104 protein-coding genes, 1 tRNA gene and 1 pseudogene (2 of these 106 only partly in view) are annotated in these 115343 nt (G+C 58.9%); 55 read left to right on the top strand and 51 right to left on the bottom strand.

Features of this window, described 5'->3' with window-relative positions:
* From J2129_RS05320 to J2129_RS05285, 8 genes are all read right to left on the bottom strand, one after another.
* Window positions 1-1329, bottom strand: the 5' end (the start) of a protein-coding gene (locus J2129_RS05320; protein WP_209629883.1) for a M1 family metallopeptidase. It extends 1509 nt beyond the left edge of the window; only the first 1329 of its 2838 coding nucleotides appear in the window; its start codon is at window positions 1327-1329; its stop codon lies off the left edge, out of view.
* Between the two features lie 1058 nt (window positions 1330-2387).
* On the bottom strand, window positions 2388-3095 hold the full coding sequence (locus J2129_RS05315; RefSeq protein ID WP_209629882.1) for a hypothetical protein: 708 nt from the start codon (window positions 3093-3095) through the stop codon (window positions 2388-2390).
* On the bottom strand, window positions 3092-3439 hold the full coding sequence (locus J2129_RS05310) for a hypothetical protein (RefSeq protein ID WP_209629881.1): 348 nt from the start codon (window positions 3437-3439) through the stop codon (window positions 3092-3094). The genes J2129_RS05315 and J2129_RS05310 overlap by 4 nt, the downstream gene beginning before the upstream one ends.
* Before the next feature lie 10 nt (window positions 3440-3449).
* Window positions 3450-3680 carry a hypothetical protein gene (locus J2129_RS05305; RefSeq protein WP_209629880.1) on the bottom strand — a complete coding sequence of 77 codons (231 nt, stop codon included), beginning with the start codon at window positions 3678-3680 and terminating at the stop codon, window positions 3450-3452.
* 12 nt (window positions 3681-3692) lie between these two features.
* Entirely contained in the window at window positions 3693-4106 is a 414-nt protein-coding gene (locus J2129_RS05300; protein ID WP_209629879.1) for a HAMP domain-containing protein, read from the bottom strand.
* 168 nt (window positions 4107-4274) lie between these two features.
* Window positions 4275-6509, bottom strand: coding sequence for an RND family transporter (locus J2129_RS05295; RefSeq protein WP_209629878.1), 2235 nt, complete (start codon window positions 6507-6509; stop codon window positions 4275-4277).
* Window positions 6510-7300: 791 nt separating this feature from the next.
* Entirely contained in the window at window positions 7301-7924 is a 624-nt protein-coding gene (locus J2129_RS05290) for a hypothetical protein (protein ID WP_209629877.1), read from the bottom strand.
* A gap of 151 nt (window positions 7925-8075) precedes the next feature.
* Window positions 8076-8990, bottom strand: coding sequence for an acyltransferase family protein (locus J2129_RS05285; protein WP_209629876.1), 915 nt, complete (start codon window positions 8988-8990; stop codon window positions 8076-8078).
* Window positions 8991-9516: 526 nt separating this feature from the next.
* Between J2129_RS05285 and J2129_RS05280 the strand changes: the two genes are divergently transcribed.
* Entirely contained in the window at window positions 9517-9858 is a 342-nt protein-coding gene (locus J2129_RS05280) for a hypothetical protein (protein WP_209629875.1), read from the top strand.
* 26 nt (window positions 9859-9884) lie between these two features.
* On the opposite strand, the gene J2129_RS05275 is transcribed toward J2129_RS05280, so the two are convergent.
* From J2129_RS05275 to J2129_RS05260, 4 genes are all read right to left on the bottom strand, one after another.
* Window positions 9885-10253 (bottom strand): hypothetical protein, encoded by a 369-nt coding sequence (locus J2129_RS05275; RefSeq protein ID WP_209629874.1) that lies wholly within the window; start codon window positions 10251-10253, stop codon window positions 9885-9887.
* A 456-nt stretch (window positions 10254-10709) separates the two neighbouring features.
* Window positions 10710-10964, bottom strand: a complete 255-nt coding sequence (locus J2129_RS05270; protein ID WP_209629873.1) for a hypothetical protein — start codon at window positions 10962-10964, stop codon at window positions 10710-10712.
* Between the two features lie 251 nt (window positions 10965-11215).
* Window positions 11216-11413 carry a hypothetical protein gene (locus tag J2129_RS05265; protein WP_209629872.1) on the bottom strand — a complete coding sequence of 66 codons (198 nt, stop codon included), beginning with the start codon at window positions 11411-11413 and terminating at the stop codon, window positions 11216-11218.
* Window positions 11397-11741 carry a hypothetical protein gene (locus J2129_RS05260; RefSeq protein WP_209629871.1) on the bottom strand — a complete coding sequence of 115 codons (345 nt, stop codon included), beginning with the start codon at window positions 11739-11741 and terminating at the stop codon, window positions 11397-11399. The genes J2129_RS05265 and J2129_RS05260 overlap by 17 nt, the downstream gene beginning before the upstream one ends.
* A 163-nt stretch (window positions 11742-11904) precedes the next feature.
* On the opposite strand from J2129_RS05260, the gene J2129_RS05255 reads away from it, so the two are divergent.
* A complete protein-coding gene (locus J2129_RS05255) occupies window positions 11905-12150 on the top strand; it encodes a hypothetical protein (protein WP_209629870.1) in 246 nt (81 codons plus the stop codon).
* Window positions 12151-12426: 276 nt separating this feature from the next.
* Here J2129_RS05255 and J2129_RS05250 read toward each other — a convergent pair whose 3' ends face one another.
* The 5 genes and pseudogenes from J2129_RS05250 to J2129_RS05230 form a co-directional block, all read right to left on the bottom strand.
* Window positions 12427-13221, bottom strand: a complete 795-nt coding sequence (locus tag J2129_RS05250) for a hypothetical protein (protein WP_209629869.1) — start codon at window positions 13219-13221, stop codon at window positions 12427-12429.
* Window positions 13222-13492: 271 nt separating this feature from the next.
* A pseudogene (locus J2129_RS13040) lies at window positions 13493-14057 on the bottom strand (DDE-type integrase/transposase/recombinase); the annotation flags it as partial.
* A gap of 677 nt (window positions 14058-14734) precedes the next feature.
* On the bottom strand, window positions 14735-15259 hold the full coding sequence (locus tag J2129_RS05240; protein WP_209629868.1) for a hypothetical protein: 525 nt from the start codon (window positions 15257-15259) through the stop codon (window positions 14735-14737).
* 748 nt (window positions 15260-16007) lie between these two features.
* Window positions 16008-17783: a ribosome biogenesis/translation initiation ATPase RLI gene (locus J2129_RS05235; protein ID WP_209629867.1), complete on the bottom strand. Its 1776-nt coding sequence runs from the start codon at window positions 17781-17783 to the stop codon at window positions 16008-16010.
* A 6-nt stretch (window positions 17784-17789) separates the two neighbouring features.
* Entirely contained in the window at window positions 17790-18146 is a 357-nt protein-coding gene (locus J2129_RS05230; RefSeq protein WP_245320635.1) for a hypothetical protein, read from the bottom strand.
* 74 nt (window positions 18147-18220) lie between these two features.
* On the opposite strand from J2129_RS05230, the gene rqcH reads away from it, so the two are divergent.
* From rqcH to J2129_RS05200, 6 genes are all read left to right on the top strand, one after another.
* Complete coding sequence (gene rqcH / locus J2129_RS05225; protein ID WP_209629865.1) at window positions 18221-20122, top strand: ribosome rescue protein RqcH; 1902 nt, start codon at window positions 18221-18223, stop codon at window positions 20120-20122.
* Window positions 20119-21144 carry an mRNA surveillance protein pelota gene (locus J2129_RS05220; protein WP_209629864.1) on the top strand — a complete coding sequence of 342 codons (1026 nt, stop codon included), beginning with the start codon at window positions 20119-20121 and terminating at the stop codon, window positions 21142-21144. Before rqcH ends, J2129_RS05220 begins: the two co-directional genes overlap by 4 nt.
* Window positions 21145-21296: 152 nt before the next feature.
* Entirely contained in the window at window positions 21297-21989 is a 693-nt protein-coding gene (locus tag J2129_RS05215) for a PIN domain-containing protein (RefSeq protein ID WP_209629863.1), read from the top strand.
* A 916-nt stretch (window positions 21990-22905) separates the two neighbouring features.
* Window positions 22906-24279, top strand: a complete 1374-nt coding sequence (locus tag J2129_RS05210; protein ID WP_209629862.1) for a DUF1254 domain-containing protein — start codon at window positions 22906-22908, stop codon at window positions 24277-24279.
* Between the two features lie 584 nt (window positions 24280-24863).
* Entirely contained in the window at window positions 24864-26768 is a 1905-nt protein-coding gene (cooS, locus tag J2129_RS05205; protein ID WP_209629861.1) for an anaerobic carbon-monoxide dehydrogenase catalytic subunit, read from the top strand.
* 14 nt (window positions 26769-26782) lie between these two features.
* Complete coding sequence (locus tag J2129_RS05200) at window positions 26783-27121, top strand: cupin domain-containing protein (protein WP_209629860.1); 339 nt, start codon at window positions 26783-26785, stop codon at window positions 27119-27121.
* Window positions 27122-27846: 725 nt separating this feature from the next.
* On the opposite strand, the gene J2129_RS05195 is transcribed toward J2129_RS05200, so the two are convergent.
* From J2129_RS05195 to J2129_RS05185, 3 genes are all read right to left on the bottom strand, one after another.
* Window positions 27847-28236 (bottom strand): hypothetical protein, encoded by a 390-nt coding sequence (locus J2129_RS05195; RefSeq protein WP_209629859.1) that lies wholly within the window; start codon window positions 28234-28236, stop codon window positions 27847-27849.
* A 725-nt stretch (window positions 28237-28961) separates the two neighbouring features.
* On the bottom strand, window positions 28962-30380 hold the full coding sequence (locus tag J2129_RS05190) for an MATE family efflux transporter (RefSeq protein ID WP_209629858.1): 1419 nt from the start codon (window positions 30378-30380) through the stop codon (window positions 28962-28964).
* A gap of 391 nt (window positions 30381-30771) precedes the next feature.
* On the bottom strand, window positions 30772-32232 hold the full coding sequence (locus J2129_RS05185; protein WP_209629857.1) for a GNAT family N-acetyltransferase: 1461 nt from the start codon (window positions 32230-32232) through the stop codon (window positions 30772-30774).
* Window positions 32233-32311: 79 nt separating this feature from the next.
* On the opposite strand from J2129_RS05185, the gene J2129_RS05180 reads away from it, so the two are divergent.
* Window positions 32312-33142 carry a 4Fe-4S binding protein gene (locus J2129_RS05180; RefSeq protein ID WP_348632290.1) on the top strand — a complete coding sequence of 277 codons (831 nt, stop codon included), beginning with the start codon at window positions 32312-32314 and terminating at the stop codon, window positions 33140-33142.
* Between the two features lie 219 nt (window positions 33143-33361).
* Here the strand turns inward: J2129_RS05180 and J2129_RS05175 are convergent, their stop codons facing one another.
* The 3 genes from J2129_RS05175 to J2129_RS05165 form a co-directional block, all read right to left on the bottom strand.
* Entirely contained in the window at window positions 33362-33637 is a 276-nt protein-coding gene (locus J2129_RS05175; RefSeq protein ID WP_209629856.1) for a hypothetical protein, read from the bottom strand.
* Between the two features lie 330 nt (window positions 33638-33967).
* Window positions 33968-34138 (bottom strand): CxxC-x17-CxxC domain-containing protein, encoded by a 171-nt coding sequence (locus J2129_RS05170; RefSeq protein WP_209629855.1) that lies wholly within the window; start codon window positions 34136-34138, stop codon window positions 33968-33970.
* 1661 nt (window positions 34139-35799) lie between these two features.
* Window positions 35800-36228 carry a hypothetical protein gene (locus J2129_RS05165; protein WP_209629854.1) on the bottom strand — a complete coding sequence of 143 codons (429 nt, stop codon included), beginning with the start codon at window positions 36226-36228 and terminating at the stop codon, window positions 35800-35802.
* Window positions 36229-36668: 440 nt separating this feature from the next.
* Between J2129_RS05165 and J2129_RS05160 the strand changes: the two genes are divergently transcribed.
* From J2129_RS05160 to J2129_RS05140, 5 genes are all read left to right on the top strand, one after another.
* The gene (locus J2129_RS05160; protein WP_209629853.1) at window positions 36669-37016 is read left to right on the top strand and encodes a DUF5518 domain-containing protein; all 348 of its coding nucleotides are present in this window, start codon (window positions 36669-36671) and stop codon (window positions 37014-37016) included.
* Between the two features lie 812 nt (window positions 37017-37828).
* A complete protein-coding gene (locus tag J2129_RS05155; RefSeq protein WP_209629852.1) occupies window positions 37829-38131 on the top strand; it encodes a thioredoxin domain-containing protein in 303 nt (100 codons plus the stop codon).
* Window positions 38124-38402 (top strand): thioredoxin, encoded by a 279-nt coding sequence (gene trxA / locus J2129_RS05150; protein ID WP_209629851.1) that lies wholly within the window; start codon window positions 38124-38126, stop codon window positions 38400-38402. The genes J2129_RS05155 and trxA overlap by 8 nt, the downstream gene beginning before the upstream one ends.
* 78 nt (window positions 38403-38480) lie before the next feature.
* Window positions 38481-39080 (top strand): Fe-S cluster assembly protein HesB, encoded by a 600-nt coding sequence (locus J2129_RS05145; RefSeq protein WP_245320632.1) that lies wholly within the window; start codon window positions 38481-38483, stop codon window positions 39078-39080.
* The gene (locus tag J2129_RS05140) at window positions 39053-39598 is read left to right on the top strand and encodes an aldolase (RefSeq protein WP_209629849.1); all 546 of its coding nucleotides are present in this window, start codon (window positions 39053-39055) and stop codon (window positions 39596-39598) included. Before J2129_RS05145 ends, J2129_RS05140 begins: the two co-directional genes overlap by 28 nt.
* On the opposite strand, the gene aglJ is transcribed toward J2129_RS05140, so the two are convergent.
* A complete protein-coding gene (gene aglJ / locus J2129_RS05135; protein WP_209629848.1) occupies window positions 39565-40488 on the bottom strand; it encodes an S-layer glycoprotein N-glycosyltransferase AglJ in 924 nt (307 codons plus the stop codon). The genes J2129_RS05140 and aglJ overlap by 34 nt on opposite strands.
* Before the next feature lie 38 nt (window positions 40489-40526).
* On the opposite strand from aglJ, the gene J2129_RS05130 reads away from it, so the two are divergent.
* Window positions 40527-41096: a DUF99 family protein gene (locus J2129_RS05130; protein ID WP_209629847.1), complete on the top strand. Its 570-nt coding sequence runs from the start codon at window positions 40527-40529 to the stop codon at window positions 41094-41096.
* Here J2129_RS05130 and J2129_RS05125 read toward each other — a convergent pair.
* Window positions 41068-41661: a hypothetical protein gene (locus J2129_RS05125; protein WP_209629846.1), complete on the bottom strand. Its 594-nt coding sequence runs from the start codon at window positions 41659-41661 to the stop codon at window positions 41068-41070. The two genes, J2129_RS05130 and J2129_RS05125, sit on opposite strands and share 29 nt — an antisense overlap.
* A gap of 185 nt (window positions 41662-41846) precedes the next feature.
* Here J2129_RS05125 and J2129_RS05120 point away from each other — a divergent pair, with 185 nt between their 5' ends.
* Complete coding sequence (locus tag J2129_RS05120) at window positions 41847-42980, top strand: PQQ-binding-like beta-propeller repeat protein (RefSeq protein ID WP_209629845.1); 1134 nt, start codon at window positions 41847-41849, stop codon at window positions 42978-42980.
* Window positions 42981-42990: 10 nt separating this feature from the next.
* Here the strand turns inward: J2129_RS05120 and J2129_RS05115 are convergent, their stop codons facing one another.
* Complete coding sequence (locus J2129_RS05115; protein ID WP_209629844.1) at window positions 42991-43335, bottom strand: winged helix DNA-binding protein; 345 nt, start codon at window positions 43333-43335, stop codon at window positions 42991-42993.
* A gap of 6 nt (window positions 43336-43341) precedes the next feature.
* Complete coding sequence (locus J2129_RS05110) at window positions 43342-43578, bottom strand: LSM domain-containing protein (RefSeq protein ID WP_209629843.1); 237 nt, start codon at window positions 43576-43578, stop codon at window positions 43342-43344.
* 1046 nt (window positions 43579-44624) lie between these two features.
* On the opposite strand from J2129_RS05110, the gene J2129_RS05105 reads away from it, so the two are divergent.
* From J2129_RS05105 to J2129_RS05095, 3 genes are all read left to right on the top strand, one after another.
* Window positions 44625-45542 (top strand): aldolase, encoded by a 918-nt coding sequence (locus tag J2129_RS05105; RefSeq protein WP_209629842.1) that lies wholly within the window; start codon window positions 44625-44627, stop codon window positions 45540-45542.
* A gap of 83 nt (window positions 45543-45625) precedes the next feature.
* Complete coding sequence (locus J2129_RS05100; protein ID WP_209629841.1) at window positions 45626-46531, top strand: class 1 fructose-bisphosphatase; 906 nt, start codon at window positions 45626-45628, stop codon at window positions 46529-46531.
* Window positions 46528-47352, top strand: a complete 825-nt coding sequence (locus J2129_RS05095; protein WP_209629840.1) for a fructose 1,6-bisphosphatase — start codon at window positions 46528-46530, stop codon at window positions 47350-47352. The genes J2129_RS05100 and J2129_RS05095 overlap by 4 nt, the downstream gene beginning before the upstream one ends.
* 768 nt (window positions 47353-48120) lie before the next feature.
* Here the strand turns inward: J2129_RS05095 and J2129_RS05090 are convergent.
* The 5 genes from J2129_RS05090 to thiC all read right to left on the bottom strand — a co-directional run bounded on the left by J2129_RS05090 (window position 48121) and on the right by thiC (window position 55313).
* Window positions 48121-48909 (bottom strand): tetratricopeptide repeat protein, encoded by a 789-nt coding sequence (locus tag J2129_RS05090; protein WP_209629839.1) that lies wholly within the window; start codon window positions 48907-48909, stop codon window positions 48121-48123.
* 332 nt (window positions 48910-49241) lie between these two features.
* On the bottom strand, window positions 49242-51689 hold the full coding sequence (locus J2129_RS05085; RefSeq protein ID WP_209629838.1) for a CDC48 family AAA ATPase: 2448 nt from the start codon (window positions 51687-51689) through the stop codon (window positions 49242-49244).
* A gap of 70 nt (window positions 51690-51759) precedes the next feature.
* On the bottom strand, window positions 51760-52347 hold the full coding sequence (locus J2129_RS05080; protein WP_209629837.1) for a 5-formyltetrahydrofolate cyclo-ligase: 588 nt from the start codon (window positions 52345-52347) through the stop codon (window positions 51760-51762).
* A gap of 538 nt (window positions 52348-52885) precedes the next feature.
* The gene (locus J2129_RS05075; protein ID WP_209629836.1) at window positions 52886-53278 is read right to left on the bottom strand and encodes a carboxymuconolactone decarboxylase family protein; all 393 of its coding nucleotides are present in this window, start codon (window positions 53276-53278) and stop codon (window positions 52886-52888) included.
* 760 nt (window positions 53279-54038) lie between these two features.
* The gene (thiC, locus tag J2129_RS05070; RefSeq protein ID WP_209629835.1) at window positions 54039-55313 is read right to left on the bottom strand and encodes a phosphomethylpyrimidine synthase ThiC; all 1275 of its coding nucleotides are present in this window, start codon (window positions 55311-55313) and stop codon (window positions 54039-54041) included.
* Between the two features lie 411 nt (window positions 55314-55724).
* Here thiC and J2129_RS05065 point away from each other — a divergent pair, with 411 nt between their 5' ends.
* From J2129_RS05065 to J2129_RS04980, 18 genes are all read left to right on the top strand, one after another.
* Window positions 55725-57044, top strand: a complete 1320-nt coding sequence (locus J2129_RS05065) for an ATP-binding protein (protein ID WP_209629834.1) — start codon at window positions 55725-55727, stop codon at window positions 57042-57044.
* An 861-nt stretch (window positions 57045-57905) separates the two neighbouring features.
* A complete protein-coding gene (locus J2129_RS05060) occupies window positions 57906-58652 on the top strand; it encodes an anaerobic ribonucleoside-triphosphate reductase activating protein (protein ID WP_348632335.1) in 747 nt (248 codons plus the stop codon).
* On the top strand, window positions 58649-59197 hold the full coding sequence (locus J2129_RS05055) for an AAA family ATPase (RefSeq protein ID WP_209629832.1): 549 nt from the start codon (window positions 58649-58651) through the stop codon (window positions 59195-59197). The genes J2129_RS05060 and J2129_RS05055 overlap by 4 nt, the downstream gene beginning before the upstream one ends.
* Window positions 59194-59970 (top strand): sugar phosphate isomerase/epimerase family protein, encoded by a 777-nt coding sequence (locus J2129_RS05050; RefSeq protein ID WP_209629831.1) that lies wholly within the window; start codon window positions 59194-59196, stop codon window positions 59968-59970. The genes J2129_RS05055 and J2129_RS05050 overlap by 4 nt, the downstream gene beginning before the upstream one ends.
* Entirely contained in the window at window positions 59967-60905 is a 939-nt protein-coding gene (gene rnz, locus J2129_RS05045) for a ribonuclease Z (RefSeq protein WP_209631259.1), read from the top strand. The genes J2129_RS05050 and rnz overlap by 4 nt, the downstream gene beginning before the upstream one ends.
* A gap of 29 nt (window positions 60906-60934) precedes the next feature.
* Window positions 60935-62137, top strand: coding sequence for a magnesium transporter (locus J2129_RS05040; protein WP_209629830.1), 1203 nt, complete (start codon window positions 60935-60937; stop codon window positions 62135-62137).
* A gap of 1203 nt (window positions 62138-63340) precedes the next feature.
* Window positions 63341-64534 (top strand): TrkA C-terminal domain-containing protein, encoded by a 1194-nt coding sequence (locus J2129_RS05035; protein WP_209629829.1) that lies wholly within the window; start codon window positions 63341-63343, stop codon window positions 64532-64534.
* Between the two features lie 28 nt (window positions 64535-64562).
* Complete coding sequence (locus J2129_RS05030) at window positions 64563-66428, top strand: OB-fold nucleic acid binding domain-containing protein (RefSeq protein ID WP_209629828.1); 1866 nt, start codon at window positions 64563-64565, stop codon at window positions 66426-66428.
* Window positions 66429-67326: 898 nt separating this feature from the next.
* The gene (locus J2129_RS05025; RefSeq protein ID WP_209629827.1) at window positions 67327-68346 is read left to right on the top strand and encodes a DUF3821 domain-containing protein; all 1020 of its coding nucleotides are present in this window, start codon (window positions 67327-67329) and stop codon (window positions 68344-68346) included.
* A gap of 130 nt (window positions 68347-68476) precedes the next feature.
* Window positions 68477-68728 (top strand): hypothetical protein, encoded by a 252-nt coding sequence (locus J2129_RS05020; protein ID WP_209629826.1) that lies wholly within the window; start codon window positions 68477-68479, stop codon window positions 68726-68728.
* 29 nt (window positions 68729-68757) lie between these two features.
* Complete coding sequence (locus tag J2129_RS05015) at window positions 68758-68955, top strand: hypothetical protein (protein ID WP_209629825.1); 198 nt, start codon at window positions 68758-68760, stop codon at window positions 68953-68955.
* Between the two features lie 152 nt (window positions 68956-69107).
* The gene (locus J2129_RS05010) at window positions 69108-69605 is read left to right on the top strand and encodes a GTP-binding protein (protein ID WP_209629824.1); all 498 of its coding nucleotides are present in this window, start codon (window positions 69108-69110) and stop codon (window positions 69603-69605) included.
* A 133-nt stretch (window positions 69606-69738) separates the two neighbouring features.
* Window positions 69739-70101, top strand: a complete 363-nt coding sequence (locus J2129_RS05005; protein ID WP_209629823.1) for a hypothetical protein — start codon at window positions 69739-69741, stop codon at window positions 70099-70101.
* A 2-nt stretch (window positions 70102-70103) separates the two neighbouring features.
* Window positions 70104-71765 (top strand): adenine deaminase, encoded by a 1662-nt coding sequence (ade, locus tag J2129_RS05000; RefSeq protein ID WP_209629822.1) that lies wholly within the window; start codon window positions 70104-70106, stop codon window positions 71763-71765.
* On the top strand, window positions 71766-72614 hold the full coding sequence (locus J2129_RS04995) for a methanogenesis marker 8 protein (RefSeq protein ID WP_209629821.1): 849 nt from the start codon (window positions 71766-71768) through the stop codon (window positions 72612-72614).
* Window positions 72615-73654: 1040 nt separating this feature from the next.
* Window positions 73655-74437, top strand: a complete 783-nt coding sequence (locus J2129_RS04990; RefSeq protein ID WP_209629820.1) for an FHA domain-containing protein — start codon at window positions 73655-73657, stop codon at window positions 74435-74437.
* 88 nt (window positions 74438-74525) lie between these two features.
* Window positions 74526-76160: a serine/threonine-protein kinase gene (locus J2129_RS04985; RefSeq protein ID WP_209629819.1), complete on the top strand. Its 1635-nt coding sequence runs from the start codon at window positions 74526-74528 to the stop codon at window positions 76158-76160.
* 734 nt (window positions 76161-76894) lie between these two features.
* Window positions 76895-77326, top strand: a complete 432-nt coding sequence (locus J2129_RS04980) for a hypothetical protein (protein WP_209629818.1) — start codon at window positions 76895-76897, stop codon at window positions 77324-77326.
* Window positions 77327-77423: 97 nt separating this feature from the next.
* On the opposite strand, the gene J2129_RS04975 is transcribed toward J2129_RS04980, so the two are convergent.
* Complete coding sequence (locus J2129_RS04975; RefSeq protein WP_245320629.1) at window positions 77424-78242, bottom strand: heparan-alpha-glucosaminide N-acetyltransferase; 819 nt, start codon at window positions 78240-78242, stop codon at window positions 77424-77426.
* A 387-nt stretch (window positions 78243-78629) separates the two neighbouring features.
* Here J2129_RS04975 and J2129_RS04970 point away from each other — a divergent pair, with 387 nt between their 5' ends.
* Window positions 78630-81590: a PAS domain S-box protein gene (locus tag J2129_RS04970; RefSeq protein ID WP_209629817.1), complete on the top strand. Its 2961-nt coding sequence runs from the start codon at window positions 78630-78632 to the stop codon at window positions 81588-81590.
* Here the strand turns inward: J2129_RS04970 and J2129_RS04965 are convergent.
* A complete protein-coding gene (locus J2129_RS04965) occupies window positions 81568-82122 on the bottom strand; it encodes a hypothetical protein (protein WP_209629816.1) in 555 nt (184 codons plus the stop codon). The genes J2129_RS04970 and J2129_RS04965 overlap by 23 nt on opposite strands.
* 88 nt (window positions 82123-82210) lie before the next feature.
* Between J2129_RS04965 and J2129_RS04960 the strand changes: the two genes are divergently transcribed.
* Window positions 82211-82393: a hypothetical protein gene (locus J2129_RS04960; RefSeq protein WP_209629815.1), complete on the top strand. Its 183-nt coding sequence runs from the start codon at window positions 82211-82213 to the stop codon at window positions 82391-82393.
* Here J2129_RS04960 and J2129_RS04955 read toward each other — a convergent pair whose 3' ends face one another.
* Together J2129_RS04955 and J2129_RS04950 are read right to left on the bottom strand one after the other, a co-directional pair.
* Window positions 82394-82933: a hypothetical protein gene (locus J2129_RS04955; protein ID WP_209629814.1), complete on the bottom strand. Its 540-nt coding sequence runs from the start codon at window positions 82931-82933 to the stop codon at window positions 82394-82396.
* A gap of 19 nt (window positions 82934-82952) precedes the next feature.
* A complete protein-coding gene (locus J2129_RS04950) occupies window positions 82953-83195 on the bottom strand; it encodes a hypothetical protein (RefSeq protein WP_209629813.1) in 243 nt (80 codons plus the stop codon).
* A 130-nt stretch (window positions 83196-83325) separates the two neighbouring features.
* Between J2129_RS04950 and J2129_RS04945 the strand changes: the two genes are divergently transcribed.
* Window positions 83326-83901, top strand: a complete 576-nt coding sequence (locus J2129_RS04945) for a CDP-alcohol phosphatidyltransferase family protein (protein WP_209629812.1) — start codon at window positions 83326-83328, stop codon at window positions 83899-83901.
* A gap of 1127 nt (window positions 83902-85028) precedes the next feature.
* Here the strand turns inward: J2129_RS04945 and J2129_RS04940 are convergent.
* Window positions 85029-85490: a DUF5658 family protein gene (locus J2129_RS04940; RefSeq protein ID WP_209629811.1), complete on the bottom strand. Its 462-nt coding sequence runs from the start codon at window positions 85488-85490 to the stop codon at window positions 85029-85031.
* 31 nt (window positions 85491-85521) lie between these two features.
* Window positions 85522-85992: a type IV pilin N-terminal domain-containing protein gene (locus tag J2129_RS04935; protein WP_209629810.1), complete on the bottom strand. Its 471-nt coding sequence runs from the start codon at window positions 85990-85992 to the stop codon at window positions 85522-85524.
* Window positions 85993-86347: 355 nt separating this feature from the next.
* Between J2129_RS04935 and J2129_RS04930 the strand changes: the two genes are divergently transcribed.
* Both J2129_RS04930 and J2129_RS04925 read left to right on the top strand, forming a co-directional pair.
* Window positions 86348-86548: a hypothetical protein gene (locus J2129_RS04930; RefSeq protein ID WP_209629809.1), complete on the top strand. Its 201-nt coding sequence runs from the start codon at window positions 86348-86350 to the stop codon at window positions 86546-86548.
* Window positions 86549-88143: 1595 nt separating this feature from the next.
* Window positions 88144-88299, top strand: coding sequence for a hypothetical protein (locus tag J2129_RS04925; protein ID WP_209629808.1), 156 nt, complete (start codon window positions 88144-88146; stop codon window positions 88297-88299).
* Window positions 88300-88664: 365 nt separating this feature from the next.
* On the opposite strand, the gene J2129_RS04920 is transcribed toward J2129_RS04925, so the two are convergent.
* From J2129_RS04920 to J2129_RS04910, 3 genes are all read right to left on the bottom strand, one after another.
* A complete protein-coding gene (locus J2129_RS04920) occupies window positions 88665-89618 on the bottom strand; it encodes a hypothetical protein (protein ID WP_209629807.1) in 954 nt (317 codons plus the stop codon).
* A gap of 369 nt (window positions 89619-89987) precedes the next feature.
* Entirely contained in the window at window positions 89988-91073 is a 1086-nt protein-coding gene (locus tag J2129_RS04915) for a DMT family transporter (protein ID WP_209629806.1), read from the bottom strand.
* Between the two features lie 102 nt (window positions 91074-91175).
* A tRNA-Leu gene (locus tag J2129_RS04910) sits at window positions 91176-91260 on the bottom strand.
* 181 nt (window positions 91261-91441) lie between these two features.
* Between J2129_RS04910 and J2129_RS04905 the strand changes: the two genes are divergently transcribed.
* Window positions 91442-91942 carry a regulator of amino acid metabolism, contains ACT domain protein gene (locus J2129_RS04905; RefSeq protein ID WP_209629805.1) on the top strand — a complete coding sequence of 167 codons (501 nt, stop codon included), beginning with the start codon at window positions 91442-91444 and terminating at the stop codon, window positions 91940-91942.
* Between the two features lie 979 nt (window positions 91943-92921).
* Here the strand turns inward: J2129_RS04905 and J2129_RS04900 are convergent.
* The 5 genes from J2129_RS04900 to J2129_RS04880 are packed head-to-tail and all read right to left on the bottom strand — an operon-like array spanning window position 92922 to window position 95838.
* On the bottom strand, window positions 92922-93437 hold the full coding sequence (locus J2129_RS04900) for an HDIG domain-containing metalloprotein (RefSeq protein ID WP_209629804.1): 516 nt from the start codon (window positions 93435-93437) through the stop codon (window positions 92922-92924).
* A complete protein-coding gene (locus tag J2129_RS04895) occupies window positions 93430-93948 on the bottom strand; it encodes a transcription factor (protein WP_209629803.1) in 519 nt (172 codons plus the stop codon). Before J2129_RS04895 ends, J2129_RS04900 begins: the two co-directional genes overlap by 8 nt.
* Window positions 93948-95024: an ATP-grasp domain-containing protein gene (locus J2129_RS04890; RefSeq protein ID WP_209629802.1), complete on the bottom strand. Its 1077-nt coding sequence runs from the start codon at window positions 95022-95024 to the stop codon at window positions 93948-93950. Before J2129_RS04890 ends, J2129_RS04895 begins: the two co-directional genes overlap by 1 nt.
* Window positions 95021-95548: a tRNA (cytidine(56)-2'-O)-methyltransferase gene (locus J2129_RS04885; protein WP_209629801.1), complete on the bottom strand. Its 528-nt coding sequence runs from the start codon at window positions 95546-95548 to the stop codon at window positions 95021-95023. The genes J2129_RS04890 and J2129_RS04885 overlap by 4 nt, the downstream gene beginning before the upstream one ends.
* Window positions 95545-95838 (bottom strand): MarR family transcriptional regulator, encoded by a 294-nt coding sequence (locus tag J2129_RS04880; protein WP_209629800.1) that lies wholly within the window; start codon window positions 95836-95838, stop codon window positions 95545-95547. The genes J2129_RS04885 and J2129_RS04880 overlap by 4 nt, the downstream gene beginning before the upstream one ends.
* A gap of 60 nt (window positions 95839-95898) precedes the next feature.
* Between J2129_RS04880 and J2129_RS04875 the strand changes: the two genes are divergently transcribed.
* Complete coding sequence (locus J2129_RS04875) at window positions 95899-96297, top strand: hypothetical protein (RefSeq protein WP_209629799.1); 399 nt, start codon at window positions 95899-95901, stop codon at window positions 96295-96297.
* A 342-nt stretch (window positions 96298-96639) separates the two neighbouring features.
* Here the strand turns inward: J2129_RS04875 and J2129_RS04870 are convergent, their stop codons facing one another.
* From J2129_RS04870 to J2129_RS04860, 3 genes are all read right to left on the bottom strand, one after another.
* Window positions 96640-97368, bottom strand: coding sequence for a UPF0280 family protein (locus tag J2129_RS04870; RefSeq protein WP_209629798.1), 729 nt, complete (start codon window positions 97366-97368; stop codon window positions 96640-96642).
* 693 nt (window positions 97369-98061) lie between these two features.
* Window positions 98062-98448 (bottom strand): 4Fe-4S binding protein, encoded by a 387-nt coding sequence (locus tag J2129_RS04865; protein WP_209629797.1) that lies wholly within the window; start codon window positions 98446-98448, stop codon window positions 98062-98064.
* Window positions 98445-99953 carry a homocysteine biosynthesis protein gene (locus tag J2129_RS04860; RefSeq protein WP_209631257.1) on the bottom strand — a complete coding sequence of 503 codons (1509 nt, stop codon included), beginning with the start codon at window positions 99951-99953 and terminating at the stop codon, window positions 98445-98447. Before J2129_RS04860 ends, J2129_RS04865 begins: the two co-directional genes overlap by 4 nt.
* 89 nt (window positions 99954-100042) lie before the next feature.
* Here J2129_RS04860 and J2129_RS04855 point away from each other — a divergent pair, with 89 nt between their 5' ends.
* From J2129_RS04855 to J2129_RS04840, 4 genes are read left to right on the top strand one after another with little or no spacing between them, the layout of a single operon-like run.
* Window positions 100043-100750, top strand: a complete 708-nt coding sequence (locus J2129_RS04855) for a Nif3-like dinuclear metal center hexameric protein (protein WP_209629796.1) — start codon at window positions 100043-100045, stop codon at window positions 100748-100750.
* On the top strand, window positions 100747-101067 hold the full coding sequence (locus J2129_RS04850) for an SWIM zinc finger family protein (protein ID WP_209629795.1): 321 nt from the start codon (window positions 100747-100749) through the stop codon (window positions 101065-101067). The genes J2129_RS04855 and J2129_RS04850 overlap by 4 nt, the downstream gene beginning before the upstream one ends.
* A gap of 60 nt (window positions 101068-101127) precedes the next feature.
* Window positions 101128-103869: an alanine--tRNA ligase gene (gene alaS / locus J2129_RS04845; RefSeq protein ID WP_209629794.1), complete on the top strand. Its 2742-nt coding sequence runs from the start codon at window positions 101128-101130 to the stop codon at window positions 103867-103869.
* A complete protein-coding gene (locus tag J2129_RS04840; protein ID WP_209629793.1) occupies window positions 103862-104479 on the top strand; it encodes a helix-turn-helix domain-containing protein in 618 nt (205 codons plus the stop codon). The genes alaS and J2129_RS04840 overlap by 8 nt, the downstream gene beginning before the upstream one ends.
* Window positions 104480-105670: 1191 nt before the next feature.
* Here J2129_RS04840 and hisH read toward each other — a convergent pair.
* Together hisH and J2129_RS04830 are read right to left on the bottom strand one after the other, a co-directional pair.
* Complete coding sequence (hisH, locus tag J2129_RS04835; RefSeq protein WP_209629792.1) at window positions 105671-106273, bottom strand: imidazole glycerol phosphate synthase subunit HisH; 603 nt, start codon at window positions 106271-106273, stop codon at window positions 105671-105673.
* Window positions 106251-107660, bottom strand: a complete 1410-nt coding sequence (locus J2129_RS04830) for a phosphoadenosine phosphosulfate reductase family protein (protein ID WP_209629791.1) — start codon at window positions 107658-107660, stop codon at window positions 106251-106253. The genes hisH and J2129_RS04830 overlap by 23 nt, the downstream gene beginning before the upstream one ends.
* 520 nt (window positions 107661-108180) lie before the next feature.
* Between J2129_RS04830 and J2129_RS04825 the strand changes: the two genes are divergently transcribed.
* The 7 genes from J2129_RS04825 to J2129_RS04795 form a co-directional block, all read left to right on the top strand.
* Window positions 108181-109899, top strand: coding sequence for a proton-conducting transporter membrane subunit (locus J2129_RS04825; protein ID WP_348632289.1), 1719 nt, complete (start codon window positions 108181-108183; stop codon window positions 109897-109899).
* Window positions 109896-110756, top strand: a complete 861-nt coding sequence (locus J2129_RS04820; RefSeq protein ID WP_348632288.1) for a complex I subunit 1 family protein — start codon at window positions 109896-109898, stop codon at window positions 110754-110756. Before J2129_RS04825 ends, J2129_RS04820 begins: the two co-directional genes overlap by 4 nt.
* A gap of 6 nt (window positions 110757-110762) precedes the next feature.
* Entirely contained in the window at window positions 110763-111212 is a 450-nt protein-coding gene (gene nuoB, locus J2129_RS04815) for an NADH-quinone oxidoreductase subunit NuoB (protein WP_209629788.1), read from the top strand.
* Window positions 111202-111582 carry an NADH-quinone oxidoreductase subunit C gene (locus tag J2129_RS04810; protein WP_209629787.1) on the top strand — a complete coding sequence of 127 codons (381 nt, stop codon included), beginning with the start codon at window positions 111202-111204 and terminating at the stop codon, window positions 111580-111582. The genes nuoB and J2129_RS04810 overlap by 11 nt, the downstream gene beginning before the upstream one ends.
* Window positions 111567-112646: a nickel-dependent hydrogenase large subunit gene (locus J2129_RS04805; protein WP_209629786.1), complete on the top strand. Its 1080-nt coding sequence runs from the start codon at window positions 111567-111569 to the stop codon at window positions 112644-112646. The genes J2129_RS04810 and J2129_RS04805 overlap by 16 nt, the downstream gene beginning before the upstream one ends.
* A 5-nt stretch (window positions 112647-112651) precedes the next feature.
* A complete protein-coding gene (locus tag J2129_RS04800; protein ID WP_209629785.1) occupies window positions 112652-113053 on the top strand; it encodes a 4Fe-4S binding protein in 402 nt (133 codons plus the stop codon).
* Between the two features lie 1745 nt (window positions 113054-114798).
* A protein-coding gene (locus tag J2129_RS04795; RefSeq protein WP_209629784.1) for a histidine kinase N-terminal 7TM domain-containing protein crosses the window boundary here: on the top strand, window positions 114799-115343 show its 5' portion. The gene runs 1129 nt beyond the window's last position; 545 of the gene's 1674 nt are visible here — the first part of the coding sequence; it begins with the start codon at window positions 114799-114801; its stop codon lies beyond the right edge, outside the window.

The following is a 115343-nucleotide window of genomic DNA, read 5'->3' as shown; positions in this document are numbered from 1 at the left end:
GGTGACCCCAGTGATCAACTCGTTGGGGTCGTTGAAGCCGTCTGGCTCGATGGGCATCGAGGCCGCCCCCTCGTCCAGGGCGAAGGTGCCGGTCTCAGGGTCGACGAGTTCGAGGACTGTCTGGAGACGGGCGTACTCCTCGCCGAAGAAGAACCCGAAGTGCTGGTTTTCCACATGCACCGTCACCGCTTCGTTGAGCCAGATCTCAAATGGCGTCTTCCCGGTCACCTCAGAGCCGTTGAGGTTGTGGTAATACTCGTGGACCTTCACCCGCACCATATATTCATAGGCCCGGTCGGTTATCTGCGGGAAGGGCATCAGCCGGTTGGTGGTGATGGTGGTGTTGCCGACATTCTCCATCCCGCCATAGTCTGAGTTCTGCATCCCGATCTCGCGGTAGACCGTGCCGGTATAGGCATACCCGGGAGTGATCTCCCTGACTTGTTCGACGAGTCTGGTCCGCAACGCCTCGACGCGCTCCTCGTCTCCTACCGCCTTTGCCAAGTCACGCTCGTGGCAACGCGCCATGAGAGCCTTGCGGAGAGGGAGGTGGCGGTACTGCTCCGGCCCGGTGAAGAGATAGACCCAGAGCACGCCGTCGGCGAGTACCTCCAGGGCCTCCTCTGCGGCCGCAGGGTCTGCACCCGGAGGGGCCAGGAGTTCGAGGGTGAAGGTCCGGCCATCCGGGTACTCGAACTCGCGCCTGAAGGTCGCATAGGTTCCAACGCCCAGGAAGAAGAGGTATGGGGCCATCGGGGTGGTGGTGTTGTCGAAGGTGACGATCATCTGGCCGTCCCCATATGGCCTCGGGGCCGAGAGCGGGTCGCCGTTGGAGATGATGTTGGTATAGCGTTCGTCGGCGATGACCGTCGTGGTGTAGGTGCACTTGGCCGTCATCTCGTCGAAGCACGGGACGATCCGCTGGAAGCCCCACTGCTGGCACTGGGTGATCTGGGTCGGCGGGGCGCCGGCAGGGGGCACGTCATAATACAGCCCCTCCAGGAGGTGGTCGGAGGGCCGGCACCTGGTGTGGGTGAGGAGGTGGAGATCTGTCCCGGCGGGGTGCGGGGTGGCGAAGGTGAAGACTAGGAGGTGTGCCCTGGCGTCGTACCTGACCGGGGTCACACACTCCTCGCACGAGGCGCTCAGCACCTTGAGGTCGCGGGCATTCAGTGCAAGATGTGCGACTGGTCGGTCCCGCACCCGCAGGTGCATCCGTGACTTTACCTCGGTCGCCTCGTCGCCGACCAGGATGACGAGGTCCATGTGGAGAACTTCAACCGGCAGTTCACCGAAATCTTCAGGATAAAAAGTAAAGAGACGCGTCATCAGACTCACTCAGGATAGGGGCCAGGGAACTATTATCCTTGCCCCAGGGGGCTCTCCGACCTGGTGCCGGACCTCGAAGATCAGCGGTCATCTGGTGCATCGTCTGGTTGTACACCGGAGACTGGGTGGAACCGTTTCCATCTGCACTCATCGTGCGAGGAGAAAAAGCACGTTTTAGGTTCTCTGATGAAATTTTTTCCTTTGAGGTCATCCCGAAATTACTCTGGCCTTAATTAGTGAGTGGAGGAAGTATCTGAAGCAGATCTCGTTCAAGAACTTCCCCCCTATCTTCATCGTGAGGGGTCCGGGGGCAGCGCCCCCGGCAGGAGAGAGCAAGAACCATGTTTTATTTTTTTGTGGGCGGCACGTCTGATCGGTCGCCTTCCTCCGTTATTCACACCGGGAAATGTGCAAATTCTCATGCAAACCCTGAGAGGCGATCTTCAGGTTCATTTTCATGGGGGTCATTCAAAAACTCTCCCGCCTTTCTCCTCGTCGATGAGCACGATTAGAAGAGAATGAAGAGACCTCTGCATATTCATCGCGCACCCATGCATTCGTCGCCTTTCCTCACGCCACTATGCCGGGGATGAGTGCCGCCTGATCCCTCTGGACCACAATTGCACCGGGAGGGCAGAAAAATAAACCATGAAGACAGGACGCAAATCCCCGCCAATCTTTATTCGTGGGGGTCCGGGGGGCAACAAAAGCCCCCCGGTGGAAGAGAGTGTTTCGAATTTTTGGCTCTGTAAAACCCTCGCCCCTTCCTAGTGTGAACATGACCCTCCTCCCTTCCCACATCATACGCACCGGGGGGGGGCGGCGCTCCAGGCCTTCCGGGATGAAGATAGGTGGTGCAGGGAAGTGGTGAGTCCTGCATGCATTCAGTTTCCCTGGCACCTCCCGGAATGGCGATTGGTGCGGGAAGGCAGAAAAAAGGTCATGAGAACAGGATGCGGTCCCCCGCGGAGATCTGCGTTCCGCAGGGATTATGCTCTCCAATTGAGAGAGCCTCGCGCGTCGCGGCGGCCCCCTTGAAAGATTTCATCTTCGGAGGTCTATTCTCTTCTCTGCAGGAGAGTCCTGATCCGCCCGAAGGGTACATCAGGCGTAGTGATAAGACAGAGAACCCCTTCATCCTCGTCTGAGACCAGATAGGTCCCAGAGCGTGTCTCAAGCGTGAAGTCCGAGATCTCGCCGATCCCAAGAGTCTCTGCAAGTTTACGGGCGACTCCAAAGGACGAGCAGAGGGCATGCTCGTTCAGATCTGCAGGCCGCCGCCCGGCCAGCACTTCGAGGCCTTCGGACCCGCACCGGCCGACCATCATTATTCCGGCATCAGACCACTGTGTGGCCTGGACTGGTTGCGTCGGGGGCCTTACCTGGGCTTTCTGTTCATCTGGTTCATCTGGTTCATCTGATCCAGTCGCCGGTGCCGGGGGGGATGAGGAACCCGCGATCTGGACCCCGTGTTCTCTGCACCATTCTTGAGCCGCAGAAAATTCTTCTTCAGTATATCGGCAGAGGTTCAGGTCGACGACCCCCTGGGAGAGAAGATATTCTCTGGCTGCGTTTCCACGCAGGATCATCTTGCCATATCTAAACCAGTAGGCAATCGCCTCCCCTTTCCTGATCAGGAGAAAACCGTTTCCACCCTGGACCTGGACTGCAACCTTCCCGACAAATTTGCCGGTGTGGGAGAAGACCCAGGTGAGCGGGGCCTGCATCGTGCCAAGACTGGTTCCTTCAGGGAGTGTTACTGTCATACCACCGATGTGATCAATTCTATATTCTTCTTCATCTCGTATCTGACCCGTCCCTGGTTGGCGCCAGGGCCGAGGAGGACGGCAAGGACTGACCCGTCTTCGATGGGCATGACAAGGAGGCTCCCCCCGGCCCCCTCCACAATGGCCCCACCGTACCGCTCGGCTTCAGGTCCGCCGGCAAGACAGTCCCAGGACGATGCCGCCTCATGGATCAGGGGGGCGGCGCCGTCCCAGTCGGCCCCTCCCGCCTGGCCGAGAACCTCTCCGTCAGGCCCGACCAGGGCGGCACCGAACGCCCCACCGATCAGGAGTTTTTTCAGGACAAACGTGAGCATTCCAACCATACAATCCCTCTTAGACCCTTAAAAGTATCTCGATCTTATTTTTTATCTTGCCGGACGCCTCGGTGCCGAGGACCGGTACCGCCGCGGAGTAACAAGCATCAGCCAGGGCGGGGAGGTCGGTAACAGTCAGGCTGGCCGGACTCTTGTTCAGTGCTTTTTTTGCAGACCTTGAGAGGACATAACTGGCCGATGGACCGGTCTCCTCCTCCAGGGCGGTGAGCACGTTCTTGTCCAGTGGCATGCAGGGACCGCCTCACTCATTATCTTCACGGGCAAGGGCGTCGAGCACCCGATACGAGTTGATCATCCTGTTGAAGGACGCGGCAAGATCCCCGATCTCGTCGTTGCTTGTGACGTCCACATTTGCCTCCCTGAGATCTCCCATCGAGACATTCCTGGCCACCTCTGAGAGCTGGGTGATGGGGCGCGTGATGCTGCTTGCAAGGAAGAGACTCCACATCACCACAATCCCGAGCGTCGCCAGGGTCAGGACAAAGACCGTCCCCTGGAGACCAAGGATCTCCACAATCCCTTCGGTATCTCCTGCTGCCATGATCCCGAGCAGGATGACGGGAATTACGGCGACAAAGAGCATACTTGCAAAGAGCTTGTAGAAGATGGGGATCTGGAGGGTGGGGCTCCTCCCCCCTGCGCCGGACTTGGCCATACCTTCCATGGGAGATTATTCTACACTTTAATATTTAAAAGTATTCAATTGTGTTATTTATCTATATGGTATTCAAAATCAAATTAAAAATAATTATAGCTTGATTCAGGACATTCGGGAATGAAGTGACCGGGAAATACGAGGACAAAGAAAGAAAAAGAGATATGATCATTTTGCGGCGGTATTTCCTTGATCTGGGCGCCATGAGCGCCCCACCAGGGAGAGAACCGCAGGCATCACGATGATCGCGCCCATCAACGAGAACCCGACCGTGATCACTGTGACGACGCCGAAGTTCTGGATGATGTTGAAGGTCGAGAGGACCAGTGCCGAGAACCCAAAGACCGTCGTCATCCCGGAGACTGTGATCGCAGTCCCTATCTGGGAGACCGCGTGCTGGACTGCATCATAGACTCCTGACCCCTTGTCGCGCTCCTCATAGAACCGCTCCATGATCAGGATGGTATACTCTGAGGCCACTCCGATGGTCATCGAACCAAGGACCGCAGTGAGCGGGGTGTAGTCGATCCCGAGGAGGTACATGATCAACCCGTTCCACCCCACGATCATCATGATCGGGATGAGCGGGGAGGCCGCCTTCCCGATTTTGCGATATATCAGGAAGAGGAACCCGAGGATGAGCCCGAAACCGAGGAGCGTCATCTGAGTCTTGCCCTTGGCGATATCGTCGATGAGCGCCGTGAAGAGTTCAAGAGAACCTGTCGGGTCGGCGACGATCCCGGCCGGCGGTTTGTCCCAGGCAATGTCCTGGCGGACTTTATTGATGAAACTCTCCGCCTGTTCCATCTCCATGTCGGTCAGGGAGAACTGGATGACCGTTTCCATGTTCCCGCGCAGGTACTTCGCTTTTTCTGCCTCAGGGATCAGGTCCAGCACTGCAGCGACTTCGGCGTCGGTCCCTGGCAGGACTCCATGGTTGTACTGCTGGACCAGACTGACGATGCTCGTCGCCTCGGTGATCTCGGCATTGTCGTGCACCTCAGATCGCGAGAACCTCTCGATCCATTCCAGACTGTCCATGCTGGTGACGTCGTCGCCCCTGATATAGATCGGGAGTGTCTGGGTCGAACCCATCGTGCGCGTGATCTTTTTCAGGTCGACGACCGCCGGCATATCAGAGGGGACAAAGGTCTGCTCGTCGGTGCTGATCTTGATCTCGCTGTCCATCTCGACCCCGACAAAGGCGACGAGGCCGAGGATGAGGAGGATGGGGACCGGGTTCTTTGCGATCTTCACGGCCAGGCCGCCGAGGAAGTTGTTGTATGCGGCCATCTTCCCACTTGCGGCGCTCCCGTTCTCTTCCCTGGGACGGTACTTGAAGAGTACTCCAAAGGTCGGGACGATGATAAGGGCCGATAGATAGCACATCACCACCCCGATGACACAGACGAGACCGAAACTCTGCACCATCGGGACCGGCGAGATCCACATCGCAAGAAAACCCATTGATGTCGCGGTCATCGCATACAGGACCGAGGGCCCGGTCCTGGTGATGGTGGTGACCACCGACTCATCGACCGGGGCACGCCGTCGCTCTTCGTCGAACCTGGAATGAAACTGGATCGCATAGTCGATCCCGATCCCGATGAGCACCGGGAACGCACCCATCGTCGCCATGTTGATCTTGATCCCGGTCAGCCCCATCAGCCCGAAGGTGAGGACAAGCCCGGTGGCCACGATGAAGACCGGGAGGAAGCGGTACCTCACATGCGAGAAGAGGAGGCCGACGGCAAGGATCATCAGGAGCATCGCCGCCCCGATGAGCACGCCCGTCGAAGAGCCCATCTCGTCCTTCATCTGCTGGGCGAAGGCTGGGTCGCCACTGACAGTGATCTCAACCCCTGGCGGGGGGTTGGAGATGGCCACTGCCGAGTCGATGGCATTGAGGACGGTCTCTCTTACATCTGAGGAGACGCCCGGCTCAAGGGTGATGATCCCGATGGTCATCATGTTGGAGGGAACGTAACGGTCCATGACCTCCTGGGGAACCAGGGCCCTGGCCTGCTGCACCTCTCCGTCTGAACGGGGCAGGACACCGCCGTTGACCTGCTTGACCATGTCGACGATGCTCTGGGTCGAACTGACATAGCGTTCGTCGGCAATGTCCTCCTGAAGAGTGTCCAGGTATTCGAGGACCTGGGGGTTGAGCACATTGTCGGTCTCGACCAGCAGCATGATGCTGTCTGACATGAATGAGTCGGAGTACTTGTCGTAGAGCATCCCGCGGGTGGTGGTCTTGTCCAGGTAGGTGTCTGACCCGGTCTCCATTGCGATGAGGCTCGTCCCATAGAAGGCAACGAGGAGGAGCATCACGAAGAGGCCGGCCACTGTCGCGGGGTGTTTATTGATGGTTTCTGCAATTGTCTGATACGGGGACTTCACACCTCGACCTCCATATTAACCCAGTATGTATGTCCGGGAGATGAATAAACTATTTGTTGCGATTGTGACAACACAATCCCCGGGCCAGATGATCCTGGATGGTCATTTTTTTGCCAGGGAAAATCAAGTCTGGACCCTGGAGAACCCCTCATCCCTCACCAATCTCTGGGACGAGTGCCGCCCCCGCCTTCTCCATCATATGTGTCGGGGACGCTACCCCCGGACCCCCAGGACGAAGATAGGACTGGGAAGGCATAATCGATGGACCTGTAGGGCGATTTAACGTCCACGACCAATCTCGTGGTGGGGAGTTTTGGGAGCGACACGCTCCCTGTCGAAGAGTTATATCCTGAGGGTTTCTACAAACCCCAAGTATGGACCATTGTACCGCGTATACACGATAAATATGACCCAGAAAATCTCCAGGAGTGTGGGGAGTATTCTTGCCTTGTGAATCGGTGTCAGGAGAGAATCCTGTTTCCCTGGTTCTGTAGAATCCGGCATGAATCTTAAGGCTCACGCATACTGGATGAGAATGATTTGGGTCTCCTGCTCGTGCACTGATCTGTCTTCCTCCTTCTGAGCAGTACAACGGGTGGAAAGCCCACTGCATTGCCGCCCCTTCCTCTCCTCATCGTGGGGCCTGGCGTGAGATGACGACGAAGAACCTGTGACTGAGGGCGGCCATTCTGATCGGCGTGCCTTCTTGCGCCATCATGGCGGGGACATGTGCCGCCCGGACCCCTGGGGCCCGGCACGCCCCCCCCCGCCGAAGCGCATCAAGGAGAATATTATATCAGTATGCTCTCCTGTCTCTCCGGGGTGACCGCCAGAGGGGGGACCGTAGTATTTGTATTCGCATCTGCTTCCCCTGGAAGCACCGTGAAGACGCCCTCCTCACCTGCAAGGTGAGCGTCGAGATCAGTGAGGTTGTCATAAAACCTGCAGAAGGGTGAGGCGGGTAGAGAGATGGTATTATTCTGTGCACCGGCACGGAATCTTTCGTACATCGCTTCAGGCATCTGTACCAGAACAATCCCATCATCCGGGCCGATATTTGTTTCAACGAATCGGTGCGGGTGTTCTTTGTAGTTCATATACCGGTCCTGACAGAGCGACGGAAGAGGGAGGACAATGATCCCACTTCCCTCATCTTGCGCCGATATGTTGAGAGTTTTTTCCGAGAGAATAAAAGAGATCATTTCAGATTCTGGCAAGGGTGTTGCAGGTCTTGCGTTCATGAAATATTCAGGAGGGATGAAATGATCCGGCACATCGGCGGTTGAGTTCACGTCGGCGTGATCATGTTCATCGAATCCATCTTCTGCCGCACCCAGGATCGAGACCATGGTCACTGCCACTATAATGATTGCAAGCAGGAGGATCCTGAACTTCAGGGCCTTCATGTCAATCATACCTCTCTTCATTCTCAGGAGGTGCAGGGGCACGTCCCTATAGAATTCAACCTATGCTCCTGCCCATATATCATGTTCGCCATTCCTGGAAATACGTACTATTCTCGCTCCAATATCCGAATAGACCGATGGTCCCTCCCTCATGCAGATCTCATCCTCTGTTCCTCTTTCCCAAGGAGAATGAATCACGCGGGAACCTGATTCCACCGTTTTTGATTACAGCATCGTATGATCTCTGGACAAAATAACACAGACAGATCATGGTGGGGATGACGATGAACAGGACGACTCCGTTCTGCAGGTACCCGGGAAGATCCATTCTAGATATGAAGTAGCCAGATATGGCAAACACCGGCATGTGAAAGAGGAAGATACAGTACGACGCATACGAGAGTGCAATGACGGCAGGGGCGATGCTACTTCTGTACCTTTTGAGTGGACGCTCAAGAATAAGGAAACGGCAGTTTTTTTCTGCTGCAAATATCCCGGCAATGAAGAAGAAATAGTAGAAAAAGAAGCGATAGTCGATGATGTCCAGAACCTGATGAAGGATGAACAGGAGAGCAAAGATGCTTGCAGCGAGGATGACTCTCTTCCTCATCTTACCTGAAGATCGTGAAAATAAGGGGTAGAGGGCATACATCACCATGATGAAACCGATAAACCAGAGAGTGAAGATCGGTTCGATATAGGGTGCCAGCAGTACCTGGAGAGAGAGGATGGTGGCGATCCATTCGATAGTGCTGTAGTGGAGAGGGGGGAAGAGCGCAAAGACCTGGAAGCAGAGAAAATATACCAAGAGTGCAGCGAGGTAGAGAGGATAAATCCTCATAATTCTTTTTTTATAGAAATGCAAACCTTCCCTTCTGGTTTGTATGTTTGAATTGTTCCTGTAGATGGCGTACCCAGAGGCAAATGTAAAGCATCCCACTGCGATAAATTTCAAGATCTCAAAGATAAGAATATTCTTTACGAGGAAGACTGAGAGGAAATTTTGCATATGAATAAAAATGACAAGAAGGATTGCGAAGGCCTTTATCTCGTCCAAAAAGAGGATCCTTTCCATTTCATTTGCCCCCTTACATGATATGCACTGATGATAGGATCATGATAGTCTTTTTGATCTGTTATTTTGGAAGGGCCGAGTGTAATTGAGTGTCAACAGAATTGTCTCCCCGGCGACGAAGGAACAAAAAAGAGAGGGATTTGTATATCCGGGCTCTGTTGAATTCCTAGATCATTCTCCTTATAGCAAAGCAGCAGTCGGGTCCAGAGTTCCTTGCCCACCCTCGGCTATCTTCATCCGTGGGGGGTCAGGGGGGCGCTCCGACCTTCCGCTGTTTCTCTCCTTTCTTCCTGCCCTCATGCCTTCTCACATCAATTGCGCCGGGGACTAGCACCCCAGAACCCCTGGCATCAAGATTGGAGTGGGAAGGCAGAATAGGGAACGTTTCTAAGATTGGTGGCGTCCTCTGCCTATCAAGTTCACATGAAACAGAGATGTGGTCAGCCCCACTCCCACTCCAGAAGAGGGTTTCAACAGAGCCTATATCTGAAAACACTCTCCATCAAACCTCGTCGAGGTCAGGGAGATGAATGAGAAGGAGGCGCACGAGTTTTTTGAATGGTATATCTATCAGATTCCCCACGATATGGAAATTGTTGCCGGTCTCTCAAAAACGAGTGCGAAATCAAAAAAACATCTCTTCGGGCTCACCGTGCGCAGGGGTGACGAAGAAGCAGAAATTCGACCTTCATGCATCGTGCCTGCTTGCCAAACTCGCTCCAGATCTCCACCGAACAGGCAGTCCAGGGCCTTGAAGAGGCGTTTCAGAGTTGCATACAGGATTTCCCTCACGATCGGAACCGATGCAGATTGTTTGTTAGGGAAAGAGATGCACCCGTTCCCATGGTTTCTTCAGGCAGCCGGTTGAACTCTGCAGTACGATACGAGATTGTCTCACGGCAACTGTTTCTCAAGTTTGATTGTGGCATTTGCTCCGGGCGGAACATATGTACCTATATAGTGAATTTCGAGAGGAATACCTGGAGATTCTACTACGCTATCATTTTCCAGAGTGACCCCTCGAAAACCTACCACTATGCCATCGATCTGATATTCTTCGTCCAGATTCACAGGAGCGTAGCGTGTTCCGTTTTCCGCCTGTATGATATATGTCCCGTTATCGTTTTCGACATATAAGACCGTCCCAATAACGATTTCTTCCTCGGTTTTTCCTGTATCAGTACAACCGCTTGAGAGCAGAGCTAAAATGAGAACGAATGCAATTGATATAGTTGAAATGTAGGACAATATCTTATACGTCATATATACTCGCCATTTATTAATTTAAACATCTTGGCATATAATTCTTACCCTGGAACCTTGAAGGTTCTCAACCTTCCGACGGCATTTGCTGCTTTTGATGATGCGTGCTCTCTTATACACGATGGATAAATATTGGAGTGCGACATTGCTTCAGGCGACTCTTTATAATGTTTGATCCGTTTTTAAGACAGAGTTGGAAGCGCACTTCCCTGAGTTCCCGTTTTTTTAAGCACATCATAATTGTATTTTAACTACCCAATTCTTCTTTCACCCAACTAATCAGAAGATATTTAATATTTTTAATGCACTTATTAATTAGTAGTGCTCCAGAATAGAACTGAAAATCTATTTCTGAAAATCTGACCGAATTCCGTTGAGCAGTGACCTGTATTCATAACAGAAACTGGCGCAGAGAGAGTTTTTTTTGTTATCAGTTATTGCCGGGGGCACTACCTATTAATTCAGTATATGAAACCCCTCGTCTGGATCAAACGAATCAAAGGAAAGAAATACTGGTACGAAGACATCCCCTACTACGACTCCGAAACAAAGCAGATCCAGCACAAATCCTGATATCTCGGGAAAATCATCGACGGGAAACCCGTCAAAGTAAGGACCGAAACCGCCGGTACATCCATCGCCTCCGTCCCCACACATGCTTATTCTCACGGTCCTTTTCTTCCCCTCCTGGCAATCACCAAGGATCTTCATCTGGACGAATATCTCTTATCATTGACGAGCGATATCGAAACAAACGTCATTTTAGCACATTCAATGAACCGGGCCGTGCAGCCGCTAGCCATGCACCTAGTCTCGTCGTGGTACGAAGATACTTCCTCTTCCTGACCAACCCGGGCCTTCCGCTCTCCAGCCAGCGGATCAGTGAACTTTTCTTCGAGATCGGTGAAAGTGGTGTTCCCGACGCATTCATGACGTCCCTCCTCATGGGTATCAGTACCGACTCAACCCTGATCTATGACATCACCAGCCTGTCCAGTTACTCCCATCTCATTCTGCTCCTCGAACACAGTTATAATTGGGACGGTCTCAATCTGCCGCAGATCAACTTCTTGTTCATCTTCGACACCGAGCACGCGATTCCAGTCATGTACGATATCTATCCCGGCAGCATCGTCGATGTCCTCACGCCTGAAGAACACCGTCCACAGGCTCAGCGCACATGGTATCCACAACTATACCATGGCCCTCGATCGCGAGTTTTTCAGCCAGGGAAATCTGGAGGAACTCCTCCAGGAAGAGATATCCTTTGTCATCCCGGCCCCACTCCCCCTTAAACAGGTGAAGGAAGTATTGACGGAAGCACAACAGGTTCTCGAAAGCCCGCAGTACCTGTAGGTGTACCAGCAGGATCCGATCTTCGTGAAACACGTTACTCTGACGTTTCAGGACATTCCTGTCTCCGGATTCTGTAATTACGATCTGAAATGAGAGCAGACGGAGTGCAATCTGTTCTACATCCGCCTGCATGACCTAAAAGCGAAACTCGAATCGAGTCGGATTCCCGGGTGGCGCAGGCCTGAAGAAGTATTCAAGGAACAAGCAGGAAAGATGACGAAATACTTAGCAGGTGGTTGACAACTGATTCTAGGTTGAGATACGGAAGAATGCGGTCTCGCAGAGGGTAAACCAGATGGGAAAACAGATTATCCTCACCCATAGTTCACTCGACTGGCAGGAGTGTCTCACAGTGTACCGGGAGCGCGATGCGGTGGAGAAGGCGTTCCGAACGTTGAAACAGGACATTCAGGTGATGCCACTCAACGCAAAGAACGAGTCTTCGATGAAGGGGTTCCTGTTTGTGACCTTCATCGGCCTGATCCTGAGGGTTGTTGAAATGGATGAAAGAGACGGGGCTGATGGAGGACTATATGCATGAAGGGATGCTGCTGGAACTGGTCAATATCAAGAAGATTAGACTTACCAATGGTGAGATTATGGTGACGGAACTCTCGCGGAGACAGAGGACGATCCTTGAGAAGTTGAGATTATGCGCTTAACTTTCGGGAAGTCAGTTACTCCATGATCGCGATCTGTTCACACATTAATTGTAGTTTTATCAAAATTTGCTAACTATATTTCTCTAAAGTTCTCACGGGCCTAATAAAAAGGCTTGTTCAAAAAAAGAAATTTTTTCTGTTCAGCCAGTTTAGTGTCAACTAACGTAAAATACTTGGCTCGTGCTGTACCCCGGGTTAGACCCTACTATGACATAGCCTGGAGGCGGGACACCACAATAATGGTCACCAAGCACCTGGTATAAATTGTCTCCATCTACGGATTTTTGCCCCGTTACTGTCTGGGATGTAACAAGAATCCCAATTTTCTCCTCGTTTGCGATCTCCACCCACGCCGGCTTGACGAACATGAATAATCGTGTTTTTGTCGACATGTAGGGTATTTGTATCTTAGGCTGTGCCTGACTTGAAGAATAATAGTTTACAACCCTGTTTCCATGAGAAGCCCATGATAACCCAGCAATGCATAAATCGCTATCCTTCGATGCGCTATTATTGTTCATTATATTTCGAAGAACTACACCAGCTTCTTCCGCAGATGGGACTTTGTTGAGACCGGATTTCGAATCAGATGCCCTCGACCTGATCTCACTCATCTCCTCTTCTGTGAGAGGTTCTGGCATTTGCTCTTCAGGAGCAGTCCATTGAATTTTACTGGATTTATAGAGTTTCTGAAGATCTTCTGGGAGTTTCTCCATCTCGCCGGGATAGACTGCTTCGTAGAATTCTGCGTAAGTGATATCTTTCCCAATAAGGTTGGAGATTAATTCCCTGTAATAATCTTCCTCTGATAAATCAGGTGTGTCCAAGCTGGCATATTCACTATTCCCATATGCACTTGCCATAGGAACAAGCATTGCACCAAATATGCACAACGTTATTAGGACTCCAACTGTTTGACCTACGTTTCTTGTTCTATTCTTTTCATTCATTTTCTTTCCTCCTACCATAACCCGGAGGCAAAAGAGGCACAACCTTAAGTACAGGAAGCGCAAACCTATCCCTTGCCTTTGGGCAGTGGGGGGTTCACCCGGCCTTGGACAGATTGGATGAACCTCCGCAGTTTTGCCTGCAGTCAGCAACCTGCATGTAGTTGTACAGGCCGCTCGATAAGTTACAGGCAGGGACTTTTTGGAAGTCATTTATGATAAAGCTTTTGCCAAAAAATTGTATTTGTAGTAGTCCGAGTTAATTTTACACCTATTAATCTTCCGCATTCATCCACCTCTGTGCATACTCTAGGATCCGCTCCGGAGGCAATCGATAAAAGAACGCATGTACCGGTTCATCGTATTCGAGACTGCTATGCGGCTTGATCTCATTATGCCAGTGTACCGCTGCCTCCACTGATCCGAATTTTATCGCTCTCCGTTTTACTTCCTCGAATGAGCCTCTCGATCTTGCCGTTTGTCTGAGGATGGTGCACTCTGGCTCTTATGTGTCGAATCCCGTGGTGTTCCATGAATTTTCGAAAAGTGTGATGTGCAGTTTCCGGTTCTCTGGCTGAAACAAACTGTGAACCATTATCTGTGAGGATTTCACGCGGGATCCCGTATTCTCAAAACCCCTGTTCGAGGATCTGTATCGTGTATTGAGTCATTGGTCGATCGAAGACGCCATAACAGGTAATAAGACGAGAAGAATCGTTCATGAATGCGATGAGCCATCTGTCCTGGCCGTTCAGGGTAATCATCTTCCGGTCACCCTTCCAGAGAGACATGAAATGTTCCCGTTCATAGCGAACCCATTTCCGCTGTTTTCGCTTCCTCGGAGGGTGCCATGGGTCATCCACAGTTCTGCCTCTGGCACCCACGGTATTTGTGGTTTCTGTGTCGATCGACTTTATTGTCCAGGTGGAGATGAGCGAAGGCGTAGGATTGGTCTCACCGGTTTCTCATGAGTGAGGGGATGCACCGTATCTCAAAGTATCGTCCCTTGTACTCGTATAATCTCAGATGGGAGAAACACTCTGATCTGGAATAGTTCTCAGGACAGAGGTTAAATGACCAGAGATGCTCATCTGAAAAGTCCTTTACTTCATAAATAAACCGCTTCCCATCGCGCCATTCCATGGTACTAAAATTTGCCTCCTCCATTCCCCGCTTATATTCCGGATAGTCCTCCAGGTCTGCGTCAGTGAGATGGAATACCAGGGCGTCTTTCGTGAAACTCTGGTTATATTCGATGATAAAACACCGGAACATTGTCTCTTGCGTCTTATTTTCCGGCTGATCGTGCCAGGGCGTTCTCCCCGTAAGTGCCCCATAGGCCAGGTAGGCGCAGATGGTCCCGATGCATATGAGAATACACGCGATTGCGATCTTTTTTCGGGTATGTTGAGACAATGTCATCAGACTTGGTCATTATCGTCCTCAGGAAATATTTTTCGAGATGATATTTTCATGATTCTATCGCCTCGTTGATGAAAGTGTAGTGCCGGGCATGTCAATCGCGTACGTTGCATGCAATATGGGTATCGAGATCAGTGAGGTTATCATGAAACTTGCAGAAGTGCGATGCGGGTAAAGTTATCGTATTGTTCTGTGCACCGGCACGGAATCTTTCGTACATGCTCTCCGGCATCCGTACCAGCACGACCGCGTCATCGTGATCGATGTTTGTTTCGATGAATATGTTCCGGTGTTCTTTGTATTTCATGAAACGGGGATCTTGATCCGGGGATGGAACCGGGGGTTCGATGATCCCTTTTCTTTTATCCTGCGCCGATGTGTTGAGAGTTTTTTCTGAGAGAATAAATGAGATCATTTCAGATTCTGGCAAGGGTGTCGCAGGTCTTGCGTCCTTGAAATATTCGGGAGGGATGAAATGATCGGGCACATCTGTGGATTTGTTCATCTCATCGTGATCGTGTTCATCGAATCCTTCTCCTGCCGCGCCCAGCATCGTGACTATCATCGTCACGGCGATGAGCATTGCAAGCGGGAAGACGATCAATTTCAGGGCTTTCATGGATCTTCATACCTCCAGTTCTCTGAGATTGCAGAGGAGGAGCCGGACATTTATGTGAACTTTGCCGGGTCGCGTCAGGATGAGGATCTTTCTCTTCTCATTTCATCTGCTCTCTCACATGGTATGGACTGATGACGGGATCGAGATAGGTTTTTTGATCTCTCTCCGGTCGGGCGTGTCATCGTAGAGTACGGCGACGGCGTGGATTCTCATGGAGAAGAAGGAATGAAAAAACTGCGTTCATTCAGGGTTGTGTAATATCATCGGTTCCGTAGAATTCGGCATGAGGCGAGATCACGCCTCAGGCATACAGGATGAAAATTTCTCGTCGCTTGATATCTCTTTTTCAAGAATGAAGAATCGGTGGGAATCGTGTTCCATCGCCGCCCCCGCCTATCTTCGTCGTGGAGGGTACGGGGTTTTTCCCCAGCGTGAGATTGTGGGAAAGAGTCTGCGATAGGGGCGGCACCTCGGATCATCACGCCTTCCCCCATCCTCCCGCCGGGGGCTCTGCCCCCGGACCCCGGGGATGAAGATAGGGCCGGGAAGGCAGAGAGTCTAATCGTTCGGAAGACCGTTTTGTTCTCCGCATATCAATTATGGGAGAAATCTGTGTGTTCAAATTCTCATCCATAACTCCAGAATTGAACGTCTGGATCATTTTCATGGCAATAGAGCATGAACCCGGGGTTCATGCCCGATTCAACAGAGTCAAAAAAGGTGTGAGTGTTTGACAGGGCCGATCTCTTCACTCACTCTCAGGCAGGGCATAATAATACTCGCCACTCGAGCGCTGTTCGCGGTCGAGGTACGACCCTGACTTGTTGATCCTGGGCCGTCCGGTCTTGTCCCGCCTGAAGGTGACGCCGAGTTCTGAGAGGAAGAGGTTCATGCCGGTGCGCATCGAGAACGGTCCCTTCGCCTCACCTGCGATCCCTGGTTCGCCGTCGAAGACGACAAGACGCTCAGAGATCATGTCGATGAGGTAGATGTCGTGATCGATGACGATCACCCCACACTCCTTCCCCTCGGCATGGTGCTTGAGCACCTTGGTCAGCCCCATCCTCTGCTCCACATCGAGGTGGGCGCTCGGTTCATCGAGGATGTAGAGGTCGGCGTCCCTGGAGAGGCAGGCGGCGATGGCCACCCGCTGCAGTTCGCCGCCAGAGAGAGTGTTGAGAGGCGACTGGAGGATCTGCTGGAGACCGAGGGGCTCGATCACCTCGTGCTGGTAGAACGAGGTGTCGAACCGCCGGGTGATCTGCCTGAGCATGAACTCCACGGTGTCGGCCGAGTCGGCCCTCACATACTGGGGCTTGTACGAGATAGTGACCTTCTCCTCGATCGGGCCGCCGTCAGGCTCTTCCACTCCTGCAAGGAGTTTTGCGAAGGTCGACTTCCCGATCCCGTTCGGCCCGACGAGCCCGAGGACCTCGCCTTTCTTCACCGTTCCGCCCTTCACTGTGAGAGTGAACCGGTCGTAGGACTTTTTCATGCTCGGGAAGGCGACAAGGTCTTCTCGCACCGTCTCCTCGGCATGGGCACGCTTCTCAAAGACCACCGCCGAGTCCCTGAACCGCACATTCTCCTCAGGCAGGTAACCTTCGAGGTACTCGTTGATCCCGACCCGCACCCCCTTCGGCCCGGTGATCACCCCAAAGACCGCAGGTTTGCCGTACGCCACATGGACTGTATCGGCGAGCAGGTCGAGGATCGCAAGGTCGTGCTCCACGATCACGACAGGCCTCCTCTCGGCCACCTCTCTGATCAGGTCGGCCGCCGCCATCCGCTGGTAGATGTCGAGGTACGGCGTGATCTCGTCGAGGAAATAGAAGTCGGCCTCCCTGGCAAGGCAGGCGGCGATAGCCACCCGCTGCAGTTCGCCGCCAGAGAGGTTTCCTATCTCGCGGTCCAGGATCGAGGCGAGGCCAAGGTGCTCGACAAGATGGTCGAGCGTCCCTCGCTCGTCGGTGGAGGCGAGCAACTCCTGCACCGTCCCTGAGAAGGCCTTCGGGATATAAGTGACATATTGGGGCTTGACCGCGACCTTGATCTCCTTTCCTGAGATATGCTTGAGATAGTCGAAGAGTTCGGTCCCGGCAAATCGTCTCAGGACCTCGTCCCACGCTACCGTTTCCTCGAAGATCCCGAGGTTCGGCTTGATCTGGCCAGAAAGGACCTGGAGTGAGGTGGACTTCCCGATCCCGTTTGGTCCCAGGATCCCGGTCACCTTCCCCTCGACCGGGACCGGCAGGCCGTAGAGCACAAAGGTGTTTGGCCCGTACCGGTGGGTCGGATACTCGAGTTCCTCCGGGAGATTTACGATGTCGATCGCTTCAAACGGACACTTCTTCACGCATATGCCGCACCCGGCACAGAGTTCCTCGGAGATGACGGCCTTCCCGTCCTCCTCGCTGAGGACGATGGTCTCGTCCCCGGATCGTACTCTGGGGCAGTAGATGATGCACTCGTTTCCGCACTTTTTTGGATGACACTTGTCTTTATGGATGACCGCTATGCGCATGGCTGATCACATCAGAGCTGTGGTGAGCATGGTGGACCAGGAGATAAACCAGAATGCAAAGGTCATGAAAGCCTGATAGAACCAGTCCTTCCCACCGAGTTCGGTGTAGTCGATCCGCATCATCATAAAGATATGTTTCTGGAAGACTACCCCTGCCATGAGGAAGAGGACGCCGATGATCGCATTCGGCTGGAGTCCGGTCGCAGGGTCGGCCGGACCTGAGACATAGAACGAGAGCAGACCCATGGCGATCCCCATAAAACAGGCTACCAGGGTCCGTTTGATCCGCTGCACATGCGCAGCCTGTTTTTGCGCCTTTTCATCAGCACCCTTTTCTTTCGGCGCTTTCGGCGTTGTTTGCAACTGTTCCTCCTCGCTCATCACGCATCAGTAGACTATTTCTTGGTGCCAAAGCCATATTTAATTTGGTATAATTCATGGCAGACCAGAAGGGGATGAGCGGGATCGACGTCAGGGCGATGACGGCCGAATTATCAGAAAAGCTCCCGCTCTGGGTGGGCAAGATCTACCAGTACGACGCCACGACTCTGGGCATCAGGATCAATGGTGAGGGAGGGGCAAAATATCAGTTCTTTGTCGAGGTCGGCAGGCGGGCCCATCTTGTCGGCGCCCTTCCTGAGGCCCCGAAGTTTCCCCTCAGTTATGCGATGCTGCTGCGTAAGCACCTTGAAGGGGGACGGGTCATCGAGGTCGGGCAATACGGGCTCCAGAGGATCTTCTATATCGATGTCGGGAAGAAGGGGGGGACGCTCAGGCTCGTCTTCGAACTCTTCGACGACGGCAACATCATTCTCCTCGACGGGGAGGGCGTGATCATCAAACCGCTCTGGCACCACCGGTTCAAGGACCGGGCGGTCGTGCCAGGCGAGGTTTACGCCCTTCCCGAAGGGACCGACTGTAGCGGCTACGACGAAGAGGGGTTTGCCGCGATGCTTGCGGCTTCTGACCGCGACCTGGTCAGGACCCTGGCCGTCAACTGTCTCCTCGGGGGGAAATATGCCGAGGTGATCTGCGCCGCAGCTGGCGTCGACAAGAACATGCCGGCCCCAGAGGCCGACGCGAGCGCGATCTATGCGGCGTTTCACCAGACCCTCGCGACGATCGAGGGGGACCGCCACCCGGTGATCACCGACAAGGGGTGCTGGCCGGTACCAGGGATCGGCACGGAGAAAAAGGAGTATCCCTCGTTCAACGAGGCACTGGAAGCCTTCTATCCCACGACGGCAGCCGAGAAGAAGGCAGAGAAGAAGAAACCGAAGCTCTCCAGGGAGGAGGTGATCCTCCGGCAGCAGAAGGCGGCGCTCAAGAAGTTCGACGGGAAGATCGCGCGGGCTGAGAAGGCAATCGAGGCTGTCTATACCCACTACACCCAGGTGCAGGAGGTGATCGCCGTCCTCGACCAGGTGAGCAAGGAACGTTCCTGGCAGGAGATCGAGGCGGTGCTGAAGGAGAGCGACCTGCCGGCGGCACAGGTCGTCGTGGCCGTCCACCCGGCCGATGCGGCCGTCGACCTTGATCTTGAGGGGGTGCAGGTGAAGGTCTATGTCCATGAGAGCGTGGAGGTAAACCTGCAGCACTACTACGACCAGATCAAGAAGTTCAAGAAGAAGAAACAGGGTGCCCTCGACGCGATGGCACGCGGGGTGCCGAAGAAGAAGGAGAAGCCCAAAGAGACCTTCACGCTGATGAAGGCAAAGTGGTTCCACCGGTTCAGGTGGTTCTACACCTCTGACGGCGTCCTCGTACTCGGCGGGAGGGACGCTTCCCAGAACGAGGAACTGGTCAAACGCTATATGGAGGGGAAAGACACCTTCGTGCATGCCGACGTCCACGGCGGGTCAGTGGTCATCGTCAAGGGCGAGACCGCCCACCTGGAGGACGAGGTGGCCCAGTTCGCCGCCTCGTACTCGAATGCCTGGAAGGCCGGACACTTCACTGCCGATGTCTATATGGCCAGGCCAGACCAGGTGAGCAAGACGCCTGAGTCAGGCGAGTACGTGGCGCGGGGGGCGTTCATCATCAGGGGCGAGCGGCGGTATGCCCACAACGTCACCCTGGGTGCGGCCATCGGGGTGCAGTTCAGGCCGAGCGTGGCGGTGATCGGTGGACCGGTCGAGGCGATAAAACAGCGGGCCGAACACTTCATCGAACTGACGCCCGGCACCTTCGGCCCCAACGACGTCGCGAGGAAGGCCCAGCGGGTCCTGAAAGAGAAGGTCGGCGAGGAGACCTGGAAGAGTCTGCGGACCGCCCTCAACACCGAGGCGATCGCCGCCTTCGTCCCGCCTGGCGGCACCGACATCGTGGGAGAAGAATGAAAGTCGAGTTTGGAGAACTGAAACAGTCGTACGGCGAGGCAAAACTCTTTCCAGAGAATGTCGACGACCTCTGGCATCTCAAGCACCTCATCGCACCCGGCGACCTGGTCTTTGCGACCACCTTCAGGAGCGTCGACGGGGCGACCGACAAACTCAGGCCAGAGAAGACCGAGAAAAAGCCGGTCCGTCTGGGCATCAGGGTCGAGAAGGTGGAGTTCCACGAGTACGCCACCCGTCTCAGGGTCGGGGGGATGATCAAGTACGGGGTGGACGTCGCCTCGTACCATACCTTCAACCTCGATCCCGGTCACGAGGTCTCGGTCATCAAGCGCTGGCGTCCGGTCGATCTCCAGCGGGTGGAGCGGGCGGTCGAGGCCACGCTCCATGATGTCATCCATGTCCTCACTGTTGAGGAGGGGGAGGCCGAACTCTTCCGTATCAGGCAGTATGGGCCTGAGCGGGTGGTGACCGTCACGGGCGGCAGCGGAAAGCGGGTCGACACCGATAGCAGGAGTGCCTTCTTTGCCGACGTCCTTGCCACCCTCAAAGGGGTGACCGGGCCGGTGGTCGTGGCAGGGCCAGGGTTTGTGAAGGACGACTTTGTCACGTTTCTCAAGGCCAGGGACGCCGACCTCGGTGAACGGGTGATCGCCGTCGAGACACGGCGCACCGGGCGCGGCGCGGTGCAGGACGTGATCGGCCAGGGCGTCCTCGACCGTCTGGTCGGCGACCTCCAGCTCTCCCGCGAGGTGACCAGGATGGAGGAGGTGCTCAGGCGGATCGGGTGCGACGGCCCGGTCGCCTATGGGCGGGCCGAGGTGACCGACGCTGTGAATTATGGGGCGGTGGAGGAGATACTTGTCCTGGATGAATCTCTCAGGAACCCCTCGATGAACCGCCTCCTCGAGACCGCCGAGCAGATGAACGCAAAAGTTGTCGTTCTCAGTTCAGAGTTCGACCCCGGTCAGCAACTCGAGGCCCTGGGAGGGGTGGCGGCGCTCCTGCGGTTCAAGATCGGGTAAATGGAAGGAAGGCATTGGCCGGGTCTCTGAGGGGAGAAATTCTGAAACCCTCTCGGGTGTCATCGCATCACTCCCTGGGACACCGCCCGCACGACACTCCAGTCTCTCAAAACCCTTATCACTCCCTGGCACTATTGGACACTCCGAAGAGGATGACCAAGGTCTTCATTGACACCAACCTGTTCCTGGGGTTGTACGATGCAGGCGAGGATTTTAAGACGGTCATGGGGGAGATCGAACGGTTGAAGCCAGACCTCATCCTCCCCGAGACTGTCCTCGACGAGTTCCTCCGCAACAGGGACCGCCTCCTGGGACACCATGCACGAGAATTGAGACGTGCCGCCAGTGCCGTCCAGGACCCACCTTCTTTTCTCGAAAGTTCGCCTGAAGCCGCCGTTTACGAGGAGGCGTCCGAGGGGTACGTCCATGCTCTCCTGGCGCTCGCCCAGAAGGTCGAGGCGATGATCACCGAGAAGAGAGACGATCCCGTATGGGTGGCCATCGAACACCTTGCCACCGACCCAGAGGTGCGGGTGATCAGGTGGACCGGTGAACACCTGGGACGGGCCCAGAGCCGCAAACTCGTCGGCAACCCCCCGAAGAACGAGCGGGGCCAGACCGTTGGGGACGAGGTGATCTGGGAGATCCTGCTTGACGAGGCAAAAGACGACCTCATCGTCATCACCCGCGACCAGACCTACCGGAACCACCTCTCCTTTCTCATCCACGAGTTCAAACAGCGGACCGCCCACCGTCTCATCGTCGACGACCGGATCTCCGCGGCCCTGCGGGCGACAGACAGGGAACCGTCAGGGGCACTGCTCATGCTCGAAGGCGAGGGATAAGGGGGAGGGGCCATGGGGATCAGATTATTTTTTGGTTTTGCAGAATCCCTCACTTATTCCTGGAGGTCATCCCAAAAATCTCCTCACCGATGAGAGCGAAGGGGGGTAATGAAGAGACCCCTGCGTTTTCATCACGCACCCACGCATCCGTCGCCTCCCCCCCTTCACGTCGGAGGCGGCACGCACTCCGGTGAGAGGCAGGATAGGGTTTAGAATTTCAACTCTGTAGAGACCCTCATCAATTTTTGGTGCGACCGTGATTCTATCGCCGTCCCCCGATGCTCGCGTCGGGGGCTCTGCCCCCGCACCCCCGAGAACCACGATGAGGATGGGAAGGCAGAATCGACGATCCTGATGAGTGTGTTGTCGCTCTTGCCCTTTCGTGTTGTGGGGAACTGGGGGCGGCACGCCGGATCATCATGCCTTCCCGGTTCAATCTTTATCCCAGGGGTCCGGGGGTGCAACCTCCGGCGCGATTCATGAGGGAAGGCGGGAGAATCACGCCTGCACCCATAAAGGGCAAGGGTCTCTACAGAGCCAGAATTCCAGAAATGAAGCACTTCGGTTCGAGGGGATCTTCACCCGAAGAGACTATTGGGATATACTTCTGGTACGAGCGTGCCCCACTCGCCTTCCTCCCCCTTGATCGTGTCCGGGACTCTGCCTCTGGACTCCAGGGGGGAGGACTGAGCCGGGAAGGCAGACTCCATATTTTTGGAGAGAGATGTGCTTTCTTCAGTCCATTCTTCAAATTTGGTCCTACCATTGGAGATCATTATCAAGAGGATCTCTCCATAGGTTTTCTTATGATGGTCGGCCTTCTGCGTGTCCTTTCCATGCCGGCATGCCTGCCCTGTTGCAGCCGCGCCACCTTCATATACTCCGGCGTCATGCCTCACTCACGGGGGGATGTAGGTTGAGAACGCTACTGGCAGAAGAGAAGAGATATGAGGAACTTGTCGGGCTTGCACGGGATGCCTATCTATACGGCTACCCACTGACCGAGTGCGTCCGCACTATGACTCAGATGACCCGCGGGATCGAGGGGGCGATGGGCGCCCCGGTGAACGCCTTCTGGCATGCCGACCAGTTGCTCGACCCGGCGTTCAGGCAGGTGGTCTCGCCCAACAACGACACCCTGTACTCGGTTGCGGTCGTCGACGTGGGGCCCGAACCGATGGTTCTCCATCTCCCAGACACCCATGGGCGTTACTATGTCATGCAGTGCGTGGACGCATGGACGAACAACTTTGCATATCTGGGTCGGCGAGCGACCGGGACAGAGGAGGGGGTCTATGCGTTTGTCGGGCCAGAATGGGGGGGGACTCTTCCCCGGGGCGTGGCCGGGATCAGGGCGCCGACCGACCTCATGGGCATCATCGGGCGGACCGAGGTGAGCGGGGCCGACGACGTGCCCGCGGTCCGCGCCCTCCAGCAGCAGTACACCCTCACCCCTCTCCATGCCTGGCCAGAAACCCCCCCTGATCTCGGAAATCGACGTCACGATGACTGGGCGTTCCCTGCACCCCGCCCTGGCGTCAGGGCCGATCTCCTGGTCTGGGAGGAGATGCGGGTCTGGATGCAGGCCTACCCGCCCCCTGCCGACGAGGGTGAGTACCTCGACCGTTTTGCCCTGCTCGGACTCACCGAGAAGGAGAGCCCGTACCTCGACCCAGAACCGGAGATCGCCGCGGTGCTGACCCTCGGGCGGACCGCGGCCGAGAAGGTGATCCGGACATACATCAGGAGCGCTCTCCCGAAGGTGAACGGGTGGCTGTACACCACGCACCTCTGGGACTACAACACCAGGTTCTTCGAGGTCGGGACAGTGCAGGAGGAGGCATGGACCAGCGGGAACTTCATGCGTCGTGCGGCGGCAGCGAGGGCCGGGCTCTTTGGCAACCACGGCTACGAGGCGGCATATCCCTGGACCTACGAGGACGGCGAGGGCGACCTTCTCACCGGCGAGCGCCACTACCTCCTCCACTTCGACCACCTCCCTCCGGTCGGCGCCTTCTGGTCGGTGACGATGTACTCCTCGCCCGACTATCTCCTGGTTGAAAACCCCATCGGCCGCTATTCCATCGGCGACCGCACTCCAGGACTGCAGTACCATGACGACGGTTCGCTCGACCTCTATATCCAGTACGACCCGCCAGGGCATGAGAAGGAGTCGAACTGGCTCCCCGCACCTGAAGGGGAGTTCAGGCCGATCATGCGGATGTACCAGCCCGACCAGGCGGTCCTGGACGGGTCGTACCTCCTCCCGCCGATCAGGCGGGTCGACTGAGGAACCGCCGGGTCGCAGGGAGTAGTGAAACAACAGTTCTGTAGAAACCCTCTTCATGGTTATCTCTCCGCCTTCCTCTCTGTAGAATCGGGTATGAACGTGGGGTTCACGCATACGCGATTGAAAATTTCATGTCACAGGGTTCGCTGACCCCAAGGATGAAGACAGGACGTCGAATTCACCAGATTTCCTTTAAGAAAGATACACAGATTACAGATCTCTCTCCTGAATGATCGAGCCTCTGCCTTCTCGTCCTTATCTTCATCTCGGGGTTCCAGGCGGCACGTGTCCCCGCCAGGCGCAAGAAGGCACGCCGATTAAGAATGGCCGCCCTCAGTCACGGGATCTTCGTCGTCATCTTGCGCCGGGCCCCGCGACGAGGAGAGGTGGGGACGGCGAAGTGAACACGGTCTCCACCACTTCTCCAGTCCTGGAAAGAGAGAAAGCACGTGACGAGAATATTTCATTCCATATGCCTGAGCCTCAAGGTTCATGCTATATTCCACAGAGCTGTTTCTTCCACACGGCCGAAACAACCTTCACCTCCCCCACCACTTCTGGCACCATCACGGGGGACTTCAAGAATGGAACCAGAACGGATCTCATATCATGCGTCGGTGAAGAGAGCGTATGAACGCCTGAAAAAAGACGGCATCTCGAATGTCTGGGACCGCTACGAGGCCCAGGGACTGGGCGGTGACCCTGACCAACGGTGCGCCTTCTGCACCGGCGGTGTCCGCTGCGACTTCTGCTCCAACGGTCCCTGCCGGGCCGACGCCGCACAGGACAAACGCGGGGTCTGCGGGATCTCGGCCGACGGGATGGCGATGCGGATGATGCTCCTGCGCAATGTGATGGGGGCCTCGACCTACCACTACCACTGCGAGCAGACGGTGCGGACCCTGCGCGAGACGGCCCGCGGCCGGACGCCATACCGGATCCAGGAGCCGGAAAAACTCGCCGATTTTGCCAGGCGACTCGGTGTCCTCACCGGCGGCGAGGACGCCGAGGTGGCGCTGCGTCTCTGCGACTTCCTGGAGAGGGACTTCCACCGACACACCGAGGAGGAGAGCGTGATCGTCGAGCGGCTCGCCCCGCGTGAACGGCGGAAGGTCTGGCAAGATCTCGGGATCTTTCCTGGCGGGATCTATGGGGAGATGATGCGCACCACGAGTTCGTGCCTCACAAACGTGGACGGGTCCTACCTCTCGCTCGCCAGAAAGGCGCTGCGCCTCGGGGTGGCGATGGCCTACCAGAGCCAGGTGGTCCTGGAGACCCTGCAAGACTGCCTCTTCGGTACGCCGAAACCCCACTCAATCAGGGTCGACCTCGGCGTCCTGGACCCGGACTATGTGAACCTCCTCCCGAACGGTCACGAACCTTTCCTCGGGTTCGCGCTGGTGGAGCGTGCGAGGGATCCGGCCTGGCAGGCGGCGGCAGAGGCGGCCGGGGCGAAGGGGATCAGGGTCATCGCCAATATCGAGACCGGGCAGGAAATGGTCCAGCGTCTCCAGGTGGACGAGGTCTTCTGGGGGTATACCGGGAACTGGATCATGCAGGAGGCGGTGCTCGCCACCGGGGCGGTCGATGTCTTTGTGGCCGACATGAACTGTTCACTCCCGCTCGACCCGGCGTACGCGGAGAAATATCATTTCAAATTGGTCCCGGTCTCCGAACTCGTTGCCTTCGAGGGGGTCGAGAACAGGGTGGACTATGACCCGGTGCAGGCCGATGCGCAGGCGGCCAGGTTGCTCCAGATGGGGATCGAGAATTTCAAGGGGCGGCACGGCACCGTCGAACCGCTCGCCGGGCTCCCGGTGGGGGAGGCGGTCGCCGGGTTCTCCCCGGAGAGCATCGCCGCCGCCCTCGGTGGGAGTCTTGCCCCGCTCCTCGAAGCGATCAAAGACGGGCGCATTCAGGGCGTCGTCGCCCTCGTCTCCTGCACCACTCTCCGGGACCAGGGGCAGGACGTTCACTCGGTCACGGTGGCGAAGGAACTGATCGCACGCGACATCCTTGTCCTCTCGATGGGGTGCGGGAACGCGGCGATGCAGGTCGCCGGACTCTGCTCTCCCGAGGCCGCTGCTCTGGCCGGGCCTGGACTGAAAAAGATCTGCACCGGCCTTGGCATCCCGCCGGTCCTCTCCTTTGGGACCTGCACCGACACCGGGCGGTGCGCCGACCTCGTCGCAACGATCGCCGACGCCCTCGGCGGAGTGCCGGTGCCCGCCCTGCCGGTGGCGGTGGCGGCCCCCGAATACATGGAGCAGAAGGCAACGGTCGACGCCATCTTCGCCCTTGCCTTCGGGCTGTACACCTATGTCAACCCGGTCCCGACCGTGACCGGGGCGCCGAACCTCGTTGCCCTGCTCACCGACGAGATCCAGGGACTCACCGGCGGGGTGCTGGCCCTTGAGAAGGATGCGACGGCGGCGGCCGACGGGATCGCCGGGCACATCAGGGAGAAGAGAGCCGGGCTTGGAATATGAGGAGATGAATTGAGATGAATATCATCAATCTCACCGAGGTGCCGGTCCACCCAAATCCCCATCATGTGGACGCCAGAAAAGTCTATGACTCCAAAGACGCCGTCGCCGTCGTCATCACCCTCAAGCCTGGAGAGACCCTTAAACAGCACATCACCCCTGTGGACGTCTTCTTCTATGTCCTTGAGGGGGTCGGTGTCGTCGAGATCGGTGACGAAGGGGCGCGCGTGGAGAGAGACCACCTTGTCGAGAGCCCGGCAGGGATCCCGCACCGGTGGTTCAACGACTCTGACCAGGACTTCAGGGTGCTGGTGGTCAAGGTGCCGCGGCCGACAGGGGCTACAAGACTGCTCTGAACGACGAAGGCCGCGTTTCCCCGGGACAAAGATAGGGCCTCCTGGAAGGCAGAGGTCCGATCATGCGGGAGAGGCCTCTGTCCTCTGGGTATTAAGCCTGAAGGGATCTGAAGACAAAATGTCCCTCATACCGCCAGGGTTGAAATCAGGGATCATTTTCAGAGAGCATATCTCAAAACCCTCTGGTTTGAATATCCCTTCGGACCGCTCTGTCGAAACCCCCGCCTATCAGGGATGCGAGCGTGATTCTAACACCTTCTCACATGCTCCCGCCGGGGGCGCGTGCCGCCGCACCCCCAGGATGAAGATAGGGCCAGGAAGGCATCATCAACGACTATAAGGAGGACATTGGTGTCCGCCACCTATCTTCACGCGGGGGGACCGGGGGGTTCTGCCCCCCGGCGAAGAGAACGAACAAGAGGACTTCTACAAACCCTCGTGAACCGGTTTTTTATCCCAATAGTATCGAACTATTTTTTAATTTCTTGTGAAGGGTCTGGAAGGTTACATCACGTATTTGATCGGTCGTTGCTCTTGCCAGAGAAGATGCCTGGAAAGATCCTCTGATCAAGGGCGGCATGCCTGGGACTCTATCGAAAATTTTTGATTTGCAGGTGGCACGCTCCCCGCCACAGAGCACTATCAAGAGGCTCTCTACAAGATTTGTTCAAGATTTTCTCCACCGCTGCACATGGTATCTTTTGTATGGTGACGGTTTTGTCTCCTCACACTACACTGATCCAGGTTTTGAAATAATTTCCTTCATATTCGAGATAAATCGGCCTGTCAAGGGTGCCGTTGTATATATACTCATGAGTGAACTCACTCCGCCTTGAGGAGTTCGTCAATTCAGGTGCATATGGATTGCTACTCTCTCCCTTGACCGCTTCCCCGAGAAATGGCCACCTCTCAAAGTCTTCCTCGGTGAGGTGGACGATGACACCATCCCCTGTCTCGCTCTCATTCACAGATGAGAGATGGATAGAATAAGGATGATCAGTACTTTTTATTTCTCGGTACAGCCCATATCCTGCAAAGGCCACAAAGAGGAGAATGGCGATGCTGAGGAGGACTGGTCCTAATTTGATATTTGGGTGACTTTTTTTGGGTGTCATGGTTTTCCCGGACTTTTGACCCTGGCGAAGTCCTCGTGATGGGCCCCCGGCGGTCAGGATAGGTCGAAGACTGCACCCACCTCTTTTCATGGTCGTCTCGTCTTCCTGGTCTTATCGTGGTTCAGGGAATCGGGGGACTCTGCCACCGGCGCGATCGATCCGGGAAGACGGTGGGGTCAGGTTCACATCAGGAATTGGTGAGGGGTTCCCATGAAAATGATTGCGAATATTATCTCTCAGGGTTTCCATAATGGTTTGGATCCACCAGATTCCTTCAAGACCGATACACAGATTATAGATCCATCTCATGGATAATTAGGCCTCTGCCTTCCCGTCATCTCACACCTGGGGGCGGCGTATTGAACACGGCCTCTCCCGATATTATCGTCTTGAATAGAGAGAAAAAGCACGTGACGAGAAATATTCATCGCGTATGCGTGAGCCAGGGGTTTATGCCAGATTCTATAGGGCTGATCTTCGAGATGATCAGATCATAAATCCCGGAGGTCATCCCAAAACTCTCCTCACGGTCTTCTTATCGATGTAGAGCGATGGATGATCGCACCCATGCATTCGTCGCCTCCCCCCATGACCACGTCCCCCGGTGGAGGAGAGGGATCTGAATTTCAGGAAGGAAGCATTTCAGTTCGAGGAGATGTTCACCCAAGGAGAGGTTGGGATCTGTTCCCGCTGCAAAGATCGAAAAAGAGTGCCGTGATCTCTTCTCAGAGATCGCCCTGCCGCTGGGAGGCGGCCGTCCCCCTCGCACCGGAGGAGCACCCTGAGGGCGCCGCATATTCCTGCTCCTCCGCCCTCATCGCCAGCGTACCGAGTTCATGCCTCATCCAGAGGAACCCGACCGCATTGCCGACCACCTCGCCGACGACGATCCCCCACCAGACCCCGGCCACGCCAAAGCCCATGACGTCCCCGAGGAGGTAGGCGAGACAACTCACCATCCCGACCCCAAGAGAGGTGACGGTGAGGGAGGCGACCCCCCGGCCAGAGGCCATGAAGAACGCCCCTGCCAGGACTCCCAGCGGGACGGCCGGGAAGAAGATACAGACCGTCCTGAGGAAAGTGACGATCTCGGGGGCGATGCCTGCACAGGCCTCAGAGTAGGTGAAGATCAGGGTGATCTGCGGGGCGAAGACGAAGACCGCAACGCTCAGCAACACCCCGATCCCCACCCCCAGGCGTACCGCATACCTGAAGACCTCTTCGAGTTTCTGGTAGAGTTTTGCCCCGATCGCCGCACCCGCCACCATCATCACGGCCGACGAGAGTGCGAAGAGCGGGACCAGCACAAAGGTGACGACCCGCCACCCGGAGGTGTAGACCGCGATGGCCGTGTCCCCCGCGATGGTAGAGAGGATCGCGTTGATCACGATGACAACGCCCGAGATCAGGGAACACCCGAGCGTGTTGGGGATGCTGACCCTCACGATCTCGGAGATGACCGGCCACCTGACCGGCGTCCTCCGGAACGAGAGCGTGACATAGGTATCTTTTCTGACGAAAAACCAGTAGACCATCACCAGGAACTCCGCGATCAAAGAGATCACGGTCGCCCACGCCGCACCTGCGACCCCCATCCCGGCGCCGTAGATGAGTATCGGGTCAAGGATGAAGTTGATCACTTCGGCAGCGATGATGACCTCCATCACCCGCTTGGTGTCCCCCTCTCCCTTCAGCACTCCATACGCAAGTTCGGAGAAGAAGACGATCGTCGAGGCTCCAAAGATGATCGTCGCATACACCGAGGCAAGAGCGGCGGCCTCACCGTCCCCGAAGAGGCCGAAGATGTTCTCGGAGAAGAGCACCATCGAGACCGTGAAGACGACGGCAAGGAATGCGGCAAGGATCAGGCCCTGCGCCGCGACGCCGTTGGCTCCTCTTCGGTCATTCCTGCCGACCCTCCGGGCGATGGCCGTCCCTACACCTGCGCCCAGACCTTCGCCGCACCCGACCATGATCATATAGAGCGGGAAGGCGAGTCCGACGGCGGCAAGAGCTTCCTCGCCAAGGCCCGACACCCAGATGGCGTCCACGATGTTGAAGGCCGAGAGGAGGAGCATGGAGACGACCAAAGGGCCGGAGAGTTTCCAGATCGCAGTCCTGGGCTCTCCTTTCAGGAGAGCCACACCTTTTGTCTCATTATTTTCCTGGTTTTTTTCTACGTTCCTGATATCCCTCTTTGAATCGAGATCTTTCTAACAGACGGCATGGACTGGTCGGGGTTGGTCGCAGGACTGAAACAGGGCTTGAAATGGTCGGAAAAAAGAACCGTCCATCATGATGAGACCTGAAAACTATTCTCTATGATCTTTCTGGATATTCTATGGTGCCAGAGTATCAGTCATGGAAAACCTGGAGGCGTGGAATAGACGTAGCCCATGCCGTCGGACAAAACTATTGACCGGTATTTGGATCTATATATGTCTTTGAACCCATATAGTGTTTCCTCACCCTTCTCTGTCGTGGACCGGTGGCAAAAATCTGTGAGGTGAGAGAAGGCGAGAAGTCTGGTGCATACTATACCCCCCGCTCAGGAGCACGTTCCCCCGCCCCCTCTCCAGGGTCGCACCGGCGCACATACTCCTTCATCTCTTCTCCAAAGACCGAACCGATGAATACGCGGTTATAGTCGACGACCTGGTTGTTGAGGTACTGGAGGATAAGACGGTCCTCGCCGTTGGACGAGGGGTCCACCCCGGCAAAGAAGAACCCCATCTCCTCGATCGTGCCGGTGATCCACCTGGTGATCGGGTCGGTGAGCGGGAGGGAGAGGTAGACGACTTCCAGGCGTCTGGTGCAGAGGTCTCGAAGGACCGCCCTGAGCGAGGGCAGGGTCTCTGCACCATAGGAGTGGACGGCGACCTGTGCCGAACCGTACGGTTCGATCTCCACTGTAGGTCTGGTCTCGGGGTCGCTCCATTCCATCGGACACTCCCAGGTGGTCTCAAAACGCGGCACGCCCCCAAGGCGGCGGTAGATCGTGCGGACCATCTCCTCGTGATGGGGGGGTACAAAAAGTGTCGTGGGCCCTGGTCTTCTCAGGTAGCGGTAGAGGAGCACGACGCTCTCTCTGGCCTGGTTCTCGGTAGCGATTCCCGTAAACTGCATCACAGGATAGTGGGAGAGGAAGAGGGCGCACTCGCTCATCCCAAGGAATGCGACAGACTTCTGCGAGTACGGGTGGGTGCAGACGCCCTGCCCCCTCACCGCACAGAGACCCCGCCGCTCGGCCTCGTGCGCGGTCGTCGCCATCAGTCGCTTGAAGACCCCGTGCCTGCGGAACGGGGGGTCCACAAACCCGAGCGAGAGTTCGGCCGCGCCAGGATCGTCCCCGAAGAGCAGCCCGGCATGGCCGATCACCGCCCCATCGTGGACGGCGACGAACGAACTGAGTTGTCCGCTCCTGATGAGGGCTTTGAGGCGATCAGGAAAATAGACATCTTCGTAGCCGTACGAGTAGCCGTACGAGAGATAGGCACGCTGCGTGATCGCCACGGCCTCGTCGATATGGCTCGGCCTGATCTCGCAGGCGAATGGAGCGTCAGATCCGTGGAGTGCGGGGCTACCGGCCTCCTCCTCTGCCGTAGGAATCCTTGCGGGAGGGAGCCGTTTCCACAGCCGCGTCTCTTTGCCTGCGGCGCCAAGGGTGTGGAAGGCGACGCCGTCAAGCACCGTCCTCCATTGGTCGAGACCGGGGGGCGGTCCCTCGACCGCCGGGTCGTAGGGTGCCCCCTTCTCCCTGAGCGTGATCTCCAGCATCTCGCCGGTGCGCTCAAAGGTGAGCGTGATGGCCTCTTCTCCGCGGGTCGAGAAGGCATGGGCGATGAGATGAGCGACGACTTCTTCGACGCAGGAGGCGACGGCGTGTGCCTCGTCCTCTGAGCACCCGGCAAGGGACGAGAGGTGAGCGATGCCTGACCTGACCAGCGGGAGGTAGGAGGGGTCACCTGGGATACAGACTATACACCGCTCTGGCACACGAACACCTTCTGCCCTTCTATGACATGGGGGTTCTTGAGTGTTTCTGGTCTTGTCGGGTCGGAGCACAACGCATTTCATGCCGCATGTAGGAGAAGGGATCATCATGCACGAGGACCTGAAAGCCGCCCTTCTCCAGCGGTGCCGGGCGATGGAGATCCCTCTCGTCGGGGTGGCGGATGTCGAACGGTGGGAGGAACCGCCTTTCCAACCCTGGATGCCCGAAGAATTTTATCCGCGGCACTTCTTCCCTGAGGCGCGCTCGGTGGTCGTGATCGGTCTCCCGGTCCATCTCCCGGCGCTGGAGAGCGCTCCGTCCATCTGGTACCGCGAGACCTACATGACGGTGAACGCCCTCCTGGACCAGTACACCTACCGCCTGGCAGAGTTTCTCAATGAAGAGGGATATCCTTCGGTCTTTGTGCCGCGGGACGGGTATGGAGGGATCGGGGCGCTCCTGAAAAATCCGGTCGCCTTCTTCTCTCACCGGCACGCCGCATACTTTGCGGGGCTTGGGACCTTTGGGGTGAACAATATGCTTCTCACCCCCGAGTATGGGCCACGGGTCCGTTTCGGATCAGTGCTCACCGCCGCGCCCCTCCCCTCCGATCCGGTGATGACCGAAGAGGTCTGCAACCGCTGTATGCGCTGCGTGGAGATGTGTCCGGCAGGTGCCCTCAAGGCTGAGGACTATCCCGAGGGTCTTACTGACAAAAAGGCCTGCGCGAAAAACAGCGCCGAACTGGAGAAGCGGCGGCTTGCCCCGTGCGGGGTCTGCATCAAGGTCTGCCCAATCGGGAGGGACCGGGCGTTCTATGACAGGGAGGACGCCTCGGTCTATGGAGACCATACGCGCCGCCCTGACCTGCACCGCGCCTGGGAGCATGTGCGCGCATATGGGAGCAGGTGAGGCAGGGAGAAGGGAAGAGTGGCTCTGCGGAATTCAGCATGAGGAAAGCCCGTCACGCGGCTCTGTAGAAACCCTCGCCTCTTCTCAATGCAAACTGACTCAACCGCCTTCCCCCATGCTCCCGCCGGGGGCGCTGCCCCCGGACCCTCGGGACGAAGATTGGGCTGGGAAGGCACCATCAATGACCATGAAGAGGAAATTGCCGCCCGCTGCCTATCTTCACGCGGGGGTTCGGGTGGCGGCACGCCCCCCGGCGAAGAGAACCATCACAATGATTTCTACAAAGCCCGTCACGCAGATTTGATGATCATTTTTCGTCGTGTGATCTCTCAATATAAGACAGGAGAGCCAGGTGGAGACCTCACTCGATCGCCGCTCCCCCCTCTCCTCGTCGTGGGGGTCTCCCCTGGTGGAGGAAATCGTTTTGAATTTCTGGAAGGAAGCACTTCGGTTCGATGAGATCTTCACCCCAGGAGAGTTGTGGGATATGCTCATGGGAACCCCTTGCCTATTGTGTGGGGAGGATGTGTGTCACCCCCCTCGCCCCTCACCCCTCGCCAGTTGGGGGCGAGTGTCGCCCGGCGCAATGGCCCCCTCCTCACAGAATCTTTTCTATCCACTTGTGCCCTGGGGTGTGCATTCGCTTCATATCGAATTCTCCAAAGCCGTTCTGTATTCTCTTCCCACAGCCTTGAATGAGAGAGGGCGCAGTGGTCAAATGGTGACACAGAAGAGTACGAGCAAAAAATCGTGCAGATCAAAATTGAGAAGCGGTCATGGTGAACCGCTCCATCTCGAATAGCTCTGAAATCAGATGATTTCAGATCAGTACCTGGGCTTTCTGTGCTTGGGGAAGCAGTCGTTGCAGTAGACCGGTCTTCCCTCAGTGGGCTTGAACGGAACTTCACACTCTTTGCCGCAGTCAGAGCAGATTGCCTTGTGCATCTCACGGGGGCCGAAGTCTCTCCGCCCACCAAAATTGCCTCTTCTTTCCATACGATTAACTCATGCAGTATTGTGCTGCACAGGAGTAAATGCTTGCTGAGGTTATGAAGGTGTGCATTTGGATCAGGGGGCGACCGCCCGGCGTCCTGGGAGTGGCGATATGTATCATGGCGAGGTCCTGGGATTTTGGGCATATTGGGTTTGTAGAATCTGACATGAACCCCAGACTCACGCATACGCGGTTGGAAATGATTGGAGTCCTCTAAGAGTGAATGGACCCCTGCCCTCCCCCTTCTGAGCAGGATACCAGAGGAAGACTCTGCTTCATTGCTGTCCCCGGAACCTCAGGGGAGAAGATAGGGATGGATCGTTCTGAAAAAGGGGTTCTGTAGAAATCCTCTGGGCAGTTATCTTTGGCGGGGGGCGGCCAAGCCCCCCGGTTCCCCCGCGCGAGCGATAGGCGGTGGACGGCAATCCCCTTTCCATGATCATTGAGTGTGCCTTCCCGACTCTCTCTTCATTCCAGGAGGTCCGGGGGCAGCGCCCCCGGCGCGGTATATAGGGAAAGCGTGAATTTAACGGGGGACGACGGTTAAGAGGTCCTCGTCTCTTCATAGCGTACAGAAGCATCTATGGCCTTCCCACGCGCTCGCACCTGGGACGTGCCGCCCCTGGACCCCCTGGATCAAGATTGGGCCTGGAAGGCAGAATAGATGGCCATAAAGAGAGTGGTGCGGTCCTTGATCTATCGTGACACGGGGGGTTCGGGGGGTGGCACACCCCCTGCAAGAGATGGTCATCCAGAGGAATTACCATGAAAATGATCCTGACGATGAACCTGGGAGGTTTGTATGATAATTTTTCTTCGCCTGGTTCCTCCAGACCTGATCTACGAACTACAGAAACTCTTTCAGAAAGATCGCTTGCCCTCAGCGCAGCACCGTCTCACCGTCGTCTCGCACCAGGGACGGAGAGAGGATAGGCGGGGGTCTCACAGAGTGTCCTGTGCTGAAGGGGCGGGCACGGATCTACACATCCTGGAGGACCGTGATAATGTTCAATCACGTATGCGTGAGCTTCAGGATCATGCTCGATTCTACAGAACCCAAGTTTCAGAGAGTTTTAGGATATGCTCATGATAACCCCTCCGGGTGACTATCTCTGTCCCCACTGACCCCCCGCGCGAAGAGAGGTCGAGGGCGGCAATGTCCTCGTCATGGTCGTTTATTCTGCTATCCCGACTCCATTGGCATCCCTGTGGCCAGGTGATAATGAAGAGGGTATCCCAAAACTTCTCTGGCCTTGATCGGTGAGGAGAAGAAGTTTCTGAAGCATGGTGTCATTCAAGAGATTGGTGCCCCCCCCTCGGCTATCTTCGTCATATGGGGGTCCGGGGGGTCTCCCCCCGGCAGGAGAGAGCAAGGAAACATTCTTTATGCTCTCTGTGGGCGGCACGGCTGATGTATATGCGTTCCTCCGCCACTCCCCCGGGAGGCGTTGCCTCTGAAAACCTCTAGATGGCAATTGAAGCAGGAAGATAGATGAACGGCCGAAAAGAGTCTTGATCCAGATGATTGATCGAACTCTGGATACTTTTGGGATATGCTCGAATGTACGAAAATTTCTGATTTTTGATTGAGCCCCCCGTGTGGGACTATGGGAAGATGGGTGCGTCACGCGGTCTCAAAATGTCGCATTCATACCTCTCGCTGTCAGTCGTCGCCCGCCCCCAGGGAGTGCCCATGCCAGGTGTGCACCCAGACCTGGCCGGTCCGGTCGTTGACGCTCAGCATCCCTTCTCTCTCGTCGCGCCCGTATTTGAAGGTGTAATAGCCAGGGAAAGTCCGGTTTTCCTGCAATGTTGCACCCGGCAGAAACCCGTCAAGGAAGGTCTCCGCGATCGTCTCTGCAGCGGGAAGATCGTACCTGGCAGTGCCGGGGTCCATCCCAGCCTCGCCGGTGTAGCGGTCGACGGTCACCTCGCCGATACCCTGGTCGGTGGCCTGGTCGACGAGCACGGCATAGTATCTGAGGGAAAAGGCGGTGAAGTCCCTGACCCCCACCCCTGGCCCGAACGCTTCTGCATAGACCAGGGTTCTCCCGCGCCGCGTCCTCGGTGATAGGACGGGCGCCGGGGTCATAGAAGGCCACCACCCCATAGTCGGTCGGCCCTGGCCCAAGGAAACCACGTGAAGGCGGCCCCCCACCGCTCTCCCGTTATATCCGCGCCTCAGAGGATGGGGTGTCGGCCGACCATATAATGACAGTGCATCGCGGGTGGTTGTCAGGGTCGCGATGGCGATGGGCAGGAGATCGCAGAACGGTGAGTTCAATGAATTTCATTCATTTTGATCGACCGCCTGTCGTCCCTGATCAATCTTCCTGATGAGAGTCTGTGTTCTCGCCCCGATCTTTTTGAGCAGTATATTGATTGCCCCTCGCCGGGGACTGGCCAACCCTGCACCCCTGAGATTGGGATTGGGCCAGGAAGGCAGAGAGAAAAGATCCGAAGAACTGGGTGCCGCTCCCCACATACTATTTTATATCTTCGCTCACTCTATCGCCGGCAAGGTGATGCCATATGGCAACAGAGGAAGGCAATTTCTGGTGGGGTGTCGTTGTCGGATGGGTCCTGATGATGATCATCAATATCTTCATCCCGATCGTCGGGCCCCTGGTCGGCGGATTTGCGGCCGGTTACATCGCGAAGGGGGGACTGTGGAATGGGGGCATGGCGGGGTTGGTCGCCGGGATCATCGGGGCGGTGATCATCGCGATCCTCATCCTCATCGGGGCGACGGCGTTCCTGGGGGGCATAGGTCTCCTTTCGGGTTTTGTCGTCGGTTCACTCCTGGTCGTCAGCGTCTTCATCGTCAACGGGGTTCTTGCCTTCATCGGCGGGGCGATCGGTGGGGCGGTCGCGGGGTGAATAAAGACTCATCTTCTGGCCCTGGAGAACCCCTTGCCTCTCCAGGGCACAGGCACACCTCACCCACTCCCAGCCTGAGAGTATCATCAAGAGCGGTTACTATGAGGTCATTCCAAACTGCGTTTTCATCACGCACCCATGCATTCGTCGCCTCCCCCCCCCCTTACGCCGGGAAAATTCGCCCCTGACCCCCTGATGGTGATTGGGGCGGGAAGGCAGAAAACCATGAAGACGGGCTACGATCCCCTGTCACTCTTCATCTGCAGGGGGTCAGAGGGGGGCGGCACGCCCCCTGGTGGAGGTAAGGGTTCAGAATTTCTGGAAGGATGCACTTCATTTCGAGGAGATATTCACCCCAGGAGAGTTGTGGGATATGCTCATAGAGTGTTCGACAACAGGAAATTTTCATCCCCTATTGGTGAGGCGTGATATCACCTCATACTGAATTCAAAAGGGTCAGTTTTCGGCTCTGTAAAAATCCTCTGGACAGTTATCTTTGGCGGGGGGCTCGCCGCCTCCGGTCCCCCCGCGTGAAGATAGGCAGTAGACAGCATTACGCTCTTTATGGCGACTAATTTTGCCTTCCCTGCACTATCCTCGTCCCGGGGGTCCGGGGGCAGAGCCCCCGGCGAGAAGATAGGGGAAGGCGGTTGAATCACACCTGCACCTAGAAAAGGTAAGGGTTTCTACAGGGCCCAGTTTTCCCTTATCATCGGTCTCCCTCTGTGGTAGAGAGTGGGATAGGGAAGGTTTTGGGAGGTCTCAAATTATGCCAGAACCTATATCCCCTCTCTTCTGCCTACTGCTCCCCTATGCCAAGGATTGTGCTCATCGACTTCTACTCAGAATGGTGCGGGCCGTGCAGGGCTCAGACCGCAGCAGTGGATGAGGTGGCCGGGCGGCTCGGGGATCTGGTCGAGGTGCGGAAGGTCGACGTCGCCGCCAGGCGCGACCTGGTCTCGGCCTACCGGTTGACGACCGTGCCGACCATCGTCATCGAAAGGGAGGGAAAAATTGTCACACGGCTTGAGCGTCCTGTCGATGCGGAGACGCTCGAAAGTCTTTTAAATTCCCTGGCCGATGATCATGGAACGCGAGGAGACACATATGAGTAGACCAGTGCTGACTGACTTTTTTGCGACATGGTGTGGCCCCTGTAAGATGCAGACGCCTATTCTTGAGGAGCTCAAGGAAAAGCTCGGCGAGCAGGTCGAGATCAGGAAGGTCGACGTTGACCAGGACATGGAGGCGGCGATGAAGTACGGCATCAGGGTCGTCCCGACGCTGGTCATCGAGAAAAATGGCCAGGTCATCCAGAAACTGGAGGGCGTGACCAGGGCCGACGCCCTGGAACAGTACCTCAAGCCCCTGATCGAGGAAGAATAAGGCGGGGTCAGGCCCCTGCAAGTGCAGGGAATTATTTTTTTCTTTTCGATGGACATAGATAGAAGAATCCAGGTTCTTTTGCAGGAACTCGAGGGTCGCTACGGTGCGATATCCTGGTGGGAGGCCCCGCCTGAAGAGGTGCTCATCGGGGCCGTCCTCACCCAGCAGACTCGCTGGGAGAATGTAGAGCAGGCCATCGCCACCCTCAAGGAGATCAGGTGTTGTTCGGTCGCCGGGGTGGTCGAAACTGAGCGCGAGGTCATCGAGACGGCGGTGCGGCCGACCGGTTTTTATCGGGTAAAGACCGAACGTCTCAAGGCGCTCTGCGGACAGGTGACGGACCTTGGCGGGGTCGAAGCCCTCGCGGCGATGCCAACGGCAAGGCTGCGTGAAGAACTCCTGGCGGTCCGTGGGGTCGGCGAGGAGACCGCAGACAGCATCCTCTGCTATGGCTTTGGCCGCCTCGCCTTTGTGATCGATGCCTACACCAGGCGGATATGCCGGTGCATGGGCGTCACCGTGGGCGACGCGGAACTGCGACGGCTCTTCGAGCAGGCGCTCCCCAGGGACGCCATGGCATATGCGCAGGCACATGGTCGGATCGTTGAATATGCAAAAGAGTGCTGTAAATCAGAGCGAGGGTGTAAAACATGCCAGGTCAAGAATTTGTCAGGATAGGAAAGAGGCTCTTTTCTGAGGGGCTTGTCGGAGGAAATTTTGGGAACATCAGCCTGCGGGCCGATGAAGGATTTTATATCACGCGGACCGGGGCATACCTCGACGTGCCGGGCGTCCCTGTCCTGGTCCCGCTCGAAGGCCAGGCGCCTGCCGGGGCGTCCAGCGAGTACCGTGTCCATCAGGCGATATATCAGAGGACCGGGTATAGGGCGGTCGTCCATGCTCACCCGGCCCATGCAGTGGCGGCCTCGGTCGCCCTCTCAAAAATCATCCCGGTAGACAGCGAGGGCGAGATGCTCTGTCCGGAGATCCCGGTCGTTGGTGGGGCGCCAGGGACCGACGACCTTGCCGAGAATGTGGCGACGGCCCTGGAAGAGGCCCCACTGGTCATCGCCAGGGGCCACGGCACCTTTGCGGGCGCCGACGACCTCGACCGCGCCTATCTCCTTACCTCGCTTGCCGAGCACTCGTGCCGGGTGCTCGCCTACTCGGGTTTCTTCGGCGGCTGCAGGCGCTGAATCTCCCTCATCATCTCGCGGTGGAAGGAGAGGATCATGTCGCTGATCACCCCGAACATAAAGATCTCAAACCCGACCACGATGAGGAGGACGGTGAGGACGGTCAGCGGCAGGTGCTCGATACCATTGAGCCATTCATAAAGGACGTACAGGGCGAGAACCCCGCCGACCGTTGCGATGCCGATCCCGATCAGTCCGAAGTAGAAGAGCGGGTTGTTCACTTTTGCAAGCCGGTAGATGGCCGAGACGATCCTGAAACCGTCTTGGAGGGGGTTGAGTTTGGTGGGCGTGCCAGGGCGCGGGAGATATCTGGTCGGTATGACTGCGACCCGCTGGTCGCACTTGACTGACTGGACGGCCATCTCGGTCTCGATCTCAAAGCCCGCCTCCTTGAGGTTCATCTCCCGTAACGAGGAGAGGGTGAAGGCCCGGTAGCCTGAGAGGATGTCATGGTAGTCGCGGCCATGGGCGATCTTGAAGAAGAAGTTGATGACCTTGTTGCCAAAGAGGTTGAGGCGGGTGAAGGCGCCTGTCTCGGGGTAGGCCAGGCGGTCCCCGATCACGTGGACATAACCCTTGAAGAGCGGGGCCAGCATTTTTTCCGCGTCTTCTGGCAGGTAGGTCCCGTCACCGTCAAGCATCAAGGCATAGGGGAGATCGATGAGATCGGCGGCCTCGATGATCGCGTTGCCCTTGCCCTTTCCGGTCTGGACATGGACCTCAGCACCAGCCTTTCTGGCCAGGTCCCGGGTGCCGTCGGTGCTGTTGCCGTCCATGACCATAATATGGGAGTAGCCCAGGGAATGGAAGGCATGGATCAGTTCGGTGATGGTGGGAGCCTCGTTCAGGGTTGGAATCAGGATGCACACCTGGTCTCTCTCAATCTCCATTGAAATACTATTTAAGAGCCATAATCATAAGTGCTTGCATGCACCTGGCGAAGAAGGGGCTGCGGGTCCTTGGGGTCGCCGAGAGTTTCAGGGGGCGGGAGGACTCCACCCTGGCCGGGGTGGTGATGCGCCGGGACAGGATCATCGACGGCTTTGGGTTTGCGGAGGTGACGGTGGGGGGCATGGACGCCACCAATGCAGTTATTTCACTTTTTAAGGCCTTTGAAAGGGAAGATGTCAACCTGATCATGCTGAGCGGGTGCGTCATCGCCTGGTACAATATCATCAGTCCTGAAGAAGTCTGGAGGGAGACCGGGGTGCCGGTCGTCGTTGTTACCTACGAGGACTCCGAGGGGCTCAAAGAGGAGATAGGCGCGCATTTTCCCGGTGACGAAGAGCGCCTGGAGGCGTACCGCCGCCTTGGGGCGCGCACGCCCCGCACCCACCGCACTGGTTACACGGTATACCTGCGGGCGGCAGGGATCGACGTACAGGAGGCCGGGGCGCTGGTCGAGGGCTTCACCCTGGAGGGGAAGGTCCCTGAACCTCTCAGGACCGCCAGACTCGCCGCACGCGCCCTTATGCGTCATAGGTATGGGCGGAGATGAGGTGTTCTTCAGACTTCGAGTAGATCTCCACCCTCACCATGTCGCCTGGCCCGAAGGTGCCGTCAGAGAAGTCGATGGTGATCCGGCCGTTCATGGACCACTTACTTCCGTGGCCGTTCATCGTCTTGATCTTATAGTGGTGCGTTGGAATGAGACGAGAGGCATCCATGGTACTGACTTGAAAGGTAAGCGGCTCACCGTTCCGATAAAATTGTGCCCAGAGGTCATCTTTGAGATAGTCTTTCTCGCGGTCTGGCACCTCCTTCACCCATCCAAATATCTCTTTTATACGCGTCGCCGGGTCGTGATGATCTACCTGGACAGGGGTCTTGTTGTACCAGAGGGTGACTATGCTGGCCTTGGTGTATTTCCCCTTCTCATTGGTGTGGAGGACCGAGACGATCTCAAAGATGCAGGGTTCCTCCTGCGGGAAAAGATCAAATGTGGGTGGGAACTCAGGGAGGAGGGCCAGAATGAGAATGGCAAGGACCGCGGTCAGTGCCAGGAGGAGGAGTGCGCCGGTCAGGGGAGAGACACCCGCGTCATCCCTGCATCTCAGAGCCATCGGACAGGGATTGTCCAGGCAGTATATATTGGTTCGCTCTCCGGTCATGCACGGGTGGACATTGAACAGAATCAGAGGACAGGATCGCAGCCCCTCTGCCCGTGAGCGCAACCTATATATTTTATCTCAGATATGACAGCGTGACAGTCAAAGCATGATAATGCTGGGTTTTCTGGGGGGACGATATGATAGGAAGGGTAGTGGTCGTAGTGCTCCTGCTCTCGGTATCCTGGGGTGCGGGTGCACAGGAGATGCGGGGTGAGATGATATGGGAAGAGACATTCGGGGGGGAAGTCCTGACTGCGTCCATCTCTCCGGACGGATCGCATATGGCCTTCGGGACAAAAGGGAATGGGGCGCTCTATTTTTATGATATAAATGGGACGCGGCTCTGGGACCACCCGACCGGGTGTCCGGTCTTTGGTTCGGCGATCTCTGAGAACGGGGCATATGTGGTCCAGGGCGCAGAGAAGGTGCGGGTCTTTACCAGGGAGGGCGCTCACGACTGGCAGTGGGACTCTGGCTTTTTTGCGTATTCGGTTGCGGTCAGCCCGGACGGAAAGTACATCGTGGTCGGGAGTGACAACAAAAAGGTCTACCTGCTTGAGAGGGGCGTAGGAGAGATCTGGCAGAATGAGACGGTCGATGATGTACGTGCAGTCTCGATCTCAGGGGACAGTGAGTATATTGCCGCAGGGGCAGGGAACAATGTCTATCTTTTCGCCAGAAACGGCACCCTTCTCTGGGAACATCCGACTGCAAAGGGAATCTCCGGAGTTGCGCTCTCGCCTGACGGCAGACTGGTAGCCTCTGGCTCGCAGGACTATAGGGTTCACCTCTATGACCGGGCAAGCGGTGACCTTCTGTGGGAGCATAAGACCGGGAACAGGGTGCATAGCGTCTCGGTCGCAAACAACGGGACTATCGCCGCAGGGGCCGAAGACCGGTGGATCTCGCTCTTCTCAGAGGCAGGCGAGGAACTCTGGAGAGAGAAGATGGCGGCAAAAGTCAGCAGCGTCTCCCTATCAGGAGATGGGGCGTCACTTGCGTTTTCGACCGGCAGCGGCGGCAACTGTGGTTTCCTGTATGCCCTGGGAGTGCCGGTTGTCGAGGAACCAGTCCCCACCGCGATCCTTGAGACCATCGGCACGACTGAGATACCTGAGGCAGAGACGACAGAAGCACCGGGAGGAGAGCAGGTGGCAGCTGCAGAACTTGAAGAAATAGGAGAGGGCATCCCTCTCCCGGCACTTGTGGCCGGGGGAAGTGCCCTGGTTGCGGTCGGCGCGGCCCTGGTCTTGCTTGGGAGGAGGAAGTAACCTCTCCTCTTTACTCGCTGCTCATCTCAGCGATTGCAAGTTCATACATCCAGTCCATGAGGAGGGGGCATTGCTCGACATTGCAGTCGAGTTCGCAGCCGATGCAGGGGATCAGTTCGTCCCCTGCCAGGAGCAACGAGGGGTCGGCCGCCTGTTGCCGTGCCTTGAGACGGTAGGTCTTGATCCCCTCTTCCCTGAACTCGATGCGGTCGATGAGACCGGCGTCGGCAAGTCTGCGCACGACCCTTGAGCACTTCCGGCTGTCGATGTTGAGAAGTTTCCAGAGTTCGCTCTGGAGCACTCCTTCAGATCTGGACTGGATAACTTTCAGTGCTTCATCTTCGATAGACGGCATGGCCCATCAGACAAGAGGTGAGATTGTCAGGATGTTGTTCCCTCTGATGACGACCGTGCCGAGGGTGCGCCCCCGCTGGTCGCCGTTGTACTCGATCGTCTCATCCATGTGCAGGTTCATGTGTTCGTCGACCGCGACGAGCCTGCCCTGAAGTTTCTTCCCTTCGTCCTTGATCTCAACGACGATCCTGGAATCGACAAGCGAAAAAACCTTCTTGACCGGCAGAACGATACTGTTGACCATCTGAGGTTATGTGGAGGTGGAAAGTATTTAATTTATGGGTGTGAGAGGGCGGAGCAGGATGGGGCGGGCCTTGAGGGGCAGGGATGACGCGGCGTATTTGAAGGGCCTGCCTGGCAGAGCGCAGTTTCAATGTGCCGTGAGGCGCCGGCACCCAATTGAATTCGAGCATATCCCAAAACTCTCATGGGGTGAACATCCCCTCGAACCGAAGCGCTTCCTTTCAGAAATTCTACACTCTCTCATCCACCGGGGGCTTGGCCGCCCCCTGGCCCCCGCGCGAACGATAGGTCGTGACAGCATTACGCTCTTCATGGCGATTGATTTTGTCTTCCCAGCATTATCTTCATCCTCGGGGTCCGGGGGCTGAGCCCCCGGCGAAAAGATGAGAAAAAGCGGTTGAATCGCGCTCGCACCGAGAATTGGTAAGGGTTTCTACAGGGCCGGAATTTCTTCATTCTCATCCATCGCTGTCATTGGTGAGGAGGTGGGCGCGAGAGTTTTGGGATGACCTCTTCATTTTATCTCGCGTACAATAATAGGTCAGGAAGATACAGGCATGCAACGAACGCAGATGTCTCTCCCATTCCTGGACACCGCGCTGGAAGTGTACTTTGTTCCTGAAATTCTGGGCCTGGAGAAATTTTTTGATGATGCTCTCTGGCGTGCCGCCGCCACACGGTCCTCTCATCGTGGTCGTCCATGCTGCCTTCCCGACCCCATCATCATCCCGGCAGGTCAGGGCGGCATTCGCTCCCCGCGCGATCAATAGTCTGGGGCGGACCGGTGCGCGACACATTTGCCGGAGAGACGGGGTTCTCTCCACCATTATCATCCAGGTGCCATCTTCTGCAGATACGGGGAGGAGAGTGCCGGGATGAACCAGGGGTATACATGTGGGGTGCTCTCGACCCATGCCTGATCGTATAGAACGGAAAAATCAGAGAACGGCCCGGTCATCTCCTCCCCCTTTCTTTTTTCCAGCGAGACCCTCACTCCCCTCTTCAGCCCAGTAAAACATAAGTATACGGTGGAATGATTGAGTCTGTATGTCTTCACAGGCTTCCATTTCCGTCCCCGCCGACGTCCCAGAGACGGCGCGGGAGATCTATATCAAGAACCTCACCACCATCACCCACGGCACCGGCCGCCTGATGCTCTTTGCCGGAGACCAGAAGATCGAACACCTCAACAGCGACTTTTACGGCAAAGGGATCCCGGCAGACGACGCCGACCCAGAACATCTCTTCAGAGTCGCGGCGCAGGGGCGCATCGGGGTCTTTGCGACCCAGATCGGGCTTGTCGCGAGGTACGGCCCCGACTATCCCGAAGTACCCTATCTCGTCAAACTCAACTCCAAGACCAACCTGGTCAAGACCGCCCAGAATGATCCGGTCAGCCCGCTCCTCACCACTGTCGAGCAGGTCGTTCGGTTCCGTGAGCAGAGTGGGCTCACGATCGCCGGCGTCGGCTACACCATCTATCTTGGCTCTGAGTTCGAGGACCGGATGCTTGCCGAAGCGGCCGAAGTCGTCAACGAGGCCCACCAGCACGGCCTGGTCACCGTGCTCTGGATCTACCCAAGGGGCTCGGCGGTCAAGGACGAGAAAGATCCTCACCTCATCGCCGGGGCGACCGGCGTCGCTGCGTGCCTGGGCTCAGACTTCGTCAAGGTGAACGCTCCCAAGAAAGAGGGCGCCGCCTCCGCCGACCTCCTCAAGGAAGCGACCCTTGCCGCAGGCCGAACCTCGGTCGTATGCGCCGGCGGGTCGAGCGTCGACGAAGAGGCCTTCCTCAGGCAACTCTACGACCAGATCCACACCGGCGGTGCGCGGGGGAACGCCACCGGCCGCAACATCCACCAGAAGTCCTTCGACGAGGCGGTCAGGATGTGCAATGCCATCTCGGCCATCACCCTCGACGACGCCTCGGTCGAGGACGCCCTTGCGCTCCTGAAGGGCAACTAAAACTCTCTCTTCTTTTTGGCCCTCCTGGAGGGGGCGGTCTTCTTATAGGGGATCTGATATAGAGATTCTCGGAGTTGTGGATTATGACGACACTGCGCGAATATCTGGAGTCCGTAGACTGCGAGGCCGGACTGCAGAACCTTATCATACTCATCGCCGGACAGGCGACCCCGATCAGAGAGGCCTTCATCACCCATCAGGCCTATGTCGATACCGAGAACGTCTTCGGGGAGCAACAGGCCGCAATGGACACCTGGGCTGACGCCTGGATCACCCGCGTCCTCGGGGAGTCGGGGCTGGTCAGGGAACTCGCCTCTGAGGAGCAGGAGGAGGTGGCGGTCTTCCCTGACTCTGCCCATGAGTACGCCGTCGTGATGGACCCGATGGACGGGTCGTCCCTCATCCAGACCAATCTCTCAGTCGGGACGATCATCGGGATCTTTGGCGGGGGCAGCGTGATGCAGAAGGGAAGAAACCTGAAAGCCGCCCTCTATATGCTCTACGGCCCGATGACCACGCTCACCCTCTCGGTCGGGCAGGGGGTGCAGGTCTTTGCGCTGGACAAAGATGGGGAGTACCGTCTCCTCCACCAGAACATGACGATCCCGGAAGGAAAGAACTACGGCACCGGCGGGACGCGCCCGACCTGGGTCGTCCCTCACCGCGCCTTCATCGAAGAGATCGAGGCCGATGGGGCAAAGATCAGATACACCGGATCCTTCGTGGCCGACTTCCACCAGATCCTTACCTATGGCGGGATCTACTGTTACCCGGCCCTCGAAGAGAAACCGAACGGCAAACTCCGTCTCCTCTATGAGGCCATCCCCATTGGGTTCATCGCCGAGCAGGCGGGAGGGAGAACTTCGGACGGCCGCCAGAGTCTTCTCGACATCCTCCCTGAAAAACCGCACCAGCGCACGCCTATCTATGTCGGGAGCCCGGGGATGATCCAGAAAGTGGAAGCGGCCTTCGAAGGGACCAGGCGATGAATGCGGTCACGGTCTTCACCGTCGACCTCGGCGGCTACCCGGCCGGGATGCGGGCCCATCCGCTCGTCGTCGAGCGGGCGGCAAAGGCGTTCAGGGGCGAGCACGGCGGGGTGATCGCCGACTCGTTCGTGACGCGGGCCGGCGGGAGGACCGCCTGTGTGGTCACTCACCAGGAGGGTGCGGAGGTCGCCGCCCTCTGTGATGACGTCCTCTCTGCATGTGCAGAGACCGCAAAAGAGACCGGGGTTTTCGGGGAAGGGGAGGTGCAGACCGTCACCCTTCCCCTCGGCGAGGAGAGTGCGGCCGAGGTGCTCGTCTTCCTCACCAGCGGGGCGGAGGCCGGGGCATGGGACCAGATCTTTGCCAGGCTCTATGCCGACCCCTTCACCTCTTCGGGCCTGGTTGGCGACCCTCTGATGCGCCGGGGGTTCGAGTTCGTCTGCGACGGCGGTGCGGTCTTTTGCACCCCTGACGAGACCTACGCCCTCCTCGCCCATCTGGACGCAGGCGGGAGGGTACAGGAGGTCAGGCGAAGGGACGGGGTTCTGGCCGCCGTCGCAGGTCAGGGTGCCGACCCGGCCCTTCTCCTCAGGGTGGGTTCCGGCCTCCCGGACGTCGTGACCGCCCTTGGCGTCGCTTCGGCGTCAGGGCTCATGCCGGTCAGCCTCTGCGACATGAACCCGACCTGCCCGAAGACCGCCTGCCTCGGGTTCTCGGTCCGCAACCAGATGCTTGTCGGCCCTGCCGACCTCTACGACGATCCCGCCTATGAGCGGGTGCGGATACACGTCCGGCCGACGACCGGGCGGCGTGTCGCCTGATCGAAGCAAATTTTTTCGGCTTTGTAGAGACCATTCCTCATTTCTGGTATGGACATGAATCACATCGCCACTCCCTCTATCGATCGTGCCGGGGCGTTACCTCCTGACCCCACGGATGATGATTGAGGGGGGAAGATACAATCGATGACCTGGAGAGAGATGTGATGTCCACCACCCCTCGCTCAAGAAGGGAGGAGGAGGGGTGGAGGGCAGTGACCTGAACACGATCTCCTCCGATTCTCCTGTCTTGAAAAAAGAGAGAAAACAAATGACGAAATATTGGTTCTGTAGAGACCCTCACCTCTTGTGTGGCTGAGATGTGTGTCGCCCGCTTTCCTACCCTTTGGCCGGGGGCGCTGCCCCCCGCCAGAGAGATTCATCAAGAGGATTTACCATGAAAATGATCCTGACGATCAATCCAGGAAGTTTGTAGATACTCCCTCGGCATGCTCGGCCCTCTGCCTTCCCGCTCCTATCTTTGTCCCCGGGGTCCGGGGCAGGGCCCCCGGCGCGTATGGTGAGGAAAGGCATGATGATCAGAACATGCCGCCCCTATTGCAGACCCTTCACCGCAATCTCGCGCCGGGGGCGCACCCCCGGACCCCCCACGGAGAGAGAGGATAGGGGGGCGGCAACGAAGCGGTGTATCCCGTGGTGTCCTGATCTGAAGGGGGAGCACGGATCCAAACACCCTGGAGACCCACGATCATTTTCATCTCGTATGCGTGAGCCCAAAGGTTCATGCCTGATTCTACAAAACCCGACGTTCTATTTCCCGAGGTTTTCCAGGATGTCTTCGCAGGTATTCACCGTGATCTCTGAGCGCGCCACCAGTCTTGCGGCAAGGAAGGGGGCGGTCTTTGGGTCAAGGGCGATGGCCTGGTTATAGCAGTCCATCGCCTCCATGTAGGGGTCGATGTTGGGGAAAGAGGCCCGGGCCGCGGCACCAGGGGTGCCAAGGGAGCGGTAGGTCTCTTTGAGTTGCTCTTCTTGTTTGATGGAGATGTACAGGAAGGCGTCCCCGCGCCGGATCCAGGCGGCGGCATCCCCTGGGCGTGCCTCGGTGATGGTGTCATAGTAGTCGGCGGCCTCGAGGTACCTGCCAAGGCGCAGGTTGAGGTACCCGGCCTTGTCCAGCGCGGCCATCGTCTCTGGTTCGCTGGCAAGGGCCTGCTCGCAGATTACTAAGGCTTCATCAAGTTCACCGGCCATCGAGAGGGCGTCAGCCTTCCCAACCAGCATCTCTGGGTTTTTGGGGTCTTTCATGAGGACGATGTCGTAGCAGGCGACCGCCTCCTCATATCGGCCCAGTGAAGAGAGGGCGTCCCCCTTCACCCAGAGCAGATCGGGGTTGTCGGGGTCGGCCATAGCAAAGAGTTCGATACAGTCGAGGGCCGGTTCGGTATGTCCGGCTGAGAGGAAAACTTCGGCAACGATGGCCCCGCTACCGGCGGCCTGCTCCTGGAGGTATTCTGGGTCTTCCGCGATCCTGTCGGAGAGAAAAAATGCGGTCCCGACAAGGAGGAGGGCGAGGACGACGGCCCACTTCACCTTCATAACCAGTAATCACAATGGATCACATATAAAATTATTGTATTTTGTAAACCTATTTTTAACCGATATTATTGGATATTGGATATATAGCTATGAGATAATGGGCACCATACAGGGGTGGCCCCTCCCAGGATACACTATATGCAGGTTTCGCCCCTGGGACCCAGAAAGAATTCTTGTCCGCCTCTCTTTGTGCGGGAGGCCGGGGATCTCAATTACTCTGTCATGAAGAGAGAACGCAACTGGACTGATCTATGGTGTCCCGTCCTCGCCAGAGAGACCGATCCTGAAATCTTCTCCAGGTCGAAAAAAGAGGATAGGTCCATAGGAACCGCTCAGGCCCCGCTCATAGGGGCCGTAAGGCCGGCATAGGATGGTTTTTTCCTGATCGCTTCGAGTTTCTTCTCCAGGTCGTCGGTGAGGTGCTGGACCTTCGCAAAGTCCTTCTTCCTCGCAAAGACGGCGTTTTCCAGCGCCTGGACCATGCCCTTGATCTCCTCGTCCTTCTCTGAGTCCTTGATGAGGTCTGCACGCTTGATCAGGGCGGCGGCCGTCTCGAGGGCGGCCCGCTGCTCCCCGCCGTACAGGATATCCCAGGAGAGCCGCTCGAACTCTTCGAGCCGCTCTTTCGGGAGCGACGGCTTCACCTTTGCAAACCCCTCCTCGAAGTGCGTCTTCGTGAGCCGCACATTTGCAATGGCGTCGGCCCGCTCCTGGGGCGACTTCTCCCGCATCGCCTCAATGAACTCGCGCATCGCCGCCAGCTTCGCCTCCCTCACCAACGCCTCGATATCGGCGCCGGCAAAGCCCTCTGTCCGGTTCACCATGGCTTCGATATCGACATCGGCGGCGAGCAGTCCCTCGATGCCGCGCAGGTAGACCTCGAAGATCTTCTTCCTGCTCTCTCTGTCTGGGGGCGGGACATAGACGATCCGGTCGAGCCTGCCAGGGCGCATCAGGGCCTCGTCAAGCATGTCGGGCCGGTTTGTTGCACCCAGCACCATGACGCCCTTGAGTTCCTCCAGGCCGTCGAGTTCAGTGAGGAGCTGGGAGACGACACTCTCGGTGACATGTGTCGACCCGGAGTACGAGCCGCGCCTAGGCACCAGCGAATCGATCTCGTCGAAGAAGACGATCGACGGCGCCGCCTGCCTGGCCTTCCTGAAGATCTCGCGCACGCCCTTCTCGGATTCGCCGACCCACTTGGAGAGGAGTTCTGGGCCCTTCACCGAGATGAAGTTGCACTCGCTCTCGTTTGCCGTCGCCTTGGCAAGCATGGTCTTGCCGGTGCCGGGAGGACCGAAGAGGAGGATGCCCTTGGGCGGTTTGGTCTGCATCCTGGCAAAGACCTCGGGGTACTTCAGCGGCCACTCCACCGCCTCGCTCAGGTCGGCCTTCACCTCCTCAAGCCCGCCGACATCGGTCCACTTCACGTCAGGCACCTCGACGAGCACCTCGCGCATCGCCGAGGGTTCGACATGCTTGAGGGCCTCGTCGAAGTCATCACCGGTCACCTTCAGTTCCTCGATCAGGCCAGCCGGGATCTCCTCCTCTGACTTGATCTTCGGGATCACCTTGCGGAGGGCGTGCATCGCCGCCTCCTTCACCAGGAGCGAGACGTCGGCCCCGACAAACCCGTGGGTGATCTCGGCCAGGTGGTCGAGGTCCACGTTCTCGGCAAGGGGCACGCCCCTGGTGTGGACCTGGAGGATCTCGTGGCGTCCTTTCTTGTCAGGGATCCCGATCTCGATCTCGCGGTCGAACCGCCCGCCCCGGCGCAGCGCCGGGTCGAGGACGTCGGGGATGTTGGTGGCGGCGATGACCACGACCTGCCCCCTCGACTCGAGCCCGTCCATGAGGGCGAGGAGCTGGGCGACCACACGGCGTTCCACCTCGCCCTTCGTCTCCTCGCGTTTGGGTGCGATGGAGTCGATCTCGTCGATGAAGATGATCGTCGGGGCATTCTCCTGGGCCTCCTCAAAGACCTCGCGCAGCCGCTCCTCTGACTCGCCATAGTACTTGCTCATGATCTCAGGGCCTGAGATCGAGATGAAGTGGGCGTCCACCTCGTTGGCGACGGCCTTGGCGATGAGGGTCTTGCCGGTGCCCGGTGGGCCGTAGAGGAGTACGCCCTTGGGCGGCTCGATCCCGAGGCGCTCGAAGATCTCGGGGTGGCGCAACGGGAGTTCGATCATCTCCCTGACCATGTCGAGTTCCCGGCCCAACCCGCCGATGTCCTCGTAGTGTATGTCAGAGACCTGTGTGCGTTTGCCTTCCTCTGGCTTGTACGGGGTCTCTTTCAGTTCAATCTCGGTGGTGTCGGTGATGATCGCGATTCCCCTGGGAGTCACCTTGGAGATGACGAAGGTGAGCGGGTTGCCGAGGACGTTGATCCTGAAGGTTTGTCCCTCAAAGACCGGGCGCCCGGCCATCAACCGGCGGAGGTACTGCTCGCCGCCGACGAGTCTGATCGGCTGGGTGGGCTGGATGACCACTTTCTGGCCATAGCCCACCTCCACCTTTCTGATCTTGACGGTGTCGTCGATCCCGACGCGTGCGTCGCTCCTGATGTTGCCGTCGATCCTGATGATTCCCCGCCCGGTGTCCTCTGGATAACCGGGCCAGACGATGGCGGCGGCTTTCTCCCGTCCCTGGATCTCAACCACATCGCCGGAGACAAGGTTGAGGGCCTTCATCACGTCGATCCCGACGCGTGCAATCCCCCGGCCTGCATCCTCGTGATATGCTTCCTTGACGATGACTTCAACCTGATCCTTTGGCATGGTTCCACCTTGTATACGTGACTTACTACAAGTTAGTGCAACCAGTACTTAAAAATTTCGGGTGGCTTTTTCATGATGGACAGGAGATACACTCACCTTCGGTAATGATCCAGTCCATCCGCCGGTCGAAGGGCTCGCTCGGGATGGACTGAACTTCCTGACAGGAAAAGGCGACCCCGATGATGGTCAGGCCTGGGTTGGCCTCGAGGAAACGGTCGTAGTAACCGGCCCCATACCCGAGGCGGTTGCAGCCACGGTCGAACCCGACCATGGGGACGACCACGGCATCAAGGGCGGCGGGGTCGACCGGCACCTCGTGGCCGATGGGTTCGGGGACATGAAAGGTGCTCTCGACCAGCACGCTCCGGTCGGGGATGGAAGAAAGGCGGAGGGTGTGGGTTTCCTTTTCGATGATCGGGAGGACCACCCTCCTGCCCGCGGCGAGGAGGGCGTCGATGAGGCCGGCGGTCTCGACCTCTGGAGATTTGGAGGCGTAGAGCATCACGGTCTCCGCCCTGTCGAGAAGGGGGAGGAGGCGCCTCGTGATGGCCTCGCTCTTTTCTGTGATCTCGTCTGGAGAGAGGGCGGCACGGCGTGCCTTGACCTGCTCTCTCAGTGCGTTTTTCTCTATGGCCTGTCTGTCCGGCACAGCACTCATCCTAGAGGCGTGGGACGAGATCCGGGATAAATCCGCTGTTCGGGCCGTGTAGTATTGGGCATGGGTCAAGAGCATGCCTCACGCATGCCACATGAACATTGCTCCGAGCAACGCTTCGGAGTGTGGAAGGATCCTTATTCCCTCTCAATCACGGCCGGGCGGTGGGGAAGGCACCACCCCCAGCGCGAGGGTATGGGAAGGTGTGATGATCAGACGTGCCGCCCCGATTGTAGAATTTTCACCGCCGTCTCGCGCCGGGGGGCGTTGCCCCCCGGACCCCCCACGGACAGAAGATAGGCAGGGGCGGCGATTGAACGGGATATTCTCTGTTGCCCTGTCGTGAGGAAAGGGATTCCTCCACACCTCGAAACGCCACTCAGAACAATTTTCATCCCATATGCCTGAAGCGTACGTTCGCTTCATGCCCTATTCAATAGAGCCGTTATTCCTGTCCTCCCCCCACCGGTCACACGGGAGCGGTGAGGGTGTGGTCAGCCCCTGATTCATCCTCCCGAAGAGAATTGTACAGAGCCACTGTTCAGAACGATTCCTTGAACGCCCTGAGGGAGTCGGCGAGCACCTTTGTCTTGCCAAGGATGCCGGCGATGAGGATGGTGTCGAGGATCTCGTCGCGGGTCGCCCCTTCCTTGAGGGCCGCGCCGATGTGGACCTTCACGCACTTGTCGGCACCTGCCCCGGCGGCGGCGGCGATTGCCACGAGTTCTGCGGTTTTGGCGTCGAGACTCTCGGGGCGGGCGGTCTTGTAGTCGCCGAGCGCCGAGAAGACGAAGGCCTCGGGGCGCTCGCGCATCAGTTTGAAGATGAAGGGAACGGTCCCGAGCCACTCCTCGGTCTCTGCAAGGACATCGTCTGCCATCTCATCGGCATGGGTGAGAAAGTCGTCGATGGTCTTCTGTGTCGTCGGTTTCATGAATGGATCTTGGAAGGCGTGGGTTATCAGTCTGTCTTTTTTGGATTTAGAGAATCGAATATATCAACTCTGTAGAATCTAACATGAACCTTGGGGCTCAGGCATGTGTCTGGGGCCGTGCTCTGCTTTCAGAGCAGGACATCACGCGGGAATCACCTGATGGCCGCCCACGTCTCTTCTCATCGTGGGGCTGTACCCCCTGGATGACGATGAGGCAAGAGAAAGGGTCGATCATTCAGAGGATGGAACTGCAATCTGCGTATCTGTTCAGAAGGTGTTTGATGGGCTCTGTAGAAACCCCCACCTATTCCTGGGGTGAGCGTGACTCCCCCGCCTTCCCCATCAGCTCACCAGGGGCGAGTGCCGCCCGGACCCCCGGGACCACGACGTGAACGGGAAAGCAGAATAGACGACCATGACGAAGGGGCTGCCGTCCTCGACCTATCGTGTGGTGGGGGTTCGGGGGGCGCCACGCCCCCCCCCAGAGAGATTCATCAAGAGGATTTCTACAGAGCCGTTTAATGAACTCAAACCAGTATGGAAACCAGAAGAGATGATCATCAAGATCAAACTCTCCGCCCCTGCGATGTGACGGAGGAAGTTCCTGAAGTACGGCGTCTTTCAAGAGCGCGCTACTGCCCTGCCCCCACAGTGAATATGAAACCAGGAAGACGGAATGGTTGACTACAAGAGGGGTGTTGATGTCCTCGTCTCTTCTCCTACATAGCTGAAAAAAAGATTCAAAAAAATTTTTGATTTTTTAGAAATGGAAATTCTTGTTGACGATCTTGAGGGCGCAGTAATCGCCGCACATCGTGCAGCCGTCGGTGTCGGCGGGCATCCGCTCGTCCCTGATCTTCTTCGCACGCTCAGGGTTCATGGCGACCGCGAACTGGCGCTCCCAGTCGAGGTCGCGGCGGGCATGGCCCATCTCGAGGTCGTCGTCGCGCTTCTTGAGTTTGATCATGTCGCCGACATGGGCGGCGATCCGTGAACTCATCACGCCTTCATAGACCTCCTCAGGGGTCGGGAGGGCAAGGTGCTCTGCCGGGGTGACATAGCAGATGAAGTCAGCGCCGCAGGCCGAGGAGAGGGAGGCACCGATCGCGGCGACCCGGTCGTCGTAGCCGGGGGCGATGTCGGTGACCAGGGGGCCGAGCATATAGAAGGGCTTCCTGTTGGTGACCCGCTTCTGGACGACGACATTTGCCTCGACTTCGTCGAGCGGGATGTGACCGGGCCCCTCGATGATCGTCTGGACCCCGAAGTCGTTGGCCTTGTCGGCGAGTTCGGCATTGATGATCAGTTCCTGGAGCTGCGCCCGGTCGGTGGCGTCGTGGACGGCCCCGGCCCGCATGCCATTGCCAAAGGAGAGGGTGACCTCGTGTTCCTTGAGGATCTCCAGAAGGTAGTCGAACTCAGCATAGAGCGGGTTCTCCTGCTCATTGTGGAGCATCCATGCGGTCATGAACGCCCCGCCGCGGGAGACCAGGCCGCCGTGCCTGCCCTGGTTCTGGAGCCTCTTCATCGTCTCCAGGTTGATGCCGGTGTGGATGGCCATGAAGTTCGTGCCGAGCTTCGCCTGCTCCGCGGTGATCCTGAAGAGGTCGTCAGGATCCATGAAGACGACGCCGCCTTTGTTCCTGGCGGCCTCGATGAAGGCCTGGTACAGAGGGACACTCCCCACCGAGAGGGTCGTCGCCTCGACGACCCGGCGCCTGATATCCAGGAAGTCGCCGCCGGTGGAGAGTTCCATCAGGGTGTCGGCGCCGGCGAGTTCGGCCTGCCGTGCCTTCTCGATCTCCTGGTCGACGTCCACGATATCGGTGGAGGTCCCGATGGATGCGTTCACCTTGGTCCGCAGTCCCTCGCCGATACCGCAGATTTTGACGTCCCTGTACGGGGAGACCGGAATCGTGATATGGCCCTCGGCCACGCCGCGCCGGACAAAGTCCTCGGTGACTCCTTCCTTCTCGGCGACGATTTTCATCTCTTTCGTGATGACGCCGCGTTTTGCATCCTCAATTAGTCCCATATCCCTAAGATTGGAGAAACTCCCAGATAAACTCTCTGTTTCCAAAATCTTCGCTAAATTTTGCTTGTTCTCCGATCAAGTAAATTTGTTTACGTTTTCACAAGTGAATTTTTCTCCATGGGTCTGCGCCCCCATTCCCTTCGCGCGTGCGATAGGCAGTGGACGGCGCCCTCCTCTTCATGGACACATCTCCATCTTCCCGTCTCAATCTTGTTCCCTGGGTGCGACCGATGTGGGGGGTGGTCGAATCATACTTGATCCAGGAAATGATGAGATTTTCTACAGGACTATAAATATCGATGATATTGATGAAAACTATGAAATAAAATTATTTTTTCCAAAATTGGAAGGTTAAATCACTATAAAAATTTAGAAATCATTATCATAACTTCAGAGAAAATATTATCCTACGTGAGACCTGAGAGACCCCCCAGAACACAGTCACTCTCCAGGGCAGGATGTGACGCGCTGGTCCTTCTCTCAGCCGGAGGCCTCCTCTTCCTGACCGCCGTATATATTGATGCCTTCGAGATGCTCGTGGCGTTCACTCGCCTCTATGAGCGCTGGGAGATCGACGAGATCTTCATCGCGGTCCTCATCCTCTCGGTGGGGCTTGCCATCTTCTCGCTGCGGCGGTGGCGTGAACTCAGGGCCGAGATGCAGGCACGGAAAAAGACCCAGGAACGGCTGAACCTTGCCATCGAGGGCGGTTCTCTCGGGGTATGGGACTGGGACGTTGCCACAGGAGAAATATCACTGATCCATGGGTGGGTCAAAACCAGGGATGACCGGTCCCTTGAGGAGGAGACTCATGTCTCGACCCTGGGAGAGCGCATCCACCCCGACGACCGCTCCCTGCTGATGAGAAAGATGGCAGAGGTGCGGGACGACACCATGCCCTATTATGAAGGGGACTGCAGGCTGCAGGGCCATGAAGGAGGATGGCGGTGGGTGCATGTCAGGGGGAAGGTGACGGCCCGCGACCACGAAGGCCACCCTGCCAGGGCGACCGGGATCTCAAGGGACGTCACCGAGGTCCACCGGGCCCAGGACGCCCTCAGGGAGGCAAACAAAAAACTCGACCTCCTCTCCACCATCACCAGGCACGACCTCCTCAACCAACTCAGTACCATCGTCGCCTATAATGGCATGGTCGAGGGGGCAGTCGGCAAGAATGAGACGCTCAAGGATTTTACCCGGCGCATAGCCGCTGCGAGTGAGACGATCAGGGAACAGATCGTCTTCATGCATGACTACAGGAGCATGGGAGTGAAGGCCCCTGCATGGCAGTGCGTGGAGGCGGTCGCCAGGGCCGCCGGGGAGAGGGCTTCACGTGGAGACCTTGAGATCACCATCCTCACCGGGCGACTCGAGATCTTTGCCGACCCACTCTTCGAGAAGATCCTCTTCAACCTCGTGGACAACACCCTCCGCCATGGGAAGAGGGCGACGAAGGCCATGGTCTCGTTCCGTGAAGAGCAGGAAGAGGGCGTCATCGTCTATGAAGACGACGGGGTCGGGGTCCCCCCTGCCCTCAAGGAAAAGATCTTCACCCGCGGATTTGGGCGAGAGGACTCAGGGCTCGGGCTCTTCCTGGTGAGGGAGATCCTTGCCATCACCGGGATGACCATCACCGAGACAGGGGGCGAGGGGGAGGGGGCGCGGTTCGAGATCGTCGTGCCGGCCGGCGGGTTCCGGTGGGGCCGTTCCCTCGACATGGCTGCGCCGTGAGGGCATCCTGCACTCTTCGGCCGATCGTGTCCCTCTTGATGCCATGGGGAGGGGTCTCAAAGATCAGTCCGCACCCCTCACCCATACCGATGTAAATTCTCACGAGTCTTCCAGGGCGTGCACTGTCTTCCCTCGCCCCAGGTAGTGGACAACCAGGGGATGACCTGAGGACGTCGAGAACAGAGAATATCTCCGAGGTCATCCCACCATCTCCCGCCCTCCCCCTCGCAGAAGATAGCAATGGATGTGGTGGAGAGATCCTCCCCTTTTCGGTGTGCCCCCATGCATTCATGCCTTCCCTCCCCACTGCGCCTGGGGGGCCTCCCCCGGACCTCCGGGATGGCGATAGGAGCGTGAAGGCAACGCGATGATCGTGAAGACGGGGTGCGACCCCCCGCCAGAGAAAGACATCCAGAGGTTTACCATGAAAATGATCCTGACGATCGACCCGGGAGGTTTATACGATGATTTCCCCTCACCAGGATCCTCCATACCTGATATACGAACTACAGAAACACTCTCAGAATGATTGCCCGTCCTCAGCGCAGCACCGTCACCGTCGTCTCGCACCGGGGACGGAGAGAGGAGATGTGGGGTCGGCGATGAGGCGGCAGTCTCACAGAGTGCCCTGTCCGGAAGGGATGGGCACAGGTCCCTCGCCCTGGAGACCCACGATCATGTTCAATCGCGTATGCGTGAACTCAGAGTCATGCTCGATTCTACAATGCCGGAAAAAAGGTTCTGTAGGGAGAGTTCAGGCCCCGAAAAATTCTGGGATATACTCCTCCACCCCTCTCCTTGAACGTTCGATAGGTTCTATAAAACCGATCACCCATACTACACAACGGTGATTTTTTGAAGGTGAACTTCGGGGGATTTATCCCGCTCAGCACGGTGGACTGGAGAGGGAAGGCGGTCTGTACGGTATTTTTACGCGGCTGCCCGGTACGGTGTCATTATTGTCAGAACACCGCCATCCTCGAAGGAAAAGACGAGCGCGAGGTTGATGAGGTGCTTGCCATGATCAGGGAGTCCACCCTCCTCGCCTCTGGCGTCGTCTTCTCAGGCGGCGAGGCGACGATGCAGAAGGACGCCCTCCTCGCCCTGGCCAGGGGCGCGAAGAAGATGGGGCTCGGCGTCGGCCTCCAGACCAACGGAGTCTACCCGGCGACGATCAGGGCCCTCCTCGAAGAAGGGCTCATCGACCATATCGCCCTCGACGTCAAGACCACCTGGCGCCGCTATAACAACCTCCTCAAACAGGACTTCAAAGAACGTGTCCAGGAGTCGCTCGACCTCTGCATCAGGGGCTTCCAACAGGGCGCCCTCCCCGAGTTCGAGGTCGTGGTCACGACCTTCAGGGGATGCGAGGACGAGATCAGATATATCGCACAGGACGCCGACGGCGTCGACTTTGTCCTCCAGCAGGGAGTTATCGCCGGCGTCGCCCCCCTCACCTTCACCGAACTTGCGGCCATCGCCGACGGCCTGGGCCGGACCGTGAAGATCAGGACACGAGAAGACGGCGAGGTCGTCTACGAAGGCAGACGGATCGTCAGAGCAGAACGCATTGATGTCAGCAGGATCGAGCAGGAGCATGTACGATGAAGGTCATCGGGATCGTCGGGATGCCGGCGAGCGGAAAAGGAGAGTTCTCAAAGATCGCAGAGGCCAGGGGCATCCCGGTCGTGGTGATGGGCGACGTGATCAGGGCCGCCGTCCTCGAAGCAGGGCTTGAGATGACCGACGCCAACATGGGGAAGGTCTCCTCAGACCTCCGCGCCGAGCATGGCATGGGGGCGATCGCCCTCAAGACCGTCCCCTTCGTCGAGGGCCAGGCCGCCCCGATCGTGGTCATCGACGGGATCAGGGGCAGCGCCGAGGTCGAGATCTTCAGGGAACACTTCCCCACTTTCCTCCTTGTCGCGGTCAAGGCCTCGTTCGAGACCAGGTTCGGCCGCCTCAAGGAACGCGGCCGCGCCGACGACGTCGAGTCTGCAGAAGAACTCAGGAGACGGGACGAGCGTGAGCGCGGCTGGGGCCTGGGTACGGCGATGGCCATGGCCGACGTCGAGGTCACGAACGAAGGCGGCATGGGAGAATACACCGCGAAGGTCGCCAGGCTCATCGGGGCGATGGAGGGGTGCCCATGAGCGTCGTTCCCTATTTCTCGTCCTCCTCGACGGTCTGGAAATCGGTCGAGTGGGTCTTTGGGATCGAGGAGGTCGGGTATACCGGCTGGGAGATCTCGGCCGACGGCAACTACCGCCTTGATGATCCGGAGAAGAAGCGGGCCGTCCTCGACGTCATCGAGAGCACGCACCTCGACGTGACCGTCCACGCCCCCTACGCCGACCTCAACCTCGCCTCCATCAACGACCCCATCTGGCAGGAGTCGGTACACCAGCTCTGTGCCTGCGTCGAGCACGCCGCCGACCTCACCGACCGGGTCACCATCCATCCCGGCTACCTCTCGCCTGCAGGAAAACTCCTGCCTGAGAAGGTATGGAGCCTGCAGAAGGAGGCTCTCCGCGTGCTCGGGGCATGCGGTATCGAGCACGGGGTGAAGGTCTGCCTCGAGAATATGATCAATATCCCTGAGTTCCTCTGCCACGACCCCGACGAACTCCTCGGGATCACCGAGGGGATCGAGGGCGTGGGGGTCACCTTCGACCTGGGCCATGCCAACACGGTCAGGGCGGTCAACGGGTTCCTTGCGCATATCGGCGATGCCGACCACCTCCACATCCACGACAACCACGGAACCTCGGACGAGCACCTCGCCCTCGGCGCCGGGACCATCGACTGGGAGAAGGTCGGGCGCGTCGTCGCACAGGGATACCGGGGCAAGGTCGCCGTCGTCGAGGGGCGCAACCTCGACGAGGCACGAGAGAGCCTTGCAGTCTTCAGGAGGCGGTTCGTATAGCCGGCGAGACGTTGCAGGTCTACTTCCTCGGCACCGCCGGGGCGCTCCCCACCATAACCCGCAACCCCCCCTGCATCATGGTGAGGCGGGGGTCTGACACCCTCCTCTTCGACTGCGGGGAAGGGGGCCAGCAGCAGATGATGCGGGCGCGGACCGGGTTCCTGGTCGACGCGATCTTCATCACCCACTGGCATGCCGACCACTTTCTGGGGGTGCTCGGGCTGGTCCAGACGATGTCGTTCAACGGCCGGACCGAACCGCTCGTCATCTACGGCCCGGAAGGGGTCTACGAATTTGTCGAGCACACCAGGCAACTCGGCAAGACCAGGCTCGGCTTTGACCTCCAGCCGGTCAGGCTCAGTCCTGGTTCGACGGTGCGCTTCGATGGCTACCAGGTGGAGGCCTTTGCCACCTGTCATGGGATGCCGAGCCTCGGGTATGTCCTCAGGGAGGACGGGCGCCCGGGGCGGTTCAACAGGGAGAAGGCGATCGCCCTCGGGATCCCCCCTGGCCCGCTCTTCGGCCATCTCCAGCGCGGTGAGACGGTGACGGTGGATCACGAAGGAAAAGAGGTGACCGTCACCCCCGACCAGGTCATGGGGCGGGCGCGCCCCGGGCGGACGGTCATCTATTCTGGGGACACGCGGCCCCTTCACCACGGCCCCCTCGACGGCCTGGAAGACGCGGATCTCCTCATCCACGACGCCACCTTCGATGACGCAGAACGAGAACGGGCGAGCGAGGTCTTCCACTCCTCTGCAGGGGAGGCCGGGGAAGCGGCGGCGGCGCTTGGGGCGCACGCTCTTGCCCTTGTCCATATCAGTTCCAGGTACACATCGACGGCAAACCATATACAGGATGCACGAAAGAAGTTTGAAGGCGAAGTGATTGCACCACCAGACCTGACAATGGTGGAGATTCCTTTCAGGGAGTGACGAAGTGATGGATGTGACGGAGGGGGAGGATGAGTGCGGGAAACGTCCTGGGGCGCGAGCATCGCCTCTTTCTTACCGGCACAACAGCGCTGCTGATCAGCACCGCCGTCGCGGTCGTCGCCGGGTCATATCTCTCCTCTATCCGTGAGACTCTCACGCTCATCCCTGGGCTGCTGGTCCTCGTCCCACCGACGATCAATATGCGCGGCAGCATCTCGGGGGTGCTCGCCTCCCGCCTCTCCTCGTCGATGCACCTGGGGGAGTTCTCCCCTGACTGGCGGCGGGGAGGCGTCCTTGCCGAGAACCTGCACGCTTCTTTTATTCTTACCGTCGCCACCGCCATCGCCCTCGGGTTCATCGCAAAACTTGCGGCCTGGGGCTTTGGGGTCGAGGTGATCGCGGCCGGCGACCTCATTCTCATCTCGGTGATCGCCGGGATCCTCTCTGGGCTCCTGGTGATGGGGTTCACGGTCCTGGTCTCGGTTCTCTCGTACAGGCGCGGGGTGGACATGGACATGATCGCCGCCCCGGCGGTAACGACCATCGGCGACCTGGTCACCATCCCAGTCCTCGCCCTCACGGCGGTGACGGTCGTCGCCCTACCCACAGAATGGCGGGCCGCTCTCCTCGTCCTTGTACTCATCGTTGCAGCGGTGGCGACCGGGTATTCATGGGTGCATGGTGACCGGGCCAGGGAGATCGTCTCCGAGATCCTGCCCCTCCTTGTCGGGCTCTCGGTCCTCGGGACGGTCGCGGGGGTGACCTATACGATGGACCTCGACCGTCTCGTCACGGTCGGGGCGCTTCTCATTCTCATCCCGCCTTTCGCCGGGATCTGCGGGTCGATCGGCGGGATCCTCTGCTCGCGTCTCGGAACCTGGATGCACCTCGGGCTGATCGACCCGTCCCTCCGGCCGTCCCGTGAGGTCGGTATCCAGTGTGTCCAGAGTTATCTCTTCACCCTCGTCCTCCTCCCGCTGATGGCCGCCCTCGCCCACGGCGCCGCCCTCCTCCTCGGGGCGACCTCGCCGGGCCTGTTCACCCTGGTCGGGATCGCCGTCTGCGCAGGAGTGGTGGTGATGACCATCGTCAACGGGATCGCCTATCTCACGGCGAGTATCTCGTTCAGGTACGGGTTTGACCCTGACAACTTCGGGATCCCGGTGATCACCTCGGTGATCGATCTCCTGGGGGCAGTGGTCCTCATTGCGGTGATCAACTTCTTCCTGTGAAGCAGATGCGGGGGTGCCGGGTTCCACATGTCGAGAGACCCACGATCATTTGCATCGCGTATGCGTGAACCCAGAGATCATGCCGGGCTCTACAGATCCATGGATGCTTCTATGCCTGAGATCCGCGCCCGCGCAAGCGGGTGTCTGGACCCCTGCTCCCCCTTCAGAGCAGGACACCACGCGGCAACATCATCAAATGGGTGCCATCACCTCTCCTCCTCGCGAAGGATCGGAGGTGTGATTCGCCCGCCTTCCCCCATGAATCGCGCCTGGGGCTCTGCCCTCGGACCCCCGGGATGAGGATAGGGGAGGGAATTCAGAGAAGTCATCTCAAAACTCTCCAACCTTACCTTTACAGAAGATAGCGATGGATGATGGTTGAAAGATCCTCACCCCCTCGTAGCCCAGAAGTACCTATGGCCTTCCCGCACGCTCGTGCCGGGGGCGCTGCCCCCGGACCCCCTGGATGACGATAGGAGGAGGGCGGCACCCTCTCGTCATAGTCCTCTATTCTGCCTTCTCGTTCACGTCGTGGTCTCGGGGTCCGGGCGGCCGCGCCCCTGGTGAGATGATGGGGAAGGCGGGGGAGTCACGCTCACCCCAGGAATAGGCGAGGGTTTCTACAGAGCCCTTCTCTCCTCTTCATATCATTTCGAAAATATTCTAGAGAACTGAAACCATCATGCAAAACTGGAGAGAATATCTTCAGGATCATTTTCATGGAAAATTATCTCGATGATTCCCTTCGCTTGAGAGTGGTCGCCTCACGACCCCCCACCCATCACATGAGCGATGAGGCGAGGAATGCAGCCCTCCTTTATGTTCGTCCATCGTGCCTTCTCAGCCCCATCTTGATCCTGTGGGTCGGGGCGGCACTCGCCCCCGCGCGGGCATGAAGGAACGCGATTGAGTCACACGTGCACTTCGAAGAGATGAGAGATTCTACACGCCTGGAATTTCATCTGATATGCGTGCCCGATTCTTCATCACCGCAACCCCTCACGGCGCTCACGACGACCTGTGGATCACAGAGATGCCCCTGCAAAGATCGATCTCGCCGCGCCTCCAGGGACCATGGCGTCAGTCCTATCATCCCCGGCCACAGGCGGCGTAGGGGAAACCCGTGCAACCCCTGAGGAGGTGCGCCCAACTACCAGTTAATATACCCTCGGGACAATACCAAAATGGAAGACGGTACTGACCATGATGGAAGTCGAATATCAGCCGACCAGCCTCAAAGATGTCCTCATCGAGATGAAAGACATCTCTGAACTGATGGTTGACCTCGCCTATTCTGCCATTCTTTTTGAAAGCCGGGACGTCGCCGGCGAGGTAGGAAACCTCGAAGAGATCATGAACAGGCACGTCTACCAGGCCCGCATCTCGGCGATGCTCGGGGCGCGGCGGGTAGAGGAGGCTGAGTCGATGAGCGGACTGTTGCAGATCGCAGAGTCGGCCGAGCGGATCTCGAACTCGGCCTCAGAGGTCTCGAAGCTCATCCTCAAAGGGGCCAAGTTCCCGCAGAAACTCAGAAACGCCCTGCCCGAGGCCGAGGAGGTCACGGTGCGGGTCGAGGTCAGGTCTGGCTCGGTCCTCGACGGCCAGACCCTGGGCGAGGTGAAACTCCAGAGCAGGTCAGGGATGCGTGTCATTGCCATCAGGCGGGGGAACGGCTGGATCTATGACCCTGACAAGTATTCAGGGGTCGCGGCCGGCGACATCCTCCTTGCAAAAGGGCTTGAAGCCGGCATCCGCCCCTTCCACATCATGACCGGTGCAGTCCAGGAAGCAAAAGAAGAAGCGGCAAAGGCCGGATGCGTCGACGACCTCGACCGCGCTGTCGCCCTTATGATCGAGATGAAAAATCTCTCCGAGCTTGCAGTCGGACTTGCATACACCTCTCTCCTCTTTACCAACGAGGACGTGGCCCAGGAGGTCGTCGCCCTCAATGAACGGATGGAGGACATGCGCTACCAGTTCGACCTGTGGGTGCTCGAGGCCGCAAAGAGGATCGAGAACGTGGAATATCTCCGCGGTCTCCTCTACCTCTCCTCCTTTGCCGAGACCATCTCGGGTGCGGCCTCTTCGATCGCTGATATCCTCCTCAGGGACATCGAGATCCCGCCGATCTTCAGGATGATCGTGCGCGAGTCAGACGAGATCATCACCCATCTCCAGGTGGAGAGGGGTGCGGCCCTTGCCGACCGGAGCCTCAAGGAGGCGTCGCTTGCGACGGTCACCGGCATGGTGGTGCTCGCGGTCAAACGCGGTGGTGAACGCTGGAAATACCGTCCCGGCCGTGACGAACGGCTTCACGCAGGCGATCGCATCATCGCAAAAGGGAGGAGAGACGGCGAGGAACGGCTTGCCACCCTTTGTTCAGCTGAGAATACATAACGCACGTACAATCAAGTGAGTTAAAGAAATGGTTCAACAAGAAGATACGATTGTGTACTCCCTTGGCTCGGGATGTGGGCTCGAGGACGTCGAAGAAGGCAAGATCTATGCAGGGACCGTGCAGGGCTTTGCTAACTTCGGCACTTTTGTCCAGTTGAATGCCAGGCTCAAGGGTCTGGTCCACAAGAGCAACATCCTTGGGCGTCATGAGGAGAAGGAACAGATCTTCGTGAAGGTCATCAACATCAGGAACAACGGGAACATCGACCTTGCCGAGGTCACCCCCACGGTCTTCCGCCTGGAGAACGTGACCAGACAGGCAAAGGTGACCGGGCTTGGCGACCTGGCCTCGCGGGTCGGGCGTGACGTCACTCTTGAGACGATCGTCGCTCAGATCAAGCAGACGAGCGGGCCGACGATCTTCACCCTGGTCGATGCCACCGGGAGCGGGAATGCCGCGGCCTTTGTCGAGGCCGGGGTGCGCGCCTACCCTGAGGTCGAACTCGGCGACTCGGTCTTTGTCGTCGGTGAGGTGATGCGCCGGCAGAACCAGCTCCAGATCGAGGTCAGCGCCATGGAACGTCTCTCCGGCGAGGACGCCCAGAGGGTCCACGACCGGATCGAGGAGGCGCTCGATGCCCGCTCTGAGCCCGAAGAGATCCCGCTTCTCATCGAGAGCGAGGCGATGGAGCAGTTGCGCCCTGAGATGCGGAAGGTCGCCAAGCGGATCAGGCGGGCGGTCTTTGAGGCCCAGCCGATCATCCTGCGCCACCACGCCGACGCCGACGGGATCAGCGCGGCGGTCGCGGTCGAGCAGGCGGTGGTCTCTCTCATCAAGGAGGAGGGCAATGACCTGGACACGGCGTATTATCTCTTCAAGCGCTCGCCGTCGAAGGCGCCCTTCTACGAGATCGAGGATATCACGAGGGATCTTGACTTCGCGCTGAAGGACAATGTCAGGTTCGGGCAGAAGATGCCGTTGATCGTCCTGATGGACAACGGGTCCACTGAGGAGGATATCCCGGCGATGAAGGTGGCCAGGGTCTACGACCTCCCGATCATCGTCGTCGACCACCATCATCCCGACGCTGTCGTCGACGATTACCTGGTCGCCCATGTCAACCCCTATCATGTGGGTGCCGACTTCGGGATCACGGCCGGGATGCTCGGGACCGAGGTGGCACGGCTCATCTTCCCGGGCGTGAGCGACCGGATCAAACACTTCCCGGCGGTTGCGGCGGTCGGTGACCGGAGCGAGGCGCCCGAGAGGCAGCGTTACCTCGACCTCATCGCCGACGACTACACCGAGGACGAGTGCAAGGACATCGCCCTGGCCCTGGACTACGAGCAGTTCTGGCTGCGGTTCAATGACGGCAGGGAGATCGTCAAGGACCTCCTGAATGTGGACGGCGAGCGTGACCTGCAGGACAGGTTCGTCAACCTCCTGGTCGACGAGGCGAACGCCGCCATCGAGGACCAGATGAGTGCGTCCATGCCCCATGTCACCGAGGAAATTCTCGCAAATGGTGCGCATCTCTTCAGGATCGATGTGGAGATCTTTGCCCACAGGTTTACGTTCCCCCCGCCGGGCAAGACGTCGGGCGAGATCCACGACCGTCTCTGCCAGCAGCACCCGGGCGAACCGGTGGTCACGCTTGGGTTTGGCCCGGACTTTGCGGTGCTCCGTTCCCGTGGCGTGATGATGAATATCCCGCAGATGGTCAGGGAGCTCCACGAGGAGATCAAGGGCGGCGGGATCAGCGGCGGCGGTCACCTGGTGGTCGGGTCGATCAAGTTCGTCGAGGGGATGCGCGAGGAGGCGCTCGCCAGTCTGGTCGAGAAGATCGGGCGCGTGCCGGTGGAGACGTCCCTGCCCGAGCATTCAGAAGAGTGAACCTCAGGCTCAAGGCCTCTTCTTTCTCCTTTCTCAGGAGAGGCGGGGTCATGGCGTACTATTCTTTTCATATTATTCAGGAGGGCATCCCAAAATTCTCTGGCTTTCCCCTACGCTCCTGCCTGGGGTGCGTGCCGCTCCCCGAACCCCCCGCCGCATATAGATAGGTCAAGGAGGGCAGCATTCTCGTCACGGTTGCCCATGATGCCTTCCCGGTCCTATCTTCGTCCTCGGCTCGGGGCCCGGGCGGCAACGAAGTGGTGGTTCCCCCCGTGGTGTCCCTGCACGAAAGGGGAGCACGGGTCCACACGCCCTGGAGACACGCGATCATGTTCATCACGCATCTGTGGGCCGGGGGTTCATGCATGATTCTACAGAATTGAAGTATGGACATTCTCCTGACCTGAAGCGCTTCCTTCCTGAAATTTTGGCCCTGTAAAAATCCTCTCAGTTCCTCTCGGTGGCGGGGGGTTGCACTCCCCGGTCCCCCTGCGGCACGATATGTCGGGGACGGCATCACGCTCATCATAGCCGTCCATTATGCCTTCCCGGCCCTATCATCGTCCCTGGGGTCCGGGGGCGCCGCGCCCCTGGCGCGGAAGTATAGGAAGGCAGGTGAGTCGCGCTCACACCAAAAAGTGGAGAGGGTTTCTACACCGCCGAAATTTTGGACAGATGGTTCTCGGTGGTGGGAAGCGTGCCGCCCCCCACGCCCCCCGCCACACGGGAGGTCGAGGACGGCACCACCCCCGTCATGATCATCCATTCGGCATCTCCGTCCCCCGCCCGTCCAGGGTCGCACCTTTTCTCCTCTCTTTTGGGTGCGCCATCGCGTCCTCCCGCGGCAGAAGTGATTTATGCGACGGCCCTGAGATAGTAGTTCATTGGAGGGAATGCCATGGTACGAAATATCTATTCCCGGGCCTCCCTGTTCGGGATACTATGCGGTCTCCTCCTGCTGGGCCTGGTTGTCATGTCGCCGGCCGCCGCACGAGGAGATACGATATCCCAGATCGAACCTGGAGACACGGTCTTTGTCTATGAAGAAGGGCTCAATCTCTCTGCCCTGAGAAATGAGACGACCAACAATCCGGTCACGGCGTTGGTCAGGTACGAAGACGGCGATGTCGAGAAGGGCGAGCAGAACCGGATCTCGGTCCCTGACGACTCCTCTGTCAGCCTCATCGATGTCGATATAGATGAGGACGAGACCGGGACATACTATGCCTACAGCAGGGGAGACAATGGACGGACTGGGGACAGGATCATGATCCGGTACCCTGAAGTCAGGATCGAACCTGTCCTTGCCGCCCCCAACCATGCCGACAGGATCGAGGGGATCACCATCCCGGCAGGGACTGCGATCGCCTTCAAGGTGGTCGGTCACTATGTGGGCACCGAGTATCATGCCGGTGATGAATATGCCATGGTCGATCTCGTGGTCACGTCACCGAGCGGGGCCGAAGTGACGTACTTCAAGGGGCAGGATCTCTCAGATATTCCGCTCACCGCTTCGGTCATCTATACCGACGACCCAGGGGTATCTGGACCGATCGTGCTTGACAGACTCGAAGAAGGGGAGTATAAAGTCCAGGCACGGTGGAGTGCACCCCAGGGCTTTGCCGACTATGCTGAGGACTCAAATGTCGTCACCTTTGACTCGGGTAACAGGATCGGCGTCAATATGACCGTGCCGACAGAGACGGTCACCGAGACCCCGAGTGTCACCGAGACCCCGGCGCCGACTGCAACCACGCCGGTACCGGCAGAGACGGTCACTGAAACCACGGTCCAGACGACGCCGGTTCCGGAGACGACAACAGAAGCTCCAACGACGGCACCTACGCAGACCCCGTTGTCATTGATCCCTGCTCTTGCCGCGCTTTCACTTGGAATCCTCGTACTGGCCAGAAAATAAACACTTCTCATTTTATTTTAAGCCAACGGGTTTAGCGGACCCAAATTCGGAATTCCTGGGATAAAATGGATAGAAAACGTAAGATATATATAAACAACTGATGATAGGACTAACAAGTCGAGGTATCGAGATGGTCAAACATAAAAGTCTCCGAGAAAATTATAATGATACACAGAGCCGGATTGTCCAATATTTAATAGGCGGTCTGAGAAGAGGGAAGCACTACTTCAAGTCAAAATACATCGCCCATGACCTCGGACTTTCAGCAAAAGAGGTCGGTACAAACCTCGCGATCCTCTCTGAGATCTGCGAGGAACTCGAGATCACACGCTGGAGCTATTCAAACTCGACCACCTGGATGGTCAGCCCCAGGGCGGCATGATACATATACTATAACTACAATTTTTAGGTATGGAACCGATTGTCTCTTTCGAGTCTGAGATCGAGTTTGTTGCCAGGATCAACGAGTTCAAGGACTGTATTATGCAGCAGGGCCCTGAAAGTGGGGGCGAACAGGACCCTGAACAACTCTGGTTCAATATCGATATCCCGAAGGCCCATGGCCTCAAGGCGGGCGACCGCGTACGGATCACGGTCGAGAAGATCTAAATTGGTGAAGACGGGGATCGTATTTTGCCCTGCTGATGGGTGGGGCAACACATTTTCAGAGACAAATACTCCCAATTTTTCTATAAAATAAGTAAATTACGCAGAAGTGAGTTTCGAAAAGTAGATATGAACCTGCGTCGCACCACATGGTGATGGCACGCGAGAAACTCAAACTCTGCATATTTGGCACCTTCAATGCAGGGAAGTCCTCTCTCATCACTGCCCTCGATCCCTCTGCAAGACACATCGAGGCAGACTGCGACGGCGAGGCGACGACCATCGCCCTCGACTTTGGGAGGGTGCGGGTGGGAGAGCAGCAGGTCTTCCTCTTCGGAACGCCCGGTCAGGACAGGTTTGAATTTGCCAGGAAGATCCTCTCCAGGGGAATGGACGGAGCGATCATCGTGGCGGACTCGACCATTGCGCCAGATCAGATGACAAGACAATTATATTCATGGTTGAAAGAGACCGGTCTCCCGGTCGTCTTCATGCTCAACAAATGTGACCTCCCCGAGTCAAGGCCGTCGCTCTATGCCGAGGCGGTCGGTGACGCCTCGGTCCATCTCATCTCGGCACGGACCGGGGAAAATGTCCATGAAGCCCTTGTCTCCTTTGTCAGCGGGATTGTCGAGGGGTGCAATCCCGCATAACCCATTTCAATACCATTCATCGGTGCCAGAGTTCTCCGTTCAATCGGTCCCCTTTCACCCCCTCTTTTTATTCCAGTTCGACCGCCGGGAACTGGAAACCAATACTATATCTTCTCCCAGCGGTCACATTCTGATGATGGCAGCAATTCCCCGGACTGCACCTCTGATCTGGCTCCCCTGCCTCTGCATCCTCGCGCTGACCGCAGGATGTACTGGCACCGGATTTGGAGAGGTGGACTATGCAGATGGCGCTCTCCAGGTCAAGGTGGACAACCCGTCAGGACCGCTGGAGGCTACCTTCCAGGTGACCATTTCCAGGACCAGCACCTTTGAACAGGAAGAGGTCGAGACCATCGTCAGGAGTGTAGATTTACAGGACGGCACCAATACCTTCTCCTATCCTGTGGCCCTTGAACCTGGTTCCTATAAACTCTATCTCTATCTCCTAGAAGGGGATGAACGGACGGCCGCAGTGATCAGGGATATCCAGGTGTGAGCATGGACGCATACATGGATGCCGCACGCGGGAGGGTGACCGCAGGCCAGGTCTTCACCCATCTCTCTCTGTACAACCCCTTCACCTGTTCCTGGGAGGAGACCTCTTTTGCAGTGAAGGACGGGACGGTCGTCGGGATGGGCGAGGGCTACGAAGGGCTGGAGACCGTCGACCTCAAGGGCGCGAAGGTCGTCCCTGGACTCATCGATGCCCATGCGCATATCGAGAGTTCGATGCTCTCGCCTGGCGAGTACGCACGGGTGGTCCTCCCGCGCGGGACGACGACGGTCGTCGCCGACCCACACGAGATCGCCAATGTCTCAGGCACGGAGGGGATCGAGTTCATCCTTGCAGAGGGTGCGCGCTCCCCCCTCTCGGTCAAGGTCACTCTTCCCTCATGTGTCCCTGCCACACCCCATGACGAGGGCGGGGCGGTGCTCACGGCTGAAGACCTTGCGGAGTTTGTCGGGAGAGAGGATGTGGTGGGCCTGGGCGAGATGATGAATGTCCCTGGCGTCCTGAACGGCGACCCCGAGGTCTGGAAAAAACTCGGGCTCATGCAGGTCAGGGACGGTCATGCCCCACTCCTCTCAGGAAAGGATCTCAACGCCTACGTGTTCGCCGGGATACAGAGCGACCACGAGTCTACTTCGCTTGAAGAGGCAGAAGAGAAACTCCGTCTCGGGATGTACATCATGATCAGAGAGGGCTCGACCGAGAGGAACATCAGAGCCCTTGCCCCGCTGCTCACACCCTGCACTTCGTCGCGTTGTTGTCTGGCGACCGACGACCGGCATGCCGATATGCTCGTCTCTGAGGGGCATATCGATGACTGCATCAGGAAACTGGTGGGGTGCGGGGTGTCTCTGGAGGTAGCGCTCAGGGCGGCGACCCTCTCCTCTGCCCAGCGTTTCGGGCTGACCGACCGGGGTGCGATCGCCCCTGGCCGACGGGCTGACTTCTGCGTGCTCAAGAGTTCGGCAGAGTTCGAGGTGGCGGCGACCTATGTGCGGGGTGCACGTTACCAAGACCCTGGCTACCAGGCGCCGGTCTCCCCACCGCCGGTCTTCAGGTGCCGCCCGCCCGCCCCCGACGAGGACCTCAGGATCGAGGGCGAGGGCGTTGCCAGGGTCATCGGGCTCAACAAAGGGCAGGTCGTCACCGACGACCTGCGGATGAGGGTGACTGCGGTCCCCGACTTTGAGCAGGACGTCCTCAAGGTGGTGGTCTGCGACCGCTACCGGCACGGGGGGTGCGGGGTCGGCCTGGTCCATGGTTTTGGGATGAAAGAGGGAGCGATCGCCGCGAGCGTCTCCCACGACACCCACAACATCATCGCTGTCGGGGTCTCTGACGAGGAGATCTGCCTGGCGATCAGGGAAGTGATCGCCCACCAGGGCGCGGTGGTCGCGGTGCGAGGCGAACGGGTGACGGCCCTCCCGCTCCCGTGCGGGGGGTTGATGGCGACCGAGCCCTACTCCGAGGTCTGCGAGATTCTTTCGGCCCTCAAGGAGGAGGCCGGGGCGATGGGGGCGGTCAGGAATCCGTTCATGTACCTCTCGTTCCTTGCCCTCACTGTGATCCCGCACCTGCGGGTGACCGACCGCGGGGTCTTTGATGCGGCGGCATTTGCCGACGTCCCCCTCTTCTGTGAGGATGAGTAGATGGACGAGCATATCATCGAGGCCGCCGGGAAGACGCGGGTCGTGGTGAGGGACGGGAAGGTCGTCGAGGTGGGCGAGCCCGTGATCAGGTCGTGCCCGCTCGCGGAACGTTTCTCGTCCCCGGTCCGGGAGATGACGAGAGAGGAGATCAAGAAGAACATCGAGGCGCGGATCCGCGGTTTTGGGATGTGCACGCCGGCGCGCGAGGTGCTTGCCGACCCCGACTTCGTCCTCTTCGGGGCCTCGGAGTTGATGAGCGCGGCGGTGCGGCGCGGCGATCTCGACGCTGCGGTCATCGCCTGCGACGGCGCCGGGACGGTGCTCGCCAGAAATCCGCGGCTGGTCCAGGGGATCGGCGGGCGGATGTCTGGGCTCGTGAAGACCTCGCCCATCCCTGCGGTGATCAGGCGGATCGAGGAGAACGGCGGGACCGTGCTCGACCCGGCCACGGCGCGGATCGATCCGGTCTCCGGGGTCGAGGCGGCGGTGCAGGCCGGGCACCAGGCGGTGGCGGTGACGGTCGCCTCCCCCGCGGTCGCCGTCGAGGTGAGGAGGCGCTATCCCGATGTCCTCATCGTGGGGGTGCACCTCACCGGTCTGTCGGTCGATGAGGCCGAGCAGATGGCGGCGGTGGCGGACATCGTGGCGGTCTGCGCCTCGCGGCACCTCCGCGAGGCTGCCGGGCGGCGGGCCCTCCTCCAGGCCGGGACTGCGGTCCCGGTCTTCGCCCTCACGCAGAGGGGCAAGGAGATCGTCCTGGATAAGATCAGGGAGACCGACCGGCAGGTGGTGGTCACCGGCGGGACGCTCCCGGTCGCGGGGCCGCGGGGGCCCGAGCCCCTGGTGTGACCTGGGGCCTCCGATGTTTTGGCTCTGGAGAAACCCTCACCTATTCCTGATGTGCGCGTGACTCAACCTCCTTTCCCCATCATCTCACCGGGGGCGCTGCCCCCGGACCCCCAGGATGAAGATTGAGCTGGGAAGGCATATTCGTACTCCCTGAAGAGGGATTGCCCCGTCCTCGACCCATCGTGGGGCAGGGGTCCGGGGTGCACCCCCCGGCGCGACCGAGGCGGGAAGGCATATGATCAGAAGGCCACTCTGACAGATCTGTAAGGTTCTCTACAGAGTCGAAAACTCATTGATCTGTCTGTGTGGACTTCAAGTGTCGCTGTCCCCACTAATTCATCGAAACTTAAAGATCGTCCCGCTGTGTAGAAACCCTCCCCTCTTCTAGGTGCAATTGTGACTCAACTGCCTTCCTCAATGCTCGCGCCGGGGGACGAGTGCCCCCGGACCTCCGAAAGCAAGATCGAGCACGGAAGGCAGAATCGACGACCACGACGAAAGAGGTTGGCGTCCTCGACCAAAATCGTGTGGTGGGGGTCGGGGGATGCACCCCCTGGCGTGACCGAGGCGGGAAGCCATGTGATCAGAAGCCACCCTGACCGATCTTTATGGGTCTCTACAGGGCCGAAAACTCATTGATCTGTCTGAGTGGACTTCAGGTCATCGCGGTCCTGATTATTTCCTCCTATCCCCTTACCTTGATAGAGAAAAGGACGGCGTATCTCAAGATCGTCCTCACTGACACGGCGAAACCCTTCCCCAATCTCGGACTTGCTGACGCTTGTTCCCCCACGAGAAGAGGGTGGAGAAAGAAGGCAGACTCTACGTTCTTGGGAGACTGATCGACTCTTCTGAATGATCGGTCTCTGTCCCTGGACCCTCCGGGTGGAAGATTGAGCCGGAAAGGCACCCTCAACAGGCATGAAGAGGAAAACGCAGTCCAGTGTCTATCTTCGTGCGTAGGGTCGGCGGGGGGCACGTCCCCCACAGAGCGGCGACGGGTTCATACCCTCTGGGTGCATGAAGGGATATGATAGACGATGAAGGGGGATGAAGGAACCCATACACTTCTCGTCGAGCGCGACGAGGACTTCCTCGCCGAACTTTCCGAGTATCTTGACGTGCTCGGGAGCGGGACGCGCCTGAGAATCCTGAAGGCGATCGAGCGGCGACCCAAGGATGTCAGGGAGATCTCGCGCGAGATCGAGACGAGTTATGAGAACACCAAAAAACACCTCGACAGACTGCTCAGGATCGGGGTGGTCAGGAAAGAGGCCGGGATGAGCAGGCCGACGGCAAAAGGGGTGCACCCGGTCTGGAAGTATTCGGTGGTCCCGGGCGGGATGGAAGGGATTGTCAGGAGCCTCAGTCTCTTCGGCAATGTCGGACTCATGCCCGCCGACGCTGCGCTTTCAGAACGGATTGCCGCGGTGCAGGGGCAGGTCTCTGAGGAACTCGCAACGGCCGTGCCGGTGCTGATGCTCCTTGGCGGGCCTGACGACGGGAAGGTCTTCCCCCTCCATGGGGAGCGGGTTGCTGTCGGTCGCGAGGATCCGGGCGGGGAGGGCGGATACGACCGGGTGGTCGACATCGTCCTCGCCGAACACTACGCCGCGGTGACCAGGGTCACGCACCCGCACGCCCTCTTGTCGCTGGAGGAGGGTGTCTGGTACCTGGAGGACTGCGGGAGCACCGGTGGGACGGTGCTCAACAGTGTGCCGCTTGAAGGGAGAGAGAGGGTCGCCCTCAGTGACGGAGACCTCATCGGTCTCGGGAAGGGCATGAAGGGCGCCCGTCTCGTCGTCACCCTGCCAGGGGCCTGAGGCGGCGGGGTCACCTTCCGTCGGTTTCATACCCTCGTCTCCCCATATTTTTTTCAGGTCAAAATACCTCCCCTCTCCGGTGACATGCATGCAATCCCCCGAGCCCCTCTCCCTCTGGTGTTTTCTTCTTTTTTTCCTCGTCGGAGTGGTCGCCTCGGTTATGGGAGCGACTGAGGTGATGATCCCGGTCGAAGGGCCGCATCCGGATTTCCAGGAGATGCAACATTCCTGGCGGGGGGGCAATGCCACCGGGGACGAACCCGGCTTCCAGGCGGCGAGGAGCGCGATCCATCCGGCGGCACATCAGGCCGCCATGACCGCGACGGTGATGGCCTTCTTCACCGCACTCGTGAGCGGCGGTCTCTCCATCCTGGTTGTCGCCGTGCTTTTTGTCCTCGGGAGGGATCCGTCTCGTGGCTACCGATACGCCTTCCCCGGATGGGCTTGCGCCCTCTTCACAGTAGCGTACGGTATTCTCGGATCTTTCTCCGCCGTCTCCGCTATCGGCGCCCTTTCGTCATTCAGTGTAGTGGCGACAGGCCCGGTCACCGGTGGAGGGCGAGCGCCTGATCTGGCAGTCGCCATCATGGGTATCTGCCTTGTCTACCTTGCCTTTTCCTCCTTCGCCCTGGCGTATGCTTCGTTCAGGCGTGTCCCGACGGTCTATCTTCTCAGGGCCCATCCGTTTCCGGCGCTGGGCCTCCTCCTGGTCGGTCTGATCGGAATCATGCCGCTCTTCCGCGGGTCGGGCGGTGATCTCCTTCTGGTCCTGGTGCTCGTTGCGTCCGCACTCCTTCCGGTTCTCCAGATGCGGAGTCTCACCGTTGCGGAACGAGGGCCTATGACCATCACCGGCGGCGGTGACGAGGGGCCCCTGACGATCGTCGGGGACGACGAGGCGGTGGCCACCGCTGCTCCGTCCTCGGGTTTTCCCGCTGGGCTTGCGGGCCGGTACACCGACGTGATCTACATCGGCAGGGGTGGGAACGCGAAGGTGTTCCGTGCGGTCCGCCGTACCGACGGCGAGGTCGTCGCGGTCAAGATCCCCCTGGGGACAGACGAACTGACTGGGCGCTACTTCCTCAAGGAGATGCGGATCTGGGAGGGGCTTGACCACCGGAATATCGTGAAGTTGTACGCCCTCAACATCCTTCCCGTCCCCTTTGTCGAGATGGAGTATGTGGAGCGGTCGCTCCAGGAGATCGAGAAACCGGTGAGCCCGGCGGAGGCCGTAAAGATCGCACAGGGAGTCGCTGCGGGCCTGGCATATGCCCACGAGAGGGGGGTGATCCACCGGGATATCAAACCGGCAAATATCCTTCTTGCACCAGGAGGGGTTCCAAAGATCACCGACTGGGGTCTGAGTAAGGAGATGGCTGATACCGGGATAACCGGGGTGATCGCCTTCTCCCTGGACTATGCAGCCCCAGAACAGGTTTCGCCCTCAAAGTTCGGGCCCCTCGGGAGAGAGACCGACATCTTCCAGTTTGGGGTGGTGCTGTATGAACTCCTCACCGGCAGGCGTCCGTTCACGGGTGAGGGGATCGGCGAGGTGAGTATGGCGATCCTCACCGCCGACCCGCCGCCGCCTTCGGTGATGGATCCCTCCCTTGCCGGATGGGACCGGGTCGTCGGGAGGTGTCTGGCAAAGGATCCTGAGCGGCGGTATCACACGGCCGCTGAACTCCTCGACGCCCTCGACGAGGTCGAGGAGAAGGGGTGAACTGTTGGATGTTGTGGATCGATCCTGAAGTGAAAGCGTGATGATCCGACGTGCCACTCCCACGGAGAGAGGATATGCGGGGGCGGCAATGAAGTGGTGGTTTCATCTGGTGTCTTGCTCCGAAGAGGGAGCAAGGATCCACACGCCGGAGACCAAATAGAATTTTCATTCGGCATGTCTGAGGCGTGCTTTCCCCTCATGAAAAATTACTATGAAAATGATCCTGACGATCCTCTCTTCAGGTTTGTATGAGAGTTTGAACTCGCCATATCTCGTTGAAGCCGATACGCAGAGGATAGAAAGTTCCTCAGCGTGATCGGTCCTCTGCCTTCCCGATCCTATCTTCATCCCCGGGGTTCGGGGGCAGCGCCCCCGGTGCAAGGGTGTGGGAAGGCACGTCGATCTGATCGGCCGCCCCAAATCGTCGAATCTTCACCGCTGTCTCGCGCCGGGGGGTTTTACCCCCCGGACCCCCCACGGACCGAAGATTGGTGGGGCGGCTAATGGAACATGATCTCCATCGATTCTCCTCTCTTGAAAAAGAGCGATCAAGCGACGAGGAATTTTCATCCCGTATGCTTGAGGCGTGCTCTCGCCTCATGAAAAATTCTACAAATCATATCGTTGAACCAACCGGTTCAACCGTTGCACTCCGGGTATTTCGGGAATATTTATCCACACCTGCCGAGTGGTGATCAGGGTGCCTTCCGGCACCGAATATCCAGAGGAAAAACATGAGAAAGATCGGCATCATCGGAATCATATGCCTCTGCTGCGTCTGTGCGTTCTTCGCCATGCCGGCGAGCGCATTCTTCGGCGGAGGATCCGGCGACGCCCCTGGCATGCATTATGCCCGGGGAGGGGCGCCGGGCGTTGTATGCGAGGAGAACAGATTCGGCGGGCACGGGTTTGGTGCGGGCAACCACGGCGCATACCCTGCGGCCCCGGTGCTCGGCGCTCTCGATGAGAGCGGGTACGACACCTCGGCGCTGACCGCTCTCCTCAAGACTGCGCAGGAGGCTCGTGAGCACGGAGACTGCGAGACGGCATTCGAGACGATGCAGGAGTTCAGGACCGAATTGCAGGCCGCCCTCGATGAGAGCGGGATTGCCGCAGGGTTCGAGCGGTGCGGTTTCCAGCACGGCCGGTGCGTCAGGTCCGCGTGAGAGGGAAAGCCCCCTTATTTTGGCCCTGTAGAAATCCTCACTTTTTTTGGTTCAAGTACGATTCAACCGCCTTCCCCATCTTCTCGCCTCCTTCTCCTCACGCCACCAGTCCAAGGGCCATCATCACTCCCACGATCACGGGCTGGTGGACGAGATAGATGAAGAGCGAGTTCCTGCCAAAAAGCGAGAGGAGGTCCGCCCACCAGTGGTGCACCTCAGGGACACCAAACCGCCTCTTCCCGTCAGGGTACAGCCAGAACCCGATCGCCATCCCGATGAGGGCGACACCGAGCCAGGGGATGACCGGGACATAGTCGACGCTGTAGAAGGAGGCCGGGTGGACCCCGAGCCAGAGGAGCCAGTACGGACCGTTGACCCCGGCGAGAGGGACGGAGGCGAGGACGACCGTCGCTCCGATAAGGAAGTTCCAGAGTCCGAACCTGAGAAAGAAAGGGGCGACGATGATGGCAAATCCGATGAGGTGGAGGATCCCGAAGACCACGAACCCGTCGCCGAGGTAGAGCCAGGTGGCGAGGGTGACGAGGAGACCGTACAGGAAGATCTTCCCGCCACGTCGTGCATAGTCGGCCCAGAGTGCCTGCCCTGAAAGCCTGTCTTTTCTTCTTGCATAACTGATGGGAAGCGAGAGCCCGGCAAGGGCGATGAAGAGCGAGGCCGTGGCAAGGGCAAAGGATTTCCAGACGCCGGTGTGCACCTCGACGTCGGCGATCCCGAAGAAGGAGAGGTCGAAGAGGAAGTGGTAGAGGACCATCATCAGGATCGCCACCCCGCGCAGGAGGTCGATCTCCAGGAACCTGCGGCCCGCGCTATGGGTGGAGAAGATTCCGGTCACGAGGTCCTGGACCCGGGTCTGGTGCGGGTGCGGCATATCTGGAGTGAGAACTATACACCCCAAGAGGTGATGACTCTTTTCACGCCGCATAGAAGAGAAAAAGTCGGCCCTGTGGGACTCCTCGCTCATTCTTGGTGTGAGGGCGATTGGATTGCCTTCCCATAGTCTCTTGCCCGGGGGGTTGCCCCCTGATCCCCTGGGCGGAGATCAGGACAGGGAGGCATATTCGACGTTCCTGAAGAGGGTGCTCAGGGCCCCGAGCGATCATATTCGAGGGGGTTCGGGGGGCGGCACGCCCCCCGCCAGAGAGAGGCATCCAGAGGGTTTCTACAGAGCCCATTTTTATTCTTTTCTTTGTCAAGAGATTTTCCTGGCGACGACATATGGAATAAATAATATATATCGTCGATCGAATGGTCGATTAGAATCCTGCTGAGTTGGTGGTGAAATATGATTCATCTGCTGTTGGTGGACGACGAACCCGCGATTTTAGAGGTGGGGAGGGAATTTCTTGAAGACCAGGGGGGATTCTGTGTCGACGTGGCGGGGTCGGCCGAAGAGGCGATGGCCTGTCTCAGGTCCCACAGGTACGATGCCATCGTCTCGGACTATGAGATGCCCCAGACCAGCGGGATCGCCTTTCTCAAGGCGGTCCGCCGTCTTTTCCCAGGGATGCCTTTCATCCTCTTCACTGGAAAGGGGCGGGAAGAGGTGGTGATCGAGGCTCTGAACAGTGGTGCAGATTTTTATCTCCAGAAGGGGGGAGATCCAGTCTCCCAGTTCACCGAACTGGCCCACAAGGTCAGGCAGGCGGTGAACAGGAGGTGGACCGAACGGGCGCTGCGGGAGTCGGAGAAAAATTACCGGGAGTTGGTGGAGAGTCTCCCAAACATCCTCTTCAGGGCCGACCGGGAGGGAGAGATCACCTATCTCAACAAGTACGGACTTGCCGCACTCGAGATGAGCCGTGAGGAGGTGATCGGCCAGAAGTGGGACCTCTATCTCCACCCTGACGACCGGCAGGCGGCATGGGAGCGGGGGAGCGAGATGGTCAGGACCGGTGAACCAGTGATCAATTATGAGACCAGGGTTCTGCGGCAAAGAGACAGGGAAAAGGCGTTCCCCGTCCTCCTCACTTTTACGCCGCTCTGGGATGGGGACGGCCAGTTCGTCGGTCTTCACGGGATCGCCGTCGACATTTCTGAGAGAGAAAAGGCACAAGAAGCCCTCATGGAGGCGGAGACCAAATACCGGGTCATCGCCGAGGGGATCTATGACGGCGTCACTATTGGAGAGAGGGACGGGACGATCACCTTCGCATCCCCGTCGATGGAGCGGATCATCGGATACACGCCTGAAGAGATGGTCGGAGAGTCATACCCGTCCTTTGTCGGGGGTCCAGACCTTGAGAGGATCCAGGAGCATTTCAGGAGGACGCTTGAAGGGGAGTTCTTCGAGGGGTTGCATGTCCGGGTGGTGCAGAAGAACGGCGAGTGTGCCGACCTCGAGATGAACGGCGGTCCTGTCTTTGACAAGGAAGGGGGGATCTGTGGCGCCCAGAGTATCATGCGCGATGTCACCAGGCAGAGACAGGCCGAGCAGGCACTCAGGGAGAGCGAGGAGCGTCTGAATGTCACTCTCCGTTCGATCGGGGACGGAGTGGTCGTGACCGACGAGATGGGGCGGGTGGTGATGCTCAATGCCGTGGCCGAGGGGATGACCGGGTGGATCGAGAAAGAGGCGCTGGGCCATCCCCTCGACGAGGTCTTTGTCATCATCAACGAGAAAACCCGCAGGACGGCCGAGAACCCGGTGACGCGGGTGATCGAGACCGGGCGGGTGGTGGGTCTGGTGAACCACACCGCGCTCATCGCGCGAGACGGGAGCGAGCGGTTGATCGCGGACAGTGCCGCCCCGATCAGGGACCGGGACGGCAGGATTGTGGGGGTAGTGCTCGTCTTCCGCGATGTGACCACAGAGAAGAAGGCCGAGGCCGAACGGCTCAGGCTTGCGGCCATCGTCGAGTCCTCAGAGGACGCGATCTTTGGGACTGACCTGGAGGGCGTGATCACGAGCTGGAACTCTGCGGCAGAGACAATCTATGGGTATGCCCCTGACGAGATGATCGGCCGTCATGTCTCGATGTTGGCCCCTGAGGACCGGAAGAGCGAGTTCATGGCGGTCGTCAGGCGGATCAGGAGGGGCGAGACGACCGAGCATTACGAGAGCAGGCGGAGGAGAAAGGACGGGAGGGAGGTCGAGGTCTCGATCACGATCTCGCCGATGAGGGATGAAGACGGGTCGGTCACCGGGTTCTCGGCGATCTCGCGGGACATCACCAGGCGCAACGAGGCGGTGCGGGCGCTGAAGGAGAGCGAGGAGACGATGAACCTGGTCATCTCAGGGGCCAACCTGGGGGTGTGGGACTGGAACCCGTCCTCAGGGGAGTTGCTCTTCAACCAGATCTATGAGCAGATGCTCCGGTATGACCAGGGCGAACTGGAGAGAAGTGATCGGCTCTGGGACGATCTCATCCATCCTGAGGATTATCCTCGTGTCCAGGAGACCTTGCGGGCGCATATTGACGGGATGATCCAGTATTATCATGTCGAGTTCAGGATGAGGCGGGGAGATGGACGATGGGCATGGGTGCGGAGCCAGGGAAAGGTAGTGCAGAGGGACGAGCAGGGCCGGGCGCTCAGGATGACCGGGGTCCACCAGGATATCACCGAGGTCAGGGGGTATGAGGAGGCGCTGAAGAAGGCGAATAAGAAACTGAATATTCTCAACGGGGTGACGCGGCATGATATCGTCAACCAGATCGTGGCATTGCAGGGTTACCTGTATCTCATCGGGCGCTCGGCCGGGGCGGACCGTGCCCTTAGCGGGCGGGTCAGTTCATGTATGGACCTGACCGACAAGATCAAGCGGCAGATCCTGTTCACGCGTGACTACGAGAATATGGGCGTGAAGGCTCCTGAGTGGCAGGGACTGGAGGAGGTGGTGCGGCAGGCGGCCGGCGACCTGGGTGTGAATGGGGTCGCGCTCACGGTGGAGACCGGGGCGCTGGAGGTCTTTGCCGACCCGATGCTCCAGAAGGCGGTCTTTAATTTGTTTGAAAATTCGGTGCGGCACGGTAACGAGGTCTCGGAGATCAGGGTCTCGTTCAGGGAGAGCGAGGAGGGGGGTGTCCTGGTCATCGAGGACGATGGGGCAGGGGTGCCGGTCGAGCATAAGCCCCAGATCTTCGAGGCGGGGTTTGGGAAGAATACGGGGTACGGGCTCTTCCTGGTGAGGGAGATCCTGGATATCACCGGGATGACGATCGCCGAGACTGGTCGGGAGGGGGAGGGGGCGTGTTTCGAGATCGCGGTGCCCGAGGGGTTGTTCAGGTCCAGGATAGGGCGGTGAGGACGGCCCCGACGGCCGGGGGGATGACGAGGTTGTCGTCGACTGGCGAGAGGAGTTCGGCGAGCATGGCGGTGGCTGCGGCGATGAGGGCGGCGAGGGGAGGGAGGAGGATGAGGAGGACGGCGGCGAGTGCGAGGAACCCGCCGGCAGAGCCTTCGAGGGTCCGGCCGTTGACGAGTGGGTGGCGGCCGAAGGTGAGTCCGGCGACGGTGGCGACCGAGTCGAGGACGGCAAGGGAGAGGACGGCGATGAAGGCGGTGGGGGGGTCGTAGAAGATCGAGGAGAAGAGGGCGGCGGCCACGAAGTATGCGGCGCCTTTTCCAGGGATGGTCTCTTTGCGTTCGAAGGCCTCGACGATCGCGGTGAAGAGGGGGACGTGGCGGCCGTGGAGGATCGCTTCGCTGATGATGAGGCCGGCGATGAGGAAGGCGGCATAGATTTTGGGGGCAAGCCCGGGGATGGGGATGAGGAGGACTGCGGCGATGCCGAGGCCGAAGATGAGGTGGACGGCCTGGCGTCCGAGTTCGCGCATGCGGGAGGATGGGCAGGGAACGTGATAAGTCTTGTCTGGAGGGGTGGTTTTCGATGGGTTAATGCCTCATCTGGGGCAAAAGAATGGTATGGAGATTGAATACGAGGAGGTGGTCTGCAACCACTGCGAGGGTGCGGGCTGTATGTACTGCGAGAAGACCGGGAAGGTGCGGGTCAGGAAGCCTGCCCGGCGGTGTGAGGAGTGCGGGGGGGACGGGTGTATTTATTGCGGGTATACCGGGTGGGCCGGGGTGAAGGGGAAGTACGACTGATCAGGGGCGGCGCTTCGCGATGAGAAGGGCGAGGGCGGCGGCCGCGGCAAGGCCTGGTGAGGGCGTGGTGGTGGCCGGGGTCTCCGGGGTCTCGGTCTCTTCGACCCGGGTCGTCGGGGTCTCTTTGGGTGTCTCGTCGGGTCCGTCGATGACGAGGCCAGGACGCCTGAGGCTGACGGCAAGGGTGGAGTAGGTCGCGTCGCTTGTCCCGAGGTCGTTGTGCGCGGCCGGGCGGTCAGAGGCGTAGACGGTGTAGGTGCCTGGATCGATCCCGAGGCCGGCGGTCTTCCAGCGGTATCGCCACCTGCCGTCGTCGCCGGCGGTGACGGTGGTGAAGGTCTCAGGCTCGCCGGTTGCGACGGCGTCGAGGTGCACGAGGTCGACGCCTCCGGCCGGGAGGTTTGGGCCGGTGAAGAAGAGGTAGACGGTCTCCCCTGCGGGGGCCGTGCCGGTGAGCGTCACTTCCTCCCCGAGGACGGCGCCGTGGGTGATGGCGACGAGGGCGAAGGCGAGGAGGAGGGCGGCGGGTCTGCGGTGCATCCGGGGCCCACGATTTTTTTCAGAGAAGGTTTGCATAGACGATGCGGTCGGTGACTTCGGTGAACCTGGTGGTCTCGTCGGCGGTGAGCGGGACTTCCCTGATCTCTTCGATCCTGAGGTCGACGGTGCCGTCGGCGTATTCGGCGACGATGGCGAGGTGGCCGGTGACGGGATCACCGAAGATGGCCCTGAGGTCTTCGTCACTGTCGAGGTCTTCAATGATGGCGGCAAGAGTCTCTAGCCTGATGCCTACTCGTTTCACGACATGCTCCCCCCCTGTGTCTGCGTGCCTGATCGATCTATCATTTCGTCTCCTCTATATAAAACCGGATGGTTCCCTGAAGAAAGGTTGATGTCGATTCCATTCAGATATCAAACGGATCTGAGGCGGCATGATCGACGGGTGGATGAGGGAACGGACAGAAGGGATGCTTTCGCGGGTGGCGGCGGTCATCGGGAAGACCGGGGTGACGCCGAACATGCTGACGGCTACAGGGCTTGTCATTATGGTCGGTGCGGCGGGGCTCATCGCCATGGGGCATCTCCTGGCCGCGGGGCTGGTCCTGGGTTTCGGCGGGGTTTTTGACGCACTCGACGGTGCGGTGGCGAGGACCAACGGGCAGGCCAGTCGGTTCGGGGCGTTCTTCGACTCGGTCCTTGACCGGTATGCCGAGGCGTTTCTCTTTGGCGGGGTTTTTCTCTATTGTGCCGGGGACGAGACGGCCCGGGTGCTCACCTTCGCGGCGCTGGTGGGGTCCCTGATGGTGAGTTACACCCGTGCGCGTGCGGAGGGGCTGGGCGTGGAGTGCAGGACCGGACTTTTCACGAGGCTTGAACGGATGCTTGTCCTCATCGTCGGGCTTCTCACCGGTCTCCTGGTCCCGGCGCTCTGGGTGCTTGCGGTCTTCACCAATCTCACGGCGGTGCAGCGGATGTGGCATGTCCGTATGGTGACGAGGGGGGAGTGAGCCCCCTCGAAATCGCGCCGGTTTCCATGCGTTCCTGGGCCTCCAGGATAGGCGTTCATGGGGTCTGAGGGGCCATAGCCCTACGCGCAGATATCACTCAAGGGCATACGGATCCACTCGATGATTTTTCCTTTATTGCATGATCGCTCTTCATTTTCCCGTCTGATCTCGATCTCCCCGTACCGGGCCCGGATCGCCAGGCATGATCCCGGATCCATGGGCGATATGGCCGTATTTTTCCCTGAGAGACGGGTGGTCTTCTCACCGGATCCAGGGGGGGTGGCAGGTGCGCGAATTCGGGATGCCGAAAAATCGCGCCGATTTCCTGCCATTCTCACGCCTCCAGGACCGGCGTTCGCCGGGCGAGTGGACCCATAGTATCTCTGAGGCTCATATCTCTCATATGCATGCGGATCCGGTCCATGGTTTTCTCTTTATTGTGCGATCCGCCCTCATTTTCTCCTTTGTTCCCGATATCGCCAGATCGTCCCTGGATCCGACGCCCCGCCCCTGGATCCAGGGGCAATATGGGCGTAGTTTCACATGAAGGAGGGCGGGGGTCCAGGCCAGCAACCTGGCCCATTGCCCTGCGACTCCTCTCATGAAGAGGGGGAGACCACACTCGTGTGGCGTGTGCCAGACCGGGTGCGGGGGCGTCCGCACCTGGAAAAAAGATCTGGAGAGGTTCTCGCGACGGCGTTCTCTGGTCGGCGTGCGCTCCTCAGTCCCATGATAAAGGCAAAGCCAGCATCCTCCTCTCCTGGAACTTCGAGACTGCCTTCCCTGATCGATCTATCTCCTGGGGGTTCTGGGGCGGAGTCCCTGGCGCGAGTGACGGGGGGAGGCGTTGATGCACACGTTCTCTTGCAGGAGGCGAGGATTTTTTCAGGGAAAAAAAGATGATAGGAGGTAATGAAATGAAACCGCTGCCCCCCAGGGCCCAGCGGTGGCGTGATCCCACCAAGGGTGAATGGTTGAACCGATGAAACTATGTGTGAGGGGCAGACATCTCTAAAATATAATTCATGACCATATAAACCTTTTGATATAGATTTTAGAGGATAGTTGCCCCCCCGCCTCCGCCAGGCCCCTCGGGCCAGGACAGGCCGCGGTCGCGGCCGGTTTGTTCACGCCGGCGGGAAGGTCGCGATGACCCAGAGGTTGTTGACGAACGGCAGGAGATAGAAGGCGCACGCCGCGGCGATGCAGTACACCCCTGCCCCTTCCACGAAGCGCTCGGCCGCCCCTGCGAGTCCGACCACCACCCCGGCATAGGTGAGTTTGAGCAGCAGATGTGCCGGAGGGCATGCCGTCACGCCGGTCATCACCGGGTTGCCCTCATAGCCGATCCCCTTCCCGACCGCATAGGTGGTGGTGACCACGTCGCAGACGAGGAGGGCGACCAGGCAGAGGAGAAGAATTTTTTCGGTCAAGGTGAACGGGCGCGGGAAGACTCCCGCGCCCAGGGGAGTCCTGTCCCCCTGGTCCCGGCATGCAAAGGGGCGGCGGCGGAGGGTGTTCTCCAGGCCCCCGTCTTCACGGGCGCCTCCCTCCCCCTCGCACCTCACGCACCGGTCCCAGGGCGGCATGGATTTTTTCGCTCCTCAGTGGTCAACCAGGTTAGAAGTTCTTGGTGAGGAGGAGGGCCTCTGAACCGTCAGAGAATTTTCCAGCGATGGTCAGTTTGCCTGAGTCTCCATACTTATTATTGGTACCATCATAGTCGATGGTGATAACATCACCTGGAGCGAAGTCTTTGTCAACAACTCCAGTAGTTATCGCTGATCCCTCCCCATTATATGTAAGTGACTCAGTATTCTTGCCATCCCACTTCAATGTAAGAGATTGAAGTGCGTTGAGGTCAGATCCCCCTACAACCGTGACCTTAATTTCTGTAAATTCTTTAGAATCATCAGTGACGATACTTTTCTCAGCCGTCATCGTGACCGACTTCGACTCAGGGATCGCGTCGGCCTGGCCCATCACGTACATCCCGACGACCGCCGCGAGCACCACCGTGATCGCGACCATCAGGATTACGCCGATGACCGGCGAAACGGCCTCTTCATGCATTTCTTTTTGTGAGTTCATCGAGTTTCACCGCCCCGTGCGGGGCATAGGATCAGATCTCGCACAAAAATATAAACATTTCGATATGCTTTGGAGAGCTCCTCTGGCAAATTCGAGATCTAAAACCCCAAAATACCGTAAAACCACACCATATTGATCTGAAGATCGAAATAGATCTCGAAACGCGTTTCGGAGGTTTTTTAACCTTAATCCACAATCTTTCTCCTGTCGGCAGGACTTCGGCGACCCACTCCCTCATCGACCCAGAAAATCCGCGGCCAGGTATTGTGCATCCAGGCAACTCACCAGGCGCCTTGACCGCCCTGGCCCCCCAGCAACCGGCCCCCGACTTACCTCCCGGGTGCCGGAGAATGAGATGATGTACCACCTCGCCGGGGCCTGCCGCGTCCTCCATGCTGCAACTCGTAGCCCACAGACTACAGAGATAAAATTACAACCACAAAAACACCCCTACAACGAGGTACGGCGGCGGGACATGACAGGGAGAGACCGCCGTACTCTCCTCGGTGCCATGCGCAGGTGCGAGGACTCAAACGTTTTTCTGCCCGGCGGGTAGGCCCGGTCCTGAGTTCTGTTCAAAATTGTGTACTGCGTGTATGGGTGAGCATATCCCAGAACTCTCGGGGAGGAGAAGAGACGATCATGAAGAGGGGAGGTCGCCTCTTCGTAGCGCACACATGCATCCATGGCCTTCCCATATCCTCGCGCCGGGGGCGAGTGCCTCCTTGACCCCCACTGATGAAGATTGGCCGGGGACCGCACCCTCTCCACCACTATCTCTCTCGATCTTCAGAGAGAAGCAGGAGAGTTCTGGGATAGCCTCAGAGAGATGGACCCTTCCGCCCCATGGAGAGGCATTTTTTTCTTCGCACCTGGTTTACCCCTGGAATAAAACGCATATGCCGCGTCTGATCAGTCGACCAGGCATGCGTGCCAGGTTTCCCCCCTTCATTTGTACGTTCCCCCCCTACACCTGGCCGCCATGGGTGCCGGGTGTTCCCTGGATCGTATGCAAAATACCAGGGGGAACTGTACACACTTCTCTCTCTGTACTCCAGTACCAAAATCACGTCAGGACTGAGGTTCTTTCCGGGCCGCCATCTTCGCGCCCGCCGGGTGCGAACCAGGCGCGAAGGTGCGAAGGTGACGAGGTCAGTCAGGGGCGGCGGCGTCGATCCAGAGGCCTCCCTGTCCGCTCGCGGGAGACATGGTTGAAGACCGGGAGACACACACCACCCGAAGAAAAAAGATCGCCCACACTTGGTCCGCCACCCTCCGGTCCCCGACCACTCGCCCTCTCCGGGAGTCCCGGGGCACTCGTCCCCCGATGGAGGTGAAGGATCTACTCACCAGAAAAAAATCCTCTTGCTCTCTCTCAGGGCCGGGCGGTTGCACCCCTCGGACCCCCCACCACACGATTGGTCGAGGACGGCACCTCCCTCTTCATCTGGTATGATCTCACAGTAGTCCTCCGCCACAAAGACCGGAAGACACACACCTCCCGAAGAAAAAAAGATCGCCCTCACTGATCCACCGCCCTCCGATCTCCGACCAATCGCTATCGCCGGGGGACCGGGGGCACTCGTCCCCCGGCGGAGGGCAAACGATCTACTCGCCACAAAGACCAAGAAGACACACACCACCCGAAGAAAAAAGATCGCCCTCAATGATCCACCGTTCTCTGATCCACGACAAATCGCCATCGCGGGGGTTTGGGGGCACTCGTCCCCGGGCGGGGGGGGGAACGACTCACTCACCACGAAGAACTATGATCACTCCCACCAATCCGCCGCCCTCCGGTCCACGACCACTCGCCCTCGCCGGGAGTCCGGGGGCAGAACCCCCGGCGGAGGGTGAGAGACATACTCGCCACAAAAGTCCCCCGGCGCGGTCGCGGCAGGGAGGCGATCGAGAGAGCCCCTCGTGAGAAATAGATCAGGCCCCCTCCTGGGCCAGGAAACGAAGAATCGCCTTCACCTGATCTGTTGGCCTGCGCTCCTCTCACCCTGCCTCGCACCCGGCCCCCCACCCCTCAACCATCGCTCCCATTCGCCGCCGCAAATCTGGAATTATCATGAAAGATAGTCAATAATCCGGCAGATTCAATTCAAAACGACTATAACTCCCTCGGCCAAACGCGAAGATACCATTATGCAGACCAAGATGATGATGTACCGCGAATCCATCAAAGAATGGTACGACGGTGAGTTCAGGGAATGCATGCGCAATGTCAACCTCTACCATGCCGTCATGCTCAATGTGCGCGGCATCAGCGCCGAGGCGATCGAAGTTCGAGAACTCTTCTGAAATCATACCCCAGGAAGAGATCCTGGTTTTGCAGACCTCTTCCAGGGAAATTGCACCATGAAGGGGAGGGAGGGCGTTGGTGCCCCCCCTCTCTGTCTTCACCGATTCTGCCCCCAGGCATATGGGGGAAGACGATAATCAGGCGCGACTCCAGGAGATCTCAGGTCTCTTGGCCCTGCAGAACCCCTCCTATTGTGAGGGGATATGTGTCGCCCGCCAAAGATACCCGTCCAGAGGATTTTTACAGGATCGGTCTCTCAGTTCTCCTTCCAGACATCGACAGGGGAGCAGGGACGCCGACCAATCGCGCTTCGTCACTCTGCCCCTCCTCTTCACCCCGGAGAAACAGACTGGAGCGGCCCCGGTCACCTTGCAATGAGCGCAAAGAGGATACGGGCAACCCCGGCCGGAGTGACCCTGACGCCAAGGCGCGAAGTATCGACCTCATCGATCCACGCAGGCGACGGACGGCGCCCGGCCTTCATCCTCTCCAGGAGAGTGCGCTCCCCCTGCATCCCCGGGAAGGCGTCGAGGACCGCCTGCGTGTAGCCCGCAGGGTCGTCGAAGTGGTCGAGGAGAAGACGGGCGGAAAGGAGGGCAGGAACGATCCCGTCGCCGACCAACGGATAAGTACACCCGATCGCCTCGCCCACCCCGCAAACATTTCCAGAGACAAACGGCTGCGCCCGGTACGGCGACGTGACCCGCAACCTGCTCCTGCACCCGCAGTGCGCCTCGCCGTCCAGATACCCGGTCTCCCCGATGAGCCCGGCGGGGTCGGCGAGATGGCTGAGACACCCGACATGCCGCTCGCCGCCGCCGAGCGGGAACGACCAGGCATACCCGCCATGGACATACCGCACCGACGGGAGGGAGGGCGCCCGGTCCCCGCCCTGCACCCTGAACTGGACGCACCGGCAGAAGTCGTCCCCCGTGATCGCCGGGAGATAGGCCCGTGCCGTCCCGGTGGCATCGATGACCCGGCCATATTCCGAAAGGTCGGGCCTCCCTGTCCGCACCCCCACCTCGCCCCGCAGGTCGGCGAGAAGCGCCGGTTTATGGATCGTCATCAGGTCGGCCTCCAGGCGCTGCTCCTGAAGGAAGAAGGCGTCGAAGTGCTCGATCACGTATTTTTCGGGCTCAAGCCCCTCGGCCTCGAGCACGGCCGGGAAGTCCCGTGTCGCCATCCAGGCACATGGAGACGCCCGGCACGCCGTCTGTGCCGGGAGGTCATAGAGGTCTACCACATATCCTGCATCAGAGAGCCGGGAGGCAAGAAAACTCCCGGCCACACCTGCGCCTGCCACGGCTATTTTCATACTCCCCATGTGCTCTGCAAACCTCCATCAACCTTGCGCCGGGCAGGTTCTGCATCCTTGACTCGGCTCTGTAGAAACCCTCACGTATCGTGGGGAGAATGCGTGTCTGTCATCCGCCTTCCTACCCCTTTGGCCGGGGGCGAGTGCCGCCGTCCTTGACCTATTATCGTGTGGCGGGGGTGCGGGGTGCGCACGCCCCCCGCCAGAGAGCCCCACCCAGAGCATTTCTACAAAGCCCTTGACTCTCTAAAATCCCATGGAAAAAAGGAAGGAGTGACCACCCGACGCTGCCCGGGCACAACTCCTGATGTACAGAATGAGCTCGAGGGCGCCTCCACCCCCCAGAGAGTTATCGTGCCGCCCCACCACTCACTCATGGGTGTGCCGATGGTGGAGGTCGGGGGCGTGCGAGTGGTCGTGGACCATTGCTTCATGCCGGTGAGGATGCGAGTGGTAACCCTTTGCATCGAGCGCCGGGGTGCCAGGCGGATGCGGGTGGCCGTCATGATGGAGGTCGTCGTGCCGGTGCCGGTGCTCGTGGACCATCACCTCGTGCCGGTGAGGGTGGGAGTGCTTCTCGGTGATGAGAAGCCAGGCACCAAGGGCCATCACCAGCAGAGAGACGAAAAAGGCAGGTCTCGGTTCCTCGGTGAAGAGCAGGAACGAGACGAAGACCCCGAAGAACGGCGAGGTCGAGACCAGGGCGCTCGTCCGCGCCGACCCGATCCCGCGCAGCGCCATCAGGAAGAAGACGCTCATCATCCCGCCATAGCCCAGGAACCCGATCACCATCGCCGCCAGACAGGTGGCCGGGTCCGGGATCGCCTCGCCAAGGAGACGGGCGATGACGAAGGTGACCGCCCCTGCCCCAAACCCCTTGATCATCACGATCGGGATCGGGTCCTTTGCCGAGATCTTCTTGCTGAAGTTGTTGTCCATCCCCCAGAACGTGCAGGTCAGGATGACCCCGAGCGCCCCGAGCGAGAGCCCGAAAGGCTGGTCAGGGACGTACGAGAGGATAATGCACGAGAGCGTGATCAGGGAGAGCGCGGCCCACATCCGCCTCCCTACCGGCTCACGATACCAGAGCACCGCGATGATCGTCGTGGCCACCGCCTCGAAATTGAGGAGCAGCGACGCCGTCGCCGCCGGCGTCTGGGCCAGGCTGATCATCAGGGTGACCGGGGCGAGGATCCCACCGAAGAAGACGACTCCTGCAAGCCAGGGCAGGTCGGCCGGGGCAAGGGCGGCCTCGATCCCGTCGCGTCTGCGACCGAGGAGGGACCCCCCGAAAAGATAGAGAAACAGACCCGTCCCGCTCCCCAGGAAGAGGAGCGAGGCCATCGTGATCGGCCCCACGCCATCGAGGAGCAACTTCGAGAACGGCGCCGTGATACCGAAGAGGAACGCTGACGTCAGCCCATAGAGGATGGGGAGGAGGTTTTCGCGGGTCATGGTAGTCTGAGATTGAATATACTGGTTGGCCCTGCACGCAGTTATAGATACAGGCCCGGAAAAGAGCGCCATGGCTCATCTGTAAGATTTCATAAAAGTGAGTGCGAGGGGAGCGATTCGAACGCTCGAACACCTACGTGACAAGGCCCTCAACCTTGCGCCTTTGACCTGGCTCGGCAACCCTCGCCTGTTACCCTATAAAGAAGGATATCAAAGTAATTGAATCTATCGCCCAATTATGGCCATGCAAACCCTCCCTTTCACCCCGACGATCTGAAAAACCAGAGAACTGCCCTGGATCAGGTGCCACGCGCAGGGGCCCTGACCCGAAGGATAATATCGATGCATGCGCGTACTCTCTGGTGATTATGTGGGCAGCACTCATGCAGGAATTTGCCGATTCGCCCGCGCAGGCCAGAGTCGTGAAATTTCTCCTTGAAAACGGCTTTGGCGTCTCGGAAAAAGGGCGTATCACCTGCAATGACATCGAGATCCCGGCCACTCATATCGCGCGCGTCATCGGGATCGACCGGCGGGTCGTGGACGCCACGGCACGCCGTATCCAGGGTATGGACTGGGCCAGGAAGGTCTTTTCTTCCATGCGAGCGACCCCCGACCTCTCCAAGGTCGCCGAAGCCCTTGGCCTGACCGTCATCACCATCCTCCCAACCGACGCCCACGAAAAAGGGATCGTCGGGGCCGCGGTGAGGGTACTCTCTCGACATGACCTTGCGATCAGGCAGATCTTCGTGACCGATCCGTACTTTGCCGAGTCGCCCAGACTGGTCATCATCCTTGACGAACCCCTCCCATTCGGGGTGATCGAAGAACTGCGGTCCCTCCCCCAGGTGCAGAAACTGGTGATTTAGTCGCCGACCAGGAACAAAAGATCATCACGAGAATGTAGCGGGAAAAAAGGCCTCTGCCCTCTCGCACAAGAGTATGGCAGGAATTAGAGGGGACGCTCTCGACTCCGCCTTCCCGGCACTCATTTTTCCATAGGGGACGAGCGAGAGCGAGAGCGAGTTTGAAAACACGGGGAGAGATTCCTGATGAGAGAGATCTTTGATTTTTGCGGTACCAGGAGAGTGTGAGAAGACTCGCAGGTCTCCGAGAGACTGCCCCTCAAAACACAGGGAGAACCCCTTCGCAATTATGAGCGCGAGTGCCGCCCCCCCGACCCCCGTTGATGAAGAGTGGCAGGAGTCCGCATCCCGTCTTCACGATCATCACTCTGCCTTCCCACCCCATCTTCATCCCAGGGGTCCGGGGGCAGCGCCCCCGGCGCGGGGGTGGGGGAAGGCAATGCATGGACCCCGCAACGAAAAGGGGAGGATATTTTCTCCACATCCACCGCTATCTTCTGAGAGGGGAGGACTGAAGAGTTTTGGGAGGACCTCAGAGGATAAAAAAATTCTTCTGATGGATCTGCCGCCTCTGATCATCGAATTCCACCGTCATCTCGCGTCGGCGGAGTTGCACCCCTGGACCCCCACAGACTGAAGATAGGTGGGGGCGGCACAGTGAACACAGTCTCCACCAGTTCTCCTGTCTTGAAAAGAGAGAGTACATGACGAAAATTTTTATCCCATATTCTTGAGGCCTCGCCTCATGAGCAATTCTACAGAGCTCAGAAAAGAGATTTGAAGTCCTCTCTCTATCGTGTGGCAGTACGCCCCCGCCACACGATAGGTCGAGTACGGCGGCACTTGCCCCTGGCCAAAGGGGTAGTAGGAAGGCGGGTGACACATGTCTCACCTACACAAGAGGTGAAGGTTTCTACAAAGCCAAAAGCCAAAAAAATCAGTCACTCCCTCCGCGCCAGGGAGCGCGGGTTACGGGAACAACCTATCGGTCCGTTCTTTGAGTGGAGACCTGCCTTCCAGGCAGGTGCCTGAGCGGTTCAAGATCAAGACCCAACCTGAATACCCGGACCGCCGCCTTCCGCCCGAGCACGACCGAGCGGTCCATCCGCTCTTCCAGCGTGATCGCCCTCGTGCCCTTGGTGAGGTTGTCGGCATGGGCGACCACCCGCTCTTCAAGACGTCGAGGGACGGCGTCGGCGGGCAGAAGCCCGAGGAGCGCGCATTCTTCGGCGGTCAACCCGGCGCCGATATGGCGCCTGATCACCCTGACCACCTCGTCGGGAAGCCCAAGGGCGCGTGCACATCCGGCCCCCGCCTCGGCATGTGCCAGGGCATGCGTCCTTGACCGTCCAAGGTCATGGAGCATCCCGCCGGCGACGACGAGGTTGCGGTCGATTGCCGACGACCCCGTGTATTCCAGGGCGGCGGCGGTCACCGCCCGGCAATGGGCGATGACCCCCTCGTCGCACCCCGCACCTCTCAGAATATCTTCATGCATGCCCGAGAATCGAACGGATCTCCTCGACCCGGTGCTTCAAGGCGACAAGCAGCATCTCGTTGTCGAAGTGCTTCACCTCGCCTCCGCAGACCGGGCAGGTGAAATTGGTGTCAGAGACATCATTGAAGGTGAAGATTCCGCACTCGTCACAGATATAGAAATCATTCTCCTCCTCGTACTTTTCACGCTTCTGCAGGATCTCAAGGACACGCTCGAGTTCCTGACCGATATAGGGATAGATCTGGTCCATCCGCAAAGTCCAGAGATAGGTGAGCCATCCGGTATCCGGGTCTTTGATCCGCCGGTACTCGGCAAGCCGCCTTTCATACAGGGTATAGAGCGTGTGCCTGACCGTGTTGAGGTTGATCCCGGTCTTTTCCGCGAGTTCTTCATCTGAATACTCGCCGTCAGGCGGGAACTTCTCCAGGAGTTCGAGCCCCTCCGCCTCGATCAGGCGGAGAAGGTAGGCCCTGATCCCCGGATCGCCCAGCATATCGTCAATGCCAACCATCAGGACATATATTGACGGACGCGTGTTATATTTCTATCCAGCGCTGCAAGGGCGGCGGCCCGGTCAGGTCCATGACCATAGACGCTGACCACCGCACTTCCTTCCTCCACTTCGGTGCCTGGCCAGGGGATATCGGCGATGCAGGAGGAGAGCGGAGCAAGGTCTTCCTTCACCACGAGGTCGCGGTCGGCAAAGAGGATCGCCCGCGCCGCGACCTGCGCAGGCACAGGCCTGGCCGCGGGCAGCGTGCCGGTGCAGGCACCGAGGTGGTGCTGGAAGACGCTCTCACCGATCGAGGCCTCGACGGTGTCGAGCGTCCCCTGGAACCTGGGATTGATCTCGATCGCCCAGAAGTCGTCGTCCCCGACGACAAAGTCCACCCCGACCGACCCGACGCACCCGCTCCTGGCCACCGCCTCCTCGGCGACGGCCATCATCCGCGCCGCATGCGGGTGGACGAAGGGGGTGACCGAGCCCGAGAACCCGTACGCCCGGTCGCCGTCGCCGCCCCTGAGCAGCTGCTCGTTGGCGGCCAGCGCCACGGCACGCTTCCCGTCGGAAACGCAGGAAACGCTGGCCGGCACGCCCTCGACCACCTCCTGGGCGATCGCCGGGACATCAGGCCACTCCTCCTCCCAGGCCCGCAGGTCTTCTGCCGACCTGACAACCCGGTTCCGCCATCCGCCGGCACCGTGCCTGGGCTTGACCATCGCCGGGAACTGCCCGTCTTCGGCAAGGGCCGGAGTCCGGATCCCATGTTTCTCGAAGAAACGCTGGATCTCGAGTTTGTCCAGGAACCGTGCCGAGCATTTGGCCGAGGGCCCGGCATGCGGGATCTGAACCGAGAGGTCCTCGGCCCCTGAGGTGGTCACCAGCCAGTCGGCCGTATGCCCGTTGCAGATCTGGGAAACCAGGTCAGGGATCTCGTCGAGTTCCTCGAACTTCAGGTGCCGTGCGGCGTCCTGGCAGAGGTCCTGGTCGCAGAAGTGGTCGACGGCATAGACCTCGTACCCGGCACGGCGGGCCGACTGGACCACATGCCTGGTGGCGAACCCGACCACGAGGATCCGTTTCACTGCTCGATCACCCGCTTGCCGGCCTCGCAGGGCTCGACACGGATTTTTGCTCCTTCAAACTTCTTCTCCATCTCCTGACCCATGAAGAGGCGGTCCAGGAAGATGGCAAGGCTTGAGATCTCAGAATGGGGCTGGTTGGTCACCGAAACATTGTAGTCGACCATCCCATAGACGTCGCCAGGCACCTTCTCGGCGCCGACGATGATGAGCAGATCTTCGGGCCGCTCCTGCACCGCGGCGACGACCTCGCCGACTTCGAGCCCGTACATCGTGAGGTGAGCGACGATCCCGCCATTCTCTTTCCACCTCCTGATGCACTGTTTCCACTTCACCTTGTCCTCGATGAAGAACTCACCGCCCCAGCGTTCAACAACGTCCCTGACCGACCCGACGATCACCGGGTCTTCGCCCGCGAGGTACATCCCGTCGGCGCCAAGGGCGCGGGCGGTGAGTCCGACATGGGTGGTTACCCGGTGGTCACGCTCAGGCCGGTGACCGAGCCTGAGGATGCATACTTTTCTCATGGTTTGTCACCGTTCCGTGCAAAATCTGGTATCTTAATCACGCCGTTCTCGATCTCAAGCGGGATACCGGCGGTATGTTTCAACTGACATTTCAGAATCGATTCTTCAACCGAAAGCGCCCGCACCTTCTCGCCGTCCCGCTCGATGAGCAGATAGGAGACGAGCCGGTCGACCGACTCCTCGACAGCCGTCTTCTCCCTGCCGACATACTCTATGAGGGCGGGAATGGTCGCGGCGTGGCCCCAGGCGATCGCATGGTAGACCATCCAGTCGAATTCTTCGGTTTTCACACCGTATTTTGTGCGTGATTCCACAATATACTTTATCCTGGAGAGATGAGGTGAGTGGGTATGACTGATTACCCCACACTTGCAGAGATCGCCGACCGACTGCTTGAGCAGGCCGACGAAGACGACGAAAAACTTGTCCGTCTCCTCGACGACCTCTCCGACGACCTGCGTCTCGAACTCCTCACCTCAGACCTCCTCAACGCATACCAGGCATACCTCTATTTTTTCAGGGAAGAACCGGGCGGCGAACTCCAGGCCGAGCGGCTGATGCTCACCCCTGCCTCTGAGACCCTCAGGGGGATCCTCTTCGATGAGGCCGATGTCTTTGAACTGGTCTTTTCGGTCGGGGAAGGCGGGGCAGGGATCGAGGTCTCAGACGGCGAGAAGACCTACGAACGCTTCACCGGGAAGGGAGCGCGGGAGCGGGCGGTCGATTACGTCTACGAAAATCTCGCGTGATGAGGGGCGGCACGACTGATTGATCACCATACCGATCCCTTGCACCGATCAACCGTGTGCCTTCCCTCATGAATCACGCCGGGGGGTGCGACCCCCGGACCCCCGTGTCAGGATTGGACCGGGAAGGCCGCGTTGGAGATTCTTTTGATCATTCCCCTTACAACAGGACAACAGAGAAAAACACCACCCGTTGCCGTCCCTCGGCTATCTTCGTCGTGGGGGGTTCCGGGGGGCACGGCCCCCCGGCGCGAGATGGTGGGAAAGATCCTCTGAGAGGGGCGGCACGCCTTATCATCACACCTTCACGCCGGGGCACTTCCCCAGAACCCCTGCGATCACATTTTACCGGCGACCTTCCGGTCTCGACTCACCCCTCGTGATGAGAGAAGGGTCGACGGTCGCTCCCGTAATCTCGGGCACCTCCCCCCAGACCCCGATCTCCTCGCCCAGGATCACGATCGCCCCGTCCACCGCCGTGCCTTCGAGGGGGGCGAAGGGCTCCTCATCCCCTGGACAGAGCGTGTTGCACAGCGACGTGGCCCAGGCATCGGCGCGTGAGACGTCGCGGGAGAAGACCGTAACCGCGTCCGCGACCCCGAAGGAGATCGAGGGCCCGACCGTCGCCGACGAGGTGCAGATCCCGAGGATCTCCTCCTGCGGCGGGACGACGAAGGCGAGTCGATCTGAGAAGGGTGAGGCCCCGGCATGGACCCCGACCCGCACCTCGCGATTCGAGAAGAGGGCGATGTCGCCGCCGTTGTCGACGACCCCGAACCTCGCCCCCGCCGCCTGCATCGCCTCAGCCCCTGCCCAGGCGATCGTCCCGGCCACTGCCGCCATCGGCCCGACGCCCGCCTCACGCGAGGCGGCACCCATCCGCCGCACCGTCAGGCTTTCGGCCTCCGGGGCGTAGGGGTCGAAGGTCACCCCGAAGAAGGAATCCTCCATGATGAACCGCTCCAGTTCCTCGCGTGCACGGAGCATCCCCTCCTTTGCCGCCGCGACGTGCGCCTCCTCGTCGGCAAGGACCGTCGTGATCGTCTGTTTGTACTCGAAGTGCTCTCTGATCATCAGAAATCCTCTCGATCAGCGGGTTGGGTCTTCTCATGCAAAAGAGCTTGCGAAGGAGAGGGCCGCAGGTCATGAGATCAGGTAAGGGCGACCATTCTTCCCCCGACCCATCTCTCTCCTCCCCAATCATCATGATAAGGGTAGAGGTATTGGATCGCAGAAGATCAGGAGAGTGGAAGTGTACATCCCTCACCAGTTGAATCCCTCGAAGACGTCCGTCGTCTCATACCAGAGATTATCTCAAGTCCTGACCTGAGTGAGGGGGTTCCTCTTTCTTTCGACTGATACCCGCCCCCCCTGTCTTCATAATAAGGGCTCTGTAGAATCGATGATGAAACAACGTTTCAAGCGGTTCTTTGGAAAAACATCGCAGTGTTTTTCATAGCAAACTCTCACCCCTTCCTGGTATGAGTGAGGGAATCTACAAAGCCAAAAATAGCACGATTTACCGCAGCAGATCAAAAAGGTCTTCTCTGGCACTATTGTTCCCACTGCGATACCCTGGTGACGATATCATTCAGCGTACCCTTTGCGATCTCTTCATGCAGGGGAACCGTGATCCGGTGTTTTCAGACGGCCGTGAGAGAGAGGTACAGATCGAAAGCACCCTCTTGCGAGAACCCCGATATCACCAGGAATCATTCCGCCGCATGCCCGCGAGAGATTCCGCACCAAAAAAAGAGGAGAAAAGAATTACTTCTCCACCGTCAGTGCGCCATGTGGGCAGGCCTGCACGCACCGACCGCAGAGGACGCACCGACCCTGGTCGAGGGTGAGGGCCCACTCCTCGTCGAAGGAGAAGACCTCCTGCGGACAGACGCTGATGCATGCCCCGCAGTCCACGCACTCCTCCTCGTCGTGCATGACCGCATGCTCCAGCACCTCGACTGTGGCACCGAGCGCCCGCATCTTCTCGCAGACCAGTTTCACACTCTCGTCAGGGACATCGATCAGCACCTTCCCCTCGCTCGGCTCGATCCGTGCCCGCTCGACATTGATGAGCACCCCGGTATCCCTGACCACCCTCGCGATGATCGGTTCGCTGACCTTTTTGCGGGAGAACGAGACCTGCAGTTTCATAATTGCCACCTCCCGCCCAGGAGTTTTCCTAAATCGATCGCAGAGAGCATCCCGATCACCCGGTGGGCGGGATCGACCACCGGCAGGGCGCTGATATTGTGCCGCTCAAGTTTCTGGGCCGCGACATCCACCGCCTCCTCAGGCGTCGTCCGCACCACCTTGCGGGTCATGATATCCCGCACCACCGTGAGTTCACGGGTGCTCCCGACCGCCTTGGTGACATCATAGGTGGTCACGATCCCGACGAGTTGCCCCTCGCCGTTGAGGACCGGGAGATGGTTGGTCTCGCCCTTGAGCAACTTCGCCGCGGCCGTGCGGATCGGTTCGTCCTCGGCGACGGCCACGACCTTTGTGTCCATGATCTCGCGCACTCTCGGCACCACCTTCGTCTCCCGCATCGGCCTGGTCCGCTTGGCGGCGTTGAACCTTCGGGTCGGGAGTGAGAGTTCCATGGACCCGGCCTCCACCCAGGTGCGGATCGTCTCGGCGATCTCCCGGGCCTTCCGGTAACTGGAGAGCGAGGACGTCCGCACCTCCTCGCCGTCGATCTCCACCTTCCCGCTCTTGAGGTCGGCATAACTGACCCGGGCGATGGCCGGGCGCTCGCGGTGCGGCGTCCCATAGTCCACGATATTGGTCATGATCTCCTCGTCTCTCACCGCCGTGCTCCGCACTACGTCCAGGTCCACGACCGGGATCGGGACGCCGACCCCGACGTACATCGTCACCCCATAGCCGGTGAAGGTCGCCGCACGGAGGAACTCAGGGCTCATCTCCTTGAGATTCCCGGTGGTCATCAGGTTTGCAAACCCGGTCGCCGGCGAAGACTGGGTCCCCTGGCCCACGACCATCCCCTGGGTCCCGCCCAGGAAGATGGGCACCCCGCTCCCGATCACCCGGTAGGCGGGGTCGTTTGCAAGCGGAGAGAGCGCGCCTGCGCCAGAGAACGAGACATTCCCGGTGTGTGGGAGGAGCATCCCCATATAGGTGTGGATGACACGCTCGGTCATGTTCGTGGCGGCATCATAACACTGGAACGAATTTCTCGGGTTGACCATGACGGCGTCATTGAGGTCTTCGAGGAGCAGGGTCGTCGTCACCGTCCGGCGCGGATAACAGTCGGTGCCCTTGGAGATGGCGCGCACCTCGACCGGCCGCCCTGAGACGAAGTCCTCGATAACATGGGCGCCGCCGTAGGCGTTCCCCTGCGTCGTCGATTCGCTTGCCGCCCCCATATAGGCGTCCACGGCCGCAAGTCCGCTGTATGCCTCGACGTCATTGAGCCAGACCCGTTCCATCCTGATCGGCGGGTCGGCATGCCCGAAGTTGAGGAAGGCGCCGGTCGAGCACATCGCACCGAAGGTACCGGTGGTGACGACGTCCACCTCTCTGAGGGCCTCTTCCTCGCCGAGTTCCGCGACGATATCAGGCATCTCCTCGGCCGAGACGACCCTGGCATTGCCATCGCGTATTCTCGTATTGATCTCTTCGATGGACTTCTCCATATCGAGATATAGATTGAGCATATTTATAGCCCTTTCTAATCACTCGGGGTAATACATCGTTTCATTATGGGGGACGCTGACTCCTGTACATGCATATCGCAGACATCGTCGCGCATCTCGAAGAGATCGCACCCCCCGAACTCGCAGAAGAGTTCGACGAGGGACGGATCGGCCTCATTGTCGAAGGGCGGGAGGAGGTCGGCACCGTCTGCTGCGCCCTTGACGCCACCCCCGCCGTGGCTGATGCCGCCGCGGCACGGGGCGCCGACCTCCTGGTCGTCCACCACACCCCCCTCTGGACCCCGGTGACCGCGGTGCGGGGCAGGGACGCACAGGTGCTCGCCCCCCTCCTTAGCCACGGCATCAACCTCTATGTGATGCACACCAACTTCGATCATGCGAGCGGCGGGGTGAACGACATCCTTGCGGCGCGCCTCGGGCTTGAAGATACCAGGCCGATGTCGCTTGGCGTCGTCGGCCGGTGCACCCTCTCCCTCACTGAGATGGCCGCACGGATCGGCGGGAACGTCAGGGTCTGGGGCGAGGCACACGACCCCGAGTACCTCGGCGTCGTCGGCGGGAGCGGGTTTGACCCCGCCCTCATCGAGGAGGCCGCCGCCCTCGGCGCCGACGCCTTCCTCTCTGCGGAGTTGAAGCACCACGTGGCCAGGGCCTCCCCCCTCCCCTGCATCGAGTCGACCCACTATGCCCTCGAAGCCCTGGCCATAGAGACGCTCGCCCTGCGCGAAGGCTGGGACTATCTTGCAGACACCCCGCGCCTCACCACCATTCCATGAACGAGTTCTGGGCAGGAGTGCAGGAGGCCGGGCTCACCCCTGAGACCCGCGAAGCCCTCCGCAAGCGCTACCGGATGCGCGGCCAGAAGGCCATCGAGGCGGTCGAGAGCGGCAGAGTCAAGAAATATCACGATTTTTTCGTGGTACAGGGACGCAGTGAAGAATACATCGTCGAAGACGACTTCTGCACCTGCAAAGACTTCACCTACCGGGGCCGGTGCTGCTGGCATATCCTTGCCGCCCGTATTGCCGCTCTGACCGGCCGATACACCCCGGTAAATGCCTGGTATCTCGACATTATGGGGCGGAATCGATAGGCCTGATGAACACAATTATGAATCATTGACAAGTAATACAATACCAAGACGTGGTTTTGAATGCTCGAAGAAGAGTATCAACTTGATTATTTTAAATCCCAGGGACTTGTGCGGAAGGTCTGCACCAAGTGCGGGGCGGCCTACTGGACACGGGACCCTGAGAGGGAGACCTGCGGCGACGCCCCCTGCGAGCCGTACTCCTTCATCGGCAACCCGGTCTTTGAACCGCATACCCTTGACGAGATGAGAGAGGCGTTTCTTTCGTTTTTCGAGCGCCACGGTCATACGAGGATCGAGCGGTACCCTGTTGTCGCCCGCTGGAGAGACGACATCTACCTCACCATCGCATCCATCGCCGACTTCCAGCCCTTTGTGACGAGCGGACTCGTGCCCCCGCCGGCCAACCCGCTCACCATCTCGCAGCCCTGTATCAGGCTCAACGACCTCGACTCGGTCGGGCGCTCTGGGCGGCACCTTACCCTCTTTGAGATGATGGCCCACCACGCCTTCAACTCACCCTCAGAGGACATCTACTGGAAGGACCGTGCGGTTGAGTTCTGCGACCAGTTCCTCGCCTCCATCGGTGCCGACCTCAAAAAGGTCACCTTCAAGGAGCACCCCTGGATCGGCGGCGGCAATGCCGGGGCTTCAGTCGAGGTACTCATCGCCGGGCTCGAAGTGGCGACCCTCGTCTTCATGTGCTATACGAGGCAGCCTAATGAGGAGGAACCGATCGATCTCGAGGGCGACCTCTACTATCCGATGAAGATGCGGATCGTGGATACCGGCTACGGGCTGGAACGGATCACCTGGGCCTCCCGCGGCTCCCCGACAGTCTATGACGCCGTCTTCCCCTCGATGGTCAGTCACCTGATGCAGTCCGCCGGGCTCGAACACCTCCTGGACAACAAGGAGTTCACCAAGATCCTCGGGCTCAACGCCAAGTTTGCCGGACTTATGGACATCGAAGGCGCCCAACTTTACCAGCTCCGCCGGAAGGTCGCTGACGCCATCGACGTCCCCCTCGACAAACTCGACCGGATGATCACTCCGATCGAGAAGATCTATGCCATCGCCGATCACACCCGCTGTCTCGCCTACATGCTCGGCGACTGCATCGTCCCGTCCAATGTCAAGGAAGGCTATCTTGCCCGCCTTGTCATTCGGCGGACCCTGCGGATGATGAGCGACCTCGACCTCAAGGACACCCTTGCCGACCTGGTCGAGATGCAGATGCGCGAGATCGGCACCGATTCCTTTGAGCAGAGCGTGGCCGTGGTCAGGGAGATCGTCGACCGCGAGACCGAGAAATACGCCGCCACCCTTGCGCGCGGCGCCAGGATTGTCCAGCGGCTTGCCCGGTCATACAAGAAGAAGAGCGAGCGGATCCCCCTCCAGGAGGTCGTCACCCTGTACGACTCCCACGGGATCCCGCCAGAGATGGTCAAGGAGATCGCCGGTCAGGAAGGAGCGGTCGTCGAGATCCCTGACGACTTCTACTCGCGGATCGCCGACCTTCACTCAGAGAACCTGCCAGAGAAGGCCGAAGACCCGATGGCAAAGTTCCGCGAACGTGCCGCAGGGCTTCCAGACACCAGGATGCTCTACTACGACCACCCGACGTCCTTTGAGTTCGAGGCGATGGTCATCGACGTCTTCGAGGGATATGTGGTCCTCGACCAGACTCTCTTCTATCCTGAAGGCGGCGGTCAGCCCTCAGACACCGGGACCCTCGTCACCGCCGAGACGGTCGCAAGGGTGGAGAACGTCGTCAAACTCGGCAACGTGATCCTCCACCGGGTGCAGGGGGCGCCCCTCAAGCGCGGCGAGCGGGTGAAGGGGATGCTGGACGAGGAGCGGAGACGCTCACTGATGCGCCACCACACCGCCACCCACATCCTCCTCCACGCCGCAAAGGAGGTGCTCGGGGCTCATGTCCACCAGGCCGGCGCCCAGAAGGGGAGCGAGACTTCGCGCCTGGACATCAGGCACTTCAAGCATATCACCCCCGACGAACTGGCCAGGATCGAGGTCCGCGCCAACGAGATCGTGATGGAGAACCACCCCGTCTCCATCAGCGTGGAGAACCGGACCAAGGCCGAGCAGAAGTACGGCTTCGACCTCTACCAGGGCGGGGTTCCGCCTGGCAAGGAGATCAGGATCGTCCAGATGGCAGGCGACGTCCAGGCCTGCGCAGGCACGCACTGCCGTTCCACCGGCGAGGTGGGACCGATCTCCATCCTCAGGGTCGAACATATCCAGGACGGGTTCGAGCGCCTCGAGTACTCCGCCGGTACGGCGGCGATCTATGCGATGCAGCACCTCAAAGACCTCCTCAGCACCTCGGCCGAGACCCTCAGTGTCCAGCAGGAGAACCTCCCGTCCAGCGTGACCAGGTTCTTCACCGAGTGGAAGGAGCAGAGAAAGGAGATCGAGCGGCTGCAGGAGAAGGTCGTCGAACTCGAGGTGAACCAGCTCAAGGGCGAAGAGATCGGTGGGCTCGAGGCCGTGATCAAGGAGATCGACCTCCCGCCCAAGGAACTGGTCGCCCTTGCTTCACGTGTCGCGGAGAGCGGGAAGGTCGCAGTGCTTGCCGGCGGGACCGACCGGGTCCATGCTGTGGTGGCCTCGCCGACCAAAGACCTGAATGCCGCCGAGATCGTCCGTGAGGTCTGTGCGACCCTTGGTGGAAAGGGCGGCGGAAAACCAACCCTGGCCCAGGGGAGCGGGCAGGACGCCTCGATGATCCACGAGGCCCTGGCCCGCGGTCGGGCACTTATCGAGTCAAAGCTCAATGTCTGAAGAGGTCGTGGTGCTGGAGCCTGGAGACGAGCAGGCAAAGAAGATCGCAAAGGCCATGGCGAGCCAGACGGCCAATGATATCCTCGGCTCGCTGAAAGATGGGCCGAAGAGCGCGACCGAGATCGCCGCCGCCCTCTCCATCCCCATCACCACCCTCAAATATCATGTCGAGAACCTCGCCGAGGCAGGGCTGATCGAGATCGTGAAGACGAAGTGGAGTTCGAAGGGGCGCGAGGTGAAGATCTACGGCCTCACCGAGCGGCTCTTGATCGTCGCCCCTCAGGTGAAGGACATCAAGTCGGTCCTTCTCAAGTTCATGTCCCTCTTCGGGTTCGTCGTCCTTGCAACTCTGGTCGTCGCCGTTCTCCTGCCGCTCCTCGCCCCGGCTCCGGAGATTCCTGATCAGGCGCCGCGTATGATGGCGGCCTATGACGGCGCCAGCACCGCGGCGGAAGGGGTGGATAACGGGATGATGCCCGACTCAGGGCCTGACCCCAGGGTCGTCGCCTTCTTCTTCGGCGGGACGGCGGTGATCCTCTTGCTCCTCCTCTATGAGGTCTACCTCTACTTCTCGTATTACCGGAAGAGGAAGAGGAAGACACTGGACTGAAAGGAGCATTTATACTTTTTTTGGAACCCTCCCTCTTCATGAACCAGTGCCCTGGTTTTCCAGCCCGCTCTTCGTCCAGGGGGTCTGCGGGAAATGGATCGGCTCTGTAGAATTCCTCTCGATGGCCATCTCTGCGAGGGGCCGGCCGCCTCCTAGTCCCCCCGCGTGAAGATAGGTGGTGGACGGTATCTCTCTCTTCAAGTCCATAGATTGTGCCTTCCCGGTCCTATCTTCATTCCTGGGCTCCGGGCGGCACCCGCCCCCGGCGTGTAGGTGGGGGAAGGCGGAGGAGTTATGTTTTCACCAAGAAGTGGCGAGGGATTCTACAGAGCCGTTTTACCATGAAAATGATCCTGACGATAATCTCTTCGGGTTTTTATGAGAATTTGGCTCTGTAGAATGAGCATGAGGCAAGAACTCGCCTCAAGCATATGGGATGAACATTTTTCGTTGCTGGATCATTCTATTTTAAGACCGGGGAATTGGTGAGGATCATGTTCCATCGCCGCCCCCATCTCTCTTCGTCGTGGGTGGGTCGCCCCCCGGTGCGAGATTGTGGGGAAGATGCTGTGATTGAGGGCGGCACGCCTGACCGACGTGCCTTCCTCTATGTTTGTGCCGGGGGCGCTGCCCCCGGACCCCCGGGATGAAGATTGAGCCAGGAAGGCATATTCGAACTCCCTGAAGAGGGATTGCCCCGTTCTCGACCTATCGTATGGTGGGGGGTCCGGGGGGTGAAATCCCCCGCCAGAGAGATTCATTAAGAGGATTTCTACAGGGCCCAATTTAGAGGATAATCAGTGCGTTCGAATTCTCATCCATAACTCCAGAGTAGAACGACTGGATCATTTTCATGTAAACCCTCCGGATGGCTCTCTGGCGGGGGTCGTGCCGCCCCCGGTTCCCCCCGCCATTCGATAGGCGGAGGACGGCAATCCCCTCTTCCTGTTTGTTGATGGTGCCTTCCCGGTCCGATCTTCATCCCGGGGGAACGAGCGAGAACAAGTTCGAGAACAGAGGGAATCGAAGATTCCCAATGATAGAAAGATCTTTGATCTTCGCTGTCCGGGGGCGCCGCGCCCCCCGCGCAATCGATTGAGGAAGGCGGGTGAGTCGCGCGTACACCAGGGATTGGTGAGGGGTTGCTATAGGGTCACAAAACTAAAAAAAGTAGAGAGGCCGCGCCCCTCTTCACGCCAGTTCGATGAAATTTTTCAGGATCCGAAGCCCGGTCGCCCCACTCTTTTCCGGGTGGAACTGGACACCATAGACCCTTCCGTTCTTCACCGACGAGGCAAACTCGCAGATGTACTCGGTCGTGGTCAGGGTATGTTCGGCCGGGGCCGAGGCATAGTACGAGTGGACAAAGTAGACATATGAACCGTCAGGCACGCCGTCATAGAGCGGTTCGTCGGCAGGGACCGTGAGGGTGTTCCAGCCCATATGCGGCACCTTCATCCCTGGCACCCGCGGGAAATGCCTGACCGCGCCAGGGACCAGGCCCAGGCCAGGGCGCAGGCCTCCTTCCTCAGAACTCTCCATCAACATCTGCATCCCGAGACAGATCCCGAGCACCGGCACCTTGCCCGCCTGCTCGCGCACCGTCGCTTCGAGGGGACCGAGCATCTCCATCCCGTCCCTGAAGCCCCCGACGCCAGGGAGGACCAGGGCGTCGGCCGCGGCGATCTCGCCGGGGTCAGAGGAGACCGCCGCCGAGGCCCCGGCATGCTCGAGTCCGCGGCTGACACTCCTGAGGTTCCCGAGCCCATAATCAATTATAACTATCTGCTTCATCCCTGCCAGACCCCCGCCGTCTCCATTCGCAGTTGGCCACCCAGGCCTCTGGCAGACCGTGCGCTTCCTGCCAGACCCGCAGTTTCTCTTCCCAGGACCGCCAGAGGTCGGGGTATTCCCTCTGGATCCCTTCCAGCACCGCAAGGTCGCTTGACGGGCACATAAAGCACCCGATACGATCCAGGCCGCGGTCGTACAGCACATTGTACGGCGCCTCCTCCCTGAAGAGATAGAGCCAGACATGAAGCGCCGTCCAGTGCTGGATCGGGGCGGCCGAGAGCTGATTTTTCACCTGGCGGTTCCGCCATATCCTTGGGCTCCGCTTCCGGTTCAGGGACTCATATTTGCGCTGGCCGATAAAGGAGAGCGACTCCCCCCACCGCTCGGCAATGACCCTGCCGACCGGTTCGAGCTTGCAGACCCGGCAGCACCAGCGTGCATCGACCGCAGGCGGACCTTCGGCTTCGAAATGCTTCCAGAAGGCCTCGCCGGTCTCGGCCCGCACCACCTCGACCCCGTAGCGTGCGGCGACGTCTTCGATATTTGCCTCGGTCTCAGGGAACTCAAGCCCGGTGTCTGCGTACAGGAGCGGCACCTTCCCGACCGCCTTGAGGACCAGCAGGAGCGTGGCAAGACTGTCCTTGCCTCCAGAATACGAGACATTCCGAGGGAGGTCGGGGTGATCGGCGCAGACCTTCCTGATGAACTCAAGAGACGCCCCTTCATAGGTGTCGAGGATCTTCTGGTTTGCCGTCACCGCCTCGTCCCGGGTCGCCGGACCAGGGACGACCTCTGCAGGAGCGGTCCTGCGTGTCCTGACCACCTGGCCCCGCTCCATCGTGCGGGCCTCTGCGGCGTCGACCTTTGCCCTGCCCACCCCGATGCACTCCCCGGTGCGGGTGAGGACAAAGACCTCGTCGCCCGCCCTGACCGAGTCCTCGATCTCGACGAGTCCAGGGGCGAGGAGGCTTGCCCCGTCCTTGATGAAAGAGACCGCCCCGTCGTCGACGACGACATACCGCCGTGTCGGCGTGCAGTAATTCACGGCCGCAGGGCGCGGGAGCGGTTCCCAGACCCCTTTGTCAGGGCGGTACCTGATCGCGGCGACGACCGCCCCTCCAAGGACCACCTCCTCCATCCGGTCGATCTCAGGGACCTTGTTGAGGACGGCAAGATGCCCCTCCGGAATGAGAGGCACCCCGAAGTGCTCCTGAAAGACTGTATTGACCAGTTCGACATCGGCGGCCATGGCCGGTCTGGCATCTCCCGGCGGGGTGATGGCGACCGGTCTGGTCCCGGCCCCGCATGCGCATTGTTCGCCGAGGACCGGCGCATGACAGTGATCGCACCAGTGCAGCGCGATCTTTCCCAGATATGACGGACGCATTGCATGTACCTTATGGACAGAGAGAATAAAAGCCCAGGGTTCGAGCACGATTCGTGGATTCAATCATGTAAAATATTAATCATGATGGTTATTTTGCGATTAGAGCGCGCAGGGTGCGATATGGATAAAAATGCGCCAAAATTGCCGACAAAAGGTATAATGAATATCAGAGAGGTGATAGAATCAGGTGCACCCCATCATGGAGGACGCAAGAGATGCCGAGAAAACTGGTATAATCGACAGGTTTTTTACTGATTAAAGTACGAAATTCGGATAGTTAATAAACCTCGAAAATCCACCGAATGAGTGAGGGATACGGATGAATGAACTAATATTCCTGATACTCTTTCCCTGTATAATTGCATTCATCCTGTTATTGTTGCCTAATAACCGGATCAGAGATGCAATCGTTGCATTATCGGGTCTGGTCATCTCAATTGGCTCCATATACCTGTTCGCAACCTCCTTTACCGGAGGCTCGGTTTATTTCCCCTTTCCCTTTGAACCGACCGCACAGGTGATGTTTGTCATTGAGGTGGCCATCGCCCTGTTGCTGCTGTACCTGGGAGTGAAATTCAAGCAGTACCTTGCCGTCCTGCTTGTCCTCGTACAGACCGCAGTGATGCTCTACTTTGAGATGACCATGGCCCACGGGCTCGAACCGGTGAGAAACCTCTTCATCGACGAGTTCTCTATCATCATGGCCCTGATCATCGGGATCATCGGGAGCCTCATCGCGGTCTATGCCACCAGCTACATGAACACCTACCACGAGCACCACCCCGAGGTACGGGACCGGCGACGGATGTTCTTCTTTGTGATCTTCGTCTTCCTGGCCGCGATGTTCGGGCTTGTCTTCTCGAACAACCTGCTCTGGGTCTTCTTCTTCTGGGAAATTACGACGCTTTCGTCCTTCCTGCTCATCGGTTACTCCGAGAGCGAAGTTGCGACGAACAACGCCTTCCTTGCCCTGAAGTTGAACCTGCTTGGCGGGATCGCCTTTGCGGCCTCCTTCCTGTACCTCGCAGGGGTCGACCCCTCTGGCGGGCTCCTTGAACTCGACACTCTCATCGCCTCAGGCCAGGCCGTCGCCATCATCCCTGCAGTGCTCATCTGCTTTGCAGGCCTGACCAAGGCGGCGCAGATGCCCTTCTCGGCATGGCTGGTCGGCGCAATGGTCGCCCCGACCCCGGTCTCGGCCCTGCTCCACTCGAGCACCATGGTCAAGGCCGGCGTCTACATCATCGTCAGGTTTGCTCCTGTGCTCCTCGGCACCCTTGCCGGTGTCGCCTTTGGGTTTGTCGGCGCCGTGACCTTCCTGGTCGCCTCGGCGATTGCGATCTCGCAGACCAACGCCAAGAAGGTGCTTGCCTACTCGACCATCGCCAACCTCGGGCTCATCGTTGCATGTGCCAGCGTCGGGACGCCCGAACTGGTCTGGGCCGCGATCATGCTCATCATCTTCCATGCGGTCGCGAAGTCGCTCCTCTTCCTCTGCGTCGGGACGGTCGAACACCGCACCGGCAGCCGTGACATCGAGGACATGGACGGGCTGATCGTCAGGTTCCCCAAGATCGCCGTGATGATCGCCACCGGGATCGCCGGGATGTTCCTCGCCCCCTTCGGCATGCTCATTTCCAAGTGGGCCGCGATCGAGGGGTTCATCGACGCACCCTTCGGGATCGTCTTTGTCACCATCCTTGCCTTCGGAAGCGCCGTCACGGTCTTCTTCTGGGCCAAGTGGATGGGCAAGGTCCTCTCGGTGACGCCGTACGGCGAGAACCTTGAGGGCACAGTCTCTCGCGGCAAGTGGGTGGTCCTCTCGTCGCTCACCGCACTTACCGTGCTCGCCGCCCTCCTCTTCCCGCTGGTCTCCTCGGTGCTCATCGAGCCCTACGTCTTTGGGATCTACGGCGAGACGGCGCGGCTTGCCCAGGACAACATCATCATCATGCTCCTGATGATCCTCCTCCTGCTGATCCTCCCGCTCTCTCTGTATACTTCAAGCAAAGAGAGCAGAAAACTCCCGGTCTATATGGGCGGGCGCCCCACGACGCCTGACCTGAAGTTCGACGGGGCTCTCGGGATCCAGCGCGAGATGACCACCAGGAACTACTACTTTGAAGAGTACTTCGGCGAGAAGAAACTCCTGCACTACAGCAACCCGCTCTGCGTCCTCCTTATCCTGACGGCCGCGGCCCTGGTTGCATGGGGTGTCATGCAGGGGGTGGTCATGTGATCTCGATCATTACGGCCCTTGCCTTCGTGATTCTCGCCCCACTCGTCGGCGGATTGATCGCCGGGATCGACCGGAAGATCACTGCCAGGATGCAGGGCAGAGTCGGTCCGCCGATCCTCCAGCCCTTCTATGATGTGGCCAAACTCTTCGAGAAGGAAGACGTCACCGTCACGCCCTCGCAGAACCTCTACATCCTGGCCTACCTTGTCTTCATGGTAGTGAGCGGTGCGTACTTCTTTGCCGGAGGCGACTTCCTGCTCGTCATCTTCGCATTCACCCTGGCTCACGTATTCATCGTGCTGGGTGCGTACGCCGCCTACTCGCCGTACAGCCACATCGGCGCAGAGCGTGAACTGATCACCCTGATGGCCTATGAGCCGATGGTGATCTTCACGGCGGTCGGACTTTACATGGTCACCGGGAGTTTCTACATCAGCGATATCGCCACCTCGACGGTACCGGCGATCCTGTACCTGCCTGGTGTCTTCCTCGGCTTCCTGACCATCCTGACCATCAAGTTGCGCAAGTCGCCCTTCGACATCTCGACCTCGCACCATGCCCACCAGGAACTGGTGAAAGGACTGACCACCGAGTTTGCCGGTCCGGTCCTTGGCAAGATCGAGATCGCCCACTGGTATGAGACCGTCGTCCTCCTCGGGATGATCTACCTCTTCTTCGGGTTCAACCCGGTGCTGGCCATCGTGGTCATCGCCCTCGCCTACTTCCTAGAGATCTTCATCGACAACACCTTCTCCAGGATGAAGTGGCAGTGGACCATGAAGAGCGGGTGGGGCGTTGCCGCAACCCTGGGGTTCCTAAACCTCGTCATTGTATATTATCTCTATATGGGGGTCTGAGAGAGCATGGCATATCTGAAAAAGTCACCCTGGCTGCTCCATTACGACGCGTCCAGCTGTAATGGCTGCGACATCGAGGTGCTGGCCTGCCTCACCCCGCTATACGATGTGGAGCGCTTCGGGATCATCAATACCGGAAACCCAAAACACGCCGATGTCTTTGTGATCACCGGCGGGATCAACGAACTCAACCGCAAAGTCGTCAAGAACATCTACGAACAGATCCCCGATCCCAAGGTCGTAGTGGCCGTCGGGATCTGCGCCTGTTCTGGCGGCGTCTTCAGGGAGTGCTACAACATGGCCGGCGGCGTCGACCAGGTCATCCCGGTCGACGTCTATGTCCCTGGGTGTGCCGCAAGGCCTGAGTCGATCATCGACGGCATCGTCAAGGCCCTGGGGATCCTTGAAGAGAAGCGGGAAGAGATGAAAGAAAAGGAGAAACAGCATGGCAATTGAAGAACAGGTGCTCAGAGATATTGCCCTCACAGACCTGCACAAGGAGGTGCAGGTCTACCATAACCGCGGCTTCCGCCTGGTCCAGGTGAGTTGTTCGATGGTCGAGGACTCGTTCGAGCTCAGTTACAGTTTCGACAAGGACCTCCACTTCGAGAGCCTGCGGGTCATGGTCCCGGCAGGGACCGTGGTGAAGAGCATCTCAGGGATCTACTGGGCGGCCTTCATCTACGAGAACGAGATCCACGACTTCTTCGGCCTTGAGTTCGAGGGGATGTCCCTTGACTACAATGGCACACTCTTCAAGACGGCGAAGAAGTTTCCCTTTGCAAATGTCACCTTCAGGGGGGAGGAACCATGTCAAAGAAAATAGTCGTGCCTTTCGGGCCGCAGCACCCGGTGCTCCCTGAACCCCTCCACCTCGACCTGGTCGTCGAGGACGAGAAGGTGAAGGAGGCGATCCCAGGCGTCGGGTATATCCACCGCGGCCTGGAGACCCTGGTGCAGAAGCGCGAATATCCGGAATACGTCTATATCGCCGAGCGGATCTGCGGGATCTGCAGTTTCATCCATGGGATGACCTACTGCCAGGGTGTCGAGACGATGATGAACGTCGAGGTGCCCGAGCGTGCCGAGTTCCTCAGGGTGATCTGGTCGGAGTACTCGAGGATGCACTCGCACCTCCTCTGGCTCGGGCTCTTTGCCGACAGCATGGGTTTCGAGAACCTCTTCATGGACGCCTGGCGCCTGCGCGAGCATGTCCTCGACGACATGGAAGCGACGACCGGCGGCCGGGTGATCCAGGGAAGCGCGAAGGTCGGGGGTGTGCGCCGCGATATCAGCAGCGAGAAGCTCGACGAGATGGTCACCGGCCTCGAGGGGATCAGGGGCGAACTCAAGGACATGATGGACGTCTTCCTCCTCGACAGTTCGGTGAAGTCAAGGCTCAGGAATATCGGGATGCTCTCGCCTGAGGACGCCTACGAACTCGGGGCGGTGGGCCCGACGCTGCGTGGGAGCAGTGTCGCCTCTGATGTCAGGATGAATGGCTACGCCGCGTACGACCGTCTCCACTTCGAACCGGTCGTCGAGGACGGGTGCGACTGTTATGCACGGTGTGCGGTGCGGGCAAAAGAGCTCTTCTCCTCCATCGACCTGATCAAGGAGGCGGCCCAGAAGATCCCTGACGGCCCGATCGAGGTGAAGGTGACCGGCAAGCCTGAGGGCGAGTACTTCTCGCGGGCAGAACAGCCCCGCGGCGAAGTGATCCATTATGTCAAGGGCAACGGCACCAAGAAACTGGCCCGTCACCGGGTGCGGACGCCGACGATGGCGAACATCCCCCCCCTGGTCAAGATGCTGGAGGGCTGCGAGTTTGCCGATGTGCCGGTGATCACGCTGACCATCGACCCGTGCATCGGGTGTCTGGAGAGGTGAGAGAGATGGTATATTTCGAGATGGCAAAGACGGTGGTCAAGTCGCTCATCAATGGGCCGTCTACCATCCGCTATCCGGCCGAACCTGCCAAGGAGTACCCGATCTCGCGCGGGCATGTGACCATCGACCCGGCACGCTGCATCTCATGCGGGATGTGCATGCGCAAGTGTCCGGCAGATGCGATCTGTGTCAGGCGCGACGAGAAACTCTGGGAGATCGATCTCTTCAAGTGTCATGTCTGCAACTGCTGCGTGGAGGTCTGCCCGGTGCACTGTCTCACGATGGACACCGACTACCGCCCTGCTTTCTCCAAACATGACGGCGTGAAGGTGGTCAAGATCACCTATGTCAAGCCAGAGAAGAAGAAGCCGGTGAAGAAACCGGCTGAAGAAAAATCCGAAGAGTAAGTATGAGGGGGCGGAATGCCCCTGCATTTTTTTGGCCGGCGCCCTGGTCTGGAGTTCTTTTGCGGGGATGATCTCTGTGGTGACCCGGGGGGGGTTGCACTTATCTTATGGTCGTCCATTGTGCCTTCCCGGTCTCATCTGCGTCTTGTGGTTTGGCTCCCCCCGGTGCGAGCATGAAAAAGGGCAGAGAGAAGATCAAGAAAAGAGGAGAAGGCACGTCGAACCAAAACGCTGTCTTCACCACACACCGGGGGCTTGGCCACCCCCCGGTCCAGACGCCACACGATAATGTCGAGAACGGCACCTCCTTCTTCCTGTTTGTCAATTCTCCCTCCAGCACAATCTTGATCCTGGGAGTCCAGGGGTGCCCCTGGCGCGAAGAGGAGGGAAGGCAGGTGATCAGAAGGCCACTCTGACAGATCTATGAGGGTTTCAATGAAATTGATCGCGAAGATTATCTCTTTGGGTTTCCATAATGGTTTGAATTTCTGGCTCTGTAGAATTCCTCAGGACAGTTATCTTTGGCGGGGGGTTGGCCGCCCCCAGGTCCCCCCGCAATACGATAGGACGAGGACTGAAACCCCTAATATTTGTCTATTATGCCTTCCCCGCCCTATCTTCGCCCCTGGGGTCCGGGGGCGGAGCCCCCGGCGCGATATATATGGGAAGGCGTGAGTTACGGTCACACTAAGAATTTGTGAGGGTTTCTACAGAGCCGAATTTCCCAGATCTCTTCAAGAATGATACGCAGACTGCAGTTACAGATCCTGAATGATCGAACCTCTGTCTTACCGTCCCGATCTTCATCCCTGAGATCTGGGCGGCACGCTCCCCAGCCGAAGAGATGGGAAGGTGCGTCGCTCAGAGGGGTTACCCTCAATCGTTGAATCTTCGCCGTCATCTTGCGCCGGGAACTTTTGCCCTCCAGAACCCCCCGATGACGAGAATAGAGGGGGACGGGCATATGGTGATTCCCGTATGGTGTCGTGCTCAGGAGGGGGTACGCAGATCAGTGCACGACCCGAAGACCCACGATCCTGTTCTATCATGTATCCCCGAGCAAGGGGTTCACGCATACAGGATAAAAATTTCTTGTCACGTGGTCTCTCATTTTCAAGCCTGAAGAGCAGGTGAACACGATCCTCACCAATTCTCCGGTCTGAAAAAAGAATGATCCAGCAACGAAAAATGTTCATCCCGTATGCTTGAAGCGTGTTCTTGCCTCATGCTCATTCTACAGAGCCAATGAACAATTTTTTTGGCCGAAAAAAGGTATAATGGGGGTTTTGTACGCATGAAGTGAACACGAGTTCACTCCTTCGGTTCCTTCGGCTGCTTCTTGCCGCCCTTCTTTGCCATGGCGCCTCACCTCCTGTGAGTGCATTGATCAGAGATTCGTATTTCAGGGTTTAATGTTTGTGCCTGGCCCCCCTTGAGTTTCCCGATCTCCTCGCAATTGAGAGATTTTCCCCGCCATATTGGACGTATTTCTCCCCCCTCGCACCAGGGTCCAGGGGCGGGCCATGAGAGCCCAGGATTCAGGAGTGATCATGGGGCCACTGCGCGAGGTGCGGCACCCCTGATGGCGCGGCCCCTGGTCCTGGGAGCAACCAGATCGATCTCCCAAAAGTAATTCAAATACCCGGAGAAACCTCTCATCAAGCTCCGGACCATCCCGATTGCCATATCGTGCCATTATTCGGTTGTTCCTGTCAGAGATCAATTCCAATACCAGAGAATCAGCAATGTACACCTACATCTCAGGCACCTTCGCCATGGTCGCCTCTCTTGCCATAGCCTCGGTCCTTGCCGTCGCAACCTGGAAACGACGTGAAGCACCCGGTGCACGGACCTTTTTTCTCTTTGCTCTTGGTGTCCTCATCTGGTTGCTCGGCGAGGGGTCGGTCCTCCTCCCGCTCGGTCCAGGATGGCAGGGCTTCTGGGCTGAAGTGACAATTATCGGGATCGCCGTCATGACCCCGGCATGGATGGCCTTTGTCATGCAATATACCGGCAAAGAACAACGAGTAACACTGACGACGACGTTCCTTGCCTCGGTCGTCCCTACCGCCGCCGCTGTGCTCTCCCTCGCCGGGGCGGTGCCGGTCGCCGACCTGATGAGCGGCACGTCGTACTTTGTCCTTGCCGGGGCGGTCTATCTCGTCGTCATCATCTGCATCATATTTCTGGTGGCAATGCTCCTCGCCGCACCTGCGATGTACAGACGCCAGATCGGGTTTGTCCTGATGGGTGCGCTCATCCCCTGGGCGGCGGTCCTCTCCCCTTCGCT

Source organism: Methanofollis sp. W23 (assembly GCF_017875325.1).
GTDB lineage: Archaea > Halobacteriota > Methanomicrobia > Methanomicrobiales > Methanofollaceae > Methanofollis.
This window is presented reverse-complemented; position numbering and strand designations above follow the sequence as displayed.

Excerpts from the sequence above, each read along its gene's own strand:
- J2129_RS04885 (WP_209629801.1), bottom strand. The coding sequence starts at position 95,548 with ATGAGAAAAGTATGCATCCTCAGGCTCGGTCACCGGCCTGAGCGTGAC.
- J2129_RS04930 (WP_209629809.1), top strand. The coding sequence starts at position 86,348 with ATGATGTACCACCTCGCCGGGGCCTGCCGCGTCCTCCATGCTGCAACT.
- J2129_RS05110 (WP_209629843.1), bottom strand. The coding sequence starts at position 43,578 with ATGGTCAACAGTATCGTTCTGCCGGTCAAGAAGGTTTTTTCGCTTGTC.
- J2129_RS04980 (WP_209629818.1), top strand. The coding sequence starts at position 76,895 with ATGAGAAAGATCGGCATCATCGGAATCATATGCCTCTGCTGCGTCTGT.
- J2129_RS05035 (WP_209629829.1), top strand. The coding sequence starts at position 63,341 with ATGATGGAAGTCGAATATCAGCCGACCAGCCTCAAAGATGTCCTCATC.
- J2129_RS05020 (WP_209629826.1), top strand. The coding sequence starts at position 68,477 with ATGGTCAAACATAAAAGTCTCCGAGAAAATTATAATGATACACAGAGC.
- J2129_RS05310 (WP_209629881.1), bottom strand. The coding sequence starts at position 3,439 with ATGGTTGGAATGCTCACGTTTGTCCTGAAAAAACTCCTGATCGGTGGG.
- J2129_RS05165 (WP_209629854.1), bottom strand. The coding sequence starts at position 36,228 with ATGACCCCGGCGCCCGTCCTATCACCGAGGACGCGGCGCGGGAGAACC.
- J2129_RS05290 (WP_209629877.1), bottom strand. The coding sequence starts at position 7,924 with ATGATTGACATGAAGGCCCTGAAGTTCAGGATCCTCCTGCTTGCAATC.
- J2129_RS04830 (WP_209629791.1), bottom strand. The coding sequence starts at position 107,660 with ATGCGTCCGTCATATCTGGGAAAGATCGCGCTGCACTGGTGCGATCAC.
- J2129_RS04865 (WP_209629797.1), bottom strand. The coding sequence starts at position 98,448 with ATGAAACTGCAGGTCTCGTTCTCCCGCAAAAAGGTCAGCGAACCGATC.
- J2129_RS05255 (WP_209629870.1), top strand. The coding sequence starts at position 11,905 with ATGGGAAAACAGATTATCCTCACCCATAGTTCACTCGACTGGCAGGAG.
- rqcH (WP_209629865.1), top strand. The coding sequence starts at position 18,221 with ATGGCAGACCAGAAGGGGATGAGCGGGATCGACGTCAGGGCGATGACG.
- J2129_RS05015 (WP_209629825.1), top strand. The coding sequence starts at position 68,758 with ATGGAACCGATTGTCTCTTTCGAGTCTGAGATCGAGTTTGTTGCCAGG.
- J2129_RS04855 (WP_209629796.1), top strand. The coding sequence starts at position 100,043 with ATGCATATCGCAGACATCGTCGCGCATCTCGAAGAGATCGCACCCCCC.
- J2129_RS04895 (WP_209629803.1), bottom strand. The coding sequence starts at position 93,948 with ATGGTTGGCATTGACGATATGCTGGGCGATCCGGGGATCAGGGCCTAC.
- J2129_RS04920 (WP_209629807.1), bottom strand. The coding sequence starts at position 89,618 with ATGAAAATAGCCGTGGCAGGCGCAGGTGTGGCCGGGAGTTTTCTTGCC.
- J2129_RS04985 (WP_209629819.1), top strand. The coding sequence starts at position 74,526 with ATGCAATCCCCCGAGCCCCTCTCCCTCTGGTGTTTTCTTCTTTTTTTC.
- hisH (WP_209629792.1), bottom strand. The coding sequence starts at position 106,273 with ATGAAGCAGATAGTTATAATTGATTATGGGCTCGGGAACCTCAGGAGT.
- J2129_RS05260 (WP_209629871.1), bottom strand. The coding sequence starts at position 11,741 with ATGCAGGCGGATGTAGAACAGATTGCACTCCGTCTGCTCTCATTTCAG.
- J2129_RS04805 (WP_209629786.1), top strand. The coding sequence starts at position 111,567 with ATGTCAAAGAAAATAGTCGTGCCTTTCGGGCCGCAGCACCCGGTGCTC.
- J2129_RS04940 (WP_209629811.1), bottom strand. The coding sequence starts at position 85,490 with ATGCCGCCCTGGGACCGGTGCGTGAGGTGCGAGGGGGAGGGAGGCGCC.
- J2129_RS04925 (WP_209629808.1), top strand. The coding sequence starts at position 88,144 with ATGCAGACCAAGATGATGATGTACCGCGAATCCATCAAAGAATGGTAC.
- J2129_RS04970 (WP_209629817.1), top strand. The coding sequence starts at position 78,630 with ATGATTCATCTGCTGTTGGTGGACGACGAACCCGCGATTTTAGAGGTG.
- alaS (WP_209629794.1), top strand. The coding sequence starts at position 101,128 with ATGCTCGAAGAAGAGTATCAACTTGATTATTTTAAATCCCAGGGACTT.
- J2129_RS05120 (WP_209629845.1), top strand. The coding sequence starts at position 41,847 with ATGATAGGAAGGGTAGTGGTCGTAGTGCTCCTGCTCTCGGTATCCTGG.
- aglJ (WP_209629848.1), bottom strand. The coding sequence starts at position 40,488 with ATGGAGATTGAGAGAGACCAGGTGTGCATCCTGATTCCAACCCTGAAC.
- J2129_RS05275 (WP_209629874.1), bottom strand. The coding sequence starts at position 10,253 with ATGACGTATAAGATATTGTCCTACATTTCAACTATATCAATTGCATTC.
- J2129_RS05305 (WP_209629880.1), bottom strand. The coding sequence starts at position 3,680 with ATGCCACTGGACAAGAACGTGCTCACCGCCCTGGAGGAGGAGACCGGT.
- J2129_RS04955 (WP_209629814.1), bottom strand. The coding sequence starts at position 82,933 with ATGCACCGCAGACCCGCCGCCCTCCTCCTCGCCTTCGCCCTCGTCGCC.
- ade (WP_209629822.1), top strand. The coding sequence starts at position 70,104 with ATGGACGCATACATGGATGCCGCACGCGGGAGGGTGACCGCAGGCCAG.
- J2129_RS05085 (WP_209629838.1), bottom strand. The coding sequence starts at position 51,689 with ATGCCAAAGGATCAGGTTGAAGTCATCGTCAAGGAAGCATATCACGAG.
- J2129_RS05315 (WP_209629882.1), bottom strand. The coding sequence starts at position 3,095 with ATGACAGTAACACTCCCTGAAGGAACCAGTCTTGGCACGATGCAGGCC.
- J2129_RS05050 (WP_209629831.1), top strand. The coding sequence starts at position 59,194 with ATGAGCGTCGTTCCCTATTTCTCGTCCTCCTCGACGGTCTGGAAATCG.
- J2129_RS04960 (WP_209629815.1), top strand. The coding sequence starts at position 82,211 with ATGGAGATTGAATACGAGGAGGTGGTCTGCAACCACTGCGAGGGTGCG.
- J2129_RS04915 (WP_209629806.1), bottom strand. The coding sequence starts at position 91,073 with ATGACCCGCGAAAACCTCCTCCCCATCCTCTATGGGCTGACGTCAGCG.
- J2129_RS05180 (WP_348632290.1), top strand. The coding sequence starts at position 32,312 with ATGCCGCATGTAGGAGAAGGGATCATCATGCACGAGGACCTGAAAGCC.
- J2129_RS05010 (WP_209629824.1), top strand. The coding sequence starts at position 69,108 with ATGGCACGCGAGAAACTCAAACTCTGCATATTTGGCACCTTCAATGCA.
- J2129_RS04990 (WP_209629820.1), top strand. The coding sequence starts at position 73,655 with ATGAAGGGGGATGAAGGAACCCATACACTTCTCGTCGAGCGCGACGAG.
- J2129_RS05130 (WP_209629847.1), top strand. The coding sequence starts at position 40,527 with ATGCACCTGGCGAAGAAGGGGCTGCGGGTCCTTGGGGTCGCCGAGAGT.
- J2129_RS04840 (WP_209629793.1), top strand. The coding sequence starts at position 103,862 with ATGTCTGAAGAGGTCGTGGTGCTGGAGCCTGGAGACGAGCAGGCAAAG.
- J2129_RS05300 (WP_209629879.1), bottom strand. The coding sequence starts at position 4,106 with ATGGCCAAGTCCGGCGCAGGGGGGAGGAGCCCCACCCTCCAGATCCCC.
- J2129_RS05235 (WP_209629867.1), bottom strand. The coding sequence starts at position 17,783 with ATGCGCATAGCGGTCATCCATAAAGACAAGTGTCATCCAAAAAAGTGC.
- J2129_RS05090 (WP_209629839.1), bottom strand. The coding sequence starts at position 48,909 with ATGAAGGTGAAGTGGGCCGTCGTCCTCGCCCTCCTCCTTGTCGGGACC.
- J2129_RS04905 (WP_209629805.1), top strand. The coding sequence starts at position 91,442 with ATGTGGGCAGCACTCATGCAGGAATTTGCCGATTCGCCCGCGCAGGCC.
- J2129_RS05140 (WP_209629849.1), top strand. The coding sequence starts at position 39,053 with ATGCCAGGTCAAGAATTTGTCAGGATAGGAAAGAGGCTCTTTTCTGAG.
- J2129_RS05270 (WP_209629873.1), bottom strand. The coding sequence starts at position 10,964 with ATGAAGATCCTTGGTGATTGCCAGGAGGGGAAGAAAAGGACCGTGAGA.
- J2129_RS05005 (WP_209629823.1), top strand. The coding sequence starts at position 69,739 with ATGATGGCAGCAATTCCCCGGACTGCACCTCTGATCTGGCTCCCCTGC.
- J2129_RS04935 (WP_209629810.1), bottom strand. The coding sequence starts at position 85,992 with ATGAACTCACAAAAAGAAATGCATGAAGAGGCCGTTTCGCCGGTCATC.
- J2129_RS05095 (WP_209629840.1), top strand. The coding sequence starts at position 46,528 with ATGAATGCGGTCACGGTCTTCACCGTCGACCTCGGCGGCTACCCGGCC.
- J2129_RS04870 (WP_209629798.1), bottom strand. The coding sequence starts at position 97,368 with ATGATCAGAGAGCACTTCGAGTACAAACAGACGATCACGACGGTCCTT.
- cooS (WP_209629861.1), top strand. The coding sequence starts at position 24,864 with ATGGAACCAGAACGGATCTCATATCATGCGTCGGTGAAGAGAGCGTAT.
- J2129_RS04825 (WP_348632289.1), top strand. The coding sequence starts at position 108,181 with ATGTTTGTCATTGAGGTGGCCATCGCCCTGTTGCTGCTGTACCTGGGA.
- J2129_RS05200 (WP_209629860.1), top strand. The coding sequence starts at position 26,783 with ATGAATATCATCAATCTCACCGAGGTGCCGGTCCACCCAAATCCCCAT.
- nuoB (WP_209629788.1), top strand. The coding sequence starts at position 110,763 with ATGGCATATCTGAAAAAGTCACCCTGGCTGCTCCATTACGACGCGTCC.
- J2129_RS04860 (WP_209631257.1), bottom strand. The coding sequence starts at position 99,953 with ATGGAGAAGTCCATCGAAGAGATCAATACGAGAATACGCGATGGCAAT.
- J2129_RS04965 (WP_209629816.1), bottom strand. The coding sequence starts at position 82,122 with ATGCGCGAACTCGGACGCCAGGCCGTCCACCTCATCTTCGGCCTCGGC.
- J2129_RS05155 (WP_209629852.1), top strand. The coding sequence starts at position 37,829 with ATGCCAAGGATTGTGCTCATCGACTTCTACTCAGAATGGTGCGGGCCG.
- thiC (WP_209629835.1), bottom strand. The coding sequence starts at position 55,313 with ATGGGACTAATTGAGGATGCAAAACGCGGCGTCATCACGAAAGAGATG.
- J2129_RS05240 (WP_209629868.1), bottom strand. The coding sequence starts at position 15,259 with ATGAAAGCCCTGAAATTGATCGTCTTCCCGCTTGCAATGCTCATCGCC.
- J2129_RS05105 (WP_209629842.1), top strand. The coding sequence starts at position 44,625 with ATGTCTTCACAGGCTTCCATTTCCGTCCCCGCCGACGTCCCAGAGACG.
- J2129_RS05125 (WP_209629846.1), bottom strand. The coding sequence starts at position 41,661 with ATGGCTCTGAGATGCAGGGATGACGCGGGTGTCTCTCCCCTGACCGGC.
- J2129_RS05220 (WP_209629864.1), top strand. The coding sequence starts at position 20,119 with ATGAAAGTCGAGTTTGGAGAACTGAAACAGTCGTACGGCGAGGCAAAA.
- J2129_RS05160 (WP_209629853.1), top strand. The coding sequence starts at position 36,669 with ATGGCAACAGAGGAAGGCAATTTCTGGTGGGGTGTCGTTGTCGGATGG.
- J2129_RS05055 (WP_209629832.1), top strand. The coding sequence starts at position 58,649 with ATGAAGGTCATCGGGATCGTCGGGATGCCGGCGAGCGGAAAAGGAGAG.
- J2129_RS05215 (WP_209629863.1), top strand. The coding sequence starts at position 21,297 with ATGACCAAGGTCTTCATTGACACCAACCTGTTCCTGGGGTTGTACGAT.
- J2129_RS04900 (WP_209629804.1), bottom strand. The coding sequence starts at position 93,437 with ATGCATGAAGATATTCTGAGAGGTGCGGGGTGCGACGAGGGGGTCATC.
- J2129_RS05025 (WP_209629827.1), top strand. The coding sequence starts at position 67,327 with ATGGTACGAAATATCTATTCCCGGGCCTCCCTGTTCGGGATACTATGC.
- J2129_RS05080 (WP_209629837.1), bottom strand. The coding sequence starts at position 52,347 with ATGAGTGCTGTGCCGGACAGACAGGCCATAGAGAAAAACGCACTGAGA.
- J2129_RS04850 (WP_209629795.1), top strand. The coding sequence starts at position 100,747 with ATGAACGAGTTCTGGGCAGGAGTGCAGGAGGCCGGGCTCACCCCTGAG.
- trxA (WP_209629851.1), top strand. The coding sequence starts at position 38,124 with ATGAGTAGACCAGTGCTGACTGACTTTTTTGCGACATGGTGTGGCCCC.
- J2129_RS05250 (WP_209629869.1), bottom strand. The coding sequence starts at position 13,221 with ATGAATGAAAAGAATAGAACAAGAAACGTAGGTCAAACAGTTGGAGTC.
- J2129_RS05030 (WP_209629828.1), top strand. The coding sequence starts at position 64,563 with ATGGTTCAACAAGAAGATACGATTGTGTACTCCCTTGGCTCGGGATGT.
- J2129_RS05040 (WP_209629830.1), top strand. The coding sequence starts at position 60,935 with ATGAGTGCGGGAAACGTCCTGGGGCGCGAGCATCGCCTCTTTCTTACC.
- J2129_RS04945 (WP_209629812.1), top strand. The coding sequence starts at position 83,326 with ATGATCGACGGGTGGATGAGGGAACGGACAGAAGGGATGCTTTCGCGG.
- J2129_RS04800 (WP_209629785.1), top strand. The coding sequence starts at position 112,652 with ATGGTATATTTCGAGATGGCAAAGACGGTGGTCAAGTCGCTCATCAAT.
- J2129_RS05195 (WP_209629859.1), bottom strand. The coding sequence starts at position 28,236 with ATGACACCCAAAAAAAGTCACCCAAATATCAAATTAGGACCAGTCCTC.
- J2129_RS05285 (WP_209629876.1), bottom strand. The coding sequence starts at position 8,990 with ATGGAAAGGATCCTCTTTTTGGACGAGATAAAGGCCTTCGCAATCCTT.
- J2129_RS05175 (WP_209629856.1), bottom strand. The coding sequence starts at position 33,637 with ATGAGCATATCCCACAACTCTCCTGGGGTGAAGATCTCATCGAACCGA.
- J2129_RS05075 (WP_209629836.1), bottom strand. The coding sequence starts at position 53,278 with ATGAAACCGACGACACAGAAGACCATCGACGACTTTCTCACCCATGCC.
- J2129_RS04810 (WP_209629787.1), top strand. The coding sequence starts at position 111,202 with ATGGCAATTGAAGAACAGGTGCTCAGAGATATTGCCCTCACAGACCTG.
- J2129_RS04995 (WP_209629821.1), top strand. The coding sequence starts at position 71,766 with ATGGACGAGCATATCATCGAGGCCGCCGGGAAGACGCGGGTCGTGGTG.
- J2129_RS05280 (WP_209629875.1), top strand. The coding sequence starts at position 9,517 with ATGAATGAGAAGGAGGCGCACGAGTTTTTTGAATGGTATATCTATCAG.
- J2129_RS05170 (WP_209629855.1), bottom strand. The coding sequence starts at position 34,138 with ATGGAAAGAAGAGGCAATTTTGGTGGGCGGAGAGACTTCGGCCCCCGT.
- J2129_RS04875 (WP_209629799.1), top strand. The coding sequence starts at position 95,899 with ATGACTGATTACCCCACACTTGCAGAGATCGCCGACCGACTGCTTGAG.
- J2129_RS05115 (WP_209629844.1), bottom strand. The coding sequence starts at position 43,335 with ATGCCGTCTATCGAAGATGAAGCACTGAAAGTTATCCAGTCCAGATCT.
- J2129_RS05100 (WP_209629841.1), top strand. The coding sequence starts at position 45,626 with ATGACGACACTGCGCGAATATCTGGAGTCCGTAGACTGCGAGGCCGGA.